Annotated in this window: 92 protein-coding genes, 1 tRNA gene and 1 pseudogene (2 of these 94 only partly in view); 48 read left to right on the forward strand and 46 right to left on the reverse strand. The window is 51.1% G+C overall.

The annotated features are described in order from the left end of the window. The 3 genes from rfbA to CCY01nite_RS09585 all read right to left on the reverse strand — a co-directional run. Positions 1-507, reverse strand: the 5' portion of a protein-coding gene (rfbA, locus tag CCY01nite_RS09575) for a glucose-1-phosphate thymidylyltransferase RfbA (RefSeq protein WP_146860049.1). The gene continues 354 nt to the left of window position 1, outside the view; 507 of the gene's 861 nt are visible here — the first part of the coding sequence; it begins with the start codon at positions 505-507; the stop codon falls past the left edge of the window. Positions 508-683: 176 nt separating this feature from the next. Next, entirely contained in the window at positions 684-1,688 is a 1,005-nt protein-coding gene (locus CCY01nite_RS09580) for an inorganic phosphate transporter (RefSeq protein ID WP_146860051.1), read from the reverse strand. A 21-nt stretch (positions 1,689-1,709) separates the two neighbouring features. After that, positions 1,710-2,327 carry a DUF47 domain-containing protein gene (locus tag CCY01nite_RS09585; RefSeq protein ID WP_246129899.1) on the reverse strand — a complete coding sequence of 206 codons (618 nt, stop codon included), beginning with the start codon at positions 2,325-2,327 and terminating at the stop codon, positions 1,710-1,712. Positions 2,328-2,598: 271 nt separating this feature from the next. Here CCY01nite_RS09585 and CCY01nite_RS09590 point away from each other — a divergent pair, with 271 nt between their 5' ends. From CCY01nite_RS09590 to CCY01nite_RS09615, 6 genes are all read left to right on the forward strand, one after another. Further along, entirely contained in the window at positions 2,599-3,432 is an 834-nt protein-coding gene (locus CCY01nite_RS09590; protein ID WP_146860055.1) for a UDP-2,3-diacylglucosamine diphosphatase, read from the forward strand. Between the two features lie 31 nt (positions 3,433-3,463). After that, the gene (locus CCY01nite_RS09595; protein WP_146861001.1) at positions 3,464-3,925 is read left to right on the forward strand and encodes a DUF1572 domain-containing protein; all 462 of its coding nucleotides are present in this window, start codon (positions 3,464-3,466) and stop codon (positions 3,923-3,925) included. A gap of 106 nt (positions 3,926-4,031) precedes the next feature. Next, complete coding sequence (locus CCY01nite_RS09600) at positions 4,032-4,400, forward strand: hypothetical protein (protein ID WP_146860057.1); 369 nt, start codon at positions 4,032-4,034, stop codon at positions 4,398-4,400. Positions 4,401-4,754: 354 nt separating this feature from the next. After that, a complete protein-coding gene (locus CCY01nite_RS09605; protein ID WP_146860059.1) occupies positions 4,755-6,089 on the forward strand; it encodes a beta-helix domain-containing protein in 1,335 nt (444 codons plus the stop codon). A 104-nt stretch (positions 6,090-6,193) separates the two neighbouring features. Further along, positions 6,194-9,109 (forward strand): TonB-dependent receptor, encoded by a 2,916-nt coding sequence (locus tag CCY01nite_RS09610; RefSeq protein WP_146860061.1) that lies wholly within the window; start codon positions 6,194-6,196, stop codon positions 9,107-9,109. Positions 9,110-9,238: 129 nt separating this feature from the next. Continuing rightward, positions 9,239-10,549, forward strand: coding sequence for a putative porin (locus CCY01nite_RS09615; RefSeq protein WP_222614335.1), 1,311 nt, complete (start codon positions 9,239-9,241; stop codon positions 10,547-10,549). On the opposite strand, the gene CCY01nite_RS09620 is transcribed toward CCY01nite_RS09615, so the two are convergent. Next, positions 10,546-11,598: a sensor histidine kinase gene (locus CCY01nite_RS09620; protein ID WP_186830983.1), complete on the reverse strand. Its 1,053-nt coding sequence runs from the start codon at positions 11,596-11,598 to the stop codon at positions 10,546-10,548. The two genes, CCY01nite_RS09615 and CCY01nite_RS09620, sit on opposite strands and share 4 nt — an antisense overlap. A 124-nt stretch (positions 11,599-11,722) precedes the next feature. Further along, complete coding sequence (locus CCY01nite_RS09625) at positions 11,723-12,412, reverse strand: response regulator transcription factor (protein WP_186830984.1); 690 nt, start codon at positions 12,410-12,412, stop codon at positions 11,723-11,725. A gap of 271 nt (positions 12,413-12,683) precedes the next feature. On the opposite strand from CCY01nite_RS09625, the gene CCY01nite_RS09630 reads away from it, so the two are divergent. The 11 genes from CCY01nite_RS09630 to CCY01nite_RS09680 all read left to right on the forward strand — a co-directional run bounded on the left by CCY01nite_RS09630 (position 12,684) and on the right by CCY01nite_RS09680 (position 25,650). Beyond that, positions 12,684-14,870, forward strand: a complete 2,187-nt coding sequence (locus CCY01nite_RS09630; RefSeq protein ID WP_146860066.1) for a hypothetical protein — start codon at positions 12,684-12,686, stop codon at positions 14,868-14,870. Between the two features lie 143 nt (positions 14,871-15,013). After that, on the forward strand, positions 15,014-16,771 hold the full coding sequence (locus CCY01nite_RS09635) for an ABC transporter ATP-binding protein (RefSeq protein WP_146860067.1): 1,758 nt from the start codon (positions 15,014-15,016) through the stop codon (positions 16,769-16,771). A gap of 243 nt (positions 16,772-17,014) precedes the next feature. Continuing rightward, positions 17,015-18,181 carry a F0F1 ATP synthase subunit A gene (gene atpB / locus CCY01nite_RS09640; protein WP_146860069.1) on the forward strand — a complete coding sequence of 389 codons (1,167 nt, stop codon included), beginning with the start codon at positions 17,015-17,017 and terminating at the stop codon, positions 18,179-18,181. 63 nt (positions 18,182-18,244) lie between these two features. Then, positions 18,245-18,508 (forward strand): ATP synthase F0 subunit C, encoded by a 264-nt coding sequence (gene atpE, locus CCY01nite_RS09645; RefSeq protein WP_119078125.1) that lies wholly within the window; start codon positions 18,245-18,247, stop codon positions 18,506-18,508. A gap of 89 nt (positions 18,509-18,597) precedes the next feature. Further along, a complete protein-coding gene (gene atpF / locus CCY01nite_RS09650; RefSeq protein ID WP_146860071.1) occupies positions 18,598-19,092 on the forward strand; it encodes a F0F1 ATP synthase subunit B in 495 nt (164 codons plus the stop codon). Positions 19,093-19,097: 5 nt separating this feature from the next. Next, a complete protein-coding gene (gene atpH / locus CCY01nite_RS09655; protein ID WP_146860073.1) occupies positions 19,098-19,658 on the forward strand; it encodes an ATP synthase F1 subunit delta in 561 nt (186 codons plus the stop codon). A gap of 88 nt (positions 19,659-19,746) precedes the next feature. Beyond that, complete coding sequence (gene atpA / locus CCY01nite_RS09660) at positions 19,747-21,324, forward strand: F0F1 ATP synthase subunit alpha (RefSeq protein WP_146860075.1); 1,578 nt, start codon at positions 19,747-19,749, stop codon at positions 21,322-21,324. Positions 21,325-21,512: 188 nt separating this feature from the next. Continuing rightward, complete coding sequence (locus CCY01nite_RS09665) at positions 21,513-23,669, forward strand: TonB-dependent receptor (protein WP_146860076.1); 2,157 nt, start codon at positions 21,513-21,515, stop codon at positions 23,667-23,669. 58 nt (positions 23,670-23,727) lie between these two features. Next, positions 23,728-24,375 carry a hypothetical protein gene (locus tag CCY01nite_RS09670; protein ID WP_146860078.1) on the forward strand — a complete coding sequence of 216 codons (648 nt, stop codon included), beginning with the start codon at positions 23,728-23,730 and terminating at the stop codon, positions 24,373-24,375. A 75-nt stretch (positions 24,376-24,450) separates the two neighbouring features. Further along, complete coding sequence (locus CCY01nite_RS09675; RefSeq protein WP_146860080.1) at positions 24,451-24,750, forward strand: winged helix-turn-helix domain-containing protein; 300 nt, start codon at positions 24,451-24,453, stop codon at positions 24,748-24,750. Positions 24,751-24,813: 63 nt separating this feature from the next. Next, entirely contained in the window at positions 24,814-25,650 is an 837-nt protein-coding gene (locus CCY01nite_RS09680; protein ID WP_146860082.1) for a class I SAM-dependent methyltransferase, read from the forward strand. Here CCY01nite_RS09680 and pdxA read toward each other — a convergent pair. Continuing rightward, on the reverse strand, positions 25,647-26,717 hold the full coding sequence (gene pdxA, locus CCY01nite_RS09685; RefSeq protein WP_146860084.1) for a 4-hydroxythreonine-4-phosphate dehydrogenase PdxA: 1,071 nt from the start codon (positions 26,715-26,717) through the stop codon (positions 25,647-25,649). The genes CCY01nite_RS09680 and pdxA overlap by 4 nt on opposite strands. Before the next feature lie 110 nt (positions 26,718-26,827). Between pdxA and rsmA the strand changes: the two genes are divergently transcribed. From rsmA to CCY01nite_RS09705, 4 genes are all read left to right on the forward strand, one after another. Next, complete coding sequence (rsmA, locus tag CCY01nite_RS09690) at positions 26,828-27,580, forward strand: 16S rRNA (adenine(1518)-N(6)/adenine(1519)-N(6))-dimethyltransferase RsmA (protein ID WP_146860086.1); 753 nt, start codon at positions 26,828-26,830, stop codon at positions 27,578-27,580. Next, positions 27,577-28,503, forward strand: coding sequence for an NAD(P)-dependent oxidoreductase (locus tag CCY01nite_RS09695; protein ID WP_146860088.1), 927 nt, complete (start codon positions 27,577-27,579; stop codon positions 28,501-28,503). Before rsmA ends, CCY01nite_RS09695 begins: the two co-directional genes overlap by 4 nt. A gap of 146 nt (positions 28,504-28,649) precedes the next feature. Continuing rightward, entirely contained in the window at positions 28,650-29,123 is a 474-nt protein-coding gene (gene greA, locus CCY01nite_RS09700) for a transcription elongation factor GreA (RefSeq protein ID WP_146860090.1), read from the forward strand. A gap of 78 nt (positions 29,124-29,201) precedes the next feature. Next, positions 29,202-29,591: an HIT family protein gene (locus tag CCY01nite_RS09705; protein WP_146860092.1), complete on the forward strand. Its 390-nt coding sequence runs from the start codon at positions 29,202-29,204 to the stop codon at positions 29,589-29,591. Here the strand turns inward: CCY01nite_RS09705 and CCY01nite_RS09710 are convergent. Both CCY01nite_RS09710 and ruvC read right to left on the reverse strand, forming a co-directional pair. Further along, positions 29,586-30,287: a response regulator transcription factor gene (locus CCY01nite_RS09710; protein ID WP_146860094.1), complete on the reverse strand. Its 702-nt coding sequence runs from the start codon at positions 30,285-30,287 to the stop codon at positions 29,586-29,588. The two genes, CCY01nite_RS09705 and CCY01nite_RS09710, sit on opposite strands and share 6 nt — an antisense overlap. 159 nt (positions 30,288-30,446) lie before the next feature. Next, positions 30,447-31,007, reverse strand: coding sequence for a crossover junction endodeoxyribonuclease RuvC (gene ruvC / locus CCY01nite_RS09715; RefSeq protein ID WP_186830985.1), 561 nt, complete (start codon positions 31,005-31,007; stop codon positions 30,447-30,449). 13 nt (positions 31,008-31,020) lie between these two features. Between ruvC and CCY01nite_RS09720 the strand changes: the two genes are divergently transcribed. Genes CCY01nite_RS09720 through CCY01nite_RS09730 form a run of 3 tightly spaced genes read left to right on the forward strand, consistent with a single transcriptional unit; the run spans position 31,021 to position 33,545 of the window. Next, complete coding sequence (locus CCY01nite_RS09720; protein WP_186830986.1) at positions 31,021-32,028, forward strand: lysylphosphatidylglycerol synthase domain-containing protein; 1,008 nt, start codon at positions 31,021-31,023, stop codon at positions 32,026-32,028. Between the two features lie 8 nt (positions 32,029-32,036). Then, complete coding sequence (locus tag CCY01nite_RS09725; protein WP_146860100.1) at positions 32,037-32,828, forward strand: DUF3108 domain-containing protein; 792 nt, start codon at positions 32,037-32,039, stop codon at positions 32,826-32,828. A 15-nt stretch (positions 32,829-32,843) separates the two neighbouring features. After that, on the forward strand, positions 32,844-33,545 hold the full coding sequence (locus CCY01nite_RS09730; RefSeq protein WP_146860102.1) for a response regulator transcription factor: 702 nt from the start codon (positions 32,844-32,846) through the stop codon (positions 33,543-33,545). A gap of 34 nt (positions 33,546-33,579) precedes the next feature. Here the strand turns inward: CCY01nite_RS09730 and ruvB are convergent, their stop codons facing one another. Next, positions 33,580-34,620: a Holliday junction branch migration DNA helicase RuvB gene (ruvB, locus tag CCY01nite_RS09735; RefSeq protein WP_307726079.1), complete on the reverse strand. Its 1,041-nt coding sequence runs from the start codon at positions 34,618-34,620 to the stop codon at positions 33,580-33,582. 43 nt (positions 34,621-34,663) lie between these two features. On the opposite strand from ruvB, the gene CCY01nite_RS09740 reads away from it, so the two are divergent. Next, on the forward strand, positions 34,664-35,641 hold the full coding sequence (locus CCY01nite_RS09740; protein ID WP_146860104.1) for a M20/M25/M40 family metallo-hydrolase: 978 nt from the start codon (positions 34,664-34,666) through the stop codon (positions 35,639-35,641). Positions 35,642-35,742: 101 nt separating this feature from the next. Here the strand turns inward: CCY01nite_RS09740 and CCY01nite_RS09745 are convergent, their stop codons facing one another. Beyond that, the gene (locus tag CCY01nite_RS09745; RefSeq protein ID WP_146860106.1) at positions 35,743-36,603 is read right to left on the reverse strand and encodes an endonuclease/exonuclease/phosphatase family protein; all 861 of its coding nucleotides are present in this window, start codon (positions 36,601-36,603) and stop codon (positions 35,743-35,745) included. A gap of 130 nt (positions 36,604-36,733) precedes the next feature. Here CCY01nite_RS09745 and CCY01nite_RS09750 point away from each other — a divergent pair, with 130 nt between their 5' ends. Continuing rightward, positions 36,734-37,108, forward strand: coding sequence for a hypothetical protein (locus CCY01nite_RS09750; protein WP_146860108.1), 375 nt, complete (start codon positions 36,734-36,736; stop codon positions 37,106-37,108). A 22-nt stretch (positions 37,109-37,130) separates the two neighbouring features. Continuing rightward, the gene (locus tag CCY01nite_RS09755; protein WP_146860110.1) at positions 37,131-37,391 is read left to right on the forward strand and encodes a type II toxin-antitoxin system HicA family toxin; all 261 of its coding nucleotides are present in this window, start codon (positions 37,131-37,133) and stop codon (positions 37,389-37,391) included. A 93-nt stretch (positions 37,392-37,484) separates the two neighbouring features. Here the strand turns inward: CCY01nite_RS09755 and CCY01nite_RS09760 are convergent, their stop codons facing one another. Further along, positions 37,485-40,646, reverse strand: coding sequence for a S41 family peptidase (locus CCY01nite_RS09760; RefSeq protein ID WP_146860112.1), 3,162 nt, complete (start codon positions 40,644-40,646; stop codon positions 37,485-37,487). Positions 40,647-40,903: 257 nt separating this feature from the next. After that, positions 40,904-43,681, reverse strand: a complete 2,778-nt coding sequence (gene leuS / locus CCY01nite_RS09765) for a leucine--tRNA ligase (protein WP_146860114.1) — start codon at positions 43,679-43,681, stop codon at positions 40,904-40,906. Positions 43,682-43,780: 99 nt separating this feature from the next. Here leuS and CCY01nite_RS09770 point away from each other — a divergent pair, with 99 nt between their 5' ends. From CCY01nite_RS09770 to CCY01nite_RS09780, 3 genes are all read left to right on the forward strand, one after another. Continuing rightward, positions 43,781-44,653 (forward strand): cell division protein FtsX, encoded by an 873-nt coding sequence (locus CCY01nite_RS09770; RefSeq protein WP_146860116.1) that lies wholly within the window; start codon positions 43,781-43,783, stop codon positions 44,651-44,653. Between the two features lie 19 nt (positions 44,654-44,672). Further along, complete coding sequence (locus CCY01nite_RS09775) at positions 44,673-44,921, forward strand: DUF3098 domain-containing protein (RefSeq protein ID WP_146860118.1); 249 nt, start codon at positions 44,673-44,675, stop codon at positions 44,919-44,921. Positions 44,922-45,007: 86 nt separating this feature from the next. Then, positions 45,008-45,802 (forward strand): undecaprenyl-diphosphate phosphatase, encoded by a 795-nt coding sequence (locus CCY01nite_RS09780; RefSeq protein ID WP_146860120.1) that lies wholly within the window; start codon positions 45,008-45,010, stop codon positions 45,800-45,802. Between the two features lies 1 nt (position 45,803). On the opposite strand, the gene CCY01nite_RS09785 is transcribed toward CCY01nite_RS09780, so the two are convergent. Both CCY01nite_RS09785 and tsaE read right to left on the reverse strand, forming a co-directional pair. Continuing rightward, entirely contained in the window at positions 45,804-47,021 is a 1,218-nt protein-coding gene (locus tag CCY01nite_RS09785; RefSeq protein WP_146860122.1) for an alanine dehydrogenase, read from the reverse strand. 67 nt (positions 47,022-47,088) lie between these two features. Continuing rightward, complete coding sequence (gene tsaE, locus CCY01nite_RS09790) at positions 47,089-47,550, reverse strand: tRNA (adenosine(37)-N6)-threonylcarbamoyltransferase complex ATPase subunit type 1 TsaE (RefSeq protein WP_146860124.1); 462 nt, start codon at positions 47,548-47,550, stop codon at positions 47,089-47,091. A gap of 159 nt (positions 47,551-47,709) precedes the next feature. On the opposite strand from tsaE, the gene CCY01nite_RS09795 reads away from it, so the two are divergent. Together CCY01nite_RS09795 and CCY01nite_RS09800 are read left to right on the forward strand one after the other, a co-directional pair. Beyond that, on the forward strand, positions 47,710-49,815 hold the full coding sequence (locus tag CCY01nite_RS09795) for a heavy metal translocating P-type ATPase (protein ID WP_146860126.1): 2,106 nt from the start codon (positions 47,710-47,712) through the stop codon (positions 49,813-49,815). 22 nt (positions 49,816-49,837) lie between these two features. After that, positions 49,838-51,736: a RecQ family ATP-dependent DNA helicase gene (locus CCY01nite_RS09800; protein WP_146860128.1), complete on the forward strand. Its 1,899-nt coding sequence runs from the start codon at positions 49,838-49,840 to the stop codon at positions 51,734-51,736. Here CCY01nite_RS09800 and CCY01nite_RS09805 read toward each other — a convergent pair. The 10 genes from CCY01nite_RS09805 to CCY01nite_RS09850 form a co-directional block, all read right to left on the reverse strand. Further along, entirely contained in the window at positions 51,733-52,779 is a 1,047-nt protein-coding gene (locus CCY01nite_RS09805; RefSeq protein ID WP_146860130.1) for a Gfo/Idh/MocA family oxidoreductase, read from the reverse strand. The two genes, CCY01nite_RS09800 and CCY01nite_RS09805, sit on opposite strands and share 4 nt — an antisense overlap. A gap of 104 nt (positions 52,780-52,883) precedes the next feature. After that, entirely contained in the window at positions 52,884-54,425 is a 1,542-nt protein-coding gene (locus tag CCY01nite_RS09810) for a helicase HerA-like domain-containing protein (RefSeq protein WP_146860132.1), read from the reverse strand. Positions 54,426-54,478: 53 nt separating this feature from the next. Further along, positions 54,479-54,922, reverse strand: coding sequence for a hypothetical protein (locus tag CCY01nite_RS09815; RefSeq protein ID WP_146860134.1), 444 nt, complete (start codon positions 54,920-54,922; stop codon positions 54,479-54,481). A gap of 11 nt (positions 54,923-54,933) precedes the next feature. Next, a complete protein-coding gene (locus tag CCY01nite_RS09820; protein WP_146860136.1) occupies positions 54,934-55,773 on the reverse strand; it encodes an MBL fold metallo-hydrolase in 840 nt (279 codons plus the stop codon). Beyond that, positions 55,754-57,058, reverse strand: coding sequence for an MFS transporter (locus CCY01nite_RS09825; RefSeq protein ID WP_146860137.1), 1,305 nt, complete (start codon positions 57,056-57,058; stop codon positions 55,754-55,756). Before CCY01nite_RS09825 ends, CCY01nite_RS09820 begins: the two co-directional genes overlap by 20 nt. A gap of 12 nt (positions 57,059-57,070) precedes the next feature. Beyond that, on the reverse strand, positions 57,071-57,688 hold the full coding sequence (locus tag CCY01nite_RS09830; RefSeq protein ID WP_146860139.1) for an ABC transporter ATP-binding protein: 618 nt from the start codon (positions 57,686-57,688) through the stop codon (positions 57,071-57,073). After that, the gene (gene lpxA, locus CCY01nite_RS09835) at positions 57,672-58,472 is read right to left on the reverse strand and encodes an acyl-ACP--UDP-N-acetylglucosamine O-acyltransferase (RefSeq protein WP_146860141.1); all 801 of its coding nucleotides are present in this window, start codon (positions 58,470-58,472) and stop codon (positions 57,672-57,674) included. Before lpxA ends, CCY01nite_RS09830 begins: the two co-directional genes overlap by 17 nt. Before the next feature lie 3 nt (positions 58,473-58,475). Continuing rightward, entirely contained in the window at positions 58,476-59,891 is a 1,416-nt protein-coding gene (locus CCY01nite_RS09840) for a bifunctional UDP-3-O-[3-hydroxymyristoyl] N-acetylglucosamine deacetylase/3-hydroxyacyl-ACP dehydratase (protein WP_146860143.1), read from the reverse strand. A gap of 44 nt (positions 59,892-59,935) precedes the next feature. Further along, entirely contained in the window at positions 59,936-60,991 is a 1,056-nt protein-coding gene (gene lpxD, locus CCY01nite_RS09845) for a UDP-3-O-(3-hydroxymyristoyl)glucosamine N-acyltransferase (RefSeq protein ID WP_146860145.1), read from the reverse strand. Between the two features lie 91 nt (positions 60,992-61,082). After that, the gene (locus tag CCY01nite_RS09850; RefSeq protein ID WP_246129900.1) at positions 61,083-62,153 is read right to left on the reverse strand and encodes an HD domain-containing protein; all 1,071 of its coding nucleotides are present in this window, start codon (positions 62,151-62,153) and stop codon (positions 61,083-61,085) included. 328 nt (positions 62,154-62,481) lie between these two features. On the opposite strand from CCY01nite_RS09850, the gene porX reads away from it, so the two are divergent. From porX to CCY01nite_RS09880, 6 genes are all read left to right on the forward strand, one after another. Beyond that, on the forward strand, positions 62,482-64,035 hold the full coding sequence (gene porX, locus CCY01nite_RS09855; protein ID WP_146860148.1) for a T9SS response regulator signal transducer PorX: 1,554 nt from the start codon (positions 62,482-62,484) through the stop codon (positions 64,033-64,035). Between the two features lie 22 nt (positions 64,036-64,057). Further along, entirely contained in the window at positions 64,058-64,381 is a 324-nt protein-coding gene (locus CCY01nite_RS09860) for a hypothetical protein (protein WP_146860150.1), read from the forward strand. Positions 64,382-64,392: 11 nt separating this feature from the next. Next, positions 64,393-65,154, forward strand: coding sequence for an MBL fold metallo-hydrolase (locus CCY01nite_RS09865; protein ID WP_146860152.1), 762 nt, complete (start codon positions 64,393-64,395; stop codon positions 65,152-65,154). 63 nt (positions 65,155-65,217) lie between these two features. Further along, positions 65,218-66,036, forward strand: a complete 819-nt coding sequence (locus CCY01nite_RS09870; protein WP_146860154.1) for a ComEA family DNA-binding protein — start codon at positions 65,218-65,220, stop codon at positions 66,034-66,036. Between the two features lie 14 nt (positions 66,037-66,050). Then, a complete protein-coding gene (locus CCY01nite_RS09875) occupies positions 66,051-67,193 on the forward strand; it encodes an acyl-CoA dehydrogenase family protein (protein WP_146860155.1) in 1,143 nt (380 codons plus the stop codon). A gap of 309 nt (positions 67,194-67,502) precedes the next feature. Beyond that, on the forward strand, positions 67,503-69,131 hold the full coding sequence (locus CCY01nite_RS09880) for an NADP-dependent glyceraldehyde-3-phosphate dehydrogenase (RefSeq protein WP_146860156.1): 1,629 nt from the start codon (positions 67,503-67,505) through the stop codon (positions 69,129-69,131). 201 nt (positions 69,132-69,332) lie between these two features. On the opposite strand, the gene CCY01nite_RS09885 is transcribed toward CCY01nite_RS09880, so the two are convergent. Beyond that, entirely contained in the window at positions 69,333-69,845 is a 513-nt protein-coding gene (locus CCY01nite_RS09885) for a helix-turn-helix transcriptional regulator (protein WP_186830987.1), read from the reverse strand. Positions 69,846-69,936: 91 nt separating this feature from the next. On the opposite strand from CCY01nite_RS09885, the gene CCY01nite_RS09890 reads away from it, so the two are divergent. Next, on the forward strand, positions 69,937-70,812 hold the full coding sequence (locus tag CCY01nite_RS09890) for a c-type cytochrome (RefSeq protein WP_146860158.1): 876 nt from the start codon (positions 69,937-69,939) through the stop codon (positions 70,810-70,812). Between the two features lie 208 nt (positions 70,813-71,020). On the opposite strand, the gene CCY01nite_RS09895 is transcribed toward CCY01nite_RS09890, so the two are convergent. The 14 genes from CCY01nite_RS09895 to CCY01nite_RS09960 all read right to left on the reverse strand — a co-directional run bounded on the left by CCY01nite_RS09895 (position 71,021) and on the right by CCY01nite_RS09960 (position 92,692). Continuing rightward, on the reverse strand, positions 71,021-71,215 hold the full coding sequence (locus CCY01nite_RS09895; RefSeq protein ID WP_146860159.1) for a hypothetical protein: 195 nt from the start codon (positions 71,213-71,215) through the stop codon (positions 71,021-71,023). 10 nt (positions 71,216-71,225) lie between these two features. Further along, positions 71,226-72,464, reverse strand: a complete 1,239-nt coding sequence (gene clpX, locus CCY01nite_RS09900; RefSeq protein ID WP_146860161.1) for an ATP-dependent Clp protease ATP-binding subunit ClpX — start codon at positions 72,462-72,464, stop codon at positions 71,226-71,228. A 300-nt stretch (positions 72,465-72,764) separates the two neighbouring features. Further along, complete coding sequence (gene clpP, locus CCY01nite_RS09905) at positions 72,765-73,472, reverse strand: ATP-dependent Clp endopeptidase proteolytic subunit ClpP (RefSeq protein ID WP_146860163.1); 708 nt, start codon at positions 73,470-73,472, stop codon at positions 72,765-72,767. Next, positions 73,462-74,835 (reverse strand): trigger factor, encoded by a 1,374-nt coding sequence (gene tig / locus CCY01nite_RS09910; RefSeq protein ID WP_146860165.1) that lies wholly within the window; start codon positions 74,833-74,835, stop codon positions 73,462-73,464. Before tig ends, clpP begins: the two co-directional genes overlap by 11 nt. 405 nt (positions 74,836-75,240) lie before the next feature. After that, complete coding sequence (locus CCY01nite_RS09915) at positions 75,241-76,320, reverse strand: alpha/beta hydrolase family protein (protein WP_146860167.1); 1,080 nt, start codon at positions 76,318-76,320, stop codon at positions 75,241-75,243. Positions 76,321-76,423: 103 nt separating this feature from the next. Next, positions 76,424-77,893 carry a glycoside hydrolase family 28 protein gene (locus CCY01nite_RS09920; RefSeq protein WP_146860169.1) on the reverse strand — a complete coding sequence of 490 codons (1,470 nt, stop codon included), beginning with the start codon at positions 77,891-77,893 and terminating at the stop codon, positions 76,424-76,426. Positions 77,894-77,904: 11 nt separating this feature from the next. Then, entirely contained in the window at positions 77,905-80,781 is a 2,877-nt protein-coding gene (locus CCY01nite_RS09925) for a glycosyl hydrolase (RefSeq protein WP_146860171.1), read from the reverse strand. A 7-nt stretch (positions 80,782-80,788) separates the two neighbouring features. Continuing rightward, positions 80,789-81,610 carry an IolE/MocC family protein gene (locus CCY01nite_RS09930; RefSeq protein ID WP_146860180.1) on the reverse strand — a complete coding sequence of 274 codons (822 nt, stop codon included), beginning with the start codon at positions 81,608-81,610 and terminating at the stop codon, positions 80,789-80,791. A gap of 13 nt (positions 81,611-81,623) precedes the next feature. Beyond that, complete coding sequence (locus CCY01nite_RS09935; RefSeq protein ID WP_146860183.1) at positions 81,624-83,207, reverse strand: RagB/SusD family nutrient uptake outer membrane protein; 1,584 nt, start codon at positions 83,205-83,207, stop codon at positions 81,624-81,626. 38 nt (positions 83,208-83,245) lie between these two features. After that, positions 83,246-86,572: a TonB-dependent receptor gene (locus CCY01nite_RS09940; RefSeq protein WP_186830988.1), complete on the reverse strand. Its 3,327-nt coding sequence runs from the start codon at positions 86,570-86,572 to the stop codon at positions 83,246-83,248. Positions 86,573-86,777: 205 nt separating this feature from the next. Next, positions 86,778-87,935 (reverse strand): FecR family protein, encoded by a 1,158-nt coding sequence (locus CCY01nite_RS09945; protein ID WP_146860187.1) that lies wholly within the window; start codon positions 87,933-87,935, stop codon positions 86,778-86,780. Between the two features lie 64 nt (positions 87,936-87,999). After that, complete coding sequence (locus CCY01nite_RS09950) at positions 88,000-88,554, reverse strand: RNA polymerase sigma-70 factor (protein ID WP_186830989.1); 555 nt, start codon at positions 88,552-88,554, stop codon at positions 88,000-88,002. A gap of 63 nt (positions 88,555-88,617) precedes the next feature. Beyond that, positions 88,618-91,581, reverse strand: coding sequence for a glycosyl hydrolase (locus CCY01nite_RS09955; protein ID WP_146860191.1), 2,964 nt, complete (start codon positions 91,579-91,581; stop codon positions 88,618-88,620). Positions 91,582-91,921: 340 nt separating this feature from the next. After that, the gene (locus tag CCY01nite_RS09960; RefSeq protein WP_146860193.1) at positions 91,922-92,692 is read right to left on the reverse strand and encodes a hypothetical protein; all 771 of its coding nucleotides are present in this window, start codon (positions 92,690-92,692) and stop codon (positions 91,922-91,924) included. A 185-nt stretch (positions 92,693-92,877) separates the two neighbouring features. Here CCY01nite_RS09960 and CCY01nite_RS09965 point away from each other — a divergent pair, with 185 nt between their 5' ends. Next, a complete protein-coding gene (locus CCY01nite_RS09965; protein WP_146860195.1) occupies positions 92,878-93,453 on the forward strand; it encodes an Ig-like domain-containing protein in 576 nt (191 codons plus the stop codon). A 46-nt stretch (positions 93,454-93,499) separates the two neighbouring features. On the opposite strand, the gene CCY01nite_RS09970 is transcribed toward CCY01nite_RS09965, so the two are convergent. Beyond that, on the reverse strand, positions 93,500-94,486 hold the full coding sequence (locus CCY01nite_RS09970; protein ID WP_146860197.1) for a helix-turn-helix transcriptional regulator: 987 nt from the start codon (positions 94,484-94,486) through the stop codon (positions 93,500-93,502). Between the two features lie 459 nt (positions 94,487-94,945). Here CCY01nite_RS09970 and CCY01nite_RS09975 point away from each other — a divergent pair, with 459 nt between their 5' ends. Both CCY01nite_RS09975 and CCY01nite_RS09980 read left to right on the forward strand, forming a co-directional pair. Further along, the gene (locus CCY01nite_RS09975) at positions 94,946-95,833 is read left to right on the forward strand and encodes a T9SS type A sorting domain-containing protein (RefSeq protein WP_186830990.1); all 888 of its coding nucleotides are present in this window, start codon (positions 94,946-94,948) and stop codon (positions 95,831-95,833) included. Positions 95,834-95,875: 42 nt separating this feature from the next. Then, entirely contained in the window at positions 95,876-96,886 is a 1,011-nt protein-coding gene (locus CCY01nite_RS09980; RefSeq protein WP_146860201.1) for a helix-turn-helix transcriptional regulator, read from the forward strand. 1,920 nt (positions 96,887-98,806) lie between these two features. On the opposite strand, the gene CCY01nite_RS09985 is transcribed toward CCY01nite_RS09980, so the two are convergent. Beyond that, positions 98,807-100,192 (reverse strand): RagB/SusD family nutrient uptake outer membrane protein, encoded by a 1,386-nt coding sequence (locus tag CCY01nite_RS09985; RefSeq protein ID WP_146860203.1) that lies wholly within the window; start codon positions 100,190-100,192, stop codon positions 98,807-98,809. 196 nt (positions 100,193-100,388) lie between these two features. Next, positions 100,389-103,952 (reverse strand): SusC/RagA family TonB-linked outer membrane protein, encoded by a 3,564-nt coding sequence (locus CCY01nite_RS09990; RefSeq protein ID WP_146860205.1) that lies wholly within the window; start codon positions 103,950-103,952, stop codon positions 100,389-100,391. 970 nt (positions 103,953-104,922) lie between these two features. Here CCY01nite_RS09990 and CCY01nite_RS09995 point away from each other — a divergent pair. The 4 genes and pseudogenes from CCY01nite_RS09995 (at position 104,923) to CCY01nite_RS27155 (ending at position 109,705) form a co-directional block, all read left to right on the forward strand. Then, on the forward strand, positions 104,923-105,480 hold the full coding sequence (locus tag CCY01nite_RS09995) for an RNA polymerase sigma factor (RefSeq protein ID WP_186830991.1): 558 nt from the start codon (positions 104,923-104,925) through the stop codon (positions 105,478-105,480). Positions 105,481-105,523: 43 nt separating this feature from the next. After that, positions 105,524-106,684 (forward strand): FecR family protein, encoded by a 1,161-nt coding sequence (locus CCY01nite_RS10000; protein WP_186830992.1) that lies wholly within the window; start codon positions 105,524-105,526, stop codon positions 106,682-106,684. 408 nt (positions 106,685-107,092) lie between these two features. Further along, positions 107,093-108,370, forward strand: coding sequence for a TlpA family protein disulfide reductase (locus tag CCY01nite_RS10005; protein ID WP_186830993.1), 1,278 nt, complete (start codon positions 107,093-107,095; stop codon positions 108,368-108,370). A gap of 141 nt (positions 108,371-108,511) precedes the next feature. After that, positions 108,512-109,705 (forward strand): annotated as a pseudogene (locus CCY01nite_RS27155) (IS256 family transposase). Positions 109,706-109,845: 140 nt separating this feature from the next. Here CCY01nite_RS27155 and CCY01nite_RS10015 read toward each other — a convergent pair. The 3 genes from CCY01nite_RS10015 to CCY01nite_RS10025 all read right to left on the reverse strand — a co-directional run bounded on the left by CCY01nite_RS10015 (position 109,846) and on the right by CCY01nite_RS10025 (position 111,850). Continuing rightward, positions 109,846-110,181, reverse strand: coding sequence for a hypothetical protein (locus CCY01nite_RS10015; protein ID WP_146860213.1), 336 nt, complete (start codon positions 110,179-110,181; stop codon positions 109,846-109,848). Positions 110,182-110,257: 76 nt separating this feature from the next. Beyond that, positions 110,258-111,307, reverse strand: coding sequence for a hypothetical protein (locus CCY01nite_RS10020; protein ID WP_146860215.1), 1,050 nt, complete (start codon positions 111,305-111,307; stop codon positions 110,258-110,260). 81 nt (positions 111,308-111,388) lie between these two features. Further along, positions 111,389-111,850: a MauE/DoxX family redox-associated membrane protein gene (locus CCY01nite_RS10025; RefSeq protein ID WP_146860217.1), complete on the reverse strand. Its 462-nt coding sequence runs from the start codon at positions 111,848-111,850 to the stop codon at positions 111,389-111,391. A gap of 616 nt (positions 111,851-112,466) precedes the next feature. Here CCY01nite_RS10025 and CCY01nite_RS10030 point away from each other — a divergent pair. Further along, complete coding sequence (locus CCY01nite_RS10030; protein ID WP_146860219.1) at positions 112,467-112,949, forward strand: hypothetical protein; 483 nt, start codon at positions 112,467-112,469, stop codon at positions 112,947-112,949. Positions 112,950-113,165: 216 nt separating this feature from the next. Here CCY01nite_RS10030 and CCY01nite_RS10035 read toward each other — a convergent pair. Further along, a tRNA-Leu gene (locus tag CCY01nite_RS10035) sits at positions 113,166-113,247 on the reverse strand. A gap of 154 nt (positions 113,248-113,401) precedes the next feature. Between CCY01nite_RS10035 and CCY01nite_RS10040 the strand changes: the two genes are divergently transcribed. Then, positions 113,402-115,343, forward strand: the 5' portion of a protein-coding gene (locus tag CCY01nite_RS10040) for a RelA/SpoT family protein (protein ID WP_146860221.1). 290 nt of this gene lie beyond the right edge of the window; 1,942 of the gene's 2,232 nt are visible here — the first part of the coding sequence; its start codon is at positions 113,402-113,404; its stop codon lies off the right edge, out of view.

Genomic DNA, 115,343 nt, shown 5'->3' on the forward strand with positions numbered 1-115,343 from the left:
TACCGCGTAGGATGATTTGGGCTGCGCCGGCTTCTCTTCGATGGATACGGCTTTCATGTCCGCGTCAAATTCCACTACGCCGTACCGCTCTGGATCGGATACCTGGTAGGCATATACGATGCCGCCGTCGGGGTTGATGTTGTCGGCCAGCTGCGTGCCGAGACCGGCGCCATAGAATATATTGTCGCCGAGCACCAGGGCCACGTTATCCTTGCCGATGAAGTCTTTCCCGATCACAAAAGCCTGGGCCAGCCCGTTGGGCACGGCCTGCTCCGCATAGGAAAGCTGGAGCCCGTACTGTTTGCCGTCGCCAAAGAGGCGCTGGAAGGCGGGCAGGTCATGCGGGGTGCTGATGATCAGGATCTCCCGGATGCCGGCCAGCATCAGCGTACTGAGCGGATAGTAGATCATCGGCTTGTCGTAAACCGGCATGATCTGCTTGCTGATCGCATAAGTGATCGGGTGCAGGCGTGTTCCGGAACCTCCGGCGAGAATAATTCCCTTCATGGATAAAAGCGAGTTTTGGAGGCACAAAAATAGGGGAGGTGGGCTATTTGTCCTAGTAATGCTAAAAAAAATTAGCAAAACTTATTACGGGTACGGAAACGGGGGAGCGGGAAGCAACAGGAAAAAAAATCCCGGCAACCTGTCAGCTGCCGGGGATCTGAATATGTTTTGCCGTTTTAAATAAAGAGGTTGACGATGAAATAAACCCCCGCGGCCAGCAATGCACTGATGGGAATAGTGAGTATCCAGGCCCAGAGGAGGTTCACCGTAACGCCCCAACGAACGGCGGACAGCCTTTTGGTAGCGCCCACGCCGATGATGGCGCCGGTGATGGTGTGGGTGGTGCTCACCGGGATGCCCAGGCTTTCTGTGAGGTAAAGGGTCACAGCACCGGCTGTTTCCGCGCTCACGCCTTCCAGCGGCGTAACTTTCGTAATACGGGTCCCCATCGTTTTCACGATCTTCCAGCCGCCGCTGAGCGTACCCAGGCCAATGGCCGTGAAGCAGGCGAAGGGCACCCAGTCCGGCACGTCCTTCAGATTGCCGATACTGCCATGCGCCACCATCGCGGCCGCAATGATACCCATTACTTTCTGGGCGTCGTTACCGCCGTGGCCGAGGCTGAAAGCCGCCGAAGATACCAGCTGCAGGCGTTTGAACCAGTTTTCCGCCCGGTAGGGATTGGCCTTTTTACAGACATTTACAATGAACACCGTGATCAGAAAGGCCACTACCATGCCTATGAAGGGCGCCAGTACAATGAAATACACTGTAGGCAGCACTTTTGCGTAGTTGATCACATCGAACGACCCGCCGGAATTGGCTACTGCCGCCCCGATGAAGCCCCCGATCAGCGTATGGGAAGAGCTGGAAGGGATGCCGTACCACCAGGTAAGCAGGTTCCAGGTAATGGCCGCGATCAGGCCGGAAAAGATCACCTTGAGGGTGATATATTGCTCGAATACCGATTTGGCAATGGTATTGCCCACCTTGAATTCGCCATAGATATATTTGGAAACGAAAAAGGCGGCAAAGTTGAAAAGGGCCGCCCAAAGCACCGCCTGGAACGGCGTCAGCACTTTGGTGGATACAATGGTGGCGATGGAATTGGCCGCATCGTGGAAACCATTGATATAATCGAAAATAAAGGCAAGAATTATAATAATAACAAGAAAGACCATGAGAAGAGTGGATTAGCTGCTCTAAGCGTATTTGATGATAATGGTTTCTATCACGTTGGCGGAATCTTCACACTTGTCAGTGGCGATTTCCAGCGCCTGATAGATTTCGCGCATCTTGATCAGCTCTACAGCATTGCTTTCCAGCTCGAACAGATCGGCAATGGCGCGGTCGTAAATATCATCTGCATGGTTCTCGAGGCTGTTGATCTTTACACAGGCATCGGTGATCGCACGCATGTTGCTCATGGTACGCAGTTCGGGAATAGCACGGGCCAGCTCCAGCACGCCCTGGTTGATAAGGTCAGCCAGTTTGCGAACGCTGTCGTTGATCTCGATCACTTTGTACATATCTATTCTTTTGGCGGAACCATGGATGTAGTCCGCCACGTCATCCAGCGTAGAAGCAAGGTAGTGGATATCTTCCCGGTCGAACGGGGTAATGAAGTTCTGACCCAATTCTACGAAAATACGGTGCGTATAATCGTCGTTCTTGTGTTCCAGCCGCTCGATCAGGTGCACTTTGTCCTTGCGGATCTCCATATCTTTTGTCTCCACCAGCTCTACCAGCACTTTACCCATTTCCACCAGGTTCGCTGCAACATCCTCGAAAAGTGAGTAAAATACCCGGTCCTTAGGCATGAACAGTTTAACAATAGAATTAAAGCCTCCCATATAAGATTGTTGTTAGATGACAAAATTTTGCCGCAAAATTAGCTATCCGGAGGTAAAGGTGCCAAGAAAAAATCAGAATTAATAATTACTTAACACTGAGTTAATATAAAAGTAATATAGCGATTTTTCCTTTGCATACGTAACCGAGCCTGGTAAATTTTGCAACAGGGAGGTGTAATGCGAGGTCCCATCTGGCCATTGCAATTAAATATTAACAGATGAAACCGAAGGTCTAAAAATGTCCGACAAACGCCCATTAGATATTGTCGTGATCTCCGACGTACACCTGGGGATCTACGGCTGTCACGCGAAAGAGCTTGTAAATTATCTGGACAGCATAGATCCGCGGGTCCTTGTTCTGAACGGGGACATCATCGACATCTGGCAGTTCAGCAAGCGCTACTTTCCAAAATCCCATACCAAAGTGATCCGCCGCATCCTGAAAATGATCGGCAAAGGCACCGAAGTCTACTATCTCACCGGTAACCACGACGAAGCCCTTCGTAAATACGCCGGCTTCGGGCTTAGCAATTTTGTGATCGACAACAAGCTCATCCTGGAAGTGGACGGCAAGCGCCACTGGTTCTTCCACGGGGACGTGTACGACGTGACCATGAAGAACTCCAAATGGCTCGCCAAGCTGGGCGGCAAGGGATATGATCTGCTGATCATCCTGAACCGGCTGGTGAATCATCTGCTCGAAAAAATGGGCCGCGAAAAAATGTCGTTCTCCAAAAAAGTAAAGGAAAGCGTAAAGCAGGCCGTGAAATTCATTTCCGATTTTGAGCAGACGGTGGTGGAAATAGCCGTGGATAAGCAGTTCGATGTAGTTTGCTGTGGCCATATCCATCAGCCTGTGATCAAAGAAATGTACAGCAACGGCAAAACCGTGACCTATCTCAATTCCGGCGACTGGGTGGAAAGCCTCACCGCGCTGGAATACAGCCGGGGCGAATGGAGCCTGTACCAGCATCCGGTATCTTCGAGGAAAGCTGTTGTGGTGGAAGAAGAGGAAGACGCGGCCTTGCCGGAATGGGCCGCGTCGCGGGTGATCACTTTCCCCGGCAGTTGAAATGCTGACCGTTTTTCCCGATATTCGGACCATGAGCCTGGTGGAACAAATAGCAAAACATTTCCGGGAAGTTCACTCCGGCGGGAACTGGACGGCCGTCAATCTCAAAGATACCCTGTCCGGCGTCACCTGGCAACAGGCAATTACAAAGGTGGGCAACCTGAACACCATCGCCGTGCTCGTGTTTCATATCAATTATTATGTAAGCGCCGTACTGCAGGTATTGCAGGGCGGCCCGCTGGACGCCAGCGATAAATTCAGCTTCGACCTGCCGCCGCTGACATCCGAAGAAGACTGGCAAAAACTGGTTGATAAAGTATTTACGGACGCGGAACAGTTCGCCGCCGAGATCGGGAAGATGGAAGAAAAAAAGCTGTTCGAAGCATTTGCAGCTCCCCAATACGGTAATTACTACAGAAACCTGACCGGCATCATCGAACACACGCATTATCATCTCGGCCAAATCTCATTGATAAAAAAGATGTTGAGCTAGTTATTCACAATTCCATAACCTCCGCATAATATTGAATTAACGCCGCGGTCGTAAGTTTGGGGAACCAGTAAGAAAATTGATGAAGACGCTCAAGTTACATCCATTAATGACCATCTCCCTATTGCAAATGCAGATTCAGCGGCTACTCCATTGCAATGTTGCGGTATACATTCATCATTCTCCCGGCAATGCCTTCGATACTTTACGCGCGGCGGGCCTGGAAGAAGAGGTGATGGTAGAACATCCTATTGACGAAACCCTCAGCCTCCGGGAGTTTGAAGAAGAGCTGGAAGAAAAGTTCAACTTCACGATGGAGCTGTGCAACAAGGACTCCAAACCATTTACCAATAAAAGCCTGCGCCTCTTCCAGATCACACCCTGCAGCGAAGAGGAATCCGGCAGGCAGCTGGACATATCGCTGGAACTGCTTGCCCGGCAGGGCAGAAATGGCAGCCAGCAGAACCGCGCGGTGTAATATTTTTTGCCTCCTTCTGTTTGGTAACAATTTCTTAATCTATTCTTAACATTGCGATAAAGCGCTTGCATTATCGCTGCCGTATTTCATCAGAAACGGCTAAAATATTATCAGTCTTGTTGCCCGCAAACCCGCTGCTATGGCCGATTATTAATAATTCCTTAATACGCTTTTTATCCCTCCTCCGCAATGTTATCTGTTTCTTTGCACAAACAAAGTTTTGTTATGATTACTGCTAAAAAATTTCTTTCAATTCTGGCAATTTCCGTAGTGGCATCAGGTATGTATGCATGTAAGGATAATGATGATCCGGCACCTGAGCCGGGAAATAAGCATCCTTATGCCGATCTGATCGTGGATAATGGAGTAATCCTGTATGAGCCTATTAAAGGAAACCGTACGCTCTCGAACGATTCCGTTTATTATATTGATGGCTACGTTTTCGTAGAAAGCGGTGAGCTGAAAATCGAAGCCGGTACTGTGATCATGGGCTTTGAAAATCCTTCCGATGTGTCAGAAGGAAATGAATCTTCTCTGATCATCACCCGCAACGCTACTATTAATGCAGCGGGTACAAAAGAAAATCCGATCATCTTTACTTCTGAAAAAGATCAGGAAGCACTGGGCGGCAGCCCCAACCTGGGGCCCTCCAACTCCAAACTCTGGGCTGGCCTGATCGTCCTCGGAAAGGCGCCTGTGTTTGCTGGCGGTGCAACCGAATTACAGATCGAAGGTATTCCTGACGGCGAAGCCCGTGCCATGTATGGCGGTGCCGAAGCTGCGCATAGCTCCGGCATCCTGAAATATGTATCTATCCGCTTTACCGGTGCTGAGATCGGCCCCGGCGACGAAATCCAGGGCCTGACGCTGGGTGGCGTAGGTAGCGGTACGACCATTGAAGACATCGACATCTTCGTGTCTGCTGACGATGGTATTGAAATCTTCGGCGGTACTGTGAACATCAAACGTATCAGCGTTGCATTTGCGGAAGACGATGCATTTGATTTTGACCTGGGCTGGGCTGGCTTCGGTCAATACCTTTTCACCCTGCAGAAAAGCGATAATTCAGACTTCGTAGGCGAATGGGACGGTGCAGACCCGGACGATGCGAGCCTCTACACGACCGCACGCATCTACAACTGGACCGCTATCGGCCAGGGTGCTGCAGGTACACGTGACGCAGGTTTCTCCGCTATGGTGATCCGTGATGGCGGCGCGCTGTCTGTTTATAACAGCATCATCACCGACTTCAACGGCAAAGGCATCGAAATTGAAGACCGCGGCGAAAGCTTCGACTCCTACAGCAAATACATAGGCGGCGAAAACAAGATCACCGGCAATATCTGGTTCGGTCATGGCGCTACGTCTATCCTGGACATGGTTGTTCCTACCTCAGCCGACGGATTTACGCCCGCTGATCCCACCGGCGCAACGATCGGCGCCAAGCTGACTGCTGATGAAAACGTATTTACAGATCCGCAACTCAAAGGTATTTCCCGCACTAACGGCAGCGCTGGCCTGGACCCCCGCCCGGATGCTGCGGCTGCAACTACCGATCTGGCAACTGTATTGGCTGCTGATGTGACCAAAGGCGCGGTGCAGACTACCTATAAGGGCGCTTTTGATCCCGCAGGTACGGTTTGGCTGGCTGACTGGACAACGCTGGCACGTTTCGGTTACCTCAAATAATTGCATTATCGTATAGAAAAAAAGGAAGCTATAGAGGGCTTCCTTTTTTTCATTGACAACCAGGATTACAAGCGAACATTTTATACGGTGTAATATCATCGATCATGAGAAATATTGTTACAATTCTTTTCTTCTTTTTCATCTCTGTTTCCGCTGCAATGGCTCAAACGGGCACCGTTGCCGGAACAATTGTGGATGGCGCCAGCGGCGATATCCTGATAGGCGTGAACATACGTGTTAAGCAAACCAACGGCGGCGCCGTTACCGGCATCGACGGTAAATACAATCTGAAATTAGCCCCGGGAAAGTATACCCTTGAGTTCTCCTACATCTCTTATCAGTCTAAAATAGTAGAGGAAGTAGAGGTGAAAGCGGGAGGACTGAAGAGCCTCGACATGGCACTTTCACAAAAATCTGTAGACCTTAAACAGGTCGTGATCACGGCCAGCGCGATCGATAATAATGAAGTATCGGTCTTGCGGCTGCAAAAAAACTCCCTCTCTGTACAGGACGGCATCTCTTCCCAGGAGATCAGCAAGATCGGGTTCAGCAATTCGGCGGAATCCATGAAACGGGTAACGGGCGCGTCTGTAGAAGGAGGTAAATTTATTGTGATGCGCGGATTGGGAGACAGGTATAGTATTTCGCAGATGGACGGGATGTCCCTGCCCAGTACAGACCCCTATCGCAACAGTGCGAGCATGGACCTTATTCCCTCCACCATGGTGGATAACATCGTGGTGAAAAAAACTTTCACACCCGATCTGCCGGGCAATTTCACCGGTGGAGCAGTAGACATCACTACCAAATCGCTGCCTGACCGCTTTTATCTGAATGTTTCGGCCTCTGTTGGCGTGAACGATCAGGCCACGTTCAATAATAATTTCCTCTCCGATCCCATCCAGGGTAAAACCGACTGGATCGGGTTTGACGACGGTTCAAGAAAACTTCCGGACCTGGCTCGCAAGAATCCCTATATGACAAGCCTGGGAAGCTCTATTGCCAGCATCCAGAATAATCCGGATAACCAGATGATCAGCGACTTCAACCGTTCCATGCGGGTGTTTGCTGACAGGCCCTATTCTGTTGCAGCGGGCTCGCCGGGCCTTAACCGGAGCCTGAATATTGCTACCGGCAACCGTTTCAAATCCGGTAATGGCAATGCCTTCGGCTTCAATCTCGGCCTGAATTACCAGCATGACAACCGCTTTTACGACAACCGCGTCATCAATAACTATAAAGCGAATATCTCCAACGAAAACCGCATGCAGCGCTTCCTCTACTCTTCCGGTACAGAAAGCCTGTCGTCTGCGACCATTGGCGGCATCGCATCCGCTGCGTACCAGTTTGGGAAGAACGAGATCGGCGCAAGCGTGATCTATAATAATACAGGAGATCAGTCTGTTCTTAACCTGGATAAAGGAACTTTCCCCGGCGCCTTGTCCTCCGGCGAATACAGGAACCGCGTGATCGGGTTTCAGCAACGCAGTCTGCTGAACTCCCAGCTGAAAGGCAAACACAGAGCTTCTTTCTTTGGCGAAACAACCATCGAATGGGCGGCAAACTATATCCTGTCCAGCCAGTACGAACCGGACCTCCGCTTCCTTGGCGCACCGGTGACCGCTGCGGGGGATTACTTCTTCGTTCGCGAGGTGCCTAATCCTTTCCATTTTTTCCGTGATCTGAAAGACAACCAGTACATGGGCAAGCTGGATCTTACAAGCAGCATGAAGAAGTTCACGCTTAAATATGGCGGCTTCATCAGCCGTAAGGAACGTGACTTTACCGAATACCGCTATCAGTTGTCAACCACAGGGACCGATCCCGCTGATGCGGAATATCTGAGCTTTGGAGAAGCGGCAGGAGATTTCGACCGTTTCTTCGGCGCCGATAATACGGGAGTGCTGGGAAAAAGCGGATCGTCCGCGATCTTCGGCAATACATATGAGGACCAGACACAACCTTCCAACCTGTACGAAGGGTATGAGCAGGTGATAGCAGGCTACCTGATGGGAACGTTTAACCTTAGCCCCAAGCTGAAAACAGTTATAGGAGCGAGGATAGAGACCACAGATTACCAGGTGAACGTGAAATCCGGCTCCCGCGCTCCGGGCAAGATCGATGCTGTGGACGTGCTGCCTTCACTGAATTTTATCTATGCCTTGAATGACAAAGCCAACCTGCGCCTGTCAGGCAGCCGTACACTGGCCCGCCCGAACATGCGTGAAATGGCGCCGTTCATTTCATTTGACCTGCTGGGCGGGTTCCCCATCGTTGGAAATCCTGATATTGAACGGACCAATATCACCAATGTGGATTTCCGGTACGAGCTTTTCCCCAAGTCTGACGAGCTGTTTGCAGTCAGCCTTTTCTACAAGAATTTCCAGAATCCTATCGTAACGGAACTGGATGCAACTTCAGACCAGCCGCAATACAAATATGTGAATAGCCAGCAGGCCAATCTCGCAGGTGCGGAGATCGAGTTCAGAAAAGGACTTGGCTTCATCGACCCGGTAGTAAAGAATTTCAAGTTCGGCGTCAACTTCACTTACATCTATTCGAAAGTGATGCTGCGCTCCGCAGAATACGACATCCGCAAACAGGTGAATCCTGATCTGAAGAACTGGAGGCCGTTCGCGGCGCAATCGCCTTACATTGTAAACCTGCTGCTGTCTTACGACCAGAAGGAAAAAGGATGGGAATCCACTTTGTTCGCCAATGTGTTCGGGCCCCGCCTGTTCGCTAACGGCGCCGGCGCCGCACCGGACGTATATGAAGTTTACGGGCGTATCAAAGACAAGCAGGAAAACCGCATCAAGAGCAATGTCCCTGTTCCCGAACTGAATTTCAGGATCAGAAAACAATTCAAAAACCAGTTTTCCGTAGCCCTGAATGTGAACAACATCCTGGATTATGATGTGGTCACCTACCAGGAGCACAACGGCGAATATTTCACCACACAGGCTTTCAACCCCGGCAGAGTATACAAGCTCACGCTCGGATACTCCATCAGCAAGTAATTTTTGTCTTTCAATAATTGTTTCGCAAGAGGCTGTTCGTAAAAGAACAGCCTCTTTGTTATTATAAACACCGGTTTTTTCTTTTAAGAACGGGACTGTATTTTTGCGGTTCCACAAAACGGGCGCTACATGTTACAGACCAAACGGTTGGTATTATCTGTTTTTATCATTTGTTCGACGATGTCCGTACGGGCGCAGTTCCTGATGGACATGATAGACACCAGCACCTCCCTCGGCAAAGGGATGATCTCCATCTACAAGAATTTCGACCATCTCCGCATCAGCGGATATATGCAGCCGCAATTCCAGTGGTCTACCGGCAAAGGCATGGGCGTTTACCAGGGTGGCGATTTCCCGAAACAGTCAGACAACCGTTTCATGTTCCGCCGCGGCCGTATCCGCTTCGATTACGAGCATTATAACAAGCAGAACCTCCCCACCATGCAGTTCGTGTTCCAGTTCGACGGAACGGAGCGGGGAGTGAACATACGCGACTTCTGGGGACGTTTTTTTGATGGAAAATGGGATGTGATGTCGCTGACCATGGGCATGTTCGCCCGGCCTTTCGGGTTTGAGATCAACTATTCCAGCGGCGACCGTGAAGCGCCCGAACGTGGCCGCATGTCACAGATACTCATGAAAACGGAACGTGACCTCGGCGCGATGGTGAGCTTCGCGCCAAGACAGAAATCCCACCCGCTGTCTTTCCTGGAAGTGGACCTGGGCGTCTTTAACGGCCAGGGCCTCGCTGGGCCGGAGGATTACGACAGCCATAAAGACCTCATCGCCCGTGTAGCCATGAAACCCACGGCCATCAATCAGCAGCAATGGCTCCTCTCCGCGGGCGCATCCATTCTGTACGGCGGGCTTGAACAATTCACGCCCGTTATCTACCGGATGCAGCACAGCGGGCAGTTCCTGAAAGATTCTTCAGACGCAAACGTGGGCGTGATAGCCCCGCGCCACTATTACGGCGGCGACGCGCAGTTCCTGATCCCTAACGTCAAGGGCGCTACGCAGTTCAGGGCGGAATATATCCGCGGCACGCAAACGGGTACCCGCGACCATTCCGAAACCCCCGGCGAAATACCCATGATCGCGGAAGCCTACGCTCCGCTGGCCATCCGGCAGTTCGACGGCGCCTATTTCAATTTCCTGCAACACCTCGGCAGCGAAAAACATCAGCTGGTGTTGAAATACGACTGGTACGACCCCAACACGCAGGTCAGCGGAAAACAGATCGGAAAAGATGGATTGAACCTCACGATCGCCGATATCCGGTATGATACCTTCGGCGCGGGTTATGTGTATTATTTCAACGAGCACATGAAGGCTACGTTGTGGTTCGACCGGATCTGGAATGAATCCACGTCGCTGGAAGGTTATACGGATGATGTGGATGATAACGTGTTCACCTGCCGGTTGCAGTACCGGTTCTAGTTTTCCTTTCCAAGCTCCAGCGTAAACCCGAAGGTAGACCCAACGTCCACCTTGCTTCGCACGTTGATCGTCTGGTCGTGCGCCTCCACAATGTGTTTCACGATGGCGAGGCCAAGGCCGGTACCACCGATGTCGCGGCTCCGCGCGCGGTCTGTCCGGTAGAAACGCTCGAACACCCGCGGCAGATGCTCTTCCGCCATGCCGATGCCGCTATCCGAGATCTCTATCAGCACACGTTTGCCGTCCATATTATAAATGCTGGCGATGGTCTGCCCATCCGGTTTCCCGTATTTTACGGAGTTTTCGATGAGGTTGATCAGCACCTGGCGGATCTTCTCCTTGTCCGCCATCACATATACCGGCGCTTCGCAACCTTTTTTGATGCTGAATTTGATGTCTTTCTGGTTGGCTTTGAGCGAAAGCGTGTCGAACACATCTTTGATCAGGTCCTGTATCACGAAAAGTTCCTTGTTGATGGTCATCTCGCCGCTTTCCAGCTTGGATATTTCGTCCAGGTCGTCGATCAGGCGGCAAAGCCGGTCGATGTTCTTGGTAGCGTTCTTGAGGAACATCTTGTTCACGGAAGGATCTTCAATAGCGCCGTCCAGCAGCGTATGGATATACCCCTGCACGGCGAAGATGGGCGTTTTCAGCTCGTGCGAAAGGTTCAGCAGGAACTCCTTGCGGAAAGCCTCGTTGCGGCGCAGGTTTTCCAGCTCCTCCTTTTTCTGTGAAGCCCACTTTTCCACGTCTTCACTTACTTCATCGATGGTTTTCAGCGGCAGGATGTTCTTGTTGAAGAAATCTTCCCGTTTGGAGGCTTTGGTCTGGTAGATGAATTTGTAGATCAGCTTGATCTTGCGGTAGATGAAGTTCTGCAGCGTATACAGGTAGAGGTAGTAGGATACGAGGAACGTGAGCACGAACGCGATGAGCGTTATGCGGAGGCTCATTCCCAGCACCAGGCAACCCAATACCATGATAATAGAAAGCACCAGCGCGGTGAAACCGGCGAGCTTTTGCGGAGAAAGATTTTTGGCTTTGAACATACTCCAGAGTGAGTAATGATTGTAATACTGGGAAATTAACCCAAATTTTCTATTTGCCATAACACCATGCCAAAAAAGGCCCCGATCCGGAGAGTCAGCAGTTTAAAGTGAAAAGGGGTTGTTATTACATCTCGAATTTGTACCCCACGCCCTTGACGGTGGTGATCAGGTCTACGCCCAGTTTCTGGCGTATTTTGCGGATGTGCACGTCTATCGTGCGGTCGCCTACGATCACCTCTGTGCCCCATACCTGGTTGAGGATCTCGTTACGGAGGAATACCCGCCCGGGTTTGGAGGCGAGCAGCTGTAACAGCTCAAATTCTTTTTTAGCCAGGATGATGTCCTGCCCTTTATAGGTAACGGTGAATTTTTCACGGTCTATCACCAGGTCGCCCAGCTGCAATTGCTGTTCTTCCACTTTGTTCAGCCTGCGGAAGAGCGCATTGATGCGGCTTACCAGTAATTTCGGTTTGATGGGCTTCGCAATGTAATCGTCCGCTCCCATATTCAACCCCTCGATCTCGCTTTTCTCATCGTTCAGCGCCGTCAGGAACAATACCATCGTTTCCTTGAACTCCGGCAGCTTGCGGATCTCCTTGCAGGTGTCGATACCATTCTTGTTCGGCATCATGATATCAAGCATGATCAGGTCCGGACGGAAGATCTTGGCCTTCTGAATGGCTTCGCTGCCATCTTTGGCCGTCACCGTTTCGTAGCCGGCGCTCTTCAGGTTGTAGCTGATGATTTCCAGGATGTCCGTCTCATCATCTACTACCAGGATTTTTCCAACAGCTACCGCTTGATCCATCAACATAAACTTGGTTTTAAGACGGCACAAAATTAATCACCACATTGCCGATTCATGAAATGATAACATTATGTAATTGTTAATTCAGGCCGCCACTGTCATTATGGTTACGGTTGCAAAGGTACAGTTTTTTTGTCCCGGGTAGCATAAAATTGATGAATGGAATTGATATAGATCGAATTTTAAATAATCTATTTTTTTAATGATTGTGTGGAAATTGGTAAATCGCAATAATTGGTAGTAAATTTGCAGTAAAGAGTCGGCGTAATTCAGTTATATGACGAAATTATTACTAATCATATCTTTGGGGATTGTTTACAGCACTACATCCTTCGCACAGAAAGTCAATATCCCGATCTCCCGTCAGGGCTTCCATGACAACATCGACAAGGAGCAGGTAAATGCTGACAAGTTCGATGGCAAGGCCGATAATTATGTAAAGGTGTCGGAAGATCAGAACATGAATCTGCAGGTGACGAACGCGCTCACCAAAATGGTAGACGACCTGCAGGTGGAAATAGAGCTGGATACAGCGCTGGACCACCGCCTGAAAGTGAAGTACCTCTCCGGCCTGCAGCAGCTGCTGAAAGATTATAACAGCAAGCGCGCTTACCGCCGGATCGACGCGGAAGAAGCGCCGGCCATGGTGCAGGCTTACCGCGGCATGATGCACGCCGATGTTAAAGGCGAAAGCATTTATCCTTTCGCGAAAACACTCAGCTTTGAAGCAGGGGAGCGCATCATCGAGGCGTTTTCCGCCAATCCCGGCTACAAGGAATCCCGCGGAGAGATGTTCTCCAAATATGCTTTCAAGAACCTGGATAACATCATGGCCAAGCTTGGCCCCTACCTGGATTACGCGGTTACCGATTCCATTATCGCCGCTGTAGCGCGGAAGCACCCTAACCAGGTGTTGACCTACGCTACTTCCTATACGCCGACCGCCAGCGCCATCCGCCGCAATCCGGACCCACTGGTGCAGCAGATCGTGCAGATCGGCCGGTCCCACCAATCCACCAAGCTGATGCCTTTCATCGACCAGCTGATGAACGGCGCCGCCACCATCCCGGAACTTGAAAAAGCCGTGGAGAACGACGATAATTATTTCAGGCAGATGGTGAAAGCATCCATCGTACTGCAACATAAAAAAGCGGAAGGCGAAAATCCCATCGGTCTGAAGGCCATGAGCGAAAACATGCACGCCAAGTCACTGCGGTATATCCGCGAGATCAACGACCTGCATGATGAAAGCCATACCGTCCGCTTCCGCATCGTAAAAGATTTTACACCGGAAGAACTGTACTACCTGATCATCAACGGCCAGGAAGAGCTGTATACATCGAGCTACACCAACGCCGCGAAGAACGGCCTGTACGACCAGATGATGCTGCGCATGAACCCCTCCCGCGGAGACAGCCTGCTGATGCTCGTGAGCTTCGACCGCTTCAAGAAATTCATTGCCATGGCCGCGGGCTTTAATACGCTGGACCACTTTCTGAAGTCCATGGACCCGGAGAACGCCAACTACCTGATGGTGAAATTCGTCCGCAGCCTGGAAAAAACAGAAGACCTGGAAGATGCGGTGGACGTGGCCAACTCCTTCGGCAGCATCCGCGATCCCAAGCTGCTGGACTTCCTGCGGACCGAAGTGCGTAAGAACCTCGTATTCGTAACAGAGAAAAAAGATAAAAGAGGCATCACCATTTACGAGTTGCTCAACAGCATCTTCACCGAGCAGGGCGCCGGCGGGGATTCCGCATGGGCCACCGGCATGGCCGCCAAATTACAGCTGCCGCCGATCAACTACGTTGAGTTTAATACTTTGCCGAACGACAGCGGCCGCGTATACCAGCAGGTGTTCTTCTATGGCGATGACGACGGCAAAAGTTCCTACGCCAGCTTCATGGGCAACTTCCCCGCCAGCGAATGGAAGGTGAACAAAGGCCAGTATTGGACCACCATCTCCTCCGTGAAAGGCAAGCCCACCACTATTTTCGCCAACAATCCGCTGGAAGAACCGGAGGATAAAACGGCGATCGAGAAGCTGGCCGAGTACCTGGACGAAAAAGATATACACCCCACCGTATTCATACACCGCGGGCACAGCTACCACGTGAACACCACGCTGGACAACCTGCAAAGCACCGCGCGCATTGTGATCCTCGGCTCCTGCGGCGGCTATCACAACCTCGCCACCGTGCTGGAAAAAGCGCCCGAAGCGCACATCATTTCCTCCAAGCAGGTAGGTACCCGCTGGGTGAACGAGCCCATCATCCGCAGCCTGGAAGATGTGATCCGCTCCGGCAAGAATGTGGACTGGGTGGAAATGTGGGCCGGCCTCGGCAGGAAGTTCGATGCGGACAAAGGCAACAAGCCGCTGTTTGACGACTATGTGCCGCCGCACAAGAACCTCGGCGCCATCTTCATCAAGGCTTACCGGCAGGTGATGAAGGAAACGAACTGACCGGCGTTTCAACGCATCAGCAAAACGGCCAAAAGCCAGCACCCGGCTTCGGGAATACTTATTCGAAACGCAAATACAAAAGGGAGAACGCCACACAGCATTCTCCCTTTTGCATTTTGCGATTAAGCATTACTTTTACATAGATGGAAAAGCGGGTCTTCGATTTCAGTTTGTTAAAACGGGTCTTCTCATTTGCCGCGCCCTACCGGCGCTATTTTTACCTGTCCATGTTCCTTACGGTATTGCTGGCGCTCATTTCGCCGGTCAGACCTTTTCTGATTCAGCTTTCTGTTGACAAATACATCACCAACCAGTGGGCGCAGATGCTGCTGATCGTTACCATCATCCAGATAGGACTGCTGCTGGTGGAAACAGCGATGCGCTTCCTCTTTTCCTTCATCACCAACTGGCTCGGCCAGTCCGTTATCAAAGACTTGCGCCTGGCCGTATACCGCAAAGTAGTAAAGCTGAACCTCGCCTTTTTTGACAGAACGCCCATCGGCACCCTCACCACCCGCACCATCAACGACATTGAAGCCATCAACGATATTTTTTCCGAAGGCATCATTTCCATTGTGGCGGACGTGCTCATGATCTTCGCCATCCTGGGTGTGATGTTTTATGAGGACTGGCGCCTGACGCTCATCAGCCTTTCTCCTTTCCCCGTGCTGATCCTCGCTACTTACTGGTTCAAGGAAAGCGTGAACAAATCTTTCCACCGCGTGCGCAACGCCGTGGCGGCGCTCAATGCCTTTGTGCAGGAACATCTTACCGGCATTCTCATCGTACAGGCATTTTCCGCCGAGCACCGTGAGTTCGGCAAGTTCCGCAACATCAATAAAGATCACCGCAAAGCCAATATAGACGCCATTTTTGCATATTCCATCTTTTTCCCGGTAGTGGAAATCATCCTGGCTATTTCATTGGGATTGATGGTGTGGTGGGGCTCCAATAAGGTGCTGAATTATGAAGTAACGCAGGGCGTGATGATCGCGTTCATCATGTACCTCAACATGCTGTTCCGCCCGCTGCGTATCCTGGCGGACAAGTTCAACACCTTGCAAATGGGCATGGTGGCCAGTGAGCGGGTGTTCAAGGTGCTGGACAGCGAAGAGTCCTTGCCAGACAATGGCACGCATTCCGCGAAAGACATGAAAGGCGCCATCGATTTTGAACATGTATGGTTCGCATACAAGGAAGAGCGTTATGTGCTGAAGGATATCACCTTTCACGCCAAACCCGGGCAGACCATTGCGCTCGTAGGCCATACCGGCTCCGGCAAAACCACCATCATCAGCATTCTCAACCGCCTCTACGATATTCAGAAAGGCCGCATCTGCATAGACGGCATTCCCCTGCAGGATTACAAGCTGGATGAACTCCGCAGCAGGGTAGGCGTTGTGCTGCAGGATGTATTCCTTTTCGCCGGCTCCGTGTATGAGAACATCACCCTGCGGAACCCCGCCATCAGCCGCGAGCAGGTAGAGCATGCCGCAAAGCTCATCGGCATGCACGAGTTCATCCTTCAGCTGCCCGGCGGATACGATTTCCCGGTGATGGAACGCGGCAGTACCCTGTCCCTCGGCCAGCGGCAGCTGATCTCCTTCATCCGCGCGCTGCTCTACAATCCCGCTATCCTCATCCTCGATGAGGCCACCTCTTCCGTAGACACCGAATCCGAAATGCTTATCCAGCATGCGATCGAAAAGCTCATCGCCGGCCGTACCGCCATTGTGATCGCACACCGCCTGAGCACCATCAGCAAGGCGGACCAGATCATTGTGCTGGACAAAGGAGAGATCAAGGAACTGGGCACGCATGAAGAGCTGCTGAAGCAGGAAGGATATTACCACAAGCTGTACACTATGCAGTTCGCCTCTTCGCAAGCCCTCCCCAATTAAGGTGCGCAGTAGCCGGCCAAATGCGTCAGAGAAATGAAAACAGTCTGAATATGTACTTCAGACACGAAGCAGATATATAACAAATTTACTTAAAATGAACGATGCCTGTTTTGCTTGTAATAGTCTGAAAACGAGCCTGTTGATACACCCCGTAGCACCCCGATATGATCCTCGTCAGTTTTTTTATTCCCCGCTACTATTTTATATAAAATCGCCTACCTTTGCACAAAATTTCAGAAAACGGTGATTTCCTCGACTCGGTTCAAATACAAGCTGGTAGCCCTGATAACGGTTTTTTCTGTGGCCGTTTCCGGCGCATTTGCTTCGGTTAATGAAGAGCATGCCCCCCATGCCGCAGGTAAACATGAAGAGCATGCCGCAGGCGGACATGAAGAAAAGAAAGGCTTTAATGCGAAAGAAGTGATCCTCGGTCACGTAAAGGATGCGCACGACTGGCACCTGCTGAGCGTTGGCGACCTGCATGTAACCCTTCCGCTGCCGGTGATCATCTACAATGAGAACCGTGGCTTGTCCGTTTTCTCTTCTTCCCGTTTCCATCACGGTCATGAGGCATATGACGGCTACCGCCTGGTGAACGCGCACTACCTCGAAGAAAAGGGCCTGAGCGCAAAGGAGCACATCGATGGCAGCATCATTGCCGTGGACGCTGCAGGCAATCCTACCGGTGAAAAGATCTATGATCTGTCTCTCACCAAGAACATCACCGCCATGCTGCTGGGCGCCATCCTGCTCGTGGTGATCATGCTGAAAGTGGCGAAGAGCTACCGCATCCGCGGTCACCGCCAGGCGCCGAAAGGGCTGCAAAGCCTCCTGGAACCCGTGATCATCTTCATCCGCGACGAAGTGGTAAAACCCAACATCCCCGGTATAAAAGCAGACAAATACGTTCCCTTCATACTCACCATCTTCTTTTTCATCCTGATCATGAACCTGCTGGGCCTGCTGCCCGGAGCAGCGAACGTGACCGGCAACATCGCCGTGACCGCCGCGCTGGCGCTGATCAGCTTTGTAGTGATGATGTGGAGCACGAACAAACATTTCTGGGGCCACATCTTCAACCCTCCCGTACCGGGCGGTGTGAAAGTGATCCTGGCGCCGGTGGAGCTGATCGGTGTGATCACCAAGCCGGTTTCCCTGATGATACGGTTGTTCGCCAACATGCTGGCCGGCCACATCATCATCCTGAGCATTATTTCACTGGTATTTATATTTGGTTCCCTGAACAAAGTAGCAGGTTACGGATTTTTGCCCATCACCATCGCCTTCAACATCGTGATGATGTTGCTGGAAGTACTGGTAGCATTCATCCAGGCATTCATCTTTGCGAACCTGACGGCAGTATTTATCGGCCAAGCAATGGAGCATCAGCACGACGAACATCATCATTAAAAGATGTAAGAAAACCAAAACAACAAAAGCGTTTAATCTTTAATTTCAAATACACATTTCATTATGGCACTTTTAACTGTTTTAATGCAGGCTACTGAAGCTGCTTCTTCTGGTCTGGCACAAGCTGGTGGTGCAATCGGCGCTGGTATCGCTGCTATCGCGGCTGGTATCGGTGTAGGTAACATCGGCAAGAGCGCGCTGGAATCCATCGCCCGTCAACCTGAAGCTGCTAACGACATCCGTGCAAACATGATCCTGGCTGCGGCGCTGGTAGAGGGTGTTGCCCTGTTCGGCGTTATCGCTGGTCTGCTGGCAGTAGTTCTGTAAGAACAAACTTGTTACTGCATCCGGCGCACAGGGCAATGGATGCAGTAATTCAATTTTCGAAAAGCATAACAACTATTAAATACTGATATATGGATTTGTTGCAACCGGCCTTGGGCCTGTTTTTCATTTCATTGCTTATCTTCATCATTGTTTTCCTCATCCTGAAGAAATTCGCGTGGAAACCAATCCTCTCCACGTTAAAGGAAAGGGAAGATTCCATTACCGACTCTATTGCCACCGCTGAAAGAGTGAAAGAGGAAATGGCGCAGATGAAAGCGGAGCATGAGCATGTACTGGCCGAAGCGAAAGCCGAGCGCAGCCTCATCTTGAAAGAAGCGAAAGAAGCCAAGGAAAAGATCATCAGCGAAGCCAAGGCGCAAGCCCAGGCCGAAGCCAAGAAGATCATCCAGGACGCTTCCGTAGCCATCGAGAACCAGAAAATGGCCGCCCTCACGGAAGTGAAGAACCAGGTAGGCACGCTGGTGATCGAAGTAGCGGAGAAAGTATTGCGTAAAGAACTGTCTGACAAGCAGAACCAGGAAGCCTACATCAAACAGTTGGCCCAGGAAATCAAAATGAATTAAAGATTATGCAGAATCCCCGTTTAGCATCCAGATACGCTAAATCACTGATAGACCTGGCAGTTGAGAAAGATCAGCTGGCAGCCGTACATAGCGATATGTTGCTGCTGAAGGCCATCACGCGCAGCAATGCGGACGTGGTTGCCCTGCTGAGAAGCCCGGTGATCAAAGCCGATAAAAAAGTAAAGATACTCGGCGCCATCCTCGATGGAAAGATCAGCGCCATTACTTCCGGCTTCATCCGCCTGCTGAGCATCAAAGGCCGTGAAAGCGTATTGGCGGAGATTGCCGTGGAATTTGAAAAACAATACAACCTGCTGAACAACATCACCCGCGTGAAACTCACGTCCGCCGCTCCCTTGGAGAACGGACAGCTGAACCTGATCCGGGAGAAAGTAGAAGCTTCCGCGGGCCGCAAGGTGGAAATAGAAACAGCCGTGAACCCGGAGCTGATCGGCGGCTTTGTACTGGAAACCGGCAACGAACTGTTCGATGCCTCCGTACTGCGTGATCTGAAAGATATCAAAAAGCAGTTCCTTAAAAATATTTACGTATCTGAGATCAGATAAGTATTTAACAGCAGCCGCTGCGTAACCGCAAAGCTGTTGTCGTTATATTTAGTTTAAACCTTAACGACTCTTTAAAAAAGCATAACAAATGGTTGACATTAAGCCAGATGAAATTTCGGCGATATTACGCCAGCAACTCAGCAACTTCAACGCCTCCGCGGAGCTGGAAGAAGTAGGTACCGTGCTGTCTGTAGGTGATGGTATCGCCCGCGTGTACGGACTGAACAACGTTCGCTCCGGTGAGCTGGTAGAATTTGAGAACGGCGTAAAAGCGATCGTACTGAACCTTGAAGAAGACAACGTGGGTGTGGTATTGATGGGTGATGCAAAAGACATCAAGGAAGGTAACACCGTACGCCGCACCGGTCAGATCGCATCTATCAACGTAGGTGAAGGATTGATCGGCCGTGTTGTTAACACCCTGGGCACCCCGATCGACGGTAAAGGCCCCATTTCCGGCGAACTGTACGAAATGCCCCTAGAGCGTAAAGCCCCCGGCGTTATCTACCGTGAGCCCGTAAAAGAACCGCTGCAAACAGGCATCAAGGCCATCGACGCCATGATCCCCATCGGCCGCGGCCAGCGTGAGCTGGTGATCGGTGACCGCCAGACCGGCAAGACCGCGATCTGTATAGACACCATCATTAACCAGAAAGAATTTTACGATGCCGGTAAACCCGTGTATTGCATATATGTAGCGATCGGCCAGAAAGCCTCCACCATTGCAGGTGTGATGAAAACCCTGCAGGACAATGGCGCGATGGCCTACACCACCATCGTTGCAGCTTCCGCTTCCGAGCCCGCTCCGCTGCAGTTCTACGCTCCGTTCGCAGGCGCTGCGATCGGCGAGTTCTTCCGCGACACCGGCCGCCCGGCCCTGATCATCTACGATGACCTGTCCAAACAAGCCGTAGCTTACCGTGAGGTATCCCTGCTGCTGCGCCGCCCGCCCGGCCGTGAAGCTTATCCCGGTGACGTATTCTACCTGCACAGCCGCCTCCTGGAGCGCGCTGCGAAGATCATCTCCAAAGATGAAATCGCACAGCAAATGAATGATTGTCCCGAATCCATCAAACACCTCGTAAAAGGCGGTGGCTCCCTGACGGCTTTGCCCATCATCGAAACACAAGCCGGTGACGTATCCGCATACATCCCCACGAACGTGATCTCCATTACCGACGGACAGATCTTCCTGGAAGGTAACCTGTTCAACGCCGGTATCCGCCCCGCTATCAACGTAGGTATCTCCGTGAGCCGCGTAGGTGGTAACGCGCAGATCAAGTCCATGAAGAAAGTAGCCGGTACCCTGAAGCTCGACCAGGCGCAATACCGCGAAATGGAAGCCTTCTCCAAATTCGGCGGCGACCTGGATGCGGCTACCAAATCCGTACTGGACAAAGGCGCGCGCAACGTGGAAATCCTGAAGCAGGCGCAATCCAGCCCGTTCTCCGTGGAAAAACAGGTGGCGATCATCTACCTCGGCACCAACGGCCTGATGCGCGAAGTGCCCGTGAAAAATGTAAGGGCATTCGAAGAAGCCTTCCTGCACGAAATGGAAGTAAGGCTGCCGGACGTACTGTCTGAATTCAAGAAAGGCAACCTGCCGGAAGAAGGTCTGAAAAGAATGGTGGCGCTGGCAGAAGAGCTGAAGCCCCGTTTTGCATAAGCATTCAACCATGTGAATATAGAAGCCTCCTGCTTGCAGGGGGCTTTTTTTATAGCGATGATGGCCGCCGCGGGTGGAATTAACGGGCCGCCGCGGATGGAATTTTTCAGAAACGGCAAGCGGGAATTAATATTTGGTTTATAATATAAACTACTTTACATTTGCTGTGATCATTTAACTTAACCTATATGCACAAGCCATTCTTAACCCTGATATTCCTCACCTTCATTCCCCTGCTGCTGGAGGCCCAGCAGACAGTCAGCGGCAGGGTCACCACCGCCAAACGCAAACCCCTGCCCGGTGTGAACATCGCTATCAAAGGCTCTTACGACGGCGCCACCACCAAAGCAGACGGCACCTTTTCCTTCACCACTTCCGTTACCGGCGAACGCTTTATCACCGCCAGCCTTACCGGGTACCAGACCCTCGAGATCAAAACGGACATCGCGGACGCACAGCAGTTGCAGCTCGTACTCCGCGAAACCGTGAACGAGCTGAAAATGGTCACCATCTCCGCCGGCAGCTTCGAAGCCAGCGATGAAAAGAAGAACACCATGCTCAAACCGCTGGACATTGTGACTACCGCCGGCGCCAATGCGGACATTGTGAGCGCGCTCCGCACGCTGCCCGGTGCGCAGCAGGTAGGAGAGAAAGAAGGGCTCTTCGTGCGCGGAGGCACCGGCTACGAAACACAAACGTTCATAGACGGGATGATGGTGCGCAACCCCTTTTACAGCGGCATGCCGGATTTCGCCGCGCGCGGCAGGTTCTCGCCCTTCCTGTTCAAAGGCACCACCTTCAGCAGCGGCGGCTACTCCGCGCAATATGGCCAGGCCCTGTCTTCCGCCCTGGTACTGGAATCCACCGATTTACCAGACCGCTCGTCCTACACGCTTGGCCTCGGCTCGGTAGGGCCGAGTGTGGGGGTAGACATCCTCACAAAAGATAAAAAGAAAGCGTACGGCTTTGAAGCGGATTACGCCAACCTGACGCCCTACTTCGCGCTGATGAAGCAAAAGCAAAAGCCCACCATCGCGCCGCAAGGCGCCAATGTATCCGCCAACTACCGCATGAAAACATCAAAGACGGGCATGCTGAAGTTCTTTGTCACCGGCAGCTGGAACCGCTTCGGCTTCCAGGGCGAAAGCCTTGAATATCCCGGCTTTAAGGAAGATTTTGAACTGGAGAATTACAACGTCTACACCAACCTCAACTATAAAGAAAGTCTCGGCAAAGGCTGGCGCGTTCAGCTCGGCACCTCTTACAGTACGAACCACGACCGCATCTACATGGACACGATCGGCAAGCATCCGCTGCCCACACGCATCCGCGCGCGGCAAGACCTCAGCCAGTTCAGGATGGTGTTCTCCAAAAACCTCGGCCGCTATTCCCTGCTGCGCTTCGGCAGCGAATACCAGTACGCGGATGAAAGGTCTGCTTTCAATGAGTGGAATGCGGATTATGTGGACAGCTATGCGGCGGGCTTCGTGGAAGGCGATATCTATTTCACGCCCCGCTTTGTTGGACGGCTGGGCGGCCGGTACGAATATTCTTCCCTGCTCCGCAATGCCAACATCGCGCCGCGCGCTTCGCTGGCTTACAAGCTGGACGGCAAGAGCCAGGTAGCCCTGGCCTACGGCGAGTTCTATCAGAAACCAGAACCGCAGCACCTCCGCTTCGACCATGACCTGGGCTACATGCGCGCCACGCACTACATCGCCAGCTTCCAGCGCGTCACCGAATTTTACACCCTCCGCACGGAAGTGTTTTACAAGGAGTATCACGACCTGGTGAAAACCGTACCGGACTATAACAATAACGGCAACGGCTATGCGAAAGGAATAGAGCTGTTCTGGCGCGACCGCAAATCGATCAAAAACGTGGACTACTGGCTTTCGTATTCCTATCTCGATACGAAACGTGACTACCTGAACTATCCGTTCCGCGTGCAGCCCGATTTCGCGGCCGATCATACCGCCACGCTGGTATACAAGCATTATATCTCATCATTACAACTGAACCTCGGCGCCACGTATTCATTCGCCACCGGCCGGCCGTACTACAACCCCACCCGCCCGGAAAGCGAGTTCATGAAAGACCGCACGCGCACGCTGAACACGCTCAGCGTAAACGTAAACTATATCACGAAAATAGGGCAGGCGTTCACCGTATTCGTATTCACGATGTCAAACGTACTGGGCAACGACCAGGAATACGGGTTCCGTTATTCGTCGGACAAGCTGCGCCGCTCCATGGTAGGGCCCATGGCGCCGAGGTTCTTTTACCTTGGCATGTTCATGAGCTTCGGCATAGACCGTACACAGGAAGTAATCAACAGACAATAATAAAAACCTCAACAAAATGAAACCTTCAAGGTTCCATCTGACCCGTAAAAAATTAAACATGAAACAGATCCTTTTTTCACTCGTACTGGCCGGCGGCGTCACCTTTGCCGCGCAAGCCCAGAGCGAACAATACAATGATGCGATGAAACAGCAGGTGGGCCTGCTGGACAGCAGCAACACCTACAACGCCGGCGGCATGCAGCAGCTGGCTAATACGTTCGAACGCATTGCGCAGGCAGAGCAAACGCAATGGCTGCCTTACTATTATGCCGCTTATTGCCGCGTGAACGAAGCCTATATGACGAAAGACAAAGGAAAGATCGATGAGCTGGCGGACATGGCATTGGTAAACGCGGAGAAAGCGCAGGCGCTGAAAGGAAAGGACGCGGACATCAACTGCATCCTGTCCATGATCCTCTCCGCCCGCATTGGCGTAGACCCCATGACCCGTGGCATGAAGTATGGCCCGGAATCTGCCGCTGTACTGGAAGAAGCAAAGAAAATGGACCCGGAGAACCCGCGTGTGTACATGCTGCAGGGGCAGGCGCTGCTGTACACGCCGGAAGCATTCGGCGGCAGCAAAACAAAGGCAAAAGAAATGTTTGAAGTGGCATTGACGAAGTTCGCCGCGGCCAAACCCGCCAGCTCCATTGTACCGCAATGGGGGGAAGCCTATACGAAAATGCTGATCGAACAGATCAAATAAATATCAGAAGGCCGGCGGAATTGCCTTTCAAGTCCGCCGGCCCTTCCTTATTTTTATCGCCAAAACTTACGGTAGATGGATTTCAAAGCGCTGGACCCGGTACTGCATTCCCAATTGAGGCTTGCAGTGATGTCCGTATTAGTGAGTGAACAGGAAGCGGAGTTTACGTTTCTGAAAGAAAAGACGAATGCCACCGCCGGCAACCTGAGCGTGCAGATCAACAAGCTCAGGGATGCGGAGTATATTGAAGTGATCAAGCAGTTCAAAGACAATTATCCCCAAACCATCTGTCGTATTACGAACAAAGGAAAGAAAGCGTTCGAGAATTACGTAACCTCCATTCAGTCGTACCTGCATACCGGCAAGCGCAAATAGCCGGACTGACACCTCTTTGCAGTGTTCTGTATTATCTTCATAATACATGTAACCCGATTCACTATGGACTTACTTGATCATCCACTGAAAGTGGCCCCCACAGCCGCGCTCGTGCTGTCATTCGCCCGTTCATTGTACCAGGGGGGGCCCACCCGCACTTACTATGAAAAGCTGGACCTGCGGGAAAGCGACGCGCTGGCCCGCAGCATGGACCCCGCTACCGGCGGCGTTGTACTTGTCCGCAAACGTTTTATCCGCTACCAGCTGGAGCAATTCCTGAATGAAGACGAGCCTGTACAGATATGCATCCCCGGCGCCGGCCTCGACCCGCTTTCACTTCATCTGTCGGAATACCACGGAAGCGCCATCCACAGCATCTATGAGCTGGATGCCGCGCATCTGCAGGCCAAGGCGCACCACTACCAGGGTTTGTTGCCGGATGAGCCTCCGGTTCATTTTATTCAGGCGGATATAACGGATACCCTGCATCTGGAGCATCGCCTCCGGGATGCGGGGTATTCCTCCGGAAGGCCCACCATCATTGTGTTTGAAGGGATCGTGCATTATCTCTCTGAAGAGAATTTTATCGATCTCATGCAGACCTTCTCCACGCCGAATAAAACGAATATTGTGCTGATGGATTACCTGTTACCGGAATATGCAATACCGCATTCGGCGCTGCCGCTGTTCCATTCCACAAAGCAGCAGGTGGAATCGATGACCGGCAAAGCGATACAAACGTATAGCCGCGAACAGATGTTCAGCGCCATAGCATCGCTGCACGGAGATGTGGTGGGCGTGGATTCCATGAAGAGCGCGGAGTTCAAGCTGAACGGGCGCAATGAGCTGTTCTATGAAGAAGGGGAAGGGTTGATAGAAATGATGGCGTTCTATCTTTAGATTCCTTCGGATGCCAGTTCCGATTTCTTCAGCGGGTTCCGCGTATTTTCCGCGTATTGCTTGCGCCGCGCAATGATGTCGATGCAGGTGTAGATAGCCTGGCGGAAGGAAGATTCGTCCGCGGTGTTCTTGCCTGCGATGTCAAACGCGGTGCCGTGGTCCGGTGACGTGCGCACGATGGGAAGTCCGGCCGTATAGTTGATGCCTTCGCCGATGGCGAGGGATTTGAAAGGGATCAGCCCCTGGTCGTGGTACATGGCCAGCACCCCGTCGAACCGGCGGTACATTTCACGGGCAAAGAACGCATCGGCGCTGTAAGGCCCGAAGCACAACGTTCCCTGATGTTTCGCCTGCCGGATAGCGGGCGTGATATGTTTGCTTTCCTCATCACCGATCAGCCCTTCGTCGCCGGCGTGGGGGTTCAGTCCCAGTACCGCAATACGCGGGTTATCGATCCCGAAATCCTTAATAAGGCTATCGCGCATGATGGCCAGCTTGCTGAGAATATTTTCTTTGGTAACGTATTTCGTGATCTCCGCCACCGGCACATGCTCGGTGAGCAGGCCCACGCGCATGTTTTCCGCGGTCATGAACATGAGCACGTCCTTGCTGTTGAAGGCTTGCTGCAGGTAGGGCGTGTGGCCGGTGAAATTGAAGTCCGCGCTCTGGATGTTCTTCTTGTGGATCGGTGCGGTAACCAGTCCTTCCACCTGTTTGTCGCGCAGGCATTCGATGGCTACGGCCAGTGAGCGCGCCGCATATTTGCCGCCGGTTTCATTGAGCGTGCCCGGCATGATCTGCACTTCCTCTTCCCAGCAGTTGAAAACGCTCACCTGCTTGGGGTTCAGGCGTGTAAAATCTTTTATGCTCTGGTAATTGAAGTTGTTCTCGTTGAGCAGCTTCCGGTAGAAGTTGATCGTTTTATTGGATGCGAAGATCACCGGGGTACACAATTCCAGCATACGGTTGTCCGCGAAGGTTTTGATGATGATCTCCGTTCCGATGCTGTTCAGATCGCCCACCGTGATCCCGATCACGGGCCGGTGCGTATGGGTGGCAGTACTCATGCTATTTCCAGTATAAAATGTATCTGACAAATATACGGGTTATAGTTGACAGATGATGGAGCAGCCGCAAACTGGGGACTATTCCTTAATTTTGCGCTTTATTCTACCGGATGTATACGCTAAAAAAGTCACTGGGACAGCATTTTCTCAAAGACGAGAACATTTGCAGAAAGATCGTGGAGGCATTGCCGGTGGCTGCCGGCGCGCAGGTGCTCGAAGTAGGGCCCGGCGCGGGCGCCATCACCAAATACCTGCTGGAGCTGCCCGGCATCACCTTCAAGGCCGTGGAGCTGGATACGGAAAAAGTGCAGTACCTGGAACATACCTTTCCCGCTATCCGCGGAAAGCTCATCAACGAGAGCTTCCTGGACATGCAGGCGCCCTACCAGGGCGAGTTTGCCGTGATCGGTAATTTCCCCTACAACATCTCCACCCAGATCATGTTCCGCATCCTGGACTGGAAAGAACAGGTGCCGGTGGTGGTAGGCATGTTCCAGAAAGAAGTGGCGCTGCGCATTGCGGCGAAACACGGCAACAAGGATTATGGCATCCTGAGCGTATTCCTGCAGCGGTTCTACGATGTGGAGTATCTGTTTGAAGTGCATGAGGATTGCTTCAACCCGCCGCCCAAGGTGAAATCCGCCGTTATCCGGCTGACGCGGCTGGCATCGCCGCTGCCCGTTAAAAGCGAAAAGAAATTTACGTTGCTCGTGAAAACCGCGTTCGGCCAGCGCCGCAAGCAATTGCGCAACCCGCTGAAAGGATTTTTCGATAAAACATTTTTACAGGAACCGATATTTACAAAGAGGGCGGAAGAGCTGACTGTAGCGGACTTCGCAGCCCTGACCGAACATATGTTATGAGCCAGAAAGTTTTAATCACCGCCAAAGTACACCCATATCTGATCGATCAACTGGAAGCAAAAGGATACACCGTCAGTTATCAGCCGTCCATCACCTACGATGGCGTTATGGCGGAGGTCCACGATTGTACCGGTCTCATTGTTACCACCCGCATTAAAGTAGATAAAGCGATGATAGACCGCGCCGCGCAACTGATGTGGATCGGCAGGCTCGGTTCCGGTATGGAGCTGATAGATGTGGCGTATGCCGAAAGCAAAGGCATCCGCTGCGCCAGCAGTCCCGAAGGCAACCGCGATACCGTCGGCGAGCAGGCCGTGGGCATGCTCATCATGCTGCTGCACAACCTGCTCAAAAGCAACCTGGAACTGCGCGAAGGTATCTGGGAGCGGGACGGCAACCGCGCGTATGAGCTGGGCGGGCTGACGCTGGGCATCATCGGCTACGGTCACACAGGGAGCGCCTTTGCGCGCAAGCTCCGCGGCTTCGATATGCGCATCCTGGCGTTCGATAAATACAAACAGGGCTATGGTAATGATCTCGTGGAGGAAACAACCATGGAGCGGATCTTCGCGGAAGCCGATATCGTCAGCACCCACCTGCCGCTGACGGAAGAAACGCGGCACCTGGCGGGCAGCAGTTTTTTTTCATCCTTCCACAAACCTGTTTACTTTATCAATACTTCCCGCGGCAAAGTAGTCAACACAGCTGACCTCATTGCGGCCATTGAAGCGGGGAGCGTCCGCGGCGCCTGCCTGGACGTGCTGGAAAATGAAAAGCTGGAAACCTTCAACGCCACGGAACGGGCGCAGTTTGATTTCCTGCTGCGGGACCACCGTGTGGTGCTCACGCCCCATATTGCCGGATATTCGCATGAAGCGAGCATCAAAATGGCGGAATATGTGCTGCGAAAACTGAATATTTAACAGCATATAGATTATGCTTTTTAAAATGTGAGTAAGGCTTTCCTCCGGGAGAAAAAAAGGTTATATTTGCAATCATCACACTTAATGACGTCTTTGCGAAAGCGGGGGCGTTAATTTTTTTTTCTTTATACTAAATCATTCAGGTTATGTCTGGCGTCAATTATGTAACCAAGGAAACCCTTGAACAGATGAGGGACGAGCTTACGCAACTCAAAACAAAAGGCAGGGCCGAGATCGCCAAAGCTATTTCCGAAGCCCGCGAAAAGGGGGATTTGAAGGAGAACGCGGAATATGATGCGGCTAAAGAGGCACAGGGCCTTCATGAAGCAAAGATCGCTGTACTGGAGAATGCCATTGCTACTGCCAGGGTAGTGGAGGCGGATTCCATCGACACCTCCAAAGTATCTATTCTCTGTAAAGTGACGATCACGAACGTTGCGAATAAAAAAACGTTTACCTATCAGCTGGTATCAGAACAGGAAGCCGATCTGAAAGCCGGCAAGATCTCCGTGACCTCCCCGATCGGCAAAGGTCTGCTTGGCAAGCAGGTGGGCGAAGTAGCCGATGTGCATGCTCCCAATGGCAAAATGAAGTTTAAGATAGACAATATTACGGTGTAAGCCGAAGCGTAAGTATACGGCAGGAGGCTCCGTCAGGAGCCTTTTGTTTTTCATCACCCAGTTCTAACTGTATTGACCATGACTATCTTTTCCAAGATCATTAAAGGTGACATCCCGAGCTACCGCATTGCGGAGAACGAACTTTTTTACGCTTTCCTCGATATTTTCCCGTTGGTGAAAGGGCATACGCTGATCGTGCCCAAAGTGGAAATTGATAAATTCTTTGATTTGGAAGACGATCTGCTGCGGGAATGGCTGGTGTTCGCCAAGCCGATCGCGCAGGCGATAGAAAGGGTAATTCCTTGCAATCGTGTAGGGATCAGCGTTGTGGGTCTGGAAGTACCGCATGCCCATATGCACCTGGTACCCGTCAATTCCGCGGACGATCTGAATTTTACCCGCCCCAAGCTGAAGCTGTCGCCGGAGGAATTCAGGGAAGTGCAGGAAAGTATCGTGGCAGGATTATAACGTAGACACGTAGAATTTGAACCCGATGCCGTGGAGCGTTTCGAGCTTCACGTCTTTATCGTCACTGAAGTGCTTTCTGATCTTGGTGATGAACACGTCCATACTGCGTCCGAGGAAATAGTCGTCTTTTCCCCATACGTGATAAAGGATCTCCTCGCGCTTGAGGGTTTTGTTAGCGTTCTCACAGAAGAATTTCAGCAGGTCGGCCTCCTTTTGTGTAAGGGTGGCTTTCAGTTTGCCATTTTTGTCCGTCAGCTTGAGCTCCCCGTAATCAAAGGTGGTCTTGCCCACGGTGAACGTAGCCCGTTTATCCGCGTTCAGCGGGCGGGTGCGTTTCAGGAATACTTCGATGCGCAGCAGCAGCTCCTGCATGCTGAAGGGTTTGGTGACATAATCGTCCGCTCCGTGCTTGAAGCCGCTGATCTTGTCTTCATCCTCCGATTTGGAGGTCAGAAATAAAATGGGGATCAGGTCGTTTTTCTGCCTTATCTGCTTAGCCAGCTCGAAGCCATTTTTCTTTGGCATGACCACATCCAGCAGGCATATGTCGAAAAGGCTTTTCTGGAACTGCTTCCAGGCAATATCGCCATCAGAGCAATGGGTCACCTCGTATCCGGATTCTTCCAACCGCTTTTTGGTTATTGCACCCAGGTTATAATCATCCTCCACTAGTAAAATTCTAGCCTTCGTATCCATCTACGAAAAAATTAGGGGTGATAAATGATTGATCTTCATATAGATAAATGCGCATAATTTAGGTACAGTTGTAGCGCGTCAGCCATAATTAAGTTCAAAATAAGTACATTTTCTCAATTAACAAACAGCCGTCATACTCTATTTGTTCAATTGATCTTCCTACTTCGCAAGCCGTTCGGGGTGTTGCTGGAGGAACTTCTCCCATCCTTTTGATTTGCCTGTGGTTGCAAACGGGCTGCTTTCCTGGAAGTGGTGGCAGACGGCTACAGCCAGAGCGTCTGTGGCATCGAGGTATTGCGGTTGCTCGGAAAAGTGCAGGATACGCTGCAACATCTGCCATACCTGCTCCTTGTTGGCGCTGCCGTTGCCGGTGATGGACTGCTTTACTTTCTTGGGGGAATATTCCGCTACCATCACCCCGGCCTGCATGGCGCTGGCGATGGCTACGCCCTGCGCGCGCCCGAGCTTGAGCATGCTTTGTACGTTCTTGCCGAAGAAGGGGGCTTCAATGGCGCAGCTGACGGGTTTGTGCTTGCGGATCAGTTCGTTCACCCGCTGGTGGATCAACTGCAGTCTTTCATAGTGGTCTTTCTGCGGATTGAGCTTGAGCACGTCCATCTCCACGATCGTTACCTGCTGTCCCTTCACGGCGATCAGTCCGTATCCCATGATGATCGTTCCGGGATCGATGCCAAGAATTATTTTTGAATTGTTTGCCAAGCGGAGGTTATTTTTGCCAAAATCTGTACGTCTGAACAAAAGTACCAAAATAATCCTCAATTACGTGCTGGGCGGCGCCCTCTTCATCTGGTTAACCTATGCGATCTACCAACAGCTTGTGCATCAGCAAAACCTGCCCGCCGCGCTGGCGCATATGCAAACCACCATCCTGGAAAGAGGATTGCTGCTTTTGTTGCTCGTTATCGGCATGATGTTCATCAACTGGGGCCTGGAGGCGCGCAAATGGCAGCTGCTGGTGGCGCCGCTGGAAGAAGTGCCTTTCCTGCGGGCATTCAGCGCCATTCTCAGCGGCGTGACCCTCTCCGTGAACACGCCCAACCGGATCGGGGAATACGGCGGCCGCATCCTCTACCTCGAGAACCGGAACAAGCTGAAAGCCATTGCCGCCACCATCGTGGGGAGCTACAGCCAGCTGATCGTGACCGCTGTTTTTGGCCTGGCCGGCCTGATCTATTATATTAATAATTTCCAGCTGGTGAAGGCCGACAGTTATTTTGCCCCGAACTTCTGGGAGAAATTATTGTTAGGAATATTGATAGTCATTTGCACCTTCATCCTAATACTTTATTTTCGGCTACAGATCATTGTAGCGGTTTTTGAAAAGGTTCCCTTTCTGCGGAAACTGAAGGTGTTCATCCAGATCATCGCACGCTATTCCCCGCCACAGTTGCGGAAATTGCTGCTGCTGAGCACGGTGCGCTATATGGTGTTTACGGCACAGTATTTGATTTTGCTATACGCGCTGGGCGTGACTTTCGTATGGTGGCAGGGGTTCTTTATGATCAATGTGATCTACCTTGTGATGGCGCTGGTACCCACTATCGCCATCGCGGAACTGGGGCTCCGGGGCCAGGTCAGCATTTACTTCCTGGGCCTCCTGAGCGCGAATACCGCAGGGATCGTGGCCGGAACAGTGGCTATCTGGTTGATCAACCTGGTGCTTCCGGCGGTAATAGGCAGCATACTGCTCCTGGGCGTTAAAATTTTCAAGGATAAATAGATCGATCGATGAGGCATTTTCTACTATTACTTATCGTGTTAGCCACGACCGTACGATCCTCAGCACAAGATAATTTCTGTGGCATCACCAATACGAGCTTCCACGCCGGTGAATCCATCACATATAAAGTGTACTATAACCTCGGCGCCGTTTTCGTGGGCGCCGGCGAAGCCGTTTTCACCAGCAAACTGGAAAGATACGGCGGCCGTGACGCCTATCACGTGGTAGGGGACGGGCGCACGTTCCGGACGTACGACTGGATCTTCAAAGTGCGCGACCGCTATGAAAGCTACATCGATACGGCCACCCTGCTGCCCATCCGCTTCATCCGCAACGTCAGCGAAGGCGGGCACAAGATCTACAATAATGTGGGCTTTAACCGCGAAGCCGGCACCGCCACCAGCACCAACGGTACTTTCAAGGTGCCGGACTGCATACAGGACGTGATCAGCGCCATTTACTACGCCCGGAACATCGACTTTTCCAAATACAAGCCGGGGGACAAAATACCCTTCGCCATGTTCCTCGACGATGAAGTCTACAACATCTACATCCGTTACATCGGCAAAGAACAGGTAGACACCCGCTACGGGAAGTTCCGCGCCATCAAGTTCAAGCCGCTGCTCATCAAAGGCACCATCTTTGAAGGCGGGGAGCAAATGTCCGTATGGGTCAGCGACGACGGTAACAAGATACCGCTGCGGGTGGACAGCCCCATTTCCGTAGGAAGCATCAAAGTGGACATGGTGGAGTACTCCAACCTGCGCCACAGCCTCTCATCCCTCATAAAGAAAAGATAAGTTATATTTGTAATTATGGAAGAACGCAAACCCAAGATACTGCTGGCAGAAGACGATACCAACCTTGGTATGGTGCTCAAGAATTACCTGGAGCTGAACGACTATGACGTGGAGCTGTGCCGCGATGGCATTCTTGCGCTGGCCGCTTTCCGCAGGGATAAATTCGATATCTGCCTGCTGGACATCATGATGCCGAATATGGACGGCTTCAAGCTCGCGGAAGAGATCCGCGATGTGGACCCGGACATTCCCCTTTTCTTCCTGTCTGCCAAGACCATGAAGGAAGACATCATCCAGGGATATAAACTGGGAGCGGACGATTATATTTCCAAACCGTTCGACAGCGAGCTGCTGCTGCTGAAGATCAAAGCCATCCTGAAAAGGAACCAGGAGCTGAACAACAAGGAGGAAGAGCAGTTCGAATTCAAGATCGGGCAATACCACTTCAACTCCCGCCTGCGCACGCTCACCAAGGGCGGCGATTCCAGCACCCTCTCCCCGAAAGAGAACGAGCTGCTGCATATGCTCTGCGAGCATAAGAACGATCTGTTGCCCCGTGAAGTGGCGCTGAAGAAGATCTGGGGCAGCGATACCTATTTTAATGGCCGCAGTATGGACGTGTATATCGCCAAACTGAGAAAATACCTGAAAGAAGATCCCAATATCGAGATCGTGAACATTCACGGCAACGGGTTCAGGCTGGTTGTAAAAGATTAGATGGAAAAGGGGCGCAAGCCCCTTTTTTTATGCGTCAGAACAACATGTTCGGCCCTTTCAATGGCGTTTTCCCCAAATGCTTATATGCTTTTTCCGTCACTTCCCTTCCCCGCGGCGTCCGTTTGATAAAGCCTTCCTGAATGAGGAACGGCTCGTACACTTCTTCCAGCGTGCCGGGCTCTTCGCCCACGGCGGTAGCGATAGTGGTAAGCCCCACCGGGCCGCCTTTAAAGTTGTCGATGATCACGTTCAGGATGCGGTTGTCCATTTCATCCAGTCCATATTCATCCACGCTCAATGCTTTCAGGCTGAACTCAGCAATGCCCATGTCTATCACGCCGTTGCCCATCACCTGTGCGAAGTCGCGCACCCGGCGCAGCAGGCCGTTGGCGATACGCGGTGTGCCGCGGGAGCGGCGTGCTATTTCCGCCGCGGCGTCGGACGTGATCTTGGTGCCGAGGAGCCCCGCCGCCCGCCAGATGATCTTTTGCAGTACGGCTGAAGAATAATATTCCAGGCGGGATTTGATGCCGAAGCGGCTCAGCAGCGGCGCCGTCAGCAGGCCGGAGCGGGTAGTGGCGCCCACCAGCGTGAAGGGTTGCAGGTTGATCTGCACGGAGCGCGCGTTCGGTCCCGAGTCGATCATGATATCGATGCGGTAATCTTCCATGGCGGAATACAGGTATTCTTCCACGAGGGTGCTCAGCCGGTGAATTTCGTCTACGAACAGCACGTCTTTCTCTTCCAGGTTGGTGAGCAGGCCCGCCAGGTCGCCGGGCTTTTCGATCACCGGCCCGGAAGTCTCCTTGATATTCACGCCCAGCTCGTTGGCCACGATGCGCGACAGCGTGGTCTTTCCCAGCCCCGGAGGCCCGTGGAAAAGAATATGGTCCAGCGCCTCACCGCGGAGCTTCGCCGCTTTGATAAAGACTTTCAGGTTCTCTATGATCTGGTCCTGCCCCGAAAAATCAATGATCTCTTTCGGGCGGATGCTGTTTTCGAACTCCTTCTCCGCGGCGCTCAGCCGGTTCTCATCTGGTCTTATGTTGGAATTGGACATTAGATCTCCTTTCAAAACCAAAAGTAATCGATTATTTTTAACGAAATCTGAATCTGCCATGAAATGTAAAGCGATCAGCCTGTTTTGCCTGCTGCTGACAGGCATGTTACCCATAAAAGCCCAACAGATCGGCGAAGCCGAAGTCAAACGTATCATTTCCATTCTTGCGGACGATGACATGCAGGGCCGGGCCACCTATTCCCCCGGCATTGAAAAAGCGTCCGTATTTATCGAACAGGAGTTCACATTCATCGGCCTGGAACCGCTTCCCGGCCAGAAAGATTTCCGGCAGCGCTTCGCCACGGTAGGGCGGCAGGTGCGGGCACTGGACTCCATTAAAGAAGGAGAAGAGCCGCGTTTTCTGCATAATGTGGCGGGGATGATCAAAGGCAGCAGCCAGCCGGACGAATATGTGATCTTTTCAGGGCATTACGATCATATCGGTATCCGGAAGGCGGTGGAAGGCGATAGCATCGCGAACGGCGCGGATGATGATGCATCGGGCATTACGGCGGTGATCCTGCTCGCGGAATATTTTAAGCAGCATCCGCCGGAGCGTTCCCTCATCTTCGCCGCATTTACGGCGGAGGAGATCGGCGGCTTCGGCTCGCGCTTTTTTTCGCAACAGCTGAACCCGGAGCAGATCGTGGCGATGTTCAACATCGAGATGATCGGAAAGGAATCGAAGTTCGGCCGCAACAGTGCGTTCATCACCGGTTTTGAAAGATCCGATTTCGGAAAGATATTACAGCAGAACCTCGAAGGCTCCAGCTTTCAGTTCCACCCCGATCCTTATCCCGAACAACGTTTGTTCTATCGCTCCGATAACGCTACCCTGGCGCGGCTGGGCGTACCGGCGCACACCATTTCCACCACGCAGATCGATAAGGACAGCTTGTATCACAGCGTGAATGATGAAGTGGAGAGCCTGGACATGCAGAATATCGCGGATATTATTGAAGCGATCGCCGTCAGCGCTAAAAGTATTGTGAGCGGAAAGGATACGCCGGTGCGGATAAAGAAAGAGGAGGAATAAGCCGTTCGTTATTCATTTGCAAGCGCAAAAAAGGCGCTGTCAAAAGCAGGCATGGTTGCATTTACTTTTGACAGCGCCTTTTTATGGCGATGTAAAACCGGTTATTTCGCGAAGGTCAGCTTCGCGAGCTGCGCAAAGTGATCGGAGGCGAACAATCCCATCCAGGTCTGCGTGATGCAGGCATGCTGCCACACGTCCCATTTGCCTTTCAGGAAAATATAATCGATCGGCTGGTCGCCGGTCTCATGCGCTTTGAAGCTGTTGAAGGTGCTATGCGGACCGTAATGCGGTGTTTTGCTCAGCGCCTTGCTGTCTTGCAGGTGCAGGGGATCTTTTTCGTCCAGGATGATGCGGATCGGCTCGTCGCTTGGCCTGGCGTTGAAATCGCCGGTGATAACGGCGGGCGTTTTGCCGGAGATCTGGTGTACGCGCTGCAGCAGCAGTTTGGCGCTTTGCCGGCGCGCTTCTTTACCGATATGGTCGAAGTGCGTATTGAAATGATAGAACTCTTTGCGGTTTTTGCGGTCGCGAAAGCGGGCATATGTTACGATGCGGCAGATGGCCGCATCCCATCCCTTGCTGCCGGCTACTTCCGGCGTTTCGGACAGCCAGAAGGTTTTGCTGTCGAGCAGCTGAATGCGGGTGGTATCATAAAAAATGGCGGAAAATTCTCCTTTTTTATCGCCATCGTCGCGGCCAACGCCTACAAATTTATATTGCGGAAGGGCTTGCTGAAGGTCCTGCATCTGGTCCCACAGTGCTTCCTGTACGCCCAGTATCTGCGGCTGGTGAAAAAGTATCTGCGACGCTACTTTGTCTACCCGGTTGGGCCAGGCGTTGACGCTGTCGCGCGCGTTGTTGTACCGGATGTTGAATGTCATCACCTGCAGGCTGTTATCCTGTGCCATGGCTGCGATTGTGGTGAAGAAACAAAACAGTAATGCAATAGTGTTCTTTTTCATAGAAGTCCAAGTTAGAAATTTTATATTCTAAAAGTGATACGAAGTTGCCTAATTCCGAGATATTTTTCATGTTATTTAATTGTTTTTGTACGCTTTCCACTTAGTTTTGGAACGATGAAAATGCATGTTTATGGCAACGGTCACCGGGATAGAAGAAACGGGTTATTATTCCTGCGGGCGCCTGCATTTGCGGGGCGTTCTTTTCCGGGACGAGCGTTCGTGTTTCCATGCTTATATTCCTGCGCTGGGCGTATCCGGCTACGGTCCCGGCAGGCAGGAAGCAAAGCAGTCGCTGCAGGTGATGATGAACTTTTATTTTGAGCGCGCCCTGCGGTCGGGGCAGCTGGTGGAAGACCTGCAACGGTGCGGCTGGGTGATGGACCCGCCTGTGATGTATCCGCCGGTTTTCCGGCATAGCGATATGACAGATGTTTTCGACTGCATCCGGAGCGGAACGGGCATTTATCATATTTCGTGCACGGTAGATCTGCCGGGAGGCATATAAGTTAACCTAAATCAGCAGACATATGCGTTTGATGAATTTGTCCAACATCCCGTTGGATGCGCTACGCGCATTCCTGTTGGAGAAGGAATACCAGTTCGGGTTTGTGCATGCGGGGCATGAGCTATGGACGCGGGAAGACCGGCTGCGGCCGGTAATGCTGCGGATCGGATTTGAGCCGGTGCCGGAGTTTGTGGTCAGCAATATATTGCGGAATATGGAAGTGGGAGGAGAGGAGCTGGAGGCTTTCATGAAAGGGAAAGCTGTGGGCTGCGCTGTGCTTTGAGGGAAATAGGAGGGGCAGAGCGGTGCAGATGCGGGCGGGCAAAAATATGCCCGTACTTCGGCCGCGGGAACGGACAAAGTACGGGCGTAAAGTTTATTTCAGTTCTTTCATAATTTCCTGTACGGCCCTTTCCAGTTGCGGGTCTTTATCTTCCAGGCGGTCTGTGAAAGAAGTTTTTACGTAGATGTCTGGTGCTACGCCTTCTTTTTCCAGGTTCTTGCCATCGAGGGTATAGCATCCCCAGGAAGGCAGGCGGTAGAAAGATCCGTCTACCAGACCTTTACCGGAGGTGAAGATGATCCAGCGGTAAGATTCCGTGCCGATGATCTTGCCCAGCTTCAGCGCTTTGAAGCCGGCAGCCGTCATTTCCGCGTCGCTGAGCGATTGCTCGTTGATCAGCAGCACGATGGGTTTGCCTGACGGCGCGAAGTTGGGTTGCGGGGATAATTTGCCGCCGCGGTATTGCCATTGCAGGTAAGGTCTTTGGGAGAGGAATTTCAGCACTTCATCATGCACGTTGCCGCCGGTGTTGTAGCGGAGGTCGAGGATGAGCGCGTCCTTGCTGCCGAGCTTCGCCGCCATGTCTATCAGGAATTTTTCCAGTTCGCCCGTGCCCATGTTCTTCATGTGCGTATAGGCGATCCGGTTACTACCGAGCTTGTCCACACGCGATTCGTTGGACGCGATCCATTCATCGTACAGCTGCCCGCCAAGTGCGCCATAGCTTTGCGGGTGCAGCCTTACATCGTATGGCTTGCCGTTCCGCTCGAACGTCAGTGTGATCTCTCTTTCAAAGGAGGGACGGGTAAAATACTGATCGCGGCAAAGTGATTTATCAACGGTTTCGCCGTTCACTTTAGTGAGCACATCACCGGCGCGCACATCTACGTCCAGCTTGTCCGCATTGCTGCCGGAAACGATGCGGGACACCGTATAAGGATTTTGCTGGTCGAAGAGGATGCCCGTTTCCATGGTGCGGTAGCTGAGGTTGATCTTTTCCTCGTCGCCGGAAGAGGAAAAGCCGAGGTGTGAGGAGTTCAGCTCGCCGAGCATATCGTTCACCAGGATGCGGAGATCCGCCCGGGTGTTCACATACGGGATGAAACGCGCATACTGGTCGCGGAGCTTGCCCCAGTTGGCGCCATGAAATTCAGCGTTGTAGAAGTTCTCTTCCACATTTGCCCAGGTTTCATGGAAGATCTGTTCGAACTCCGTGCGGAGGTTGCGGTAGAAGTTCTGGTTGATGTCGATCTTGTCCACCTTGTTGGCGTCCGGGTTCAGCTTGTGGATGTTGCCGTTGATCAGTACATAGAGCTTGCCCTCCACTTCCCGGATGTCTGATCCGCCGCCGCCGTCTGTGCCGTTGATCTTGTCGGTCTTCTGCGCTTCGAAAGGTTCCAGTGTGGTCTTCCACAGCGCGGGCCTTCCGTCGGTATGATTGGAGATGAAGTACACGCTGCTTTTGTCGCCTTTCTGCTGGATGAACACCGGGCCGTATTGTGAACCGAAGGAAGGAGAGATCTGTTCGATCCTGTCCATGATCTTCGCAGTGTTGATGTTCACGGGCTCTGGCGCTTTTTTATCGGCGGGCTTTTTATCGTCTTTTTTGTCATCCTTTTTTTCTTCCTTCTTCTCTTCCTTTTTGAAGAGCTCGTCGAACTTGTCGGCACGGAAGGGATCATCGAATTTGTCCAGCGCTATGCGGTAGATCTTCGGATTCTGCAGGCCAAAGGGATAAGCTGGTTTGGTGCGGGAAGAAGTGAAATAGATGTATTTCCCGTCCGGGGACCAGTAGGGGTAGGTCTCCGTAACGCCGGTATTGGTCAGGTTGATGGTGGTATTCTTTTTCAGGTTGTGCACCAGTATGTCCTGCTCAAAGTTGCGGTAAGCGGTGAATACAACGGATTCACCGTCGGGAGAAAAGCCGGGCGTGGCATTCTGGAATGCCCATATCTCGTCTTTTACGATGGTTTTGGAATCCAGCGTTTTAAGGTCTATCGCCCGTACTTCGTCACGGCCGCTGAGGTATATGCCCTGCGTTCTGTCTTTGTTAACGGCCAGTTCGCGGTTGTTGCGCTTGTCTTTCGTCAGCTGTTTGGGAGTGCCTTTGCCGTCTGCCGCTATGGTGAACCAGTTCAGGTAGCCATCTACCGTTTCGTTGTAAAGCAGGGTACGGTTGTCGGAGAGCCAGTGCACTTCCACCGCGCGTTCTGAGGGGCGGGGTATCTGGCGGATGAACTTGCCTTCTATGTCCGAAACGAACAGCTCGCCGCGGGAAATGAAAGTCAGTTTCTTGCCATCCGGCGATACGTCGAAGTTGGAGATCTTGCCGGCTACTTCAAAGTCCTGCTCCTTCGGCAGCACAGGATTGCGGAAAAGCTTGATGGCCAGCTTCCCGGATTTGCCGGTGGCAACATCATACAGCCAGACCTGGTAATCCTTTTCGAAGACCACTTTGCCGCCGTCAGCATTGGCAAAGGGGCGTTTGATGGAGGTCGGGAATTTGGTAAGCGCCTTCTTCTGGCCGTTGCTGAAGGTGTAGAGATTGTATTCTCCGTTCTCTTCGTCGGACACGAAGTAGATGTTGCCTTTGCGATCGATGGTCGTCCACATGTCCTTGCCGCGGTAATCCGTGTACTTCTTGTACGTTTTGGACGCGGGGATGTAAGACTGGATGTCCGGGTTGAAATCGCCCTTGTAGCGCTTGCGGTTGGCGGCGAAGCTGCTTTCCCAGGTATCGTTGAAGAACAGCTCGCCGGTAGTGGGGTGTTCCACGATATTGTGAATGAGATTGAAGTAATGATTGAACACCTGCACGGGCGTACCGCCGTTCAGTCCCACTTTATAGCTGGTGGCATTGCCGCCGCGGGAGGAGGTGAAGTAGATCTGCTTTGAGTCCCAGCTCCAGGACTCTACCTGGTCTGAAGCCTCGTGCATGGTGAGTTGCTTCACTTCCCCGCCATCGATGGGAATGAGGAAGATGTCGGCATTCCCGAACTGGGTGGCGGTAAAGGCGATCCACTTTCCGTCGGGAGATACCTTTGCGAGCGTTTCATTGCCCGGCATGGCGGTGAGGCGGGTGGCGTGCGGGTTTTGTACGTCCGCTTTCCACAGGTCGCCCTCAAAGCTGAAAATAACCGTCTTTCCGTCGGGCGTCAGGGTGGGATAAGTGGTGAAATAAGCTTCGGAGGAAGGTTGGGCGCTGGTTGGCAGGGAAAGGGCTGCGGCCAGCAGGCCGGTAAGGATTGTTCTCATATGGCGGCTGAATTTTGTTGATTTCAGACGGAAATTAATACAGAAATGCGGCTTGCGGAAACCTTTCATCCAAAATGCGGATAAAGCGGGGGGAACGCGGGGGCATGGGGAAAAGATTTGTCAAGGAGCATATGACGGCGTAATAAATCCGGGAACTGTACATAGCAAAGCGGCTGCACCGGAAAGAAGCGCCAAAAGATGGTTGGCTTTTGGAGCACTTCAAAAGGTAGCAGCCGCTTTGCTTATATCATAAAAAATCAGATCACCACGTTGATCATCTTTCCTTTCACGAAGATCACTTTCTTCGGGTCTTTTCCTTCGAGCCACTTCTGGATCACTTCGTTGGACAATGCGATCTTTTCCACTTCATCAGAAGATGCGTCCAGCGAGATTTTGATGGTGGTGCGCAGCTTGCCGTTCACGGACACGGGGTATTCCTTCGTGCTTTCGGTCACGTATTTTTCTTCGAACACCGGGAATGCCGCATCGAGGATAGAGCCTTTGTTGCCGATCGTTTCCCACAGCTCTTCGCAGACATGCGGTGCGAAGGGCGTGAGGAGAACGAGCAGTTGCTCCAGGATGGCTTTCTTGTTGCATTTAAGCTCTATCAGCTCATTCACGCACACCATGAAGCTGCTCACAGCGGTATTGAAAGAAAGCCTGTCGCAATCGTCATCGATCTTGCGGATGGTCTTGTGCAGCGTTTTCAGCTCGTCGGCTGTGGGCGCCGCGGTGGTCACGATCAGTCCTTTCTGCTCGTCCGCGAACAGGCGCCAGAGTTTTTTGAGGAAGCGGTGCACGCCTTCAATGCCTTTGGTTTCCCAGGGCTTGCTTTGCTCTACCGGCCCGAGGAACATCTCGTACATCCGGAAGGTATCGGCGCCGAACTTCTCCACGAGCACATCGGGATTTACGGTATTGAAAAGGCGTTTGCTCATTTTTTCCACGAGCGTTCCGCAGATGTATTTGCCGTCTTCGAGAATGAACTGGGCGTTCGCAAAATCGATGCGCCATTTTTTGAATGCTTCGATGTCCAGCTCTACGCCGTCCACGATGTTCACGTCCACATGCAGCTCGTCTGTGTCATATTGCGCGCGGAGGCCGGCGGACACGAACTGGTTGGTGCCGCGCACGCGGTACACCAGGCGGGAGCTGCCCGTGATCATGCCCTGGTTCACCAGCTTTTTATACGGTTCATCAAAGCCGATATAACCGAGATCGTACAACACTTTGGTCCACATGCGGGAATACAGCAGATGTCCCACGGCATGTTCCGTGCCGCCGATGTAAAGGTCCACCTGTCCCCAGTAATCGGAGATCCTGCGGTCGCAGAAAGTGTCCCCGTTATGCGGGTCCATATACCGGAGGAAGTACCAGCTGCTGCCGGCGTAACCGGGCATGGTATTGGTTTCCCGGCGGAGGGAGGTGCCGTTGTCCGAGGGTAGGTTCACCCAGTCGGTGATAGTAGCGAGCGGCCCTTCACCATCTTCACCCTGCTTGTAATGTTCCACAAAGGGAAGTTCCAGCGGCAGGTCTGCTTCGTTCATCGCTTCGGGAATGCCGTTGCGGTAGACGATCGGGAAAGGTTCGCCCCAGTAGCGCTGGCGGCTGAAGCCCGCGTCGCGCATCTTGTAGTTGATCTGCCTTTTGCCGATGCCCAGGCTTTCTATTTTCAACATCACCGCTTCGGAGGCGTCTTTCATTTCCATGCCGGTGATGAAATCGCTGTTGAACAGCTTGCCTTCCTTGGTGGGATTGGCTTCATCGCCGGAAAAAGCTTGTCCGAGGATGTTGGTGATGGGAATGGAAAAATGGTTGGCGAAGTTGAAATCGCGCTGATCACCGCAGGGCACTGCCATGATGGCGCCGGTGCCATAGCCCGCCAGCACATATTCGGATATCCATACGGGTATCTTGCGCCCGTCGAAGGGATTCACGGCATATGCGCCGGTAAAGCAACCGGTGATCTGTTTCACTTCGGCCATGCGCTCGCGTTCGGAGCGGCTTTGTACATATTCCTTGTAAGCATTGACGGCTTCGCTCTGTTCATTGGTGGTGATGCCGTCTACCAGCTCGTGCTCTGGCGCCAGCACCATGAAGTCCACGCCAAAGATCGTATCGGGACGGGTCGTATACACCACGATGCTTTCCATGGAGCCGGCGATGTTGAACTTGATCTCCGCGCCCTGGCTCTTGCCGATCCAGTTGCGCTGCATGTCTTTCATGGCCTCGCTGAACTGCACGGCATCGAGGCCCTGCAGCAGACGGTCCGCATATTCGGTGATGCGCAGGAACCACTGGCGCATTTTCTTTTTGATCACGGGATGCCCACCGCGTTCACTCACGCCGTTGATCACTTCGTCGTTGGCGAGCACCGTGCCGAGGGCGGGGCACCAGTTCACTTCGGCATAGGCGAGGTAGCCCAGGCGGTATTCCATGAGCACGTTTTGCTGTTCCTCATAGGAATATTCGTTCCAGGTATCGGCGCTGAAGCGGATGCTGCGGTCGCCGGGGCATTCGTGATGGAGGTTGCCGTCCTGCTCGAAGATGCGCACCAGCACGTCAATGCGCTCGGCCTTTCCGGCGTGGCGGTTGTACCAGCTGTCGAACAGCTGCAAAAAGATATGCTGCGTCCATTTATAATAGCCCGGGTCGCTGGTGCGGATCTCGCGTTCCCAGTCGTAGCAGAACCCGATATTATCCAGCTGGCCGCGGAATGCGTTGATATTTTCGTCTGTCGTAACGGAGGGATGCTGCCCGGTTTCGAGGGCGTATTGCTCCGCGGGAAGCCCGAAGGCGTCGTAGCCCATGGGGTGCAGCACGTTGAAGCCTTTGAGGCGCTTGTAACGGGCGTAGATGTCAGATGCGATATAGCCCAGCGGATGGCCCACATGCAACCCCGCCCCGGAAGGATAAGGGAACATGTCCAGCACGTAACATTTCGGTTTACTGCTGTTGTTGCTCACCCGGTAAGCCCCGGAGGCTTTCCATCGCTCCTGCCATTTCTGTTCTATATGCCTGAAAGTATATTCCATACCTAATAATATACTAAATAATGTTAAATTACCGTTAGGGAGGGCAAAATTAAACATAAGTCCCAAATTTTATTATTTTCGCCCATAAACTATAGATGAATGGCTCAATCAGGGAAATCGTCAGCTAAGAAATCGAAGCCTTCGTACGTATATTCAATCATCGGTATCACCCTCGTGCTTTTGTTGTTAGGGGTACTTGGCCTGTTCATGATCAACGCCAAGAACCTGAGCGACTATTTCAAGGAAAGCATTGAGCTGCAGGTTATTCTGCGGGATAATGTGAAGGAACAACAGGCGGTGTTGCTGAAGGATTCGCTGGCGGTGAAGCCTTACGTCAAAAGAATAGAATATGTGACCAAGGAGATGGCGGCGGAAAAGTTCAAGGCCGAGAACCCGAAGGAAAACTTTGCGGTGCTGGGCTTTAACCCTTTATATGCCAGCATCGACATACGGTTATATGCGAAATATGTGCATCCGGACAGCCTGAAGGTGATCGAAAATGATATTGCCAACCGCAGCGTTGTCCGCGAACTGTTCTACCAGCGCACGCTGGTGAGCGAGGTGCTGGACAAAGCGAAGCAGATTGGTCTGGTGATGCTGGTGATCAGCGCTTTGATGGCGGTGGTGGTGCTGTTCCTGATCGACAATACCATCCGGCTGGCCATGTTCAGCAACCGTTTCCTGATCAAGACGATGCAGATGGTGGGCGCCACGCGGTGGTTCATTGCCAAGCCATTTGATGTGCGGAGTATTATCAACGGCGCCATCAGCGCGGTCATTGCCATTATCGGGCTGATCGTTCTGATGTATTTTGCGGAATCCACGCTGCCGGGACTTCGCGGCATGCGGGATTATTTTATGACTAGCCTCCTGTTCATCGGGCTCATTGTGATCGGCATCAGCATTTCCCTGCTGAGTACGCACCGGTCAGTAATGAAATACCTGAAGCTGAAGCTGGACGACCTATATTGATTTTGATTAAAACAGCAGTATGTCAAAAGAAATTAAACAAACAGAAGAACGCGGGCTTTTCGGCAAGGCCAATTACCAGCTGATGCTGGCCGGCGTAGTGATCATCGTGATCGGCTTCCTCCTGATGGTTGGCGGTGGCGGCGATGAAGCAGCCCGTTTCGATCCGAAGGAAGTATACAGCTTCCGCCGTATCACCCTGGCGCCGATCGTGATACTGATCGGACTGGTGCTGGAAGTATATGCGATCATGCGCAAGCCGAAGCAGTAGCGACTTTTGTTATCAAGATTTTTAAATCAGATCCACAGCGATGAGATGATCATCGCTTTTCTTATGTGAATCGGTAATCAGGAATTATGAGCATCGTAGAAGCCATTATCATAGCGATCGTAGAAGGGTTAACGGAATTTCTGCCGGTATCGTCCACCGGCCATATGATCATCGTCAGCAGCCTGATGGGGATCAATGAGGACGAGTTCACCAAAATGTTCGAGGTATGCATCCAGCTGGGCGCTATCCTCGCGGTGGTGGTGCTGTACTGGAGAAAGTTCTTCAACTTCAGCAAACCGGCTTTTTATTTCAAGCTGTTCCTGGGCGTGCTGCCCGCGCTCATCCTCGGTTACCTGTTCGCAGACCAGATCGATGCGCTGCTGGAAAAGCCGGAGGTAGTGGGATTGACGCTTTTCCTCGGCGGTATCGTGCTGCTGTTTGTAGATAAATGGTTCAAGAATCCTGTGATCGATACGGATGAAAAGATGGATTACTTCAAGGCGATCCGCATCGGCTTTTATCAATGCCTGGCCATGATACCGGGCGTCAGCCGCAGCGCCGCTTCAATTATCGGCGGTATGCAGCAGAAGCTGACGCGCAATGCCGCGGCCGAGTTTTCCTTTTTCCTGGCAGTGCCTACCATGGCGGCCGTAACAGGTTACAAGCTGCTGAAAAGCCATGAGCTGATCACCAGCTCCGCGGAGAACATGAAACTGTTGCTGATCGGGAATGCGGTAGCTTTTGTAGTAGCCATGATCGCGATCAAATTCTTTATCGATACGCTGAAAAAATTCGGCTTCAGGATCTGGGGATATTACCGCATTGTGGTGGGAGCGATCATTCTGGCCGCTTACTTTATGGGATATAAACTGGAAATGTAGGTTATCCTTTCACTGCCAGCAGCAGCTCCAGGTCTGTATACTTCAGTTTGAATTTCTCGCTCAGGTGATAATTGGTCAATGCGCCTTTATAGAGGTAGATGCCGTTGCGCACGCCCCGCTTGATCCATACCAGGTTCTCAAATCCTCCGTCGTCCGCGGCTTCCAGCAAAAGCGGCATCAGCACGTTACTGATGGCCTGGGAAGCGGTGCCGGCAAAGCCGGAAGGGATGTTCGGCACGCAGTAGTGGATCACATCATATTTTTTAAAGACAGGATTTTCATGGGAGGTGATCTCCGAGGTTTCGAAGCAGCCGCCCCGGTCGATGCTCACGTCCACGATCACGGAACCGGCTTTCATATTGCTGACCATGGATTCGGATACCACCACGGGCGTGCGCCCGCTCTGGGAAGATAATGCGCCGACCGCCACGTCTGCCGTGCGCAGCTGTTCCGCCAGTACGCGCGGCTGTATCACGGAGGTGAACACTCTTACGCCGATATTGTTTTGCAGCCTTTTCAGCTTGTAGATGTTGTTGTCGAATACCTTTACGGAAGATCCGAGCGCCAGGGCGGTACGCGCCGCAAACTCCCCTACGATCCCCGCGCCGATGATCACCACTTTCGTCGGCGGAATGCCGGTTACGCCGCCCAGGAGAATGCCTTTGCCGCGGTTGCTGTTGCTGAGGTATTGCCCGGCAATGAGCATCACGGCCCCGCCCGCGATCTCGCTCATGGCGCGCACGATGGGATAGGTGCCGGAATCGTCTTTCAGGTTCTCGAAAGAAAGCAGGGTGATGCGTTTTTCCATCATCTTCTGCAGCTGGTCGGCCTTGAGTACGGACAGATGAATGGGGGAGATCACGATCTGGTGCGGGTGCAGCAGCCCGATCTCTTCATCGTTGAGGGGAGCGGATTTCACGATGATGTCCGCCTTGAAAACATCCTTTTTGTCGTATACGATCTCGGCGCCCGCCTCGGAGTAGTCCGTATCATAGAAATGGGAACCGTCTCCCGCTTTATGCTCCACCACTATATGATGACCATTGTTGGAGAGGATGCTAACGGCATCGGGCGTTAAAGCGATACGGCTTTCCTGGAAAGATGTTTCTTTAGGAATACCGATGAATAATCGGGAGTTTTTTTGTGGAATATCCAGTGTTTCTTCCAGCGGAGAATATGTAAATCCGGCACTCACAACAGGTTTTTGCCTTGGCTCCATATCGTAGACAATTGAATGTTAGGTCTTTTTCAAAGATACATTTATTATTTGTTTACTGCCGTAGCTGTTATTGCGGGGATGGCGTAAGGTCGCCCGGATGGGCGCTTCCCGCCACTAACCGGCGCTTCTGGTCCGGCGTTACGGAAAGGAACACGTATACGGTATCGGCCGGTAACAGCGGCTCGATGATCTCCGGCCATTCCACGAAGCAAATAGCGTCCGGATGGTACAGGCAATCCTCTACGCCGGTGCCGATGGCCTCTTCGAGGCTGCGCAGGCGGTACAGGTCGAGGTGATAAATGATCTTTTCCTTTTCTCCGCCGTCTTTGAAGCGGTATTCATTGATGATGGAAAAGGTGGGGCTGGCCGTGGCGTCTTCCACACCTTTGGCGGCGCAAAGCTCCTTTACGAAGGTGGTTTTACCCGCGCCCATCTCGCCGTCCAGCGCAAATACCTGGCTGGCGGGGAAGGTTTCCCAGAACCGGCGGGCCACTTCGGGTAGTTCATCATACGAGAAAGTCAGCTTCATATAAGGGATAAAATTAGCAATTCCGTTGCAATAATCACCTCCACCCGCCGCAACCGTTCAACAACAGGCTGCTGCCGCATTTTAGGCTTCCTTAAAAAGCACCGCCGTTGCATTAATATTCCCCTTTTGAAGGCGTTGATGGGGTAATTTTGTATTACTATGGAAACGATCAATTGCAAAGTAAAAGGAATGAACTGTTCCAGTTGCGCGCTGACGATCTCCAGATACCTCGAGAAGAAAGGCATGGAAGATGTGGTGATCAGCGTGGCTACGGAGGAGCTGCAATTCAACGCGCCCTCGGGCGCGGACCCCGGGGAAATACTCAACGGCATCAATGACCTCGGCTACCAGGTGGTCCTGCCGGACAGCACCGGCGCCAGAACGCCCGTCTTCAATACCCTTACCTTCAAATTCTTTTGCTGCCTCGTTTTTACAGCGCCGCTGCTGTTGCATATGTGGGTGAACTGGCACTGGCTGCACAATCCCTGGATACAGCTGGCATTGACGGTGCCGGTATACATCGTGGGCATGCTGCATTTCGGCGGCAGCGCCTTCCGCTCCCTCCGCAACGGCATGGCCAATATGGACGTGCTCATCACCCTGGGTGCCACCGCTGCCTTTGCTTACAGCCTCACGGGCACCTTGCAGGGCCTTGGGGAGGATTATCTTTTTTATGAAACCACCGCGGCCATTCTTACGCTGGTGTTCCTGGGGAACCTGCTGGAGGAAAGGTCCGTCAAATCCACCACTACGGCTATTGCGGAACTGGCGAGAATGCAGCATACAAAGGCAAAACGTATTCATGCCAATGGGGAGGGGCAGGAGCATATTGATGAGATCGATAACGCGGATCTTCGTGTAGGCGACCGCGTTTTAGTGAACACCGGTGACAAAGTGCCGATGGACGGCACGATCTATTGGGGCGACGGGCATGTGAACGAATCGATGATCACCGGGGAAAGCGAGCCGGTGGCGAAAAGAGAAAAAGATAAGGTGATCGGCGGCACCATCCTGGAAGATGGCAGCTTCAAGCTATATGTGACCGCCACCGGCAAGGATACCGTACTGTCCTATATCATCGACCTGGTGAAGCAGGCGCAGCACAACAAGCCGCCCATGCAGAAGCTGGCGGACAGGATCAGCGCGGTTTTTGTGCCGCTGGTGCTTGGCATTGCGCTGGCTACTTTCCTGGGCTGGTATTTCGTAGGCGGGAAACCGTTAGACACTGCCATGATGCGCAGCATCGCGGTGCTGGTGATCGCCTGCCCCTGCGCCATGGGGCTGGCAACGCCTGCCGCCGTAATGGTGGGCCTGGGCCGGGCCGCGCGCAACGGCGTGCTTATCAAAGGCGCCAATACGCTTGAATCTTTCCGCGATATCCGCCAGATCGTGTTCGACAAAACCGGCACGCTCACCACCGGCAAGCTGCAGCTCGGGCAGTGGCAGGCTATCGGGATGGACGATGCGGCTTTTAAATCTGTTGTATACAGTCTTGAAAAATATTCCTCCCATCCCATTGCGCGTTCCATCGCAGCCTTGTGGAAAGGTACGCCGGAAACGGCTTTGCAGCAGGTGCGCGAGCGGAAGGGCGTGGGCATGGCGGCGCGGGACGCGGAAGGGAATGAATGGCAGCTTGGTTCTTTCATCATGGCGAAATCCGCTACGGAAGACGATTCCCATAACATTTACTTATTGAAGAACGGACAGCTGGCAGGTTGGCTGGATTTCACCGACGAGCTGCGGCCGGACGCCCGCAAGGTGATGACGCAGCTGAAAGAAAGCGGCATCCGCACCATCCTGCTGAGCGGCGACATGCGGCGGAAGTGTGAGCAGATCGCGCGGGAGCTTGGGATCGATGAAGTATTCGCGGAACAGTCGCCGGAGCAGAAGCTGCGGCAGATCGACAAGCTGATGGCGGAGGCGCCGACAGCCATGATAGGTGATGGCATCAATGATGCGCCGGCACTGGCGAAGGCCAGCATCGGCATATCCCTCAGCGACTCCACGCAGGTAGCCATGCAAAGCGCCAACGTGATCCTGCTGAACAACCAGCTGGGCTCCCTGCCGCTGGCGATGGGCCTTGGCAAACATACCTATCTCACCATCAAACAAAATTTGTTCTGGGCGTTTATTTATAACGTGGTAGCCATCCCGGTAGCGGCGTTGGGATACCTGAACCCGATCGTGGGGGCGCTGGTGATGGGGCTGTCTGACGTAGTGCTGGCGGTCAATTCCGTGAGGCTGCGGTTCAAGCGGGTGATGTGACCGTTTTCCTTAAATTTACATCTTGTCTTCAGCACTTTCCATATTAAAACAATTCTGGGGCTACGACCAGTTCAGGCCCCTGCAGGAGGATATCGTGCGTTCCGTGGCGGAGGGCCGCGATACGCTGGCGTTGCTGCCCACCGGCGGCGGCAAGTCCATCTGCTTCCAGGTGCCCGCCATGATGAACGACGGGCTTTGCCTGGTGGTCACGCCGCTGATCGCGCTGATGAAAGACCAGGTGGAGAACCTGAACAGGCGCGGCATTCCGGCTTTTGCGATTTACGCGGGCATGCAAACGAGGGATGTGGACAAAGTGCTGGCGCTGGCGCGCGAAGGGGAAATTAAATTTCTCTACGTATCGCCGGAAAGATTGCAGAGCAAGCGGTTCCTTTGGTATTGCGAGGTGCTGCCGGTAAAACTGATAGCGGTGGACGAGGCGCATTGTATTTCGCAGTGGGGCTACGATTTTCGGCCGGCTTATCTGCAGATCGCCTCCATCCGCGAGCATTTTCCCGATGCGCCTGTCCTCGCACTAACGGCAACGGCTACTTCGAAAGTCAGGGAAGATATCTGCACACGCCTGCAGTTGAAAGAGCCGGCGGTGTTCGTGAAAAGCTTTGCCCGCCCCAATCTTTCTTACAGCGTGATGGAGCTGGACGGCAAGCTGGCGAAGATCAGGCAGATACTGGACCGGCTGCCGGGCAGCGCGGTGATATACTGCCGCAACAGGCGGCAGACAAAAGATATTGCGGAGCTGCTGGTATCGCAGGGCATCTCCGCGGGCTATTACCATGCCGGCCTCCCCGCGGCGGAGCGCACCGCACGGCAGGAAGCCTGGATCAAAAACGAAGTCCGCGTGATGGTCTGCACCAACGCTTTCGGCATGGGCATCGACAAACCGGATGTGCGGCTGGTGCTGCATGCGGACGTGCCCGACAGCATCGAGGCGTATTACCAGGAAGCGGGCCGCGCGGGACGGGACGAGGAAAAGGCGTATGCCGTATTGCTCTTTCATGAACGCGACCTCCGGGAAATGAAAGAGCGCATCCCGCTGCAATTCCCGTCCCTGGAAGAGATACGCGAAGTATACCAGGCCGTGGTGAACTATCTGCAGGTGCCCATCGGCAGTATAGAAGGCGTGTATTATGATTTTGACATCAACGATTTTGTAAAACGTTTCTCCATCAATATCACCCTTGCTTTCAGCGTGCTGCGCATTTTGGAGCAGGAGGGCTTCCTGCAGCTGAGCGAAAGCGTGTTCATGCCCTCGCGGGCGGAGTTTGTGCGGGACCGCGACGGGCTGTATGATTATGAGCAGGTCAACCCGGACATGGAGCCGCTGATCAAAACGCTGCTCCGCACGTATGAAGGGATCTTCGACAATTCCGTACCCATTTTTGAAAAGCAGCTGGCCAGGCTGATGCGCATCGGTGAGCAGGACGTGATACACGATCTGAAACTGCTGCACCGGCAGGCCGTTATCAGCTACCAGCCCCGGAAAGACCAGCCGCAGCTATCCTTTCTGCAGGAGCGGGTGTCTGCTTCCTATCTGCGGATAGACATGGCTTTGCTGCAGCAACGGCAGAAAGCGATGGAAGAACGCGTCGCCGCTATAGAAGCGTATGTACGTAACAGTGATACCTGCCGCACACAGCAGCTGGTGGCTTATTTTGGTGAGCGCGATACGGCGCCTTGCGGTGTTTGCGACGTGTGTGTGAAGAAACAGAAAGGTGATCTGCAGCTGAAGGAGTTCGGGGAATTAACAAAAGCAATCCTCGGCGCCCTGCAGGAAACATGCTCGCTGGAAACCCTGATGCAGCGCGTGAATGCAGAGGAAGGCAGGATTCTGGAAACCCTGCAGTTCCTCGTGGCAGAAGGTTGCGTGTTGCGGGATAAAGATGGATTGCTGCGGGCTGTTTAAAGCGTTACGATCCTTCCTTCCTCACTGCTTTGAAAAGCCGCTTCTATCACCCTCACCACGTTCAATCCTTCTTCCGCGGTAACCGGGTTTGGTTTTCCTTTCCGCAGCGCTTCGTATATGCCCTGGTAATAATCGAGGTAATTGCCATTGCCGCCCGGCAGGTATTCTTTCACGGTTTTGCCGTCTTTCTCCGTATGGAGCAATCCCCATTCATCCGGTGCTTCCGCGCCCCAGTCCGGCGTATCCGGCAGCACGCCTTTCATCAGCAATGCTTCCTGGATGTCTGATTTCGATTTGATGAACGAGCCCTTGCGGCCGTGGAGTACATAAGCAGGCAGCGCTTCGCGCACCAGGTAGCTGGATTTAAGGCGTGCGCGCAGCTGATCGTAATACAGCAGCAATTCAAAATAATCATCCACCAGGGAGTCTTTCCGGATGATGCGGATATCGCCGAAAACAGATTTGGGCATGCCAAAGATGGTCAGCGCCTGGTCGATGAGGTGGGAGCCGAGGTCGTATAACGCGCCGGTGCCTTTTTCCGCTACTTCCTTGTGCTTTTTATAGCTCAGCTCTTCCTTGAAGCGGTCGTAATGAAATTCCACTTCCAGCACATCGCCGAGCAGGCCATCTTCCACCACTTTCCGAACGATCTTGTAATCGCTGTCGTAGCGGCGGTTCTGGTACACGCTTAATAATAGTTTCTTTGAAGCGGCGAGCTGCACCAGTTCTTCGCCCTGCGCTACGGTAACGGTGAAAGGCTTCTCCACGATCACGTTCTTGCCGGCCAGCAGTGCGGCTTTGGCATATTCGTAGTGTGTGTAGTTCGGTGTATTCACCACGATCAGTTCGAGGGAGGCATCCTGCCACAAAGCATTTACATCGCTGTAGCTCTTTACGTACGGGTAGCGTTGCTGTGTGAGATGCTTGCTGCGTTCTACCACGGCGGTCAGTTCAAATTCCGGGTGCACGTGAATGAAGGGGGCGTGAAATGCGTAGCCGCTGTGGCCGTAGGAGCAAAGCCCTGTTTTGATCGGTGATGACATTATTCGTTGTTTTTCGTTTTACATTAAACCCGCATTGCGGCAGCGCGGCCGGCTGGTGTGCGCTTGCGCCGTCCATTGTTTGGCCAGCGCATGTATTACAGCGTTTATCTTCTGCTTCTACCACCCAGCCCCAGCACACCTAAAAGCGCGCGTACACCGGCGCTGGCCAATGTTCGGGCCGCCTGCCTGCCGGCGGAGCTGCCCAGGAATTTGTCCAGCATGCCTTTTTCTTCTTTCTGGCGTCCTTTCCTGGCGGGAGCGGCCGCTTCTTCCTTCTCTGCTTTTTCCGCTGCTTCTTCCAGCTTGGCGGTGAGTATTTCGTAAGCGCTTTCGTTGTCGATCTCCTGGTTATATTTTCTGATCAGCCGGGAGTTGCTTACCAGCTGGTCGATCTCCTGCTCTGTGAGCACGTCCATGCGGGAACGGGGAGAAGTGAGCATGGTAGCGGCAAGCGGCGTGGGTGTGCCTTTTTCGTTGAGGCAGGTCACCAGCGCTTCTCCGATCCCGATCTGGGTGAGCAGTTCGTCTGTTTTGTAGTAGTCGGAGAGCGGGTAGTTTTCCGCGGTCTGCTTGATGGCCTTGCGGTCGTTGGCCGTGAATGCGCGCAGGGCGTGCTGCACTTTCAGGCCGAGCTGTCCGAGTACGGATGGCGGCACGTCCATCGGGTTTTGCGTGCAAAAGAAGATGCCCACGCCTTTTGAGCGGATGAGCTTGATGATGGTTTCGATCTGCTGCAGCAGCGCTTCGCTGGCTTCCTGGAAGATGAGGTGCGCCTCGTCTATGAACATTACGAGCTTGGGCTTGTCCAGATCCCCTTCTTCCGGCATGGTGGCATAGAGTTCCGCCAGCAGGCTGAGCATGAAGGTGGAGAACAGTTTGGGCCGGTCCTGTATGTCCGTTACGCGCACGATGGATATCTTGCCGCGGCCGTCGTCGCCGATGTGCATGAGGTCGTCCACTTCAAAGGATTTCTCGCCGAAGAACAGGGCGGCGCCCTGCTGTTCCAGCTCTATCACTTTCCGCAGGATGGTGCCGGTGGAGGTAGTGGATATTTTGCCGTAATCCTTTTCCAGTTCTTTCTTGCCTTCATCGCTGACGAACTGCAGCACTTTCTTGAAATCCTTCAGGTCCAGCAGGGGCAGCTTGTTATCGTCGCAATACTTGAAGATCATAGCTACAAGGCCGGCCTGCGTGTCGTTCAGTCCCAGTATTTTCGACAGCAGCACGGGGCCGAACTCGCTGACGGTCGCGCGGAGGCGTACGCCTTTTTCCTGGCTGAGGGTCAGCAGTTCTACGGGGTAGGGCGTGGGACTGTAGGTCCCGCCGATCTTCGCGTACCGCTCTTCAATTTTGGCGTTGGAAGCCCCCGCGGCGGCGATCCCGCTAAGGTCGCCCTTGATGTCCATCAGCATAACGGGCACGCTGGCGTCGCTGAGCCCCTCGGCGATGATCTGCAGGGTCTTGGTCTTTCCCGTGCCCGTGGCCCCCGCGATGAGGCCGTGGCGGTTGAGGGTCTTCAAAGGCAGCAGCACATCGGCGCCGGTCACTACTTCACCGTTGAGCATGGCGCAGCCCAGCTTGAAGTGCTCGCCCTTGAACGTATAGCCGTTCCTGATATATTCCAAAAAAGCTTCCTGGTTAGCCATGATGATCGATTTTCATTTTCAAGATAGGGAAAAGGATGATTTTTTCAGAGCGGCTATTCTTCCTTCAGCAACGCTTTGGCTTCATTCACACTCCGCTCCATCAACGCCTTCACTTCGGTCATCTTCTTTTTTTCTTCTTCGAGATAAGTCTTCTTTTCGGCCATCGTTTTGCCTTCCATTTTGAAGTCGAAGCTGTGCATCCAGTCGTTCATCGCATTATTGGCGCTGTCCAGCAGCGATGCGGCAGCTTTGTAGGAGGAGGCGTCAGCTTTTTTGCTGTCCAGGCTGTCCGCCACTTCCTTTGAGCGGGTGGTGAGGCGGCGGATGGCCATGGTGTGGGCCATGCCTTCGTCGTGGAGGTCCATTACTTCGGCCTTCAGGCTGTCAACCATCAGGGAATCGCTGTCAGCCGTTGTTTGTGTGCTGGTGTTGCCCTGGCAGGCGGCCAGTGCGAAGATCGCTGCCATTGGCAGGATGCGGGTCATGAACGTATACATAAGGTCAGAATTTACAATGAGCTTAACGGGAATGATTCTTTGAGCCGGATACCTTTTTCCGTGGAGTGCAAGATACCACATTCAATAGAAGGATCGTGCTCGAAATACAGCACATATTGCCGCTCGTTGGCTTCCATGAGAAAGCGTTTTTTCTCTTCCAGCGTGGTGAGCGGGAACATGTCGTATGCCATTACGTAGGGCAGCGGGATGTGCGCCGCGGAGGGCAGCAGGTCGGCCATGTAGATGATGGTCTGCCCGTTGTAGCGGATCTCCGGCAGCATCATCGCGTCCGTATGCCCGTAGGCGAAGCGTACGCGCATATGGTCTGAAAAGGAGATGCCGTCGTGCTGCGCTATGAATTTCAGCTGCCCGCTTTGCTCGATGGGCAGGATATTTTCTTTGAGGAAGGAGGCTTTCTCGCGGTCGTTGGGGCTTACGGCCCATTTCCAGTGCGCTTCGTTGCTCCAGTAGGTAGCGTTTTTGAACGCGGGCGCCAGTTTGCCGTCTTGTCTTTCTATGCTGCCGCCGCAATGATCGAAATGAAGGTGGGTGAGGAACACATCGGTGATGTCGTTACGATGGTAGCCGGCGGCCTGCAGCGATTTGTCCAGCGTATCATCGCCATGCAAATAATAATGGCCGAAGAATTTATCGTCCTGTTTATTGCCGATGCCGTTATCGATGAGGATGAGGCGGTTGCCGTCTTCCACCAGCAGGCAGCGCATGGCCCAGGTGCACATATTGTTCTCGTCCGGGGGATTGAGCTTTTGCCAGAGGGTTTTGGGCACCACGCCGAACATGGCGCCGCCATCCAGCTTGAATAACCCGGTATTAATTGTGTGTAGTTGCATACGCTAATCTACGTTGTTTATACAAAGCAGAAAACAGCCAGATCAAACCGACAGAGAAAAAGAGGATGAGCACGAGCACGGAATTGCGCATGCCGAACTCCTGGTCTATCCACCCGAAAGAGAAGAGGCCGAGTACGATGGCCAGCTTTTCGGTGACATCATAATAGCTGAAGAAGGACGTAGTGTCGCGGGTTTCGGGGATGAGCTTCGCGTAGGTGGAGCGGCTGACGGATTGAATACCGCCCATTACGAGGCCCACCAGCACGGCGAGTATGTAAAATTCTGTAACGGTATGCGTGTTGTACGCACCGAAACATACGCCGATCCAGAGGATCACGGTGGCAATGAGCACATGGAAGTTGCCGAAGCGTTCAGCGAGCCGCGCCATGCCCCAGGCGCCGAGTATCGCCACTACCTGTATCGCTACTACGGTGCCGATCAGCTCCGTATCGCCGAGCTTCAGCTCTTTGGTGCCGAAGATGGTGGCTACCATCATCACGGTCTGCACCCCCATGCTGTAAAAGAAGAATCCCCGCAGGTAGCGTTTCAGCACGGGCATGGTGCGCACCTGCGCAAATACTTTTTTCAGCTCTATGAAACCTTCGGTGAATACTCCCGCAAAATGCTTTTCCACCGCGGGTTGCGAAGGCGGCAGGCGGGCGAAGGTGATCTGCGCGAAGCCTATCCACCAGATACCCACCAGTAAAAAGGTGATCTGCAAAGCCTTTCCTGTGGAAATACCGAGGGCGTCGGCGGACAATACCAGCGCAAAGCCCACCAGCTGCAGGATCACGCTGCCGATGTAACCGAGGGAATACCCGCGGGCGCTCACCCGGTCCCGCAGCTCCACGGGCGCTATTTCCGGAAGGTAGGAGTTGTAGAACACGAGCCCGCCGCTGTAGCCGATGGCGGCGATCATGAAGCAGGCGATGCCGAGCGGGATGCTGTTCTCATCGAAAAAGAACAACGCTGAACAGGCGATGCCGCCGATGTAGCAGAAGAACCGCAGGAAATTCTTTTTGTTGCCGCGCGTATCCGCGATGGACGAGAGGATGGGGAGGCTCAGCACGATCAGCAGGTAGGCGAAGGACAGCGCGTAGTCGAACAGCACGGAGTTCTTGAGCGTCATGCCGAGGAACGGCACGTTGTCGTCAGGGTACCGGGCATGGGTCACGCCGATGTAGTACAAGGGAAAGAACGTGGTGGTGATCACGAGGTTGTACACGGAGTTGGCCCAGTCGTACATGGCCCATCCATTGATGACCTTTTTGTTCGGCAAGCTCATAGGGAGTAGAATTTATTTGTAATCAGTTATATGTATCCTCTCTTTACAAAAGCCGTATTCCTGCTCGTCGTTGGAGCTGACGATCACCATGCGGTTGCCGCAGTGATCGCGCACCAGCTGCTGGTAAAGCGCTATGCCGGCGGCGTCCAGGTTGGTGCAGGGCTCGTCCAGCAGCAATATCTGCACATCTGAAAAAATGGCCAGCGCAAGGCGGGCGCGTTGTTTCATGCCGGAGGAGAAGTTGCGCACTTCCTTGCGCCATGCTTTTTCCAGCCCCACCAGCTCCGCAATTTCCAGGGGCTTGTATCCCGGCAGGAAAGATTTAAAATGAAGATGAAATTCGAAGCACTCCTGCAGGGTCAGTTCTTCCACCAGCTCCAGGTAGGGGGCTACGATGGCGCTGTGGCGGAAGAATTGGTCCTGCGGGAGCGTTTGTTCGTTGAAAAGGTATTGCACGTCGCCTTCGCTGTGGTGATGGTGCCCGCTGATGATCTGCAGCAAGGTGGACTTGCCGGAGCCGTTGGGACCGAGGATGGCGTAGTGGCCTGTACCGGAGAATGTATAGGAAAAACGACGGAAGATCCAGTCGTAATTGAACCGCTTGCCTACCTGGTTAAGCGAGATCGTCATTCGCCCGGGTGCTGTATCCTCTCATGATGCCGCGGCCCGAATCGCGGATGAAGGAGAGTATCTCGTCCCTTTCGTCCGTTGCGGGGAACTCGGCTTCAATGATGCGGATGGCTTTGGAAATATTGTTGCCTTTTACGAAGAGTATGCGGTAGATGTCGAGAATGTGGTTGATCTTTTCCAGTGAGAACCCGCGGCGTTTGAGGCCGATGGAGTTGACGCCCACGTAGGAGAGCGGTTCACGGGCGGCCTTTACGTAGGGCGGCACGTCTTTACGCACCAGCGAGCCGCCGGTTACGAAGGCGTGATTGCCGATCTTGCAGAACTGCTGCACGGCTACCATGCCGGCCAGCACAACGTGGTCACCTACATTGATGTGCCCCGCGAGGGTGGTGTTATTGGAAAAAACGCAGTTATTGCCTACGATGCAGTCGTGCGCGATGTGGCTGTAAGCCATGATGAGGCAGTTGTTGCCGATGGAGGTTTTCCAGCGGTCCTTGGTGCCGCGGTTGATGGTCACATACTCACGGATGGTGGTATTGTCGCCGATCTCCACGGAGGTGTCTTCCCCTTCGAACTTGAGGTCCTGCGGGATGGCAGCGATCACGGCGCCGGGAAAGATGCGGCAGTTCTTGCCGATGCGGGCTCCTTCCATGATGGTGACGTTGGAGCCGATCCAGGTGCCTTCGCCGATCTCAACATTTTTATGGATAACGGTGAACGGATCAATTTTTACGTTGGGCGCGACTTTGGCGTCCGGGTGGATGTATGTGAGCGGGTGAATCATGCTTTATTTTCCTTCGCGTTTAACAATTTGAGCAACCATGTCTGCTTCTGCGCAGACCTTGTTGCCTACGAATGCGGTACCTCTCATTTCCACCAGGCCCCTGCGGATGGGGCTAAGCAGCTCCATCTTCAAAATCATGGTATCACCGGGCATTACTTTCTGCTTGAATTTGCAGTTATCGATCTTCAGGAAATAGGTATCATAGTTTTCGGGGTCCGGCATGGGATTCAGGGCGAGGATGCCGCCTACCTGGGCCAGCGCCTCGCAGATCAGTACGCCCGGCATCACGGGGTTGCCGGGGAAGTGCCCCTGGAATATCTGCTCGTTGAAGGTGACGTTCTTTACGCCTACCACCCTGGTGTCGCTCAGTTCAATGATCTTGTCCACCAGCAGCATCGGGTAGCGGTGCGGCATGGTGCGTACGATGTGGTTGATATCGTAGATGGGTGGCTGATTGGCGTCGTAGATGGGAACGTCCTTGTTATGTTTGTTCTTCTTGATGTACTGTTTGATCTTCCGCGCGAACTCCACGTTGGAGGCGTGTCCGGGGCGGTTGGCGATGATGTGCGCCTTGATGGGGAAGCCTATCAGGGCGAGGTCGCCTACAATGTCCAGCAGCTTGTGGCGGGCCGGTTCATTGGGGAAATGCAGTTCGGCGTTGTTCAGGATGCCTTCGCGTTGCTGCACGGACATTTTCTCGCGGTCGAAAGCCTTGGCGAGCCGGTTCAGCTCTTCTTCCGTCACCGGCCTGTCTACCACCACAATGGCGTTATTGATATCGCCGCCTTTGATCAGGTTGTTGGCCAGCAGGTATTCCAGCTCGTGCAGGAATACGAAGGTGCGGCAGGGCGCGATCTCCTTCCTGAATTCGCTGAGGCTTTTCAGGTTGGCGTGCTGGGTGCCGAGCACCTGGGAATTGAAATCTATCAGTGCGGTGATGCGGTAATCTACAGAGGGGAGGGCTACCATCTCCACTTTCTTCACCTCATCGTAGTAATTGATATTGGTGTCGATGGAGTAGTAGATCTTTTTGGCGTCCTGCTCCTGGATGCCGGCTTCTTCGAGTATGTCGATGAAGGGTTGGGAGCTGCCGTCCATAATGGGAATTTCCGGGCCATTCAGTTCTATCAGCACATTATCCACGCCCATGCCCACGAGGGCGGCGAGGATGTGCTCAACCGTGCTGACACGGGCGCCATTATGTTCCAGCGTGGTGCCGCGGGCGGTGTCCACTACATAGTCAACGTCTGCTTTTACGATCGGCTGATCGGGCAGGTCGATACGTTGGAATTTAATGCCGAAACCGGGCATTGCCGGTTTCAGGGTCATGTTCACATGTGCTCCAGTGTGCAAACCAACACCCGATATCGTCGCAGGGGCTTTAAGGGTCTGTTGGTTCGGCTGTTGATTTTCAATCATTATAGCTTCGTATTCAATGCGTTAAAAAGTCAGGTTCAACGTGGTCATACACCTTCGCGCTCGGATAAAAGCTGTTTCACCATATCCTCCAGCTCTTTCACCCTTTTTTCAAGGTCGGGCAAATTTCTAAAAATTGCCTGACTTTTCAGTGAACTTTTATAATCATAGGCCGGAGAACCCGTCAAAGACGTGTTGGGCGTGGTGATAGATTTTGAGAGCCCGCTCTGGGCATTGATCTTCGTGCCGTCCGCGATCTGGATGTGCCCCACGATGCCTACCTGCCCGCCGATCACGCAGTTCTTCCCGATCTTGGTGCTGCCGGAAACGCCGGTCTGCGCCGCAATCACAGTACTGTTGCCGATCTCCACGTTATGGGCGATCTGGATCAGGTTGTCCAGCTTCACGCCCGCATGGATCACCGTAGAGCCCATGGTGGCCCTGTCTATCGTGGTATTGGCGCCGATCTCCACATCGTCGTGGATCACTACGTTCCCTACCTGCGGCACTTTTTTATAGGTGCCGTCCGCCTGGGGCGCAAAGCCGAAGCCGTCCCCGCCGATCACGCAGCCGGCATGCAGGATCACCCTGTTGCCCACCACGCTGTTATCATACAGCTTTACGCCGGGGTACAGCACGGTATCGTTGCCGATCTTCACATTGTCCCCCAGGTATACGCCGGGATATATCTTAACATTGTCACCCAGCACCACATTTTCGCCCAGGTAGGCGAAAGCCCCGATGAACACGCCCTGGCCCATTTTTACGGTAGGGGGAACATGCGATGGCTGCTGGATGCCGGTCTTAGCGCCCGCTCCTACCATTTGCTGGTATTTTTCCAGCAGCAGCGCGAAGGCGCTGTAGGCATCCTTCACCCGGATCAGGGTCGGCTTTATGCTGCCTTCGATCACGAGGGAGTCATTCACGATCAGGATCGACGCCTGCGTGGAATGGAGGAACTCCTCGTACTTCGGATTGGCGATAAAGCTCAGCATACCGTCACCCGCCTCTTCTATCTTCGCGATATTGTGCACCTTCACGTCCGGGTCCCCTTCCAGCTTCCCGTTCAGTATGGTAGCCAGCTGTAATGCGCTAAATTGCATAGTTATAAATTGAAATGTTACCTTCCAGGCCGCGTTTACAAGATATAAATGTATTCCCTAACATATTAAGTCTATATAAATCGTTGTTAGCCTAGATTTTTGGATGACAAATGTAGAATTTTTTTATCGGTCTTGCCAATGTATGCGATACAAGAGCATTATCGATCGAAGAAATGTCCCTCACAGCGCCATCCCTGAATAAAATATTGATCTTCTCGTCATGGTCGTCATAAGCCCTGAGACTGGCCGTATCGGTAAATACGAAGTAACCGGCCTCCTCATCCGTCAGTCCCCATCTTTTTTTTACTTTATCCTTTAATTCCGTCACTTTCCCTTCCGCTTCGGCCTCCTCCATAAAGGTGACCTTGAAAAGTTGGCGGTTCACCAGCCACTGGCAAAGGAGGCTCAGCACCTTGTCGGTATGCCCCGTCCACACCTTGATGGCGCCCATGATATCATAATCATCCAGCAGGCAGAACTGCAACAGGCATTCCTCATCGTTTTCAAACTCCTTTCTCCCGATGCGGTTATATAAAAAATACCGCAGGGCGGGGGAGGCGAACAGCTCCACGCCGCTGATGGCGAGCGCTTTTGCCCTGTGCAGCACCTTTACCAGCATGTTCTCGGCGCTCAGTACCGTTTTATGCAGATAAACCTGCCAGTACATCAGCCGCCGGGCCACGATGAACTTTTCTATCGAATAGATGCCTTTTTCCTCCACCATCAGCTCTCCGTTGTGCACCGTCAGCATCTTGATGATACGGTCATAGCTGATCACCCCTTCGGAAACGCCGGTGTAAAAGCTGTCCCGGCTCAGGTAATCCATCCGGTCCACATCCAGCTGGCTGGACACCAGCTGGTGCAGGAAAGGCTTGTGATAGCGGTCGTTGAATATTTCCAGCGTACCGTTCAGCGCACCGTTCATTTCCCGGTTGAGGGACTGCATGAGCAGCTGCGAGATCTCCTCGTGGGAAACGTCTTCCACCAATGCATGTTCCAGCGCATGGGAGTAAGGCCCGTGGCCGATATCATGCAATAATATAGCCATTTTCGCCGCCACTTCCTCATCCTCCGTGATCGCCACTCCCTTACTCTTCAGCTCGCTCAACGCACAACTCATCAGATGGTAAGCTCCCATACTGTGGTGAAAACGTGTGTGCATAGCGCCGGGATAGACCAGGTGCGCAAGCGCCATCTGGTGGATCCTGCGTAAACGCTGGTAACAAGGGTGGGATATGAGGCTGAAAATCAATGGATGATCAATGGTAATGAATCCATACACCGGATCATTAACTATCTTTCGTTTTCGGTCATTCATTCGGAATTTTTAAAAACTACCGGTACAAAGCTAACTTTTTCCGATAGCAAGGTATTGCGTGACAGTTGATATTTTAACAAATATTTTAGCGCCGGACCCGGAATTACAGGTTTTAACAAATTAAATCATCCCGGGGGAATGATTTTTGACGGATAGGTGTAATTTTAAAAACATGAACCAAATCAACATACTCTGGGTGGATGATGAAATAGAATCTTTGAAATCGCAGATCATTTTCCTCGAAAGTAAAGGCTATAACGTTTCCGCCCTCACCAATGGCTATGATGCCCTTGAATTTCTGAAAGACAATATTGTGGACGTGGTGCTGCTGGACGAGTCCATGCCCGGTATCACCGGCCTGGAAACCCTTGCCAGGATCAAGGAAACGAACCAGCAGGTGCCCGTGGTGATGATCACGAAGAACGAAGCGGAGAACGTGATGGACGAAGCCATCGGCTCGCAGATCTCCGACTACCTCATCAAGCCCGTGAACCCGAACCAGGTATTGCTGTCCCTGAAAAAGATCATCGACAATAAACGGCTGGTGGCGGAAAAGACCACCACGGCCTACCAGCAGCAGTTCCGCACCCTGTTCATGGCGCTCAACGATAACCCGAACCACGCCGAGTGGGCGGACATCTATAAAAAGCTCGTGTACTGGGAAATGGAGATGAGCAAGAGCGACAGCCCTGAAATGCAGGAAGTGCTGCAATCCCAGAAAGCTGAAGCCAATACGGAGTTCGCGAAATATATCAGCCGGCATTATGCGGACTGGATGCAGCCCAAAGCGAAAGACGCGCCCGTGATGAGCCATACCCTCTTCACGGAGAAAGTCGTGCCCAACCTGGACCCCTCCGTACCGAATTTCTTCATCCTGATAGACAACCTCCGTTACGACCAGTGGAAGGCCATCCAGCCGATCTTTTCAGAATCTTTCCGCCTCGTGGAGGAAGATGCCTTTTACAGCATCCTGCCCACTTCCACCCAATATTCGCGTAATGCGATCTTTGCGGGCATGCTGCCGGTGGAGATAGAAGCGAAGTTCCCGCAGGAGTGGCGGAACGATGATGAAGAAGGCGGCAAGAACCTCTACGAAGAAAAATTCATGGCCGCCCAGCTGGCAAGGCTGCGGATGGACCCGCGCTTTTCTTATACGAAAGTGGTGAATCATACGGACGGGCAGCACCTGGTGAACAACATGCACAACCTGCTGGACTATCCGCTTAACGTGATCGTCTATAACTTTGTGGACATGCTCTCCCACGCCCGCACGGAAATGGAAGTGCTGAAAGAGCTGGCCGGCGATGAAACCTCCTACCGTTCCATTACCGCCAGCTGGTTCGAGCATTCACCGCTGCACCAGGCACTGAAGAAGGTGGCGGACAAAAAGATCAACCTGATCATCGCTACGGATCACGGCAGCGTGCGCGTGAAAACGCCGGTGAAAGTGATCGGCGACAAGCAGACCACCACCAACCTGCGCTACAAGCACGGCCGCAACCTGAACTACGATCCCAAGGAGGTACTGGCCTTCCGCGACCCGCGCGATGCCGGCCTGCCGAAGCCAAATGTCAATTCTTCTTATATCTTTGCCCGCGAAGACGGATATCTTTGCTATCCCAATAACTATAATTATTTCGTGAACTATTACCGCAATACTTTCCAGCATGGAGGGATCTCGCTGGAAGAGGTCATCGTACCGGTGGCGAGAATGGTAAGCAAGTAACGGATCAAAAAAAGAAACAGTCATGAACCTGAAAAGTACCCCCAACAACCTGGCGAAACTGGAGAAGATCTTTGAAGAGGCCAAGTACATCCTGCGGTACGAGAAAGGCACTTTCAACTCCGGGTACTGTATACTGGAACACAAGAAGGTGGTGGTGATCAACAAGTTCCTCAATATCGAGGGAAGGATCAACACGCTCATCGATATTTTACCGTCCATTTCGCTGGAAGAAGGCTTTCTGACGCCGGAATCGCAGAAGCTGTACCGCCAGGTGCTCGATAACCGCGCGGCGGAAGATGCGGCGGACGCGGCGGGAGAGAATACATCTACAGAAACACCAGAATAATTGCAAGCATCTTGAAAGTAACATTCCTGGGAACGGGTACTTCACAGGGCGTGCCGGTGATCGCCTGCCCCTGCAAGGTCTGCGCGTCGGATGATGCGCGGGACAAACGGCTGCGCAGCAGCATACTCATCCATTCCGGCGCCGGTAACATTGTGATCGATACCACGCCGGACTTCCGCTACCAGATGCTGCGCGCAAAAGTGAAACACCTCGAAGCCGTGCTCATCACCCATTCGCATAAAGACCATATCGCGGGAATGGACGATATCCGCGCGTTTAATTATTTCCAGCAACGCCCGATCGACATCTGGGCCTCTGAATTTTCGCAGGCCGTGATCATCCGCGAGTTCGCCTACGCTTTTGCGGACTTCAAATATCCCGGCATCCCCGAGATCAACCTCAAAACCATTACAGACGATCCTTTTACGATCAACGGCCTCACCATCACGCCTATCAATGTGATGCATCACAAAATGCCCGTGCTCGGTTTTCGTTTCGGCGATTTCACCTATATCACGGATGCGAATTACATTGCGCCGGAAGAAAAGGAAAAGATCAAAGGCTCAAAGGTGCTGGTGCTGAACGCGCTGCGCCGTGAGCAGCATATCTCGCACTTTACGCTCGATGAAGCGATCGCGCTTGGAAAAGAACTGGAGATACCGCAGGTGTACTTCACGCATATCAGCCACCAGCTGGGGTTGCATGCGGAAGTGGAGCCTACGCTGCCGGAAGGCACGGCGCTGGCGTATGACGGGTTGACGGTGGAGTTGTGAGCATCCCTCTGTTGATTTTTAAAATAAAAATCCGACATTCGGTGCAGATCAAATCCATTGTTTGTGCCGAATAAATTCCTGACTGATTATTGCAGCTTTTCCCGCCGTGAGCGTACCGGCATCGCCGCCTTGCTGGGCCTGGTGCTGATGCTTTTCTTTTTGCCGGATGTTTGGGATGTTTTACGGAAGGATGTGGAAACCGTTGATACCGCCGGGTTCCGGCTGGCTTCGGAGCAGTTGGCTGTTATGTTGAAGCTGGATACGGTGGCGGTGAAACGGGATTACAGTTACCGGAAAAGAACGTATGCAGCAGACAGTGCTTCGCGCTTTGAGCGATATGAAAGAAGCGATGGCGCTTCTGGTTTTGAAAAATATGAGAGGCCGCCTCGCTTTGAACGATATGAAAGGAGAAACGCCGCACCGCGTTTTGAAAAATATGACCGCTTCCCACGCTTCGAAAAATATAAAAGAACCCCCCCGCTCACCGCGCTGGACATCAATACCGCCGATACATTATTGTGGGAACGCCTCCCCGGCATCGGCCCCGTGCTTTCCCGGCGGATCGTGCTGTTCAGGGAGCGCCTCGGCGGCTTCCATGATATCCGGCAGGTAGCGGAAACATACGGCCTGGCCGATTCCGTATTCGTAAAAATTCAACCGTTGTTGCAACTCGGTGATGTTTCTCTAAGAAAGATCGATCTCAATAAGACAGATGAAAAATCTTTAGCCGATCATCCATATATAGATACGAAACTGGCCCGTGCGGTCATACGGTACCGCAATAACCACGGGCCTTTCAGGAGCGTAGAAGGACTGAAGGCCATTGCATTGGTGGATGAGGTTATTTATCGTAAACTTGAAAAATACTTAGTGGTCAATTAAAAACAATTTCAGTTATGAATTTTCAGCCAACGGAAATGCAGCAACAGATCGCGCAGGTGATCAGGGATTTTGGTAAAACGAACATCCAGCCTCATGTATTGGCCTGGGATGAAGAGCAGGTATTCCCTGCGGCATTGTTTAAAGAAATGGGCGCGCTCGGACTGATGGGCGTGCTGGTGCCGGAGCAGTACGGCGGCTCCGGTCTCGGATACCTCGAATATGTAACCGTGATCAGCGAGATCGCGCGGTACTGCGGCGCGATAGGACTAAGCGTGGCAGCGCATAACTCGCTTTGCACGGGTCACATTCTCCAATTCGGCAGCGAAGAACAAAAGCAGTCATATCTCCCGAAACTCGCCACCGCGGAGTGGATCGGCGCATGGGGCCTCACGGAGCCCAACACCGGTTCCGATGCCATGAACATGAAATGCACCGCGCGGAAGGAAGGCAACGAATGGGTGATCAACGGTACGAAGTGCTGGATCACCCACGGCAAAAGCTGCGACGTGGCCGTGGTGATCGCGCGTACCGGTGAGGTGCGGGACAGCCACGGGATGAGCGCATTCATCGTAGAGAAAGGTACGCCCGGTTTCAGCGGCGGCAAGAAGGAAAACAAGCTCGGCATGCGCGCATCGGAAACAGCAGAGATGATCTTCGACAACTGCCGCATCCCGGAACAAAATCTGCTCGGCAGGGAAGGTGACGGCTTCATACAATCCATGAAGGTGCTGGACGGCGGCCGTATATCCATCGCCGCGCTTTCCCTCGGCATCGCCAAAGGCGCCTACGATGCCGCATTGAAATATTCGCAGGAACGTCACCAGTTCGATCAGCCGATCGCGAACTTCCAGGGCATTTCCTTCAAGCTGGCGGACATGGCTACGCAGATCACCGCGGCGGAGCTGCTCACCATGCAGGCGGCAGACCTCAAGAACCGCCATCAACCCATGACCAAACAGGCTGCCATGGCCAAATACTATGCTTCCGAAGTAGCGGTGGCCGTAGCGAACGACGCCTTGCAGATCTTTGGCGGTTACGGCTATACGAAAGATTTCCCCGTGGAGAAGTTCTATCGTGATGCGAAGCTGTGCACGATCGGGGAAGGCACTTCCGAAATTCAGAAGATCGTGATCGCAAGAGAAGCGCTGAAAGGATAAACGGAAGCTTTACATGCTGCTCATTAAGGGGAAGCAAATGGCCGGGCCGCAGAAATGGGCTTTGTCAACGCTTCAGTTTGCCGTCCGTGCTTTCTGTAGCCGCTGATGCCTGAGCCGTCAATCTTCCTTCGCAGCTCTGCAAAAACGGTTAAAATTCCACATAAAAACCTCCCGAAACCGTTAGTAACTTCCATCTTTTAGTCAATCGATTGCAAATTTCTAATAGATTGATTCTATTAGGCTTATGTTTTTATTTATTTCTTTTTATGTCGATGTTTTTTTACCTTGCGGGCATTAGACTTTCCTACCATGACCACTTTTGAAGAAAAACTCGGCTCCCTTTTCCCGGCGGAGACAGACATCCCCGCAGCATTCCGGCTGCCATCGGAAGTCCATCAGCGTGAATATTTATCTGATGGCGTTATGAAGACATGGAACGGCGACGTACATACCGTGCTCTCCCCCATCTGTATTAAAACCACCAAAGGTCTTGAGCGAAAGGTGATCGGCTCTTACCCCCTCTGTGGCGCGGAAGAAGCGATGGCCTCGCTGGACGCGGCGGTAAATGCCTACCAGGACGGCCGCGGAGAATGGCCCACCATGCCTGTTTCCGAGCGCATCGCCTGCGTGGAGAAATTCACCGGCAGAATGATCGCCAAAAAACAGGAGGTGGTGCAGCTCATCATGTGGGAGATCGGCAAGTCGTACGCCGACTCCGTGAAGGAGTTCGACCGCACGGTGGAATACATCAACGCCACCATCGACGCGCTGAAAGACCTCGACCGCAAATCTTCCGGCTTTACGATCGAGCAGGGCATCATCGGGCAGATACGCCGTTCCCCGCTTGGCGTGGTGCTGTGCATGGGGCCGTTCAACTATCCGCTGAATGAAACGTTCACTACGTTGATCCCGGCGCTCATCATGGGCAACACTTTGCTGTTCAAACCGCCGAAACACGGCACCCTGCTGCATTACCCCCTGCTGGAGGCTTTCCGCGACTGCTTCCCGAAAGGCGTGGTGAACACCATCTACGGCCGCGGCAACGTGATCATTGCGCCGCTGATGGAATCCGGCAAGATCAATGTGCTGACACTCATCGGTTCCAGCAAGGTGGCCAACCAGCTGAAGAAAATGCATCCCAAGATCAACCGCCTCCGCGCTATTCTCGGTCTTGACGCGAAGAACGCCGCCATCATCACGGAAAAAGCGGACATCGATCTCGCGGTGAAAGAATGCGTGCTCGGCTCATTATCGTTTAATGGTCAACGTTGTACCGCCATCAAGATCATCTATGTGCACCGCAGTGTGGCGGATGCTTTCCTGGAGAAGCTCTCCGCCGCGGTATCCGAGCTTAAAGCCGGCATGCCCTGGGAGCAGGGCGTATTCCTCACGCCGCTGCCCGAGCCGCACAAGCCGGGTTACCTGCAAAGCTGCGTAGCGGATGCGGTTGCCAACGGCGCAAAGGTGATCAACGAACACGGCGGCGCCTCCACCGCATCCTTCGTTTATCCCGCCATCGTATATCCTGTCAATGAAAAAATGAAGCTGTACCGCGAAGAGCAGTTCGGCCCGGTGATCCCCGTATTGCCTTTCGATAATATTGAAACGCCGATCGAATACCTGATCGAATCAGACCACGGCCAGCAGGTGAGCATCTTCACCAACGATGCCACAGAACTCGCCACGCTGATCGATCCGCTGGTGAACCAGGTGAGCCGTGTAAATATCAATTGCCAGTGTCAGCGGGGACCAGATATTTTTCCGTTCACCGGAAGAAAAGATTCCGCGGAAGCTACGCTGTCCGTTTCCGACGCTTTACGCGCGTTTTCCATCCGCTCCATGGTGGCTACAAAACAAACGAACGAGAACAAAGCGCTCATTAATGACATTGTAACGGCACAATCTTCAAATTTTCTTTCAACAAAGTATATTTTTTAGTAAATTATAAACGTGCTGGCCTGCTAAAACTTAGCAGGCCAGTGTGGTTTTATTTTGATAATTATCATGATTTACATCATTTGTGTGATGGAAATATGTAAACAGAAAGTTAAATTTGGGTTAAATACTTTCCTTACCAATTTATCAACCTAAAACAAAACAGAAAGATCGAGAAAATTTCTACTCCAAATTTAAGCCGCCTCATTCGGGGCGGCTTTGCTTTGGGGCCGGCGCAAAGAAATTAAACGTGAATGCCCGCAACGCCCTCGGCGGGTAACCGTACATGTTTCTGAAAGCCGTAGAGAAATGATTCGGAGAGCTGTAGTTCAGATGGTCAGCGATCTCGTTGACATTCATTTTTCCCGCTACCAGCAGTTGCCGCGCGGTTCGCATTTTCAGTTCCTGCACATAACTGAAGACGGTGCAATGGAATAGTTGCTTGAAACCTTTTTTCAGTTTGAATTCGTTCAGCCCGAATTTCCTGCAAAGCATGGCCAGGCTGAGGTCCGCCTGCAGATAATGTTCGCGGAGGAAGGCTTTTACCTGGTGAAGGCGTTCCAGATCGGCTGCCGGAATTTTTGGAGCAGCGGGCTGAATGTTGAAGTGGAGGAGGGCCTGCAGCGGGTCCCACATATCCTGGTCCTGATGGGGAAAGTACTGCACATGGTCAGCATGGCGCGCATGCAACGCCTGAGTTGTCGTTTTTGGGGTCATGTCTTTATCCGTTTTTCGTATATGTTTATCCATTTCCCGTACGCCTTGCCGGTATACGGAGGAATAACTTTGCGCAAAAATAATACATAACATGTTGCGGAAAATACTGAAATGGACAAGTGGCGTGATCGGCGTATTGCTGGCGGCCCTCGCTATCTTTTATTTTGTAATGCGTATGCGCGTGAATGGCAAACGCGATAAAATTTACGACGTAGAAGTACGTATGATCGATATTCCGTCGGATTCCGCCACCATAGCATATGGTGCGCATATCTACGCGATCAAGGGGTGTAGTGACTGCCACGGCGCAAATCTCGGCGGAAAAGTTTTCCTGGATGATCCGATGATCGGATTACTGGCGGCGGCGAACCTGACCAAAGGCAAGGGCGGCATTGCAAAGGACTACAGTGACCGCGACTGGCTTCGCGCGATGCGGCATGGCCTGCGGAAAGACGGCCGTTCGCTGCTCGTGATGCCTTCTTACGAATTCTGCCAGTTCGACGATCATGATATGGCGAGCCTGATCGCTTTTTGTAAATCGCAGCCGGCGGTAGATAATGAGCTGCCTGTATTCCACCTCGGGCCGCTCGGCACTGTGCTGGCGGGATTGGGACAGCTACCGCTGATCCCCGCGGAAAAGATCGATCACCATATGAAGCAGACCGCAAAGGTAGAAAGGGCGGTTACGGCACGTTATGGGCAATACCTTGCTGCTTCCTGCTCCGGCTGCCACAAACCGGATTACAAAGGTGGCGACAGTCCCATTCCGGGCGGTACGCCGGTAGCGGACATCTCCGCCACGGGCAATGTGGGGAAATGGACCTTGCAGCAGTTCGTCACCGCTTTGCGCACGGGCAATACGCCGGAAGGCAAACAACTGAAGAATGAGGATATGCCGTGGAAGATGACGAATAATTACACGGACGAGGAGCTGCATGCGCTGTTCCTCTATCTTAAGTCTATCTGAAGATTTTTTTCCGCCACGTAGGGGTAGGGAGCTTTTAGTCGCGTTATATAAACGCATCCATATTAAAAAACGCAGAGACGCATATCATGGCGTCTCTGCTTCAAAAAGTTGTGAATATGTTATTACTGATCGTTGCGTTTGTGAGAAATCTCGGAGATCTGGCTTATTGTTTCCTGCACGACGTTTACCGGATGATGGTACGCCCCGCTTAATCCAGGAAGTCTTCCGCCGCGTCTGTTTTCTTCGGCTGGGAGGCCATGCCCGTGAACCATGCGTCCACATTCCCCGCGATCATCGGCGGGAGTTTGCTTTTTACAAAATCCTTTACGGCTTCGATGGCTTTTACGGCCTGTTCATCGTTGATGCCTGCCTTTTCTTTCAATTGATCTATCAGTTCCTGCATATGATCGGTTTTAAGCTACTTTCAGTTTTACGAGTGTGCTGTTTTCCAGTCTTTCTTCGGCATAAGCGCGGGTGAGCACGAATGTTTTTTCGTCGGTGGAGGGAAGGTGGAACATCGCGTCCGCCAGCACCACTTCGCAGATGGAGCGAAGGCCGCGTGCGCCCAGCTTGTATTCCAGGGCTTTGTCCACAATATATTCCACGGCGTCGTCTTCCACTTCCAGCGCAATGCCTTCTACCGAAAAGAGTTTTTTATACTGTTTGATGAGCGCGTTGCGCGGCGCGGTGAGGATGGCGGTGAGCGCTTCCTTGTCCAGCGTATTCAGGTAAGTAACTACGGGCAGGCGGCCGAGCAGTTCGGGGATGAGGCCGAATGACTTCAGGTCCTGTGAGTTCACGTAGCGGAGAATGTGCTTGCGTGCATCTTCTTCCTTGTCCTTGTTCACGGTGAAACCGATGGAGTGCGTCTGGATGCGGCGGCTGATGATGCGGTCCACACCGTCGAACGCGCCTCCGCAGATGAAGAGGATGTTCTGGGTGTTCACTTTGATGAGCTTCTGCTCGGGGTGCTTGCGGCCTCCTTGCGGCGGTACCAGCACTTCTGTTCCTTCCAGCAGCTTCAGCAATCCCTGCTGCACGCCTTCGCCGCTTACATCGCGGGTGATGGAAGGGTTATCGCTTTTCCGGGCGATCTTGTCTATTTCATCGATATATACGATCCCTCTTTCCGCGGCTTCCACGTCGTAATTGCAAACCTGCAGCAGGCGGGTGAGGATGCTTTCCACATCTTCGCCCACATAGCCGGCTTCCGTGAACACGGTGGCGTCTACGATGGTGAAGGGGACGTTCAGCAGCTTGGCGATGGACTTGGCCAGGAGGGTTTTGCCCGTGCCGGTTTCGCCTACCATGATGAGATTGCTTTTTTCAATCTCCACATCATCTTCGGCCACCTGCTGGTTCAGTCTTTTATAGTGATTGTATACGGCAACGGCGAGAATTTTCTTGGCGTCGTCCTGCCCGATCACATAATCGTCCAGGAACTTTTTGATTTCCACGGGCTTGGCCACTTTGGGAACGAAATGAGAAGGAGTGGTTTTTTTTATATCCTGCGGCATCAGTTCCTGCTCGATGATCTCCTGCGCGTTAGCCACGCAGTTTTCACAGATATGTCCGTCTGCACCTGCAATCAATATGCGCACTTCGTCTTTTCCGCGGTTGCAGAACGAGCAACGTATTTTGGACTCTTTCATTTAATCTTTTTTATATGTTTTGCTTCCCGTTACCCTGCCGGGAAATACAAATTTACATTTTTTTGCCGAGGGAAGGGCTTTTGCGTTACCGGCCGGGGAAAAAAGCTCCGGGGTTGCAACAGCAATAGCCAGTTGCAAATGCAGCCAATTACAGCGGCGCGGCCGGCTTGCACATGGGAGGCGGAATCCGGGCCGGCGCTGCGTTGCGCATTTCCGGGAAGCCTTGCAACCGGGAGCCGCCTCTCGGGCATCATATCCGCCAAACAAAGAGGGCCGGCCCTGCGGCCAGCCCTTTGAGTATTATTGCGGATTATTTTCCGCTGCTTTCTTTTTCGGATTTTTATCGAGCACATCGTCGATGATGCCGTATTCCTTGGCTTCTTCGGCGGTCATCCAGAAGTCGCGGTCACCGTCTTTTTCCACTTTTTTAACGGGCTGGCCGCAGTGGGAGGCGATGATCTCGTTCAGCTCTTTTTTGAGCTTCACGAATTCGCGGGCGGTGATCTCGATGTCGGAGGTCTGGCCTTCCGCGCCGCCGTGCGGCTGGTGGATCATCACGCGGGCATGTTTCAGCGCGGTGCGTTTACCTTTGGAGCCTGCTACCAGCAGTACGGCGCCGAAGGAGGCGGCCATACCGGTACAGATAGTGGCGATCTCCGGGGAAACGATCTGCATGGTATCATAGATGCCCAGGCCTGCGTATACGCTGCCACCAGGGCTGTTGATATACATCTGGATGTCACGGTTCCGGTCTGCTGATTCGAGGAACAGCAGCTGGGCGGTGATCACGTTCGCCACGTAGTCGTTGACAGGATCGCCCAGGAAAATGATGCGATCAGCCATCAGGCGGGAGAACACGTCCATTTGCGTTACGTTCAGCTGGCGCTCCTCGATGATGTAAGGCGTCAGTGAATTGATCTGGTGCCGTGCATAACTGTCTACCACCAGGCTGCTGATACCGCGATGATGGATGGCATATTTCCTGAATTCGTTGTTATTAATGTTCATGATGGTGATGTTTATGAGGTAATTTTACAAATTCTTCTGCAGTTATTTCCTCTTCTTTCACTTTCACCTTCGTTTCTACCCAGTCAAACAGTTTTTGGGTGATCATTTCGCGGTAGGTCTGGTCCACATATTTTTCATCCTGCAGCAAACGTTCCAGGTAGCTGTCCAGCCACTCTGCCTGTTCGCCGCCGATCCCGTAGTATCCGGTGATCTTGGCGCGGGCGTTCTCCTTCAGTTCTTCGAAGGTAACTTCCAGTGAATTATCGCGGATCAGTTTGTCGCTGATGAGTGTCCAGCGGAGCTGGTGGTCGAAATTCGGGTAATCTTTCTCGGCTTCCTCAGCTGTTTTGGGCGTTTCTCCGCCTTTTTGCAGCCAGCGTTTGAGGAAATCTTTGGGAAGCTCGATGGGTGTTTCGTGCACGAGGGTTTCAAACAAATCGTTGTGGAGATGATTAGTGGCTTCCTGTTTCCAGTATTTGCCGATCTCCTCTTTCAGTTTGTCCCTGAATGCTTCAACGGTGGTGATATCCTGACCGGGATATATTTCCTTAAAGAACTCTTCGTTCAGTTCTCTTTTTTCGATCAGGCCTACTTTGGTGATGGTCAGCTGGTAATATTTCTTGCCGGTTTCCTTGTCACCTGCGTCCAGGCCGAGGTCTTTGGCGATGAATTCCAGTCTTTCCTTGTCAAATGCCTTGGAGAGCTGCACTACGATGGTGTCGCCGGCTTTTTTGCCTTGCAGTTTCTCCTGGATGGCGGGCGCGAAGTATTTCAGCAGCAGCGAGTTTTCCTTCTTTTCGGCGTCTTCGGCAACATTGCCTTTGGCATCGCTTTCCCTGAATTCTACGGTCAGCACATTGTCTTCGGAGGAAATAGACTCGGGCTCGGACATTTTGCCGCCTTTCAGCTGCAAGCGTTCGATCTCCTGGTCTACCATTTCGTCGGATACTTTCACGGCGTAGCGGGTAACGGCTGTTTTGTTCAGCATGCCGTCCACATCAAAGGAAGGCTTCAAGCCTACTTCAAAGTTAAAGTCGTATGCAGCAGGCTGCGCGTAATCAAAGTTTTTAGCTTCTGTGTCCAGAGAAAGCGGTTGGGCGAAGATCTCCAGCTTTTCCTGCTGCAGGTAGCCCATCAGTTCTTTTTCCACGGTTTTGAGCACCTCGTCGGCAAAGAGGGCTTGTCCGCTCATTTTCTTGATCATGCCCGGGGGCACCTGGCCTTTCCGGAAACCCGGGATATTGGCGGTTTTGGAAAAATGCTTGACAGCTTTTTCGAAGTTGGGAAGGTAATCTTCCTGGCTCACTTTCACAGTGATCTTATCATTTAATAAACCAATGTTCTCTCTGGTTACGGTTGCCATTTTTTGTTTTTGTTATAATATTTAAAACACAGAATAAACGAGCTATTCCAGGTCAGTGAAGCACTTACACGCGAAGATTGTGCCATGCGCCTGCGGGGCGGGAGTCCCTGCCTTTTTAGCAGGCCGGCGGCAGCGATTGTCAGCCGATGCTGGTCATTTACTGTCAAACCGGATTGAAAAGAATATGGGAGAAGGAACCCGAACCCTGTAATCTGCCGCATCGATTTCATCTAAAATACTGATTTATAGCCAGTTGGAAAAAATCAGACGAGGCAGCGAAGCGCGAAGATAGTGCCTTTATGTGATTCTTGCCCGCCACAAGGCGGCAAATTTTTGCGGGGAGGCCGGGCAGCGTGGGAAATTGTGCGGGAGCATGTACCCTATCGGGGGCAATTTGGATAACGGTCACCGCAATATTTCGTCGATGTAACGATAGGCCTCCATGCGTACATCTTCCGGAAAGTCGTGCCCCGCATCGGGATACCGCACCTGCAAATGGCCGGCAGCGCCAAGGAATTGATAGACTTCTGCTGCTTCGCGGATGCCTTTTTTTACGCCCTCCACATCAAAGTTACCGTCTTTCACCGGCGAGTTGGAGAAGAACGCCCGCGGCGCGATAGCGGCGATCACTTCCGGAAAATCAAAAGGAATATTTTCCAGCTTGTAACGGTCACGGATCAACGGCATATAACGGTCCTGCGCCCAGGGGCCGAGCCTTCCGCCGTACCGTTTCGACGCTTCTTCACCGATGTTGTAATGATCGAACTTCGTCCATCCGCAACTGGCTACCACTACTTTAAGGCGTTTGTCGAACGCCGCGGCGAACATGGCATTATGGCCGCCGAGGGAGTGCCCGAGCACGCCGATGCGTTCCGGGTCCACATCATTCCGAGAAGCAAGCAGGTCAATGCAGCGGATGTGGGAAAACAGGGCTTTCATGGTGCCGGACTGGTAGCGGTCGCTATGAAAATCATGATCAGCCAGGTCGCCCATGCCCGGGTAATCCGGCGCAATGACCACATAGCCCCGTTCCGCCAGCTCTCTGGCATGCGCGCGGTTAGGTTTGGGGCTTGCGCCGTCCACGATCTTTTTTCCCGGCGCCCCGGTGCCGTGCAGCACGAGCATGGCGGGCAGTTTCCGTATAGCGCCTTGCTGTTCCGGTATGTACAGGTACGCCGGCACCCATTCGCCGGGGGCGGCGAGGAAGCGGATCTCGAGGCGGGTGTAGCCATTCCGTTTTTCACTGCTCTTTATTTCCATTTGAGGGGCTTTGCGATGGTCTATTGCCGGCAGCGGGCCCATCACCTGCTGCATGCTGTCGAGGATCTGCGCGCGTTTTATGGTCCAGTCCGATTTTGTTTTTACGGGTTGATGATCGCCTTTTTTATCGATATAGGTCAATAACCCGCCGGGAAGCCGGAAGCCGAGGCCGATTAATGAAACAAGGCATACGATGGCCAACAATAAAGGAAGTAGCTTTTTCATCGATATACGATTAAGATGTCTTCTAAAATACGCGTAAAAAGATTCAAATAAAAGAACGACCACCAAAGGGCAGCCGTTTATTTTCTTATCAAAGAACGGATGACTATTTTTTTAGCTGCTGGCCGTTGATGGTCACGCCGGTAGACCTGGCAGCCTTGTACATCTCTTTTTTACCCGGCTCTTTTACCGTAACCTTCGTTAGTTTCGTGTCGTGCACATCATCCATCACCAGCGCATGCCGGTAATCTTTCTTTTCGCAGGTGAGCGTCAGCCCGTCGATCTGGATGTTTTTGGCGTGGCGGATGAAGAGCCCCCAGGCCGGCAGTTCCCTGAACATGGAAAATTCCGGGTAAGCATTGGCCCTTTCCGGGATGCTGTCCAGCGCCACCTTTGCAAACAGCGGGTTGCCGCCGCCGGGGTAGCGGATGGTGATGTTCTTCATTGTAACGTTGGAGATCAACGCATCCGGCATTCCCACGATCGATGAAGGCGAGATGTTCCGCGGCATGTCTTCCACCGGGCCTTCGTATTCATAGCCGGCATCCGGTTTGGTAGCCGGTATTTCCGCGTATACGTCCGTTATCCGGATATTTTCCAGCCGGCCTTTTTTCCCTGCAACCCGCTCGCCTATACGAAGAAAGATGGCGTTGCCGGTGTTGTAGGCTTCCAGCCCGTTCACCTCCACGTCTTCCAGGTATCCGCCGTCTACCGCCTGTAACGCGATAGCGGAGCGGTACGTGTCGAATACTTTTACGTGATTGATCCTTATCTGGCTGAAACCGCCGTAAGAAGCGGTGCCGAACTTGATGCCGTTTGCGCTGGAACGCACGGTACAGTTCTCTATCAGCACGTTTTTGCAGGCTTTGGCAGCGTCGTGGGATTTCAGGCAGATGCCGTCGTCATCTGAATCGATATAAGAATTGGTGATCTTTACGTTCTCGCAATCTACGATGTCGATGCCGTCGTTATTCCAGTAGGCTTTGCTGTCCACAGTGATGCTGTCCAGATGCAGGTTTTTACACTGGTCGTAGGTTTGCACCCAGCTGGATGAATTTTTCAGGATGATACCTTTTACGAGCACGTTGCTGCAGCCGCGGAAATTGATCAGCATGGGCCTGCTTTCAGCTTCCGGCCGGTCGTACCGGAAGCCGTCCTTTATCAGTCCTTTATGTATCATGTCTACGATGTTCCGCGCGATGTAGCGGCCCTGCCCGTCGATATACCCTTTGCCGGTGATGCCGATGTTTTCCTGGTCGTATGCAAAGATGAGCGCGGTGAAAATTTTGCGGTCGTAATCCCAGGGATTGAGCGAGCCGATCAGCGCGGCGCCTTCCTGCAGTTGCAGGGTGACATTGGATTTCAGATGAATGGAGCCGGTAAGGTACCGGCCTACATGGAACACTAGCCTGCCGCCGCCGTTCTTGTGTATGAAATCGATCGCGTACTGGATGGACCGGGTGTTGAGCGTTACCCCGTCTGAATGAATGCCGAAAAGAGAAGCCGGGTAATCTTTCGCCTGTGTTGTGAACGGTATACTAAAAGCAAGAACGATCAATAGTCTTTTGAGATGCATAAGTCTGTTTTTTAGATTCTTACATAAGGCGTGTTCCCCTCTTCCGAAGTTACGGTTACCGGGCCAATGAGCCCCATGGGTTGTATGGGCTGGTTCTTCCTGGCTTCGTTGGTCCAGTATTGCGCTACACGGTTATCTTTTAATGTTTTCATGTAGTTGCCCATATTGGTGATGATCTTTATCTCGATGGCGTTATCGCCTGTTTTCAACAGGTTGCCGATATGGCAAAGGCGCCGGCCGTACCATTGAATCCCGCAGGACTGCCCATTCACCGTTACTTCGGAAATGCCGTGAGCTTTGCCGAGGTTCAGCCATGCGGCGTCGTTCTGTTCCGCCACCTGCATGGTATGACGGTAGATGACCGTGCCGGTGAAGTGCCGGAACGGTTCCAGCTCTGCCAGATCTTTCAGGTCGTCCATCGATATCTCGTTCACCGATCCGTTCTGGTGTCGGAACTCAACTTTCCATGGACCGGTCAGCGGGTCGCCGCCGTTGAACTGCAATGTTTTCAGCGTGGGCCCTTTGCGGGTTTTGTCGAATACCAGCACGCGGGAATCAGCGGGACCAAGGTCCATGCGCACCAGTCCTTCAAAGTCGGCGATGTGATGTCTTTCCCCGTTGTCCGGGTTCCAAAGCCAGGCTTGCCTGTTGCGGCTGATCTCTTTGGAAATGGTGATGTCCATCGTGTATGCTTCGTTCATATGCGAGTTGGTGAAGAACAGCACTTCGGCATCTTCCACCTGGTAGCGTACCTGCGTAACGAAATTTTGCGGTTTGTGGATGTCTGCATATGGACGAATGAGGTATTGTTCCTGGATATTTTTATACCAGCTGATAAAATCCTTTTCCGGTTTTTTCAGCAGGATGAAGTTGTCCGCATGCGTTTTCATTTTATCAACCAGCGCTTTCACCTGCTGATCGCGCTGTTCGTGATCTTTCCATCCGGCGGATTTTTCCGGCCATGCTTCGATGCAGAACACGCGGCCGCCCGCGAGGATGAAATCATATAGTTTTTGTAAGGTGGATGGTTCGAGGCTCCGCACTTCGATGAGGAATATCGTGTGGTATTTACGGGGACCGTAGTGCATGAAGCCGTTCTTCATGGTGGCGTCGCGTATCACGTTTTCGGATATATAGTCGCAGCCGCTGCCGTTCTTGTGGATGGCTTCCCATATCAGCGTCTGGTATATCGGGTGGATGATGTTGGGGAAGGGCTCGTTCTGCGCGCTGTAGATGCCCCACATGTCCGCGATCGCCGGCAGTATGGCGATGTCCGCAAACATCTCTCCCTGTTGCAGCAGGGCGGAGAGACGGGCTTTGTAGTCCGTAAAACGGCGGAAATACGGCCACCAGGTATTTCTTTCGTTATAAAATCCGCCATACCTGATCCAGCCGGGGTAAGGCGCATCGGGCGGGGAGTAGTTGAAGCCGTGAAAGATGGGATGGGTAACGCCGGAGATGGTGCTCTGGTCGCCGGCGATCTTCAGTATCTCGAGCGAGTCGTTGAACACCATGTCCGTGTTCGTCAGTTCTTCGGCGCTGATGTATTTTTTTCCTTTCAGGTGCGCGGCGGAAGAAACGTATTTGTTGATCATGGTATAAGCCCTGCCAATGCGGGGATCGTCTTCCGGCATTTTTTCCCCGATGCCGTACTTCAGCCAGGTTTCGCATTCCGGCAGGTCAAATGCAAAGCTGCCTTCCAGCAGCGAATATCCTCTGCCATATGCCTGTACACGGGATTTGACGTTATTCTTCCGGCACCACTCGGCAAATGGACGGATGAATCTTTCTTCGAGCAGCTCCATTTTCGTTATCTCGAAATCATAGCGCATGCGCTGTATCCTGTCTTTCAGCGCGGGTCCGAGCGCTACGCCGTAGTTGTAGTCGTACGTATTGCCCATGCCCGCGATCTTCAGCAGTACGAAAGGGAGGTAGGGGAAGAGGTCGTATCCCCTTCTCTTTTTAAATTCCTCCATCATGTCGCTGCTCCAGTTGGCGCCTTCCAGCTCCATGCTGTCGGTGAACAGCGCGCGTACGTAGTTGGAGAGCGGGCCGATGCGTTGCTGGATGGTGTCGGTCATGTGGTTGAGGTACTTTTCCACAGCCTGTTTGTTGTAGTGGTTGAGCACGGGGCCGTTGGCGCCGGGCGCGCCGTTGATCACTTCCATAAAGCCGTCTACCTTGATGAGGCCGTACAGCGCGTATTTTCCCTGGGGGATGTGGATGTTGAGCACATCGTCTTTTACTTCGTTCGTGAGGTCTTTTACATCATCCAGACTGTTCAGCGGATCGGGTACCAGCATCACTTTCATCATTTCCATTGTTCTGCCGGGGAAGGGGGAGGTGATGGCGGGATCTGCTTCTTTGAACAGGTCGAACATGGATGATTCGTATTCCAGCGGGCCTTCCAGCTTTTTGACGGCTATCACCACGATCTGCGAGCGTTCTTCGCCTTCGAGGTACTCCGCGCCGAAGGGCCAGCCGGAGCCTACGATCAGGTCGCAGGTCATGCCGAGGGATTGCGCTTCTTTCAGTGCAGCGAGCAGGAGATCGTTCCATTCATCGCTGAGCCAGATGACGGACCTTTTGCCCATGTCGTCTGTTCTGGCGGGGAACTTGATGGGGTTGATCTCCACGCCGCCGATGCCGTTTTCTTTTAACAAGCGCAGTTCGCGGATCAACTCGTCTTTTTCGATCTTGTCGCCATTCCACCACCAGCGTACGAAAGGGCGGTAAACGGGCTGGGGGTCTTTGAACAGGCGGTACAGGTCTTTCACGGCGGCGGCGCTTTCGGTAAAGGCGGCCCGGGCGAGGGGGGGCAGGGTTTGTACAAATGCGTAGCCGGCTGTTAAGAATGATGTCTTGAACAGGAAATCTCTTCTTTTCATCTGTCAATTACTTTTGGTTGTATCTCTTATCAAGAAAGTCTTTCATCCAAAGGTTCACGCGCCATTGCTCTTCCTGCGGCGTGCCGCTGCGGTTACCGAAAACCATGTAAGGCGGTGGCCCGAACTCCGGTGTGATCGTGCATTCACTGGCTCCGTTGGCCCGTTGTTGCGCCACCCATTTATCCCAAATGGAAAGATGCGCCTGCAGTGCTCCGGCGTATTCCGGGGCTGCGGGGTCCCATACCTGCGGGCCTTCTGTGTGGCCTACTCTTGCATGTACGTGGCGGGCCTGCCGGATCGCTTTTTCCACGGTATCCTGCTGATCTTCCAGGTAACTTTCAGATACGCAGAACCAGTGTGAAACATCCAGCGTTAGCGGGAGGTCGGGAAATTGCTGCAGGATGGGCGCTACCGCATGCGCGGCATACGACCATTTGTTGCGGTGCGTTTCCTGGTAAACAGGTACCTGCATCTGCTGGCTCACTTCTTTGCAGGTTTCAATGCAGGATGTGATCTGCGCGGTGGAATAGTATTCCCTGCCGGTCTGCGCCGTTACAAACAAAGGCCGGTAGCGGCAGAGGTCCGTGAGCTGTTCTTTTAATGCGCTGATATATCCTTCAAAGTTTCCGGGCGCATTCACCACGGCCATTACGATGGAAAATTCCAGGCCATATTGCTGCAGGAGCGGTGGCACAGTGGCGGGCGGGGTGCTTTCGCCGTTAGGGAACCATTCTACGCCGGCGTAACCGGCGGCTTTTACATTTTCGAGGAAGCGGGCCCAGGGAATTTGCTCGCTGCCCCAACGTGGACAAAAGAATTTTACTTGCATGTATTCATTTTGATCAATAACCTTTATTCTGTACGAGCAGCTTGTTGTATTGCATTTCCCGGAAGGGGATGGCGTACACCAGCCGTTCGGTAGTTACTTTATAAGACGATGGCAGCAGATAGCCGTAGTGCAATTTCATATAATTCCCGTAGGCCGTCATCACGGGAATGGCGCGTTCGGTGCGTACGAGATCCAGCCAGCGGTGATTCTCGAAAGCCAGTTCTATCCTTCTTTCATGCGCGATGATCTCCCGGAGCTGTGCCTGGTCTGTAGTGGTGATGTCGCCCAGATCGGCTCTGTCCCTTACGCGGTTCAGGTGCGGCAGCGCTTCCCCGGAGCTGCCGGTTTCATTGAGGCATTCCGCCAGCATCAGCAGCACATCCGCATACCTGAATACCGGCCAGTTGTCGCCCGTATTGTTCACGGTGGTGTAAGGCGGATGCAGGTATTTTCTGATGAAGCGCTTGGCCACTTTGCCCGCGGGCGGGCCGGGGTAATTTACGACACTGACGATTTTTTCGGGAATAAAATCCGCGTCGGCGTCCAGGTGCCCTTCTATGATGCCGATGCTGGCATCCAGGCGTTTGTCGTTCGGCTCGTAGGCGGCGAGGATATCGTCGGAAGGCACGTTCCATCCGCCGTCGCTGTTGTTGTAGGAAATACCGAGGATATTTTTGGTGTCCGGCGTAACGGGAATAAAGCGGTAGATGAGATTGCCCTGCAGTCCTTCCGTGCCTTCCTTGTATTGTATCTCGAAAATGGATTCGCGGCTGTTCTCATTGGCGGGTGTAAAAACGGATGCGTATTCCGGAAGGAGGTCGTAGCCCATTTGCGTGACGCTTTGCAGCAGGGGAACGGCATCGGCAAAGCGCTTGCGCGTCATGTATACCAGCGCCAGTTCGGTAGCTACCATGCCTTTGGTGATGTGGCCGGACTGCGGAAATACGGAAGGCGGTTCCAGGAGGGCCAGGGCATCGGTGAAGTCGCTGATGATCTGCGCATACACCGTATCCACGCCGCTGCGGGGCAGGAATGATTCGGAAACGGCCTTCACTTCATGGAGGTGAAGGGGCACGCCGCCGTAGTGCCGCACGAGATCGAAATAATAATGCGCGCGCAAGGCTTTTGCTTCGCCCACGATCTTTTTCCGGTCTGCTTCATCCATCTCGAAAGTGATGGTTTCAATCCTGTCCAGGATCACATTGGCGCGTGACACGCCTACGTAGGCGGACCGGTAACGGTTTTCCACCACGCCGTTGGTGGCTTCGTCCATGAAATCCGCCAGTTGCTCATATCCAGCGCCGCCGCGGTCTTTCGCGTTGTAATCGTAATGCGTATTGTCCGATCGCATTTCATCCATAAAGAACGCGATGTTGTTGATGCCCGAACCGGCTTCGTAGGTGCCGCGGGTGGGGTTGATCGCGCCTCTGAGCGGTACGTAAGCGCCGGTCAGTGCCTGCATGAAATCTTCGGTGGAGAGGAAGAAGTTTCCTTCGCTCAGCTGCCCTTCCGGGTATTCGTCCAGGAATTTGTCTTTACAGGCAGATAGCAGCAACACGGCTGCCAGCAATATGTTTATCCATCTATTCTGTTTCATCTGCTGAAATTTATGTTTATGGTAAGATGGGATCATTTTCAAAAGTTAATATTGGCGCCGATCATCACGGTCCTGGGAATGGGAAAGGAGCCGTTGTCAAGTCCCGCTGATATTTGTTGATCGCGCGTATCGTTCACTTCCGGGTTCTGGCCGGGATAGCGGGTGAATACGAACGCCTGCTGCACGCTTGCGTAGAAGCGGGCGGATTGCAGGTACCTGAGGCGCTTCAGGTCAAGGGTGTATCCCAGCGTGATGTTCTTGACCGTGAGATAATCCCCGTCGAAGACCCAGTTGCTGTTGGCGAGCCGGTACAGCTCGGTGGTGTTGGCCAGCGTTCTGGGTACTTTGCCGTTGCCGGGATTTTCTTCGGAGCGCCAGCGGTGGGCCATGTCTTTCGTTACGTTGAAGATACCGTCTATGTTCACCAGGTTCTGCAGATTGGTGTTCATGATCTGGTTGCCGGTTTGCCCCGCCACTACTACCGAGAAGTCGAAGTTCTTATAGCGGAGATCGTTGGCCATGCCGAATATCATGCGGGGATTGGGATTGCCGATGTAGTCCTTGTCGCCCGCCGTGATCACGCCGTCGCCGTTTACATCTTTCATGCGGGTGGAGCCAACGGCGGAGGATACATGTTTGGGCTGGCGGTTGTACTCATCTTCCGTCATGTAAATGCCGTCGAATACATATCCCCAGAATTCCCCTATCCGGCGGCCGACAGCAGTGCGGTTGTAATCGTTATAGGTGCCGGTGCCGCCGAGGAAGCCGGGCGCCTGCAGGTCTACCACCTTGTTATCGTTGAAGGCGATGTTGAATGTGGTGTTCCATTCCAGTTCGCCGGTGAGGTTGCGCGTGTTCACCTGGAACTCGTGGCCCCACATGCGGAAGCTGCCCACGTTAAAGGCTACGCTCGGATAACCGGAGGCATATGGAACGTTCCACTGGTAGAGCAGGTCTTCCGTGGTCTTGCGGTAGTAGTCGTAGCTGAAAGTGATCCTGTCGTTCAGCAGGGTCATTTCCAGGCCGAGGTCCAGCTGCTTCGAGGTTTCCCAGGTGAGGTCGTCGTTGGCCATTTGGGTGATGGACTGACCGGGTGCGAGGGTGGAACCGCTGAAGGTGTAGTTGGTGCCGCTCAACAATGCCGTTTGCGTGTAGTCGCCGATGTTATTGTTCCCGGTCAGACCGTAGCTGCCCCTGATTTTCAAATGCGACAGCGTGGATGATTTGGGGAAGAAGGGCTCCTCGCTCACGATCCATGCGGCGGAAGCGGAGGGGAAGTATCCCCACTTCCTGTTGTCGCCGAAGCGGGAGGAGCCGTCCTGGCGGATGTTGGCGGTCACGTAATATTTGTCTTTCCAGGCGTAGTTTACCCTGCCGTACCAGGATAACATGGACCATTGCGCGTTGTTGGTGGTGCCAGTGGTGGTGGCGGCGCCGGATATCCAGGGTATGCGGTCGTTCGCGAAGTTGGTGCCGGTGATGTACCGGTTGTTCTGTTCCCATTTCTGCGCGCTGTAGCCAGCCAGCACATCGAAGTTGTGCTGGCCGCCCAGCTTGAATTTATACGTCAGCATATTTTCGCTCAGCCATGCTACCGTGTTGCTGGAAGCGGCGGATGCGGATGCCGGCTGAGGCGGCGGGGCGCCGAAGCGCCCGGTGGTGGAAGGAGAGAAGATATTGAGATCGGCGTCGATCAGGTCTGTGTTGAAGGTAGTTCTGAACGTAAGGCCGGGCAAGAGTTCCAGCTCACCGTAGAGATTTGCCAGCAGGCGAAGCGTTTTCTGTTGCTGGTTCAGTATCAGCAGCTGCTGGTAGAAGTTGGGCAGCTTGTACATGCCGTAGGAGCTGGCCGATGTGGGCAAAGATCCGTCCGGGTTAACGGCAGGGATCAGGGGCGAGCTGATCAGCGCCCCTGAAACCGCCTGCCGGTTGTTATCAAGCGTGGAACTCCGTGTATTATGATCGTTCTGGTAAGTAGGCGCGAGGTTCAGGCCGATCTTCAGCCTGTCGTTCGGCCGGAATTCGTTGTTGCTGCGCAAGGAGAAGCGCTGCATGCCGGTGTTGTACATCACGCCCTGCTGGTTGAAATAGGTGAGCGTGGTGCTGGAAAGTACTTTTTCCGTTCCGGTAGATACGTTGAGGGAGTAGTTGGACATCGGCGCTGTTCTCAGCAGGGCGTCGTACCAGTCGGTGCCTTCTCCGTATTGCGAAGGGTTGCGGTAATCTTCCGGTATTTCCGCGAGGCCGGAGGAAGGGTCTGTCCAGTTTTCGTACCGGATCTTGTCCTCATAGAAACCGTTCATGAACTCCGCAAATTCGCGGGCGTTCATCATGTCCGGCCGGCCTCTTTGCGGCACCGTCTGCCAACCGTAATAGGTGTTGAAAGACATGTTGGTGCGCCCGGCCCTGGCCTGTTTGGTGGTGATGATCACCACGCCGTTGGCCGCCCTTGAGCCGTATAACGCAGTGGCGGAGGCATCTTTCAGTATGCTGTAGCTTTCTATTTCATCCGGGTTGATGACGTTGATGTTGTCGCCGGTGAGGGGCTGACCATCGATCACGATCAATGGCTGGTTGCCGGAGCGGAGCGAAGAAGCGCCCCTGATGCGGAAGGTCATTCCCTGCCCCGGCCGGCCGGATACCTGGCTGACCTGCAGACCGGCCACGCGGCCCTGGAGCTTTTGTCCGAATTCCGCGGCGGGGATGTCCTGCACTTCTTTGGTGCTCACTTTTGTAACGGAGCCGGTGATGCTGCGCTGGCTTTGCGCGCCGTAGCTCACTACCACCACTGTTTCCAGGTCGCTGCCAACGGCCTGCAATTCCACGGAGATGTCTGTGCGGCCATTCACCGGTTCTTCTTTGGTGGCGTATCCAAGGAAGCTGAATACCAGCACGGCATTGTTGTCCGGCACATTAATGGAATATTTTCCATTGACATCAGTTGCGGTGCCACGGCCCGATACGCCCTTTACCTGCACGGTTACGCCGGGCAGCGCTTCCCCGGTGCCCTGGGTGACCACGCGGCCCTGCACCCGGACGTCCTGCCTGACGGGGTCGGATCCGCTCCGGGGCAGCAGCTGTTTGATAACGATCGTGTTCCCGGATATCACGTAGGTGAGCAGCTGATCTTTCATGCAGATGTCCAGCACCTGCTTTACGGGCATGTTGCGCACATCCAGGTCGATCTTTTTGGCCTGCTTTAACAGATGTGTATTGTAGAGGAACTGGTAGTTACCCTGCTTCCTGATTTCCTCGAATACTTTGGTGAGGGAAACGTTTTTCCCCGAGAACGTGATGATCTGTGCTGAGACGTGTGCGCTCACCTGCAGGCAGGCAGCAGTGAGCAATACAACAAGCAATTTCATGACAAGGAATATTTTGCATGACCTTCCGGCAACAGTAATTCCTCCTTTACATTTTGTACAGGAATCCATACTTTTGTGATGTTTGGGTTTGTTAAAAAAATCGTTGACAGATAATTTTGACAGGCTGCCCAAATGTTGCAGGGGCGGTGCAACGCTCCTGCTTTTTTGCAGCTTATTTTGGTTGTTTGTTTGCTGATCTATCCTGTTATCTCCGCGCTGTGACCGTCACTTTCTTTCCTTCGATTTTAAAAGAGATGTCCTCCGTCAGTTCGAGCATTTTCAATACTTCGGATATATTCGAGTTACGGGAAATATAGCCCGAGTAATCTTTCATCGTCATATTGCCGGCATATACGGCGTCGATGTCATACCAGCGGGAGAGCTGCTTCATGATGTCCACGATGTTATCGCCATTGAACCGGAAGTAGCCGTTCTTCCAGGCTACTACCTGGTCCAGCTCCGGATGGGCGATGGTGAATGCTTTTCCGCCGGACGCCCATTGGGCCTGTTCGCCGGGTTTCAGGGCTGCTTTTTCCGTTCCTTTCGTCAGCCGCACGGCTCCTTCCAGCAGAGTGGCCGCCATCTTCTTTTCATCCGTATATGCGTTCACGTTAAAATGCGTGCCGAGCACTTCTATGGTCATATCATTGACGGATACTTTAAAGGGCTTGCGGGCGTCTTTTGCAATTTCGAAATATGCTTCGCCGGTCATCTCCACATTTCTTTCCTTACCGGTGAAGGCGGTGGGAAAACGCAGGGAGGAAGCGGCATTGAGCCATACCTTGCTGCCGTCGGGGAGCGTTACCTGGAACTGGCCGCCGCGCGGCGTGGAGAGCCTGTTATAGCTGATGGTCGCCGTGCCGTTGTTTGCCGCGGCATACAGCAGCTGGCCGTTGCGCTGGCTGACGGTGGTGCTTCCCTGTTGTATTACCTGGTTCCCTGCGCTGTCCAGCGTTACCACGGTGCCGTCCGCAAGGGTCAGTACGGCTTTATTGCCGCCGGGCGGCGCATCGTTTTTGAAAAGCCGCGAAGCGGTGACCACGGGAGGCTGCCTGTTGATAGCCCACCATCCTGCGCATAACGACAAAATTATCGCTGCCGCCGCGGCCGCGCGCCACCAGAGGGAACGGCGCTTTGCGGGGGGCTGTGCAGCCTGAATCTTCATCAGCAATCTTTCGCTTTGCGCATGGCTGAATACATTCGCCGAAGGCTCAAACCGTAGCCAGGCTTCTTCCATCAGGAGGTTGACAGCTTCCTCATTCTCCGGCTGGTCAAGCAGTTGCATCAGTTCGTCCAGCTCTTCCCTGCTGGCTGTTTTCTGGAAATACCGGAAGAATAAATAAGTCAGCCTCTCATTTGGCATGCGGATAAGTTATATACTAAAGACACGCCGGGTTAAAAAAGGGGTAAGGGGGGTATAGAATTTTTTACAGCCATATGTTGATGTGCGCGCGTACGTATTGGGTGATGGAGCGGAGGGCGAGCTTCATATGTTTTTTGGCTGTTTCGATGGAGATGCCCATGCGGTCGGCGATTTCCTTGTGCTTCAGGTGCTGGTGCCGGCTGAGGAAGTAGACTTTTTGCTGTTGCGGAGGCAGCTGGGTGATAGCTACGTTTATCAGTTCCCGGTAGTCGTCATCCGCGGGCGCGGCGGTTTCCTGTCCGAACTGGCTGGCCCACTGCAGCTGGCGGACGCGGCTGTTGGCCGTTTGACGGAGGCAGTTGAAGGTATGGTTCCGGCAGAGGATAAATAAATAATGCACGAAGCTGTCCAGCTCCGGCAGCATTTCCCTTTTCATCCACAGCTTGATAAAAACATCCTGCACGATATCTTCCGTCATCTCCAGCGATTCCGTAAGCCGGTGCACATACTCCGCCAACGGCTGGTGGTATGCCCTGAACAGTTCGGCGAAGGCCCCGGGGGCTCCGAGCGCGACCTGTTTCAGCAATGCAGGCTCGTTATGTACAGCTTTTATGGACAATCTGTTATCGGGTAGGTTTTCGAGAATAAATTTAATTCATTTTTCATCTGGCGATGCCTGTTTTTATTTGTTCCCGGTTTCATACCGGATGGTAACGGGACCGATCAGGCCGGACCGCAGCAGCGGTGAATCTATCCTGTAAGGGTTGTGCGTGGCGAAAGCGTAGCGCCCGCTGGTGCGGGGTTTTCCTTCCTTCAGCCATTCCGGCCATTGTCCGTCTTTAACGCCGTCATCCGGAAATTTATCATCGCCGATCAACCGGTTCGGCCAGAGGTTGGCTATTTCTATTTCCAGCTTGTTGTGCTTTTGTTTGACGGAGGATGTAATATCCACTTGCCAGGGGGCCGTCCACACCACGCCCAGATCATGACCGTTCAGGCGAACGCGGGCCATATGTTTCACTTCGCCGAGGTCGAGATATATTTTGCCGGTGGTATTGGTGGCCGGCATGTTGAATGTTTGTTTGTAAGTGGCGATGCCGGAGTAATATTTGATGCCTTCTTCCGGGCGTTGCGTCCAGTCTTCCAACTGATCAAAGATGATCTTCGCGGGGCCGCCCCATTTCGGATCGAATGATATGGTCCATGCGCCGTTGAGTGTGCCGGCGAAGTGCTTTTGCGGGAAGTTCTTTTGGCTGGTGGCGGGTGGGGTATCTTTTTCAAATACGATGAAGAAGCTTTGGTTGGGTTCGAATGCCAGCGGGATGGTTGTGGTTTCGTTGCTTTTTTGAAACTCGGGCAGCGTTCTGGTATCGCCGGTGAGCGGGTCCCACAGCACTGGAGTTCCTTTCGTTGCACGAAAGGTAGCATCTGCTTTTAAGGGCTGTTCCGTACGGTTTGATACAAAATAGATGTCTTTGTCCGCCGTGATGCGGTGTGTGTAGCGTATTGCACCGGGGGAGCGGAAGTCTTCTTTGATGCCCATTTTTTGCAACAGTGCAGCTGTTGATTCATATTCCGGGTAAAGCGAACTGTCTGGTGACTCCCGGATCACTTTTCCTTTGCCGTAAGCGTGTACAGTCTGTTGTTTCGTGCCCCATACCTCCCGCACTAGGGCCGCTATCTTTTTTTCTGATGCCGGGTAACCCGACAAGCCCGGCGCCGTCACCGGTGGCGGGCCCACAATGGTAGCGCCGTCGCGTACAAGCGAGCGGATCTTCTCCAGCAGGGCAGGCGTCATTGTTTTAAAGGCGGGCAGCACCAGGATGCGGTAAGTGGCGCCGCCGGGGAATACGATGTTGTTATCCTTTACCTGTGCCGCATATAACTGCACCGGTGAGCATCCATCGAAATTATACCCTTTCCTGTCCGGCAGAAATTCATCACTTGTAAGCGCGGAAGCAGGCGGGCGAAAAACATGCGGAGCGCCTTCCGGCGTGAGATACAAAATGTCCGCCACGGCGCGCCCCTGCTGCAAAAGGAACTGGCACCGGGCAATATAACGGTGATAGCCGTACGCCATCGGCCACCAGGTCTGCCCCCTGTCCCAATGAACGCCGTAAGGCCCCATGGTCATGCCCGGCCGCAGGGAATCGTTGAGCGACTGGTTCACGAAAGTATGGTAGACCAGCCGGTTGATGCCGGTGGCAAAAGCCCAGTCACCCTGGTTTTTCATGGAGCCGGGATATTGTTTCCACGATTCGTTTTTCTGCGCGGTAAAGGCTTCCGCCGGCACCAGCGGTATGCCATTCACGTGCGCGATGGAAACGGCTTCCATGCAGCTGAACGTGGTGTTGAAACCGAAACCTTTGCTCCAGAACTCGCACATCGGCACATCCGCTACGGCGCCAAGTTCCAGGTCTGCCGTGGGATTCATGTCATATGGCTCGATGGACAGCTTCATGCCGTTGCGGTGCGCGTATCTTTTCAGATGGCCGGCGTGGTTTTCCAGCACCAGTTCCTGTAATGTTAGCCGGAGGTCCCAGAGGAAGCGTTCGCTGGTTTCCGCGTCTTCCACCACGTTGCCGGCGTATACCGGGTAAAAAGGCAGCGGATCATAGCCGCGGCGTTTTTTGAATATTTTGCAAAAGCCCGGCGTCCAGTTCTGTGCGCCCATTTCCCAGCTGTCCATATGCAGCATTTTTAACCCGCCTGCGCGCTGCGGATCGGGCTGGCCGGTCTTGCGCAGCAGTGCGCCCATATAGGCGTCGAGGTGAGCGTTCATGGCTGCGGTATCCAGCTTGTCCGCTTCGAAACCGAGACCGGGAAACGGCGCCGGCCGCGTTACCGCGCCGTTGTTGCGTATGCCGAAGCGCATGATGGTCCATGTGCCTTTGGGTACTTTCCAGCGGAGTGTGCCGTCCGCCTGCAACCGGCTGGTAAGATCGATGATCTGTTTTTTATGAATGGCCGCCTGCTGCAACGTATCATCACCGGCGGGCAGATCGGGTAGAAACTGTTTAACGCCTTTCGCGGAGCTGTAGGGCGCGCGGTAGTAGAGCGCCTTTTCATCGATATCCGCGATCTTCTTGGCTGATGCGGGCGTTGGAAAAGCCAGTACCGCCACATCTTCATAAAAATCCTTCCATTGTTCCTTCATCACCGGTGTTAAACCGCCTTCGCCGAAGAACGGCTTTTTAGGCAGGGGGAGCGGCAGCTGAATGGCGCCGCTGGCCGTATCGGATATATGGAGTGCGCTGGATACGAGGTGCTGCATGGATTGACGGGGCAATACCCAGGGGCCGCCGCTGCCGCTCCAGCCGGGGCCTACGCCCAGTGTGATCTCAATGCCCAGGCGTTCCGATTCGCGTACGGCATGCGTGAACAGGTCTTGCCATTGTTCGCTCAGAAAATCAACCGTACCACGCGGCACGCCTACGTTCACTTCGAGGAATACTACGTAACCGATCCCCGCGCGCTGCATGGATTCCAGGTCCGCCGTCATGGATGCTTTGGATTGATTGCCGTCCATGAAGTACCAGTAGACGCCTGGTCTGGCGGATGGCGGCGGGTTCCTGAAGCCGGCTTTCAAGCTGTCCGTCCTTTCCCCGCTGCCAAGCGCCAGCAATAAAAGAAGGAATTGGATCATAACGTGTTTTTCTCTAACTAAGATAACCGTTCAATCGGGGTTGGGCATCCTGTAGCTTCCTGCTCCGTCTGGCAGTTGCGATATAAGGGGAACGGAGGGGGGAACGTCTTTGCTTCGTGGTGGTGAGGTGGAGTTGATGCAGGGTTCAATTGCGGTTGTAGACTTGATGCTTTTGAATGGGGGAAGGGGGTAATTAGAAGCTGGGAGATGATGTGCTGCCCGTCTTTAATGACTGAGGGTGCGGGGATGGGGAGTACAGGGCATGGGAGAGCCGGGGCGAAGCCCTGGTTGGCATGAATTAAGACGTATGTAGGGGTGGATATCAGGCAAGTGGTAAAACCTATTCCCGTAGTATTTCAAATACTTCAATATCGATGGGTACCGATTTTATCACTGAAGGGATGATAAGCTGGTAATCTTTACGGAACGTCTTCCTTTCGGCAACCGCTTTTTTGCGGACCGGCGGCACTATCGCCACTATGTCCGCCGCGATCAACCGCCTGTCGCCGGAAGGTGTCAGCCGGTGATGCTTTACAGCGTAGCCCTGTACCTGCAATATCATTAGCAAAGTGCCTCTGCCGGGTACATGCATTATTATTTCCTCGCCAGTAAAAGATCCATCCAGATTGATCATTTTTGTGATCTTGCCGGAACCTGTTATCCTGCGTTCCGCGAAATTGATCCGTACGGCGATAATGCTTACCTGCAGATGAGATATTCCTCCCAATGCGGGGAACTCCTGTGGAGGTATATGCAGCGTATCGCCGCGGAGTACCGGCGCCTTCTGCAAGAACTTGCCTGTGCCGGCATACCTGTTGAACTGGAAATGCATCAATGCATTTGGATGATGCCGCCTGGCTTTTATCAGTGCTTTATTCAGGCGGTTTACCAGGGAGCCGTCGTATGGTGTATCCAGCAGACCACAACATGCTTTTCGGATAAGCTTTCCTTTCCGGCTGGCGGCTCCAAATTGCATGGACGCCTGCCGGGTGGCGGTGGTTTGTCGTACACGCGCGGGCATGCTGCGGATAAAATGCTGACCGTTGCGTTCGTAGCCGATCACGTTATCGAGCTTGCCGGTGAAGATGAATAGTCCTGTTTGTTTTGCCATAACAAAGATTTTGACCGGGAAATTACAGGAAGAAATTATTCCCGGAAACAGCATATATCACTTTCTGCACAACTGCATATTTTTTCTGCACAAATACAAATCCTTTCCTTTCCGGATGCCGGAGCTTTGTTCCCGATATCAAAAGCGCTTTTGTCCATTTTTTTCATCACAAAAACTTTTATCAAATGGCAAAAAATTCAGAAAACGTAGTAATGGCCGGAACCTCCGGTAAACTGGCAGATCAGCTGGTTGTCCGTCGTGAGCGGGATGGCGACCTGGTTTATGCAAAAAAGCCCAGGAAAACGGAAAAGGAACCTCATGTAAATGTGGTAAAGCAACGGACCCGTTTCGGAGAGGCTGCCCACTACGCAAAGGCAGCCCTGAAAGTACCTGACATCAGGGCGGTGTATGAAGCCAAGGCCAAGGCAAAAGGCGGCAGGGAATCCGCTTTCAACGTTGCCATAGGTGACTATTGCAATGTGCCCCAGGTCAGAATGGTTAATACGGAAGGTTACACCGGACAGCCGCAGAGTACCATCGTCATCCGCGCGATTGACGATGTGAAAGTAGCGGCCGTGTATGTGACCGTCCAGGACCCCAACGGGGCAGTGGTAGAGCAGGGTGCTGCTGTGCAGAACGATATGGAGCTGGACTGGACGTATACCGCCACCGCCATGCTGGCAACCCTGGAAGGTAGTCTCCTTACCATTAAGGTGAGCGACCTGCCGGGTAACCAGGTAACGGAGGAGCATCTCCTGTAATTTTTCGAGGTTTTAAGGTTTGCGTTGTTTGATACCGGGCGGATGTCTATCTGCCCGGTTTTTCATGCCGGTACTGCAATGGTGTTTGACCGACATTCTGCTTAAAAGCGCGTATAAATGCTGAGCTATCCGTGTAACCTACTTCATGCGCAATATCTTTAACCGGCATGTCTGTTTCCAGCAGCAGAATGCAAGCCTCGGTAATGCGTGTCTGTATTTTAAGACTATTCATATTGATGCCGTATTTCAGGTTGAACCCGTCCAGCAGCTTGCGTGGATGCAGATGCACCAGTTTTGCCAGGTCTTTATGGTGGCGTATATCAGCGGGATGTGATTGCTGCAGCCGGAAGGCGGATTCTAGCGCTTTATGATCATCCTGCGTGTAATGATAGGCAGATTGGAAGTCTTTTTGGACCGGATATATCTCCTGTACATATAGCAACACCAGTTCCAGCACATGAATATGCAACTGGAATCCTCTTAGAGGTTCTTCCAATGTGCAGTGAAATATCCGGTGTAACACTTCCCGCATACGGGGTCCTATATGGCAGAACGTTTGATGCAGCCCCTCCGGAAGGGATTTTACCGCGCTGCTCCATACCTCTCTTATAATGTGGGATTTGTCTGCCAGTTCCTTGATGGCGGAAGGCTCCAGGTGAATTTGCAGCCCTGCGTATTCCTGTGGCTCAAGGTGCACCAGGTGCGTACCCGGAGGCGCATAGTTCAGGTGACAACGGCTTTCATGGAAATCAATTCTGCCAAGTCCGCCCAGCGTTCCGGGGATATTACCTTTCAGTAAGTATGCCAGGGTGATCATCGGTGTTGTTGCCTGCATTTGTATTTCTACCGGTTGCCGGATGTCAAAAATGTGCTGGGTCAATGAGAAGTTCTTACCGGGAACCCGCTGTATCATGACGCTTCCGAATGTGCCCTCCAGGCAGGAAGTGTCGGCATACTGGATAAAATAAGGATGATCATAAGGTGGCAGCAGGGTTCTTTCGGTAAAGCTTTTACCAGGTATCAGATATTTCATGGAATGGTTTGATTTTGGTTACGATTGGTGAAAGCTAAACAGGAGTGCCGTATTGGAGTGATGGCTTTCAATTTATATTAACAGTGGATAGCGGCCAAATGAATTGAGTGTAAAATTGTTAAAATGAGGGAATTCGCGTAGTTATACGTATGGGGTGCGTATAAGTACGTATGTCTGAAGATTACAAAGTTTTCTGTACTACAGGTGTTGATAAGTGTAAGAATTACTTTTCGTTTTCTGAAAAAAAAGATGATCAGTATAGACATGGCATATACTGCCATTCAACTGCAGTTGACTACCGTAAATTAGAACACATATTGAATGTTATAAACCCAAATCGTTAACCATGACCCTTTGTATTCATTTAACTGATTTGCCATATAAAGACACAAATTGGGGCGATCATCCGGAGGGACTGTCGAGATGGTCAGTTTTTTTAAACCATTAAAAATGCAGATTATGAAATATCTATTCCTGACATTTATCTGCCTGGGATGGTTCCATCCAGCTATTTCACAATGCACTGTAGACATCGGAGAAGACGAGTTTCAACCTATATGCTATACGCCGTGGGGAACATACGCCACCATGCTTGCTCCCTGGGCCATTGAAGAGCCTGGTTGGACCTACTCCTGGTCGCCGGCAATTGGTCTGGACAATCCCAACACTTTAAATGCTATGGCTAATCCATCCGCTACCATTACCTACACCCTTACTGTAACGGCACCGGGTTGTGGTACGTTTATAGGAGGTACCTATAGGGTGGAGGTCATGCCAAATACGCCAACTATCACACCAACTGGCCCCATCACGCATTATTATAGCGATACAAATGATGTCATTCTTACATCCAATGCACCCTATGGTGGGTGGTATAAGAATGGGGTACTCGTTCAGGGGTGTTGTGATGACACTTATACGGTTAATTTTAGTGGGAGCAGTAATACAACGGACTATTACCGTTTTTACTCTCCCTATAGTTGCAATTATTGGTCAAATATCATAGAAGTAAACTATATTGGCTGCGGCATGTGCAGGGTCACGACCGTTAATGATAAAGACAGCCCCGCCGGGCCGAAGGATGAAAAGCTCAAAGCCATAGAAGAGCTGGCAAGTATCCAGCTTTTCCCGAATCCGGTGAGTTCGCGCCTTACCATTTCCAGCAAAAGCCCCATAACAAACATTGATATCACCAATATATCAGGAGCGATCGTAAAGAAATTGGACGCCGGGGGAGCTACGTATTATTCCTTTAATGTTGATGAACTGCCGGGCGGGTACTATATATGCACCTTAAAAACGGCAAATGGCATAAAGCAGATACCCTTTGTTGTCACGAAACGATAACTGATATTTTGGACCTTACAGGCCCCGTAAACCCTTTTTGCTATGCGTTTTAAAATATGCGGTATTCAGGAATCGGACATAAAACAATACACAAAAATTCCAGCTATATATAAAAACTACAAGTTACCTAGTAAAAAGACGCTGGCAGTCATGTCGCCGGTCGCCGATATCCTCTATCAGGAAACAACCGTGCATGGCTGTACACAAAGTAATATTCAGTTCTTCATTAAGAAGGACTGCAGGTTGCAACCTTATGTAGAAGGACCATTTAGCGCGGTCAACTGTATGTTGAAAGGAAGTGTGGTGGTGCAATTGCGTGAGGAACTGCAAGTGGAGCTGTTTCAGGGTCAATACAACGCTTACCAGGTGGACGAAAGCCGACATGTGGCCTTCTTCAAAAAAGGGCATTACGAAGCCAATCACTGCGACTATACCCGTGAAGCCATGGAGCGGCTGGCGCCGGCCTCAGCGATCATAGGACAATGGTTTTCTATGATGGACAGCAACAGCGCAGCCCCGGTACTGCCATTTCCTGGCATTTTTACCGAGTCCATGTACAAACTGACGGAGGAAATGAAGTACAACAAAGTGGAATCCGTGCTGGATGAAGAGCTCCTATACCTCCAGTTACAAAGCATGCTCACCCTGGTATTGCGTGACCAGGCGAAACGGGACTATACTTTCCTCTCCGAGGGTAACAACATGTATGAGGCCATGAAAGGATATATTGAAGCACATATTGGGAACAAAATAACTCTGGAAACCCTATCGAATGCTTACCATGTAAGCGTTTCCAACCTGAAAAAAGGATTCAGAAAGAACTTTGGTAAATCTTTCTCCAGTTACTTACTATCCCGTAGAATGGAAAAAGCACAAAACCTACTTAAAGTGCGAGGGCAAAATATCCATAAGGTGGCTACTATGCTTGGCTACGACTACGCCGGCAACTTTTCTCAGGCATACAAAAGGTATTTTGGTCATTTGCCAATGGAAATGCCTTTGGGCATGGAAGAAAGAGGTAATGGTCTATCCACATTGGGAAAGTATCCATGAGTACTAGCTGTACATGTCGGTCAGAAGACACGACATGGAAGACCAAGGGTAATGAGAATTCATACAGGCGATAGCAAACATACGGAACTGGAAAGTTCACATCTTCGCTAATCTCTCGATATATTTGATGGTAGATTATGGGGGACATAATTGTAAATTCATAACACAATTGTTGATTTCATATTCCAGGTCGCATTGGAGGTCACGTCGCTTAAACACCTTTTCTGTGGGTACTTAGTATCGGCACAGGCGGGGCGACACCTGTTATAACATACATATGGCCCTCCGACGTATTCTGCGCTGTGGTTTTCCAGGTGTTCGCTTATTCGACTCGTCAAGAGCTGGCGGATATCTTCTGAACATTTCATATAGAATTTGCGAAAAAACTGCTCCCATGTCCAGGTAGATCCTTCCGGACCAATAGTCAACCCATCACTGAATTTTATCTGCTCTCCACCCTCTGCCGGCACCAAGTCAAACTTACCTTTACATTTCAATAAAAAATCAAAGCCAGTGTTTGGCAAATTTGGTGAAAAGAACCATTGAAAGAAAGGAGATTGTACGCCATGGAATTTGATTTTTAGTATAAATGCCGCGGGTAAAAACCCATGGCTCCAAGATATAACCAACCATTGCATCTGCTGGCCGGCCAGTGGGCACGGGCCAGCTCTACTGGAAAGCAGCAAACAACTTTTATATAACATTTTCAATTATTTATGATCAATCCTGCTTCCCATATCTTCAAAATAAAATGTATGTGTTGCATCTGTCCCTGGGGGCTCTGTTAGGACCTCGAAGGAAGCAAATTATCTTTGCCTTTCTGCATAGCACCGGGGGCGCTAGCAGACTCCAGTGGGACGAAACTCACCAGACCTTCGTTCGTTTATCTCCGATCTTTACTTGTTGGTCAGAAGACCAACAAGGGCATCAACACCAGCTAAGGTATTCACGGTATGATCTGTCATCTTGCATGGACAGGGAGTGATCTACAACCCCAGTCGCCTTTTTACACAGGTGACAAACTCTGCTCGTGGCCTAGGTCCGGAAACAGTATTGCAGCAGCCAGCAATGGCCATTCGCACCTGCGCATCTAACAGCCTACGGTGTGCCATGAGAAATTTCTTTACCAGGTAGTCAACTTCCCATTGTTCGGCGCAGGAAAAGAAGCGACCATCACGTCGGTCACGAATCATTCGATTATCGTAGTCGTCCCAGTTTTCTAATATTGGATCAGTCATATTTATTATATATATTAGTTTTCTAAAATTCATGGCCCCTTTTTTTAACCTCCAGGCAGCCGTGGTCGTGTCTTCTGACCGACCACCTACCGCGACAGGCGTTGGACGGCAATTAACCCATCAGCTCGCGTCGGAGGGGCCGCCACGCACCTCCTGAGGCATTGAAAGTCGATTATCCTTCGGCCTACGCCTTCCGACTAGTTTAACACTATAAGTTTTGGCTTCATTCCAAGAGTATAGTAAATGGCCACATACTCGACATTTGATTTTATCACTTTCCCGATATATCATTGGTTTTACCGTTAATCTGTACTCGGACTTGCAATTATTGCAGATAATATCTCCCATATCAACTATTTTAGTTTTTCTTTATGCTTTATCAGCTTAGCCCGCCGTTGTCGTACCTTTCTCTGTAGCACCGGTGTTGCTATGCAAACCCTGCGAAGCGAAATTTAGTTTTTCTTTAGCCTTCGTGGATATTGGCGATAGCCAGTGGGATCGCTTTGCTAAGTTCTGACCGACAATTAAAGGAGTAAGTATGATGCCTCCAACCTTGGCAGATCTCGGCGTTCTAGTTACCCGCCAAGGATAATTCGCTTTCCATAGCACCGGGGGCGCTATGCAGACTCCAACGGGACGAAGCAATGTACTCCCCGGCGGTATGAAGCAGCAAGTCCGTAAGCTACCTTTCCCACCCTGGATTTTGTGGCATTCCCGTAATTTCAATAATGTCATCGGGAATAGGAAATGTGTACTTGTAACTATTCGGTTCAAGTGTATAGGTTTCTCCAGCAATGGTGCGAGTGAGTGTAATTGCAAAGCGTGGATCGCGATTTAGGCGACGAAGATCTGACCAGCGAAGTCCACGGAGCAGCAGTTCCTTCCTGCGTTCCAGCAATACCTGTCGTAGCGCATCATCAGCATCTAAAGCTGTTAAATCAATATAAGCCTCATTGCTATCCCACCGATTGCGATAAAGTGTGTTTAAGTCAGCCATCGCTTCCGGTACTTTTCCCGCCCGGGCATAGCACTCTGCTCTAATAAGGTACTGTTCATTGGTGGAAAGGCCATTAAAGAGAAGCCTGCTACCAGAATAGTTCCCTTTGAAAGTCCTTCCATTTGCATTGCTGCCAAAAAAGACGGACTTACGCTTGTCATGCTCATCGTATAACGAGTACAATTCGTCATCGATAAGTACTCGAAGCGCCAAACTTACGTAATTAATCATAGTGCTGTGAAAAATGACCTCATTATTCATAATTTGAATTGGGAAACTGGCTGAAGAACTTAGATCGTTATAGTTCAAGAGCGTATTGTATAAAGCCAAACATGAATCAGCATTTTTCAAAGCATTTTCATATTGTTCCATATTTAAATAAATACGAGCTAGCAGAGCATAAACTGACACCTTAGATGCTCTAGTTTTGTATAGAGCATTGATAGGAAGCAAACTCTTCGCTTCCAATAAATTATTTATAATCTGATCGTAGGTTTGTTGTACAGAAGCCCGCACTGATTTGATATTAATATCTGACTCAACCCTAAGCGGAATCCCTAATTCATTCTTCGCTGTATTGGGGTTATATGGATTTGCAAATACCTGCGCCAATTCATAAAATGTACGACTTCTCTGAAACAATGCCTGTCCCTTTAAATTGTCCCATGTTTCTTTATCTGATGGAGTATCAAACTTTATCTTTCCTAGGGTTTCCAACGCTAAGTTACAATAAAAAACTCGTGCATAAGAACCATTCTTGTTGCCAACTCCGAACCAGTCAGACACTTGCGTATAAGAATCTATTTTGTCTCTTATATAAGCGTTACGCTCATTCTGCGCAAGCCCTGCGTAAGACGATTCCAGTACATAGAAATCGTCTGAGGCAATTTCGGCTAGTGCAGGACTATTGGTGTTCATTATACCTGAAGCATTGTCAAGCAGGCCTTGAATGTCTTGAAGTGTTTCAGGTATTACGGTGCTGATGTCTGGTTTCTCATCTAGCCAATCTTTGGAGCAGGAAGATAGTACTACTACAAAAGACGCTAACATGAATACTATATTCTTTGTCATAAATTCAAATTTTGAGATGGTAAAGGTTATACAAAATTGATAAGTTTTACCATTTGCAGGTGTTTCGTTTAATGCCGTGGTCGTGTCTTCTAACTGACCACTCTTTCCTTTCCCCTCATTGCCAGTTTTATGTTGGTCGGTCAGAAGACACGACTAGGAAGACTAACAGGTAATGAGTGAGTGTGACTAATCTTCATCAAAAGCTCATGTTTATACCAAAAGTGATTGTCCTTGGATTCGGAATACTTCCATATATACTATAATCTGGATCAATATTATATCTATTAGCTCTCCATAGAATTCCTATATTACTGGCATATGCATATACTTGAATGTTTTGGAATGGAAGACCTTTGATATTATTCTTATTTAGATCATAACCCAGCCGGATATCCTGAAGCCTTATATGATCGGCTTTTTCTACAAGTATATCAGATGTGTGATAGACAAGATCCCGTGTTGTATTTAATGCCGCTGGTAGTGATGGCACATTAGTCATCAACTCATCTCCAGGTTTCTGCCAACGAAGCAAGTAATCTTCATGCCCTCCGGAGCTGTAAGTGGTGAGTAAACTTTCGTAGCTTATAGAGCTCCTGGGGAAATAATATCCTAGCTTGAATATTATATTAAAGGATAAACGTATATTGCTAAAGGTGAAGCTGTTTCTTAACGAACCAAACCAAACTGGGTTTTGGGGGCCGCTATATGTTAAATCGGATGGAGCAGCACTTGTGTTAGCTACAACATATGAAGAAATAGTATCTGCTACATAGACACGCGGATCACCTGTTGTTGGATCAAGTCCTGCCCATCGATAATTGTAGAGTGCATCCAATGGTTTTCCAATAACCAATCCTGAAAAATATACAGACTTATTGGAGGTTTCATTCCCTGCTTCTTCATATTGAGTTACTTTATCCGTATTGTAGCTTAATAGAAAGTTACTTGTCCAGAAAGTTTTACGCTTTACATTAATACTATTTAGAGTAAGGTCTATCCCTCTGCCATTAAAGCTAGCCCTGTTGCCCGTAAAACTTGTAAAGCCAGTTGTGGGATCCATTAAAATGGGCCCAAGTAGGTCGATGCCCTTTTTTATATAATATTCCAAACTTCCCGAAACTCTGTCATTCCTACTAGCAAAATCTACTCCGTAATTAATCATGCGGATACGCTCCCACTTGAGCTGAGGATTTCCGGGGCTTTCCACTTGGGTAAACGTAGCACCATTGTAAAAATCATTTCCTGCATATCTTATTGTAGGGTAGGCTGTAGCATCATTTCTCATGTTTCCGTTGTAGCCATATGTGAATCTTGCCTTTAGATAGGGCAACAATTGGGAAGTATAGAAATTTTCTTTCGATATATTCCATGCGACACCTCCGGACCAGAGTGGCGTAATACGCTGATTAGCTTTTATGCCGAAGAAGTTGGAGCCATCCATACGCGCGCTGGCGGATAATATATATTTACTTTCAAAAGTATAAGCTACATTTGCGTAGTAACTAATAAATCTATTGGTCACTTCTTGTGTTCCTCGATTACTACCAACAGGTACGCGTCCTGTGCCAGAGCCAAATGGTCTAAGGGCGTAAATAGAGTCATAATTAATTTGTGAAGCTATTGTGCCTGTATTGGAATCATATCCATATATTCGATCGGCTCCTGTTCCTTTTACCAAAGATTCGCGGGTTTCTATACCAGCAATGGTGACCAGGTCATGCTGCTGCCACCGCTTGCTATAATTTAGTTGAAACCTGAAATTCCAATTGGTAAATTCGGAACCACTTCGATCTTTTATTCCTCCTTTAGGGACAGCATATATAATAGTTCTTCCATCATTTCTGCTGATCGACATATATCGATTGATAAGGTTACGAGTAAAATAAGAGGAAGGATTATAAAATGTTTCATTATTAGTAAAGGTTCTTTGATATTGAAATTTAGCCTCTGCACTTAGTCCATTAAGCACACTGTATTTTACATTGCCTCCCAACCTAATGTCATGCCGATCAATGGTGAATTGGCTATTTTTTAATTCCTCAATGGGACGATAACGCCAATCCAATAATGCAGGATATTGTGCTGTGTCAATATACCTTTGGCTATATCCATAAGGAATGGACAATGAATTCCCTTCATCATCGGCTAAACGTAAGTATGGGCTTCCTTGCACACTGGTACTATTACTTTCATTGCTACTTTGCACATAGCTCACAAAAGCATTTATGTCAAGCCCTTTAATGGGCTTGAATGTATTGTCAAATCGGAAACTTGCACGACTGAATTCGTTTCCTTTACTACTTTCCAAATTTTTGTCATACCCAACTGAAGCATAATAAGAATAAGATGATGATCCGCCTGATATATTCAGTGCATACTGCTGGTTTATGCTTTTTTGCTTCATAAATCGGTTAATGTCATTTCTTAGATCATTCCGCTTCAAAGCATTAATAAAATGACTTGAATCGCTGGCAGAAATGAGTCCTGTCCTACGTTTTTCCAAAATTTCAGTAGCTTGAGAAACTACTGGATAAGTTAAATTATTGTTTATGGCTGCATCATAAAACCCTTTATTAAACTGCATTATTTCATAGTCCAGTAAGTCAGATGCGGGCATAGACGGGACGTAGAATAAGTCAGGCTTTTGACCAATAGTTATATTTGTGTTAAGCTGTGCCTTAGTGCGTTGATTATACTTGCCCTTCTTGGTGGTAATCACAATAACTCCATTCCCAGATCTAGCACCCCAAATGGAAGCAGCAGAAGCATCTTTTAGCACTGTAACGGATTCAATGTCATTAGGATTGACATTACTAATCCAGTCAATAAAACTGGAGAACTGTTTGTCACTTTCTTCATAGGGGAATCCATCTACTACAATAAGGGGCCGTTGATTTGCATTAATAGTACTTATGCCTCTAATAGACACATCCCTCCGTCGAAACGTACTATTGAAATTTTTCGCTTCAAAATTTAGGCCACTCGTCACACCGATAAGCCGATCCAGAATATTGGTTGAAACTGACCGAGATAGGAGTTCGTTGTCCAATTTGTAGAAAGAGCCGGTAGCTCTTTCTCTTGGTATATCCTGGTAGCCTGTGGAAACGACAGATACCGCTTCAATTTCTTTGATATCCATATGCATTATTATGGATAAGTCTTCTTCATTTCCAATTTTTCTCTCTTGTGATAGAAATCCGATGCTGCTAAACACGAGCGTAGCCCGTTTGGGCACATTTGTGAAGAAAAATGCTCCTCGGTCATTAGTAGTCACACCTTTTCCAGTGCCTTTCACTGATATACTGACCCCGGGAATTGGCCGGTTATCAGTATCTCTTACAACTCCTGTTATATTCACAGTTGTATCCAGGTTCATAACATTTTGACCTTTTTGGGACCGCTTTTCAGTTTTGCGAATAACTATCACATCATTCAGAAGTTTCCATTCCAGGCCATGTGTAATGGTGAGTTGGTTTAGTACCTGCTGTAGTTTTTCCTTTTCTACCTTGATAGATAAACGGGGAACATGCTCTAAATCCGCATTTCTATAGGAGAACCTGATTTTTGTACTTTTCGTAATCTTTCGGAAAAGCTCGCTCAAATTGACATCTTTTACGTTAAGGTCGATAGTGATGTTTTCGATGCTTCTCTGTTGCCCAACGTGATTACCCTGGGCCAATGTGGGCAGATAAGCCGAAAGAATGGATAAGAGCAAGATCGTTTTGACATTCATAGATACAATCCGGACCGCATGTTTCATATATGTAGTAGTTTATTGATTGATAAAACTATGGCCGCAGCAGATTTGGCCGTCATTAATAAGATGAATGCTTTAAAGTGATGATGTATACCATGCTGATTACGCCGGCCTGCTTATACAGGTAAGTTGGTAGTAGAGGTCGTTTTCTCATGCTTCTCATTTAAGCCCGTTGCTGACACATTTCACTATGATGCCTTTTATATAAAAGGAACCCAGATGCGAGAATACACCAGTTTAAGGGAACATTCACAATTGGTTACAGTTTTACAAATACGTCTATATCGTACTGCATCATGCTAAAGCATGTCAATAGTATGCTTTTCTGCTTCCTGGTTAATGGTACTTAGGAAATACATCCAGTGAAAACACTGAAATAATATTCATTCTAGTTCGTACCCAAGTTAAACCAGAGAAAAAATAAGATTGTAGATAATGGTGTATGAGTAGCCAAGCTGTAAAAGATAGTCTTTTCTACTATATAGACAGGAGAACTGATAAAAAATACTGGTGTTTTATATAAAATTCTAAAGAAAAGTTTTCAAATTGGCGCTTTACCAGCTGGTCTTTCTGATTCTTCTTACTGACCAATTGCGGCACACCGCGAGCTACTAAATGAAACCACAAGCATCGGAGATGCAACTACACATAAATACCTGTCGAGGCAGTTTGGGGCTGTTCACTTTTTTTACATAGATAAAACAAAAAGTATACAATTGTGTCCAAAAAATTATTGAAAAAATAATCCGGAGATGTATCTTTCCGTATAATTAGGCATGCGACCGGCCATTCCATACCTCCCTGCATAATGGAGTGGCACGAAAATAGCGCTCTGATAAACTGCTTAATGAATGTTCGAAAGTATTGAATGCCAATAGAAATCTGATGTTTCGTTCATCAGTACACCACTATTGCCAGCGTCAAGCTGCAGGCAGGGGTAATATTTGTCAATATATTTATAAAAGGGATTGTTGTGCAGTATTTGTCTGAGTACACCGATGAGCAACTGCTAACCCTGCTACATGATGGCAGTGAAGAGGCGTTTACCGTATTATATAATCGCTATCAGAGAAGGGTATATCTGGAAGCTTCTTATATTTTGGGTAATGTGGAGGAAGCTGCCGATATTACCCAGGAGCTGTTTACCTGGATCTGGGAGAAACGAAGTGAGTTGTCTATTAAGAATTCATTGCAAGGATATCTTATTATAGGTGTCCGCCGCAGAAGCATAAACCATATAGCTAAAAAGGCTACTAAGGATAAGCGGCTCAAAAAATATATGGAATATATTGTATCCGATCTTGCTGTTTCACCCCAACAGGAAGGCAGTGAATCAGAGAATCCCCCCCTTTTTGAAGAAGTAATGAGTAAAATAACCCCTTATGCCCGAAACATACTTCGGAAAATGTATTTTGAAGACAAGCCCCAGCAGGAAATAGCCCAGGAATACGGGGTTAGGCTTCAGAGTGTCCGTAACCTGGTAAGTACAACAATGAAAGCTCTCAGAAAAAATTTCAAAAAAAGCTTGTAGGACACCAGTATTTTCTACTCTTTACCTGTCTATAATAATGACAATGAAGCTGAATGAACATATAGTAAAGCTCACCCTTGATGAGTTGTCGGATCAGATTTCTCCTGCTGATAAGGCCTATTTGCACCAACAGATCGCAAAAGATTCAGAGGCAAAACAGTCATGGGAGGATACTGTAAGATGGTATCAGTCTATCGATACACAGGAGGCCGTGAAACAACTACCTGAAAAGTACACAGCGGCCACTATTATCAAAAAATCAGTGGAAAAGAGAAAAAGACTTGTTCTGCTAAATGCAAGCAGTGCTGCTGCTGTTATTATTGCCATTATGTCTATTCTTTGGTTTCCGGAAAAGTCGGGTGTTGAGAAGAATGAGCGGATGATAGCTTTTTCCAGTGCACCGTACGGAAAATACGGAAAACATATCCGGCTTCAACTGGCGGGGAAAGCGGTGGTACTGGAAGAAGGAGCGGAACGGGTAAGCGTGGACGGGGTAACCCTAAAAGCCAAAGACCGAGAGCTGGAGTATTCGTCTACTGATCATAAAAGGGCTGACTGGGCCTCGTTGCATATCCCTGCTGGGAAAGATTATAAGATTACTTTAGCGGATGGAACGGAGGTATGGCTGAATTCCGCCAGTTCCCTTCACTTTCCCCTTTCTTTTACTGGCGATAAACGGGAAATCCGCATTGAGGGGGAAGCATATGTGAAGGTAGCACAAAATGCCCATGCGCCTTTTATTTTACATCTGCCTGGGAGCGCTGTGCAGGTTCTGGGCACGGCTTTCAACGTGAATACCTATTCCGCCGGCAGGGAAACAGTGTCACTGGTAGATGGCAAGGTGAAGGTAGTAACCGCGAGAGATTCCGTGGTTCTTACCCCTGGATACCAGGCGGCGGTTGCGAGCGATGGTTTGGTCCAAAAGGGAGCTTTCAATCAGGATGAAACACTTAGCTGGAGAGGGGGTGAGTTTATTTTTAGCGACGCTACGATCAAGGAGGTAAGCCAGGTGCTCCCACGCTGGTTCGGTGTTACGGTAATCCTTGATAGAGCTATAGAAAATACTGCTTTTACTGGTGTCATAAATAGAAATAAACCAATCAGCCAATCATTGGATATTCTGGAAGCAACGAATGGACTAAAATATTCGATCAAAGGAGATACAGTGTATCTCTCGCCAACTAAAGCTTATATGGAAAAATAGTAAGTGGCTGGTCTGAATAACAACCACAATATATACATACGGATGTCAGTAAATTCATCAGGCTATGTTGAACCGTCCTCACAAAGAATTGACCAATATTCATGATGATGAATCACCTGCTGACAGAAACTATTACAAAAGTCTCATGTCTAATGTATGCAACATTCCTGATGGGGATGTCTATCCCCTCAGTATTGATACCGCTTGCTTCGGCAGACGTTTAAGCGCAGCGGCGCTCCGATGTAAGATAGGTCGGGCGTATACAGGTGGTAGGTAGTGGAGGACACGAGTAGGTCATCAGAAGGAAGCTGGCAGGAAATGAATTTCGGCCGGTCAAAAGACGCGCGACCGCGGCATCGCTAGGAACACCGACGGGTAATGAAATTTTTAAACATAATAATAACGTATATGAGATCATCAGCGATTGCATTGTTTGTACTTTTTATGCTATTTCTTCATATTAAGTCACTAGCTAAAAGGGATGAAGCGAATGCATCACTTCAAAACTTAGTTGATACTATAAAGCATACAAATGACGCAGATAGTTTGTGGAAATTAATTGAAGTTAAAATTAAACCCCCAACATCCATAACTGAAATATCAAACCCTAATACTGCAAAATCATTCACTGAAAGGGAAAAAAGTAATAGATTTCTACGGGATGTAGGATTAAGGTTTTGGTATTTGTATCCAAACGATGAACGGAGGCTTTATTGGCTATATAATACTATTTCACCCAGATTTTTTCCTTATTATTGGGAAAACGCATCCCAAGGTGCAGAGATTATAACAAAGTTTGGTTCCGCTTCATCAATTGCAGTTGATGAAGAAGCTGTGTTAAATTGGACAATGATTTATCCTAAATTAAGGGAAGAATTCATGAGATCATTACTTATTAATGACAGTTTGAAAAATCTATTCAGAGAGCATGAATTAATATGGATTTTAACTACCCATCTCAACTCGAACTATAGGCTCGCTAAAAAACTTAATGTATTGAATTTTGCAAAGCTATTTGAAGAATATTCTGAGAGCTATTGGCAAGAATGGAATAATAGTAGCCGGAATCCTTATGGGAACCCTAACAAATATGCTCAAGCGATACTTACACGATCTAATAGTTATGGTATTAATTTTAAGGATTTGCAGCTTATGATTTCCTTCCTAAATAATTCGACTAGTTCAACAGAAATTAAAAAATGGATATCAAAAGCTAGGAATTATCTTTTGCTCGCAGAAAAGCCCTTCAAACTAAATCATGCAACATTAGATGGTCAAACTATTAGTTTAGACCAAATGCGTGGAAAGGTTGTACTAATTGATTTTTGGGCCACCTGGTGCCATTCTTGCATTGGCCTAAAACCCAGGATGAAGGTATTATATGACAAATACAAAAGTAAAGGATTCGAAGTGATATCAGTTTCAATAGATACCGAAGATAATAAGGAGAGGGTATTGAACGTTGAAGAAAACATCGGAGCGGATTGGCCAATAATGATTATTGGAGGGAAAAGCAAATTGGACAAAGAGAATAGTTTGAAGACAAAAATTTGGAACACATTCAACTTTTCAACAATTCCTATACTTATGATTCTAAATAAAGACGGGAAATTGGTTGGAGATCTGGGGAATTTTACAAATCCTCGAAAATTTGAAGAAGAATTGATTGCGTGGCTAGAAGAATAAAGTGTTTATGAAATAATGACTTTATTATGTTATATTTTATTTCATAATCTGAAACTGACACTGTAACAGAAACTGTGTAAACATAGAAAATCGGAGTTCGTAAGATCTTCGATTTTTTTATTTTTAAACTTTACACAGACCATGAAAGCAGAAGAATTCTTATCAGACGATTTTTTGAAGCAATTTAAGACGGGTAAGCAACTTAACGACTTCTTGGGTCAAATCCAGAAAAGGGCTATTGAAAAGATGCTGGAAGGCGAATTGGACGGGCATTTAGGCTATGAGAAGAATGAACAGAGCGACAGCAAAAACGCCCGCAACGGATACGGCAAGAAAAAGGTCAGGACCAGTTATGGTGAATCGGAGATCAAGGTGCCGCGTGACCGGGATGCCAGCTTTAACCCGATGATCGTTCCCAAGCGGGAAGCTTACAGAAGGAATTGAGGAAGTGATCGTGTCCCTGTATGCCAAAGGGATGAGTGTAAGCGACATTGAGGAGCAGATCAAGGATGTCTACAAGTTTGAAATATCTACCGCCACCATCAGCCGGATCACCTCCCGGGTGGCCGAGGACATCGTAGCCTGGCAGAACCGCCCGCTGGAGCCTGTTTACCTGATCGTTTGGATGGATGGTATCGTGTTCAAGGTGCGCGAGAACAGCAAAGTGGTCAACAAAACGATTTACATAGCTGTAGGACTGCGTAAAGACGGTTATAAGGAGGTATTGGGTATGTGGTTGGGCAAGAACGAATCCGCCGCTTACTGGATGTCTGTATTGACCGATATGAAAGCCCGTGGGGTCGAGGATATACTGATCACCGCCACCGACAACCTTAATGGCTTCACCCAGACCATCCGGACCGTATTCCCTCAATCTTCCACCCAGATCTGTGTTGTTCACCAGATCCGCAATAGCTGCCGTTATGTGGTCTGGAAAGACAAAAAGGAGTTTACCTTGGATATGAAGGATATTTACGCAGCTCCTATCCGCCAGGCTGCTCAGGCTGCCCTGGAGAGCTTTGGAAATAAATGGGGCAGTAAATATGGCTACGCGATCAAAAGCTGGAAGGACAACTGGGAGGAACTGACTGTATTCTTCGACTTCCCCATCGAGATCCGTCAAATCATCTACACCACCAACCTGATCGAAAATCTTAACGGTAAGATCAGGAAGTACACTAAAACAAGCTCTCGTTCCCCACCGATGAGGCTGTGCTCAAATCGGTCTACCTCGCTTTAAGGGAGGTGACAAAAAAATGGACAATGCCAATAAGAAACTGGGGCATTGTCCTGGATCAGTTTTTAACTATTTTTGAAAACAGGATCAAGATATAGCTCCTGCTACGAACTCTGATTTTTGAAACTTACACAGTTACTGAGATAGTCCCCTGAAACTATTTAGATGTAATTCAACGAGTTACTTTAGTAAAGTTGCCCAATAAGCATTATATATTGGGCAACTTTATTATGCTATATTACTCGCCTGCATACTCACCACAAACTATTTGTGTTACTTTAAACTTAGTAGGCTCATCTGGACAGAACTGAGTGTCATCGACAATATAGCAGCAAGCATCTGGTGCCGTTCCAATGCATTCACTGTTGCGTTCTACTGGTATTGTAAAATTGTCCAAGCATAAGTCAACAGTTCCACAGACTGTAGGTGCCACACCTGAAGATAACCTGTAGCAGGTTATGGTTTGGGGAGATAGCTTTGTGTTTTCAAAAGCGCCAGCATAAGATGCCAGTGTAGCCGAAATAGCTAATACTGCAATAAAAGCAGCAAAACCGAATCTGAATTTCTTGATCATAAAATTAAAAGTTTAAAGAGTGAGGAATAAGATTACTGGTTGACAGGCCCAGTCCCTGTTTATTGCAATAAAGAATTTATTGTTTCAATTCAAATAATGTCATTTTTTTAGGGTGGATAGCGATGAAATTTTTGCCGGAGATTATCATACTTTTAATTTTTTCTCCATTTCTGTTAGGTATGTAAAAACTCCCTTCATACATGCCGTTTTCTAGATTGTATCGGTCAATAGTACTATGTTCATTAAATCCTTCAGCAGTTTCATTATCAGCCTGTAGGGTAGAATATATGTAGATATGTTTATCTGATATCAAAACTTCTTTGTTTATCTGATTCAATGGAACTGCAGGCATTAAGCTTCCGGCTTCTTTTTCTTTTGCGAAGCTCCTTGTCGTCACCTTGTTATGGGTAGTCGTGTCAATGGTTTTGCTGGTATACACAACATTTAGATTAGTATCCAAGCAATAGAACTTATTTTCATAATAATGTGTGTATATGAGATGGTTTTGATCCGGCGCATAGGTGAGCAGCCCATCCAAGGAGAATCCCCCATCCTTTTGAATCCCGAACAGATCTTTCTCGGCTATCACTTTACCAGACGAGTAATCTATTTTTTGGATCAGTTGATTCGTACGATCTTTATTAAACCCTTTGATGATAGAGTTGCCGGAAGGCAGTTGCACCGCTTGCGTAAACAAAGGCGGTTCCACATCTATCATTTGGGCAATGGTGTCCCCATAATTGTAGTATTGAACCTTCGCGTAGTTTCCAGCATAAAGCGTGGTCCTCGGAGGGGAGGATATAATCTGGAAGTTGGTGAGCACAGCTTCGTTTATGCCAAACGGAATGATGGAGGAATCAATGTGCTGCAGGTTCCAATCTACTCTGTAGATGACGCGGGGATCCTTTGCTGTAAAGTAAAATGAGTCCGTAGTTAAACCACATATCCTACTTATTCTGAAATTGATTTCGCGTTCTTTGATGGGTTTTATCGTCCCCGGATCAAAGTTTCGGGTAAATCCATTTAACTTGCTATTCGGCTTTGGCGCAGCCATGATGAGAATATACAGCGATAGTATGGCAGCAACAACAACGCCAGTAGAGATGAGTATTTTTCTTTTAATCATAGCAATATGTATTATCACAACGTCAGAAGTTGCCAGTTTTATCGAGAATAGTATTTTTTCGTAGAAATGCTCTATTGTGCACTATCTCTTCACACCATTATGTAAAAAGATACCTATGAGAGCAAGTAAAGAATATAGTGCATTGAATATCAAGTGATCTTCCCAGGAAAGAGCGGCTAAAACCCCCCCGCAGCTGCAGGGAACATAATAACTGTAGTGTAGCATCGCATAGATGTAACCAGTAAATACCACCATTAAAAAGAACGAGGCCAGCAATCCTATGAACCTGGTTGTTTTGAAGATTAATAGACCCGCTATAATCAATTCAAAAACTGGTATAGCAAATGCAGTAAGGCCTGCAATATGTTGAATAAAAGGTGAGCGCCCCATTTGAAATTTTGTTTCGTCGTAATCGAGCAATTTTAGCAATCCTGTATATATCCAGAGTATTACAAGTAGAGCAATAATAATTTCCAAAATTATGTTCTTGAGATCTATTGTTTTTTTAGAGGAACTTCCTGTAATTACTGATGCTTGCTTCATAATAATTATACAATTAGGGTTTAGGGGTATAACTCTCTTTAAATTTCTGGTTGTGTCTTCTGACCGACCAGTTGGCCTTCCGAACCAGCTATACATTATGACCGATTAGCCAATCGCATGCTCTAGGATTTTTCTTCTCCACCGGGAAGGACACTTCCTTCCTTGCTCGGAAAAGGAGGCCTTCAGGTGGAAATGAAAAGTCAAAACTAAGCCTGCAGTGTGCTATTGCGTTTATTCATAGCCTTTTTGAATCGCGTTATCAAATGGAAACGTGTCTAAAAATGTGTGCATATACTGGGTTTACATTTTTTAGGGATGCTGCCTAGCCTGTTTCGATGATAACAGGCAGGCAGCTATAAGAGCCAATTTTATGATAGGTATTGGTAACCTTCGGGAAGTTTCGTATATCTTAAGCTGCTGGGTTATTTCTGATCCTCTCCAAACTTTTCCGTATCTGTTTCTTTATTGGCATGTTGAAGGTCGGAAAAGAAAATGGTATGTAAGTAATGCGAATGGATACTTTTTTAATGCGGATAGACCTCTCTTTAATCTTCCATGTCGGTCAGAAGACGCGACATGAGGTTTCACGTCCGCTAACAAATATTTAGCACCTTCGATGGAGATAACACGCTACTTTTCACCCGTAAAGAAAATCCTTTTAATTTCAATGTATGTCCACTCCAAGCCTGCTCCTATCATACTGCTATGCCTCGATAGAAAAATTCATGAAGTAAGAAAAGAGATTGATCTGCTTTTAAGGGCGGTAGAACTGAAAATGGACTTGGCCTGTTTCGATGCTTGGCGTGAGGTTCTATTTCATATTGTTTCGCAGGTCCCGCTCATGGAGAAAATTGGCTATTTTACCGCCGGGGAGGGTTCTCCCTATAGCAAGGCCCCTTCTCTGCAGAAGATCAAGATTAAGATTAAGTATTACCAGGATTCCATAGAGGTTATTCTGGATCATCTGTTGGAATTACGTAGAGGTAATGCGATAACCTATTTTGAGAAAGAAGGTGTAGTACAGCATGTTACGATAGCAGATTTCATGGGTGTTTCGGTAGGTGTTTATGCGGTAGCGGCACCTCCGTTGAAGTGGTGACCACAGTCCCACAGATTTTATGAACAACTGCGTGGTTCAGCACGGAGGACACTATACTGACCACCAATAGAGATATAAGACGGAGTGCTTGGATACTGAATTTCATTATCAGTAGTATTCTTGATCATGTCTTCTGATCGACAAACTAATCCTGCGTCGGAGGCGCTATAAAAAGTGTGAAAAAAAATAGGGGGATCTCAAAACACCCCCCGTTCGTGCGGATGAAAGGACTCGAACCTTCATGCCTCGCGGCACCAGATCCTAAGTCTGGCGTGTCTACCAATTTCACCACATCCGCTTTTAAAGGACTGCAAAGGTATCGTTTTTCATCAATTATAAAAATATCCTCCCCAAAAGTCCCCGCTCCCGCAAATCACCACTATATAAACAACTGATTATCAAACGCCCACCCCGTTTCCTTTCCTCCCGCCGATTTCGTAATTTTGGGGTGCATGGAAACAGTGACCGTTCAAAAATATAATCTCGACGAAGAACAGGAGAAAAAAGAGATCGTCCGGCATTACCGGGCCCTGTTAAGGGCGCTCAAACCCCGTTTAAAGAAAGGAGACCGTGAGCTCGTGCGCACAGCCTTTGAAATGGCGGCAGACGCTCATAAAGATATGCGCCGGAAATCCGGTGAGCCCTACATCCTCCACCCGCTGGCGGTTGCCCAGATCACCGTGGAAGAAATCGGGCTCGGCGTACGCTCCGCCATCTGCGCATTGCTGCATGATACCGTAGAAGATACCGAAGTAACGCTCGAAGACGTGGAAAGGGAATTCGGCACCGAGATCGCCAACATCGTCAACGGCCTCACCAAGATATCCAACGTCATCGACTCCAACACCAGCACCACACAGGCGGAAAACTTCAAGAAGATACTGCTCACCCTGGCGGACGACCCCCGCGTGATCCTCATCAAGCTGGCGGACCGCCTGCATAACATGCGCACGCTGGACAGCATGAGCCGGGAGAAGCAGCTGAAAATAGCTTCCGAGACCGTTTTCATCTACGCCCCCCTGGCGCACCGCCTCGGCCTGTACATCATCAAGAGCGAGCTGGAAGACCTCGCCATGAAGTACACGGAGCAGGACAAATACCGCGAGATCGCCAAGCGCCTGAAAGAAACCAAGCGCGAACGCACCCGCTATATCAACGAATTCATCAAGCCTATCAAAGAGGTATTGCAGGAAGAAGGCTACAACTTCGAGATATACGGCCGCCCCAAAAGCATCCATTCCATCTGGAACAAGATCAAAACAAAAGGGGTGCAGTTCGAGGAAGTGTACGACCTCTTTGCCATCCGCATCATCCTGGATACGGCGGTGGAAAAAGAAAAAGCGGATTGCTGGAAGGTATATTCCATCATCACCGACTTCTACCACCCCAGCCCCGAACGCACGCGGGACTGGCTGAGCAACCCCAAAAGCAACGGCTACGAAGCCCTGCACGTGACCGTAATGGGGCCGAACGGGAAATGGGTGGAGGTGCAGATCCGCAGCAAGCGTATGAACGACTACGCCGAAAAAGGCGTGGCCGCCCACTGGCGCTATAAAGAAGGTAATCAGACCGTGCAGGAATCGAAGTTCGACCAGTGGTTCACACAGATACGGGAAATCCTGAACAGCCCGGATTCCAATACGCTGGACTTCCTGGCGGACTTCAAAAGCAACCTCTTCACGGAAGAGATATACGTCTACACACCGAAAGGCGACCTGAAAATATTGCCGGTGAACTCCACCGCGCTGGACTTCGCCTATTCCATCCACAGCGCCGTGGGCAACAAGTGTATCGGCGCCAAGGTGAACTATAAGCTGGTGCCGCTCAGCCACAAGCTGCGCAGCGGGGACCAGGTGGAGATCATCACCTCCAACAAGCAGAAGCCCTCGGAAGACTGGCTCAACTTCGTGCTCACGGCCAAAGCCAAAAGCAAGATCAAGGACGCGCTCAAGGAAGAAAAGCGGAAAGTGGCGATGGACGGGAAAGAGCTGCTGGAGCGTAAGCTGGACCATATAAAAGCCTCCGCCAGCCAATATAACATCAACGAGCTGGTACAATTCTATAAACAACCTTCTCCGCTGGACCTCTACTACCAGATCGCGGTGAAGAACATAGACCTGAAAGAACTGAAGCAGTTCCATGTGCTGGGCGACAAACTGGAGCCGCCCAAGCCGGTGAAAGTGCACGAACCGCAGCCGGAGGAGCATCATAAACAGGTGTCCAAAAAAGATGCGGAGCTGATCATCTTCGGGGAAAGTTCGGACAAGATCGCCTACAAGCTGGCCAACTGCTGCCGCCCCATCCCGGGAGACGATGTATTCGGCTTTGTAACCGCCAGCGAAGGGCTCAAGATCCACCGCACCAATTGTCCCAATGCCGCACAGCTGCTGGCCC

This window comes from Chitinophaga cymbidii, assembly GCF_007992715.1.
In the GTDB taxonomy this organism is placed as follows: Bacteria; Bacteroidota; Bacteroidia; order Chitinophagales; family Chitinophagaceae; genus Chitinophaga; species Chitinophaga cymbidii.

What these genes read in the sequence shown, in the direction of transcription:
- CCY01nite_RS09580 (WP_146860051.1), bottom strand. Translation starts at nt 1,688, where the DNA reads ATGGTCTTTCTTGTTATTATTATAATTCTTGCCTTTATTTTCGATTAT.
- CCY01nite_RS09585 (WP_246129899.1), bottom strand. Translation starts at nt 2,327, where the DNA reads ATGCCTAAGGACCGGGTATTTTACTCACTTTTCGAGGATGTTGCAGCG.
- CCY01nite_RS09590 (WP_146860055.1), top strand. Translation starts at nt 2,599, where the DNA reads ATGTCCGACAAACGCCCATTAGATATTGTCGTGATCTCCGACGTACAC.
- CCY01nite_RS09595 (WP_146861001.1), top strand. Translation starts at nt 3,464, where the DNA reads ATGAGCCTGGTGGAACAAATAGCAAAACATTTCCGGGAAGTTCACTCC.
- CCY01nite_RS09600 (WP_146860057.1), top strand. Translation starts at nt 4,032, where the DNA reads ATGACCATCTCCCTATTGCAAATGCAGATTCAGCGGCTACTCCATTGC.
- CCY01nite_RS09610 (WP_146860061.1), top strand. Translation starts at nt 6,194, where the DNA reads ATGAGAAATATTGTTACAATTCTTTTCTTCTTTTTCATCTCTGTTTCC.
- CCY01nite_RS09615 (WP_222614335.1), top strand. Translation starts at nt 9,239, where the DNA reads ATGTTACAGACCAAACGGTTGGTATTATCTGTTTTTATCATTTGTTCG.
- CCY01nite_RS09620 (WP_186830983.1), bottom strand. Translation starts at nt 11,598, where the DNA reads ATGTTCAAAGCCAAAAATCTTTCTCCGCAAAAGCTCGCCGGTTTCACC.
- CCY01nite_RS09625 (WP_186830984.1), bottom strand. Translation starts at nt 12,412, where the DNA reads ATGTTGATGGATCAAGCGGTAGCTGTTGGAAAAATCCTGGTAGTAGAT.
- CCY01nite_RS09630 (WP_146860066.1), top strand. Translation starts at nt 12,684, where the DNA reads ATGACGAAATTATTACTAATCATATCTTTGGGGATTGTTTACAGCACT.
- CCY01nite_RS09635 (WP_146860067.1), top strand. Translation starts at nt 15,014, where the DNA reads ATGGAAAAGCGGGTCTTCGATTTCAGTTTGTTAAAACGGGTCTTCTCA.
- atpE (WP_119078125.1), top strand. Translation starts at nt 18,245, where the DNA reads ATGGCACTTTTAACTGTTTTAATGCAGGCTACTGAAGCTGCTTCTTCT.
- atpF (WP_146860071.1), top strand. Translation starts at nt 18,598, where the DNA reads ATGGATTTGTTGCAACCGGCCTTGGGCCTGTTTTTCATTTCATTGCTT.
- atpH (WP_146860073.1), top strand. Translation starts at nt 19,098, where the DNA reads ATGCAGAATCCCCGTTTAGCATCCAGATACGCTAAATCACTGATAGAC.
- atpA (WP_146860075.1), top strand. Translation starts at nt 19,747, where the DNA reads ATGGTTGACATTAAGCCAGATGAAATTTCGGCGATATTACGCCAGCAA.
- CCY01nite_RS09665 (WP_146860076.1), top strand. Translation starts at nt 21,513, where the DNA reads ATGCACAAGCCATTCTTAACCCTGATATTCCTCACCTTCATTCCCCTG.
- CCY01nite_RS09670 (WP_146860078.1), top strand. Translation starts at nt 23,728, where the DNA reads ATGAAACAGATCCTTTTTTCACTCGTACTGGCCGGCGGCGTCACCTTT.
- CCY01nite_RS09675 (WP_146860080.1), top strand. Translation starts at nt 24,451, where the DNA reads ATGGATTTCAAAGCGCTGGACCCGGTACTGCATTCCCAATTGAGGCTT.
- CCY01nite_RS09680 (WP_146860082.1), top strand. Translation starts at nt 24,814, where the DNA reads ATGGACTTACTTGATCATCCACTGAAAGTGGCCCCCACAGCCGCGCTC.
- pdxA (WP_146860084.1), bottom strand. Translation starts at nt 26,717, where the DNA reads ATGAGTACTGCCACCCATACGCACCGGCCCGTGATCGGGATCACGGTG.
- rsmA (WP_146860086.1), top strand. Translation starts at nt 26,828, where the DNA reads ATGTATACGCTAAAAAAGTCACTGGGACAGCATTTTCTCAAAGACGAG.
- CCY01nite_RS09695 (WP_146860088.1), top strand. Translation starts at nt 27,577, where the DNA reads ATGAGCCAGAAAGTTTTAATCACCGCCAAAGTACACCCATATCTGATC.
- greA (WP_146860090.1), top strand. Translation starts at nt 28,650, where the DNA reads ATGTCTGGCGTCAATTATGTAACCAAGGAAACCCTTGAACAGATGAGG.
- CCY01nite_RS09705 (WP_146860092.1), top strand. Translation starts at nt 29,202, where the DNA reads ATGACTATCTTTTCCAAGATCATTAAAGGTGACATCCCGAGCTACCGC.
- CCY01nite_RS09710 (WP_146860094.1), bottom strand. Translation starts at nt 30,287, where the DNA reads ATGGATACGAAGGCTAGAATTTTACTAGTGGAGGATGATTATAACCTG.
- CCY01nite_RS09725 (WP_146860100.1), top strand. Translation starts at nt 32,037, where the DNA reads ATGAGGCATTTTCTACTATTACTTATCGTGTTAGCCACGACCGTACGA.
- CCY01nite_RS09730 (WP_146860102.1), top strand. Translation starts at nt 32,844, where the DNA reads ATGGAAGAACGCAAACCCAAGATACTGCTGGCAGAAGACGATACCAAC.
- CCY01nite_RS09740 (WP_146860104.1), top strand. Translation starts at nt 34,664, where the DNA reads ATGAAATGTAAAGCGATCAGCCTGTTTTGCCTGCTGCTGACAGGCATG.
- CCY01nite_RS09745 (WP_146860106.1), bottom strand. Translation starts at nt 36,603, where the DNA reads ATGAAAAAGAACACTATTGCATTACTGTTTTGTTTCTTCACCACAATC.
- CCY01nite_RS09750 (WP_146860108.1), top strand. Translation starts at nt 36,734, where the DNA reads ATGGCAACGGTCACCGGGATAGAAGAAACGGGTTATTATTCCTGCGGG.
- CCY01nite_RS09755 (WP_146860110.1), top strand. Translation starts at nt 37,131, where the DNA reads ATGCGTTTGATGAATTTGTCCAACATCCCGTTGGATGCGCTACGCGCA.
- CCY01nite_RS09760 (WP_146860112.1), bottom strand. Translation starts at nt 40,646, where the DNA reads ATGAGAACAATCCTTACCGGCCTGCTGGCCGCAGCCCTTTCCCTGCCA.
- leuS (WP_146860114.1), bottom strand. Translation starts at nt 43,681, where the DNA reads ATGGAATATACTTTCAGGCATATAGAACAGAAATGGCAGGAGCGATGG.
- CCY01nite_RS09770 (WP_146860116.1), top strand. Translation starts at nt 43,781, where the DNA reads ATGGCTCAATCAGGGAAATCGTCAGCTAAGAAATCGAAGCCTTCGTAC.
- CCY01nite_RS09775 (WP_146860118.1), top strand. Translation starts at nt 44,673, where the DNA reads ATGTCAAAAGAAATTAAACAAACAGAAGAACGCGGGCTTTTCGGCAAG.
- CCY01nite_RS09780 (WP_146860120.1), top strand. Translation starts at nt 45,008, where the DNA reads ATGAGCATCGTAGAAGCCATTATCATAGCGATCGTAGAAGGGTTAACG.
- CCY01nite_RS09785 (WP_146860122.1), bottom strand. Translation starts at nt 47,021, where the DNA reads ATGGAGCCAAGGCAAAAACCTGTTGTGAGTGCCGGATTTACATATTCT.
- tsaE (WP_146860124.1), bottom strand. Translation starts at nt 47,550, where the DNA reads ATGAAGCTGACTTTCTCGTATGATGAACTACCCGAAGTGGCCCGCCGG.
- CCY01nite_RS09795 (WP_146860126.1), top strand. Translation starts at nt 47,710, where the DNA reads ATGGAAACGATCAATTGCAAAGTAAAAGGAATGAACTGTTCCAGTTGC.
- CCY01nite_RS09805 (WP_146860130.1), bottom strand. Translation starts at nt 52,779, where the DNA reads ATGTCATCACCGATCAAAACAGGGCTTTGCTCCTACGGCCACAGCGGC.
- CCY01nite_RS09810 (WP_146860132.1), bottom strand. Translation starts at nt 54,425, where the DNA reads ATGGCTAACCAGGAAGCTTTTTTGGAATATATCAGGAACGGCTATACG.
- CCY01nite_RS09815 (WP_146860134.1), bottom strand. Translation starts at nt 54,922, where the DNA reads ATGTATACGTTCATGACCCGCATCCTGCCAATGGCAGCGATCTTCGCA.
- CCY01nite_RS09820 (WP_146860136.1), bottom strand. Translation starts at nt 55,773, where the DNA reads ATGCAACTACACACAATTAATACCGGGTTATTCAAGCTGGATGGCGGC.
- CCY01nite_RS09825 (WP_146860137.1), bottom strand. Translation starts at nt 57,058, where the DNA reads ATGAGCTTGCCGAACAAAAAGGTCATCAATGGATGGGCCATGTACGAC.
- CCY01nite_RS09830 (WP_146860139.1), bottom strand. Translation starts at nt 57,688, where the DNA reads ATGACGATCTCGCTTAACCAGGTAGGCAAGCGGTTCAATTACGACTGG.
- lpxA (WP_146860141.1), bottom strand. Translation starts at nt 58,472, where the DNA reads ATGATTCACCCGCTCACATACATCCACCCGGACGCCAAAGTCGCGCCC.
- CCY01nite_RS09840 (WP_146860143.1), bottom strand. Translation starts at nt 59,891, where the DNA reads ATGATTGAAAATCAACAGCCGAACCAACAGACCCTTAAAGCCCCTGCG.
- lpxD (WP_146860145.1), bottom strand. Translation starts at nt 60,991, where the DNA reads ATGCAATTTAGCGCATTACAGCTGGCTACCATACTGAACGGGAAGCTG.
- CCY01nite_RS09850 (WP_246129900.1), bottom strand. Translation starts at nt 62,153, where the DNA reads ATGCACACACGTTTTCACCACAGTATGGGAGCTTACCATCTGATGAGT.
- porX (WP_146860148.1), top strand. Translation starts at nt 62,482, where the DNA reads ATGAACCAAATCAACATACTCTGGGTGGATGATGAAATAGAATCTTTG.
- CCY01nite_RS09860 (WP_146860150.1), top strand. Translation starts at nt 64,058, where the DNA reads ATGAACCTGAAAAGTACCCCCAACAACCTGGCGAAACTGGAGAAGATC.
- CCY01nite_RS09875 (WP_146860155.1), top strand. Translation starts at nt 66,051, where the DNA reads ATGAATTTTCAGCCAACGGAAATGCAGCAACAGATCGCGCAGGTGATC.
- CCY01nite_RS09880 (WP_146860156.1), top strand. Translation starts at nt 67,503, where the DNA reads ATGACCACTTTTGAAGAAAAACTCGGCTCCCTTTTCCCGGCGGAGACA.
- CCY01nite_RS09885 (WP_186830987.1), bottom strand. Translation starts at nt 69,845, where the DNA reads ATGACCCCAAAAACGACAACTCAGGCGTTGCATGCGCGCCATGCTGAC.
- CCY01nite_RS09890 (WP_146860158.1), top strand. Translation starts at nt 69,937, where the DNA reads ATGTTGCGGAAAATACTGAAATGGACAAGTGGCGTGATCGGCGTATTG.
- CCY01nite_RS09895 (WP_146860159.1), bottom strand. Translation starts at nt 71,215, where the DNA reads ATGCAGGAACTGATAGATCAATTGAAAGAAAAGGCAGGCATCAACGAT.
- clpX (WP_146860161.1), bottom strand. Translation starts at nt 72,464, where the DNA reads ATGAAAGAGTCCAAAATACGTTGCTCGTTCTGCAACCGCGGAAAAGAC.
- clpP (WP_146860163.1), bottom strand. Translation starts at nt 73,472, where the DNA reads ATGAACATTAATAACAACGAATTCAGGAAATATGCCATCCATCATCGC.
- tig (WP_146860165.1), bottom strand. Translation starts at nt 74,835, where the DNA reads ATGGCAACCGTAACCAGAGAGAACATTGGTTTATTAAATGATAAGATC.
- CCY01nite_RS09915 (WP_146860167.1), bottom strand. Translation starts at nt 76,320, where the DNA reads ATGAAAAAGCTACTTCCTTTATTGTTGGCCATCGTATGCCTTGTTTCA.
- CCY01nite_RS09920 (WP_146860169.1), bottom strand. Translation starts at nt 77,893, where the DNA reads ATGCATCTCAAAAGACTATTGATCGTTCTTGCTTTTAGTATACCGTTC.
- CCY01nite_RS09925 (WP_146860171.1), bottom strand. Translation starts at nt 80,781, where the DNA reads ATGAAAAGAAGAGATTTCCTGTTCAAGACATCATTCTTAACAGCCGGC.
- CCY01nite_RS09930 (WP_146860180.1), bottom strand. Translation starts at nt 81,610, where the DNA reads ATGCAAGTAAAATTCTTTTGTCCACGTTGGGGCAGCGAGCAAATTCCC.
- CCY01nite_RS09935 (WP_146860183.1), bottom strand. Translation starts at nt 83,207, where the DNA reads ATGAAACAGAATAGATGGATAAACATATTGCTGGCAGCCGTGTTGCTG.
- CCY01nite_RS09940 (WP_186830988.1), bottom strand. Translation starts at nt 86,572, where the DNA reads ATGAAATTGCTTGTTGTATTGCTCACTGCTGCCTGCCTGCAGGTGAGC.
- CCY01nite_RS09945 (WP_146860187.1), bottom strand. Translation starts at nt 87,935, where the DNA reads ATGCCAAATGAGAGGCTGACTTATTTATTCTTCCGGTATTTCCAGAAA.
- CCY01nite_RS09955 (WP_146860191.1), bottom strand. Translation starts at nt 91,581, where the DNA reads ATGATCCAATTCCTTCTTTTATTGCTGGCGCTTGGCAGCGGGGAAAGG.
- CCY01nite_RS09960 (WP_146860193.1), bottom strand. Translation starts at nt 92,692, where the DNA reads ATGGCAAAACAAACAGGACTATTCATCTTCACCGGCAAGCTCGATAAC.
- CCY01nite_RS09965 (WP_146860195.1), top strand. Translation starts at nt 92,878, where the DNA reads ATGGCAAAAAATTCAGAAAACGTAGTAATGGCCGGAACCTCCGGTAAA.
- CCY01nite_RS09970 (WP_146860197.1), bottom strand. Translation starts at nt 94,486, where the DNA reads ATGAAATATCTGATACCTGGTAAAAGCTTTACCGAAAGAACCCTGCTG.
- CCY01nite_RS09975 (WP_186830990.1), top strand. Translation starts at nt 94,946, where the DNA reads ATGAAATATCTATTCCTGACATTTATCTGCCTGGGATGGTTCCATCCA.
- CCY01nite_RS09980 (WP_146860201.1), top strand. Translation starts at nt 95,876, where the DNA reads ATGCGTTTTAAAATATGCGGTATTCAGGAATCGGACATAAAACAATAC.
- CCY01nite_RS09985 (WP_146860203.1), bottom strand. Translation starts at nt 100,192, where the DNA reads ATGACAAAGAATATAGTATTCATGTTAGCGTCTTTTGTAGTAGTACTA.
- CCY01nite_RS09990 (WP_146860205.1), bottom strand. Translation starts at nt 103,952, where the DNA reads ATGAAACATGCGGTCCGGATTGTATCTATGAATGTCAAAACGATCTTG.
- CCY01nite_RS10000 (WP_186830992.1), top strand. Translation starts at nt 105,524, where the DNA reads ATGAAGCTGAATGAACATATAGTAAAGCTCACCCTTGATGAGTTGTCG.
- CCY01nite_RS10005 (WP_186830993.1), top strand. Translation starts at nt 107,093, where the DNA reads ATGAGATCATCAGCGATTGCATTGTTTGTACTTTTTATGCTATTTCTT.
- CCY01nite_RS10015 (WP_146860213.1), bottom strand. Translation starts at nt 110,181, where the DNA reads ATGATCAAGAAATTCAGATTCGGTTTTGCTGCTTTTATTGCAGTATTA.
- CCY01nite_RS10020 (WP_146860215.1), bottom strand. Translation starts at nt 111,307, where the DNA reads ATGATTAAAAGAAAAATACTCATCTCTACTGGCGTTGTTGTTGCTGCC.
- CCY01nite_RS10025 (WP_146860217.1), bottom strand. Translation starts at nt 111,850, where the DNA reads ATGAAGCAAGCATCAGTAATTACAGGAAGTTCCTCTAAAAAAACAATA.
- CCY01nite_RS10030 (WP_146860219.1), top strand. Translation starts at nt 112,467, where the DNA reads ATGGAGATAACACGCTACTTTTCACCCGTAAAGAAAATCCTTTTAATT.